General features: G+C 71.0%; 109 protein-coding genes, 2 tRNA genes, 1 other RNA gene and 3 pseudogenes (1 of these 115 only partly in view). 47 read left to right on the top strand and 68 right to left on the bottom strand.

Features of this window, described 5'->3' with window-relative positions; all coding sequences use genetic code 11:
* Both WMR31_RS07180 and panB read left to right on the top strand, forming a co-directional pair.
* A protein-coding gene (locus WMR31_RS07180) for a VOC family protein (RefSeq protein ID WP_340538101.1) crosses the window boundary here: on the top strand, positions 1–191 show its 3' portion. The gene continues 229 nt to the left of window position 1, outside the view; only the last 191 of its 420 coding nucleotides appear in the window; its start codon lies off the left edge, out of view; the stop codon is at positions 189–191.
* 244 nt (positions 192–435) lie between these two features.
* Entirely contained in the window at positions 436–1,320 is an 885-nt protein-coding gene (gene panB, locus WMR31_RS07175; protein ID WP_340538100.1) for a 3-methyl-2-oxobutanoate hydroxymethyltransferase, read from the top strand.
* A gap of 7 nt (positions 1,321–1,327) precedes the next feature.
* On the opposite strand, the gene WMR31_RS07170 is transcribed toward panB, so the two are convergent.
* The gene (locus tag WMR31_RS07170; RefSeq protein ID WP_340538099.1) at positions 1,328–1,783 is read right to left on the bottom strand and encodes a GreA/GreB family elongation factor; all 456 of its coding nucleotides are present in this window, start codon (positions 1,781–1,783) and stop codon (positions 1,328–1,330) included.
* Positions 1,784–1,910: 127 nt separating this feature from the next.
* Between WMR31_RS07170 and WMR31_RS07165 the strand changes: the two genes are divergently transcribed.
* Together WMR31_RS07165 and WMR31_RS07160 are read left to right on the top strand one after the other, a co-directional pair.
* Positions 1,911–3,467: a S10 family peptidase gene (locus WMR31_RS07165; protein WP_340538098.1), complete on the top strand. Its 1,557-nt coding sequence runs from the start codon at positions 1,911–1,913 to the stop codon at positions 3,465–3,467.
* An 88-nt stretch (positions 3,468–3,555) separates the two neighbouring features.
* Positions 3,556–4,749, top strand: a complete 1,194-nt coding sequence (locus tag WMR31_RS07160) for a PQQ-dependent sugar dehydrogenase (RefSeq protein ID WP_340538097.1) — start codon at positions 3,556–3,558, stop codon at positions 4,747–4,749.
* Between the two features lie 39 nt (positions 4,750–4,788).
* Here the strand turns inward: WMR31_RS07160 and WMR31_RS07155 are convergent, their stop codons facing one another.
* The 3 genes from WMR31_RS07155 to WMR31_RS07145 form a co-directional block, all read right to left on the bottom strand.
* Complete coding sequence (locus WMR31_RS07155) at positions 4,789–4,971, bottom strand: hypothetical protein (protein WP_340538096.1); 183 nt, start codon at positions 4,969–4,971, stop codon at positions 4,789–4,791.
* 18 nt (positions 4,972–4,989) lie between these two features.
* Positions 4,990–5,766, bottom strand: coding sequence for a hypothetical protein (locus tag WMR31_RS07150; protein ID WP_340538095.1), 777 nt, complete (start codon positions 5,764–5,766; stop codon positions 4,990–4,992).
* A gap of 83 nt (positions 5,767–5,849) precedes the next feature.
* Entirely contained in the window at positions 5,850–6,053 is a 204-nt protein-coding gene (locus tag WMR31_RS07145; RefSeq protein ID WP_340538094.1) for a hypothetical protein, read from the bottom strand.
* A 78-nt stretch (positions 6,054–6,131) separates the two neighbouring features.
* On the opposite strand from WMR31_RS07145, the gene rnpB reads away from it, so the two are divergent.
* Positions 6,132–6,512, top strand: an RNA gene (gene rnpB, locus WMR31_RS07140) — RNase P RNA component class A.
* A 38-nt stretch (positions 6,513–6,550) separates the two neighbouring features.
* On the opposite strand, the gene WMR31_RS07135 is transcribed toward rnpB, so the two are convergent.
* Positions 6,551–7,093, bottom strand: a complete 543-nt coding sequence (locus WMR31_RS07135) for a hypothetical protein (RefSeq protein ID WP_340538093.1) — start codon at positions 7,091–7,093, stop codon at positions 6,551–6,553.
* 735 nt (positions 7,094–7,828) lie between these two features.
* Between WMR31_RS07135 and WMR31_RS07130 the strand changes: the two genes are divergently transcribed.
* Positions 7,829–8,266: a hypothetical protein gene (locus WMR31_RS07130; protein WP_340538092.1), complete on the top strand. Its 438-nt coding sequence runs from the start codon at positions 7,829–7,831 to the stop codon at positions 8,264–8,266.
* 32 nt (positions 8,267–8,298) lie between these two features.
* Here the strand turns inward: WMR31_RS07130 and WMR31_RS07125 are convergent, their stop codons facing one another.
* Positions 8,299–9,081: an ATP-grasp domain-containing protein gene (locus WMR31_RS07125; protein ID WP_340538091.1), complete on the bottom strand. Its 783-nt coding sequence runs from the start codon at positions 9,079–9,081 to the stop codon at positions 8,299–8,301.
* A 9-nt stretch (positions 9,082–9,090) separates the two neighbouring features.
* On the bottom strand, positions 9,091–9,921 hold the full coding sequence (locus WMR31_RS07120) for a hypothetical protein (protein ID WP_340538090.1): 831 nt from the start codon (positions 9,919–9,921) through the stop codon (positions 9,091–9,093).
* A 123-nt stretch (positions 9,922–10,044) separates the two neighbouring features.
* Between WMR31_RS07120 and WMR31_RS07115 the strand changes: the two genes are divergently transcribed.
* Entirely contained in the window at positions 10,045–10,797 is a 753-nt protein-coding gene (locus WMR31_RS07115) for a VIT1/CCC1 transporter family protein (protein ID WP_340538089.1), read from the top strand.
* Positions 10,798–10,804: 7 nt separating this feature from the next.
* Here WMR31_RS07115 and WMR31_RS07110 read toward each other — a convergent pair whose 3' ends face one another.
* Both WMR31_RS07110 and WMR31_RS07105 read right to left on the bottom strand, forming a co-directional pair.
* A complete protein-coding gene (locus tag WMR31_RS07110; RefSeq protein WP_340538088.1) occupies positions 10,805–11,872 on the bottom strand; it encodes a glycosyltransferase family 61 protein in 1,068 nt (355 codons plus the stop codon).
* Positions 11,869–12,291 carry an NUDIX hydrolase gene (locus WMR31_RS07105; RefSeq protein ID WP_340538087.1) on the bottom strand — a complete coding sequence of 141 codons (423 nt, stop codon included), beginning with the start codon at positions 12,289–12,291 and terminating at the stop codon, positions 11,869–11,871. The genes WMR31_RS07110 and WMR31_RS07105 overlap by 4 nt, the downstream gene beginning before the upstream one ends.
* A 23-nt stretch (positions 12,292–12,314) precedes the next feature.
* Between WMR31_RS07105 and WMR31_RS07100 the strand changes: the two genes are divergently transcribed.
* On the top strand, positions 12,315–12,902 hold the full coding sequence (locus WMR31_RS07100) for a sugar O-acetyltransferase (protein WP_340538086.1): 588 nt from the start codon (positions 12,315–12,317) through the stop codon (positions 12,900–12,902).
* 23 nt (positions 12,903–12,925) lie between these two features.
* On the opposite strand, the gene WMR31_RS07095 is transcribed toward WMR31_RS07100, so the two are convergent.
* Positions 12,926–14,395, bottom strand: coding sequence for an RNB domain-containing ribonuclease (locus WMR31_RS07095; RefSeq protein WP_340538085.1), 1,470 nt, complete (start codon positions 14,393–14,395; stop codon positions 12,926–12,928).
* Between the two features lie 50 nt (positions 14,396–14,445).
* Here WMR31_RS07095 and yaaA point away from each other — a divergent pair, with 50 nt between their 5' ends.
* Positions 14,446–15,225 (top strand): peroxide stress protein YaaA, encoded by a 780-nt coding sequence (gene yaaA, locus WMR31_RS07090; RefSeq protein WP_340538084.1) that lies wholly within the window; start codon positions 14,446–14,448, stop codon positions 15,223–15,225.
* Here yaaA and WMR31_RS07085 read toward each other — a convergent pair.
* From WMR31_RS07085 to WMR31_RS07065, 5 genes are read right to left on the bottom strand one after another with little or no spacing between them, the layout of a single operon-like run.
* Positions 15,212–16,501 carry a phosphotransferase family protein gene (locus WMR31_RS07085; protein ID WP_340538083.1) on the bottom strand — a complete coding sequence of 430 codons (1,290 nt, stop codon included), beginning with the start codon at positions 16,499–16,501 and terminating at the stop codon, positions 15,212–15,214. The genes yaaA and WMR31_RS07085 overlap by 14 nt on opposite strands.
* A gap of 13 nt (positions 16,502–16,514) precedes the next feature.
* Positions 16,515–17,717 carry a bifunctional RNase H/acid phosphatase gene (locus tag WMR31_RS07080; protein ID WP_340538082.1) on the bottom strand — a complete coding sequence of 401 codons (1,203 nt, stop codon included), beginning with the start codon at positions 17,715–17,717 and terminating at the stop codon, positions 16,515–16,517.
* A 3-nt stretch (positions 17,718–17,720) separates the two neighbouring features.
* Positions 17,721–18,464 carry a zinc ribbon domain-containing protein gene (locus WMR31_RS07075; RefSeq protein ID WP_340538081.1) on the bottom strand — a complete coding sequence of 248 codons (744 nt, stop codon included), beginning with the start codon at positions 18,462–18,464 and terminating at the stop codon, positions 17,721–17,723.
* Between the two features lie 52 nt (positions 18,465–18,516).
* Positions 18,517–19,635: a Nif3-like dinuclear metal center hexameric protein gene (locus WMR31_RS07070; protein WP_340538080.1), complete on the bottom strand. Its 1,119-nt coding sequence runs from the start codon at positions 19,633–19,635 to the stop codon at positions 18,517–18,519.
* Positions 19,636–19,662: 27 nt separating this feature from the next.
* The gene (locus WMR31_RS07065; protein ID WP_340538079.1) at positions 19,663–21,213 is read right to left on the bottom strand and encodes an AMP-binding protein; all 1,551 of its coding nucleotides are present in this window, start codon (positions 21,211–21,213) and stop codon (positions 19,663–19,665) included.
* Positions 21,214–21,322: 109 nt separating this feature from the next.
* On the opposite strand from WMR31_RS07065, the gene WMR31_RS07060 reads away from it, so the two are divergent.
* The 4 genes from WMR31_RS07060 to WMR31_RS07045 all read left to right on the top strand — a co-directional run bounded on the left by WMR31_RS07060 (position 21,323) and on the right by WMR31_RS07045 (position 24,700).
* Positions 21,323–22,105, top strand: a complete 783-nt coding sequence (locus WMR31_RS07060; RefSeq protein ID WP_340538078.1) for a hypothetical protein — start codon at positions 21,323–21,325, stop codon at positions 22,103–22,105.
* 92 nt (positions 22,106–22,197) lie between these two features.
* A complete protein-coding gene (locus tag WMR31_RS07055; RefSeq protein ID WP_340538077.1) occupies positions 22,198–22,569 on the top strand; it encodes a hypothetical protein in 372 nt (123 codons plus the stop codon).
* Between the two features lie 146 nt (positions 22,570–22,715).
* Entirely contained in the window at positions 22,716–24,029 is a 1,314-nt protein-coding gene (locus tag WMR31_RS07050; protein ID WP_340538076.1) for a sensor histidine kinase, read from the top strand.
* Entirely contained in the window at positions 24,029–24,700 is a 672-nt protein-coding gene (locus WMR31_RS07045; RefSeq protein WP_340538075.1) for a response regulator transcription factor, read from the top strand. Before WMR31_RS07050 ends, WMR31_RS07045 begins: the two co-directional genes overlap by 1 nt.
* A gap of 131 nt (positions 24,701–24,831) precedes the next feature.
* Here WMR31_RS07045 and WMR31_RS07040 read toward each other — a convergent pair whose 3' ends face one another.
* Both WMR31_RS07040 and WMR31_RS07035 read right to left on the bottom strand, forming a co-directional pair.
* Positions 24,832–25,716 carry a serine/threonine-protein kinase gene (locus WMR31_RS07040; RefSeq protein WP_340538074.1) on the bottom strand — a complete coding sequence of 295 codons (885 nt, stop codon included), beginning with the start codon at positions 25,714–25,716 and terminating at the stop codon, positions 24,832–24,834.
* Between the two features lie 37 nt (positions 25,717–25,753).
* On the bottom strand, positions 25,754–26,170 hold the full coding sequence (locus WMR31_RS07035) for a hypothetical protein (protein WP_340538073.1): 417 nt from the start codon (positions 26,168–26,170) through the stop codon (positions 25,754–25,756).
* Positions 26,171–26,294: 124 nt separating this feature from the next.
* On the opposite strand from WMR31_RS07035, the gene WMR31_RS07030 reads away from it, so the two are divergent.
* The 3 genes from WMR31_RS07030 (at position 26,295) to WMR31_RS07020 (ending at position 28,036) form a co-directional block, all read left to right on the top strand.
* On the top strand, positions 26,295–26,597 hold the full coding sequence (locus WMR31_RS07030; protein WP_340538072.1) for a DUF3467 domain-containing protein: 303 nt from the start codon (positions 26,295–26,297) through the stop codon (positions 26,595–26,597).
* Positions 26,598–26,706: 109 nt separating this feature from the next.
* Positions 26,707–27,369 (top strand): hypothetical protein, encoded by a 663-nt coding sequence (locus tag WMR31_RS07025; protein ID WP_340538071.1) that lies wholly within the window; start codon positions 26,707–26,709, stop codon positions 27,367–27,369.
* 19 nt (positions 27,370–27,388) lie between these two features.
* Positions 27,389–28,036: a hypothetical protein gene (locus tag WMR31_RS07020; RefSeq protein WP_340538070.1), complete on the top strand. Its 648-nt coding sequence runs from the start codon at positions 27,389–27,391 to the stop codon at positions 28,034–28,036.
* Positions 28,037–28,117: 81 nt separating this feature from the next.
* Here WMR31_RS07020 and WMR31_RS07015 read toward each other — a convergent pair.
* From WMR31_RS07015 to WMR31_RS07000, 4 genes are all read right to left on the bottom strand, one after another.
* A tRNA-Val gene (locus WMR31_RS07015) sits at positions 28,118–28,189 on the bottom strand.
* A 206-nt stretch (positions 28,190–28,395) separates the two neighbouring features.
* Positions 28,396–28,881 carry a peroxiredoxin gene (locus WMR31_RS07010; protein ID WP_340538069.1) on the bottom strand — a complete coding sequence of 162 codons (486 nt, stop codon included), beginning with the start codon at positions 28,879–28,881 and terminating at the stop codon, positions 28,396–28,398.
* Complete coding sequence (locus WMR31_RS07005) at positions 28,881–30,578, bottom strand: AMP-binding protein (RefSeq protein WP_340538068.1); 1,698 nt, start codon at positions 30,576–30,578, stop codon at positions 28,881–28,883. Before WMR31_RS07005 ends, WMR31_RS07010 begins: the two co-directional genes overlap by 1 nt.
* A 7-nt stretch (positions 30,579–30,585) precedes the next feature.
* On the bottom strand, positions 30,586–31,014 hold the full coding sequence (locus tag WMR31_RS07000; protein WP_340538067.1) for a DUF3052 domain-containing protein: 429 nt from the start codon (positions 31,012–31,014) through the stop codon (positions 30,586–30,588).
* Between the two features lie 387 nt (positions 31,015–31,401).
* Here WMR31_RS07000 and aceE point away from each other — a divergent pair, with 387 nt between their 5' ends.
* Complete coding sequence (gene aceE, locus WMR31_RS06995) at positions 31,402–34,149, top strand: pyruvate dehydrogenase (acetyl-transferring), homodimeric type (protein ID WP_340538278.1); 2,748 nt, start codon at positions 31,402–31,404, stop codon at positions 34,147–34,149.
* Positions 34,150–34,207: 58 nt separating this feature from the next.
* Here aceE and WMR31_RS06990 read toward each other — a convergent pair whose 3' ends face one another.
* Entirely contained in the window at positions 34,208–35,188 is a 981-nt protein-coding gene (locus WMR31_RS06990; RefSeq protein ID WP_340538066.1) for an alpha/beta fold hydrolase, read from the bottom strand.
* A 108-nt stretch (positions 35,189–35,296) separates the two neighbouring features.
* Here WMR31_RS06990 and WMR31_RS06985 point away from each other — a divergent pair, with 108 nt between their 5' ends.
* The 5 genes from WMR31_RS06985 to WMR31_RS06965 all read left to right on the top strand — a co-directional run bounded on the left by WMR31_RS06985 (position 35,297) and on the right by WMR31_RS06965 (position 40,211).
* Positions 35,297–36,496, top strand: coding sequence for a PucR family transcriptional regulator (locus WMR31_RS06985; RefSeq protein WP_340538065.1), 1,200 nt, complete (start codon positions 35,297–35,299; stop codon positions 36,494–36,496).
* A 98-nt stretch (positions 36,497–36,594) separates the two neighbouring features.
* The gene (locus tag WMR31_RS06980; protein ID WP_340538064.1) at positions 36,595–37,584 is read left to right on the top strand and encodes an ACP S-malonyltransferase; all 990 of its coding nucleotides are present in this window, start codon (positions 36,595–36,597) and stop codon (positions 37,582–37,584) included.
* Positions 37,581–38,585, top strand: a complete 1,005-nt coding sequence (locus WMR31_RS06975) for a beta-ketoacyl-ACP synthase III (RefSeq protein ID WP_340538063.1) — start codon at positions 37,581–37,583, stop codon at positions 38,583–38,585. Before WMR31_RS06980 ends, WMR31_RS06975 begins: the two co-directional genes overlap by 4 nt.
* Before the next feature lie 94 nt (positions 38,586–38,679).
* Positions 38,680–38,925: an acyl carrier protein gene (locus WMR31_RS06970; RefSeq protein ID WP_445321612.1), complete on the top strand. Its 246-nt coding sequence runs from the start codon at positions 38,680–38,682 to the stop codon at positions 38,923–38,925.
* A gap of 2 nt (positions 38,926–38,927) precedes the next feature.
* The gene (locus tag WMR31_RS06965; RefSeq protein ID WP_340538062.1) at positions 38,928–40,211 is read left to right on the top strand and encodes a beta-ketoacyl-[acyl-carrier-protein] synthase family protein; all 1,284 of its coding nucleotides are present in this window, start codon (positions 38,928–38,930) and stop codon (positions 40,209–40,211) included.
* 297 nt (positions 40,212–40,508) lie between these two features.
* On the opposite strand, the gene WMR31_RS06960 is transcribed toward WMR31_RS06965, so the two are convergent.
* The 3 genes from WMR31_RS06960 to WMR31_RS06950 form a co-directional block, all read right to left on the bottom strand.
* On the bottom strand, positions 40,509–41,462 hold the full coding sequence (locus tag WMR31_RS06960) for an electron transfer flavoprotein subunit alpha/FixB family protein (protein ID WP_340538061.1): 954 nt from the start codon (positions 41,460–41,462) through the stop codon (positions 40,509–40,511).
* Positions 41,463–41,495: 33 nt separating this feature from the next.
* Positions 41,496–42,299, bottom strand: a complete 804-nt coding sequence (locus WMR31_RS06955; RefSeq protein ID WP_340538060.1) for an electron transfer flavoprotein subunit beta/FixA family protein — start codon at positions 42,297–42,299, stop codon at positions 41,496–41,498.
* 170 nt (positions 42,300–42,469) lie between these two features.
* Positions 42,470–43,270, bottom strand: coding sequence for an enoyl-CoA hydratase/isomerase family protein (locus WMR31_RS06950; RefSeq protein WP_340538059.1), 801 nt, complete (start codon positions 43,268–43,270; stop codon positions 42,470–42,472).
* A 106-nt stretch (positions 43,271–43,376) separates the two neighbouring features.
* Between WMR31_RS06950 and glgX the strand changes: the two genes are divergently transcribed.
* The 3 genes from glgX to WMR31_RS06935 all read left to right on the top strand — a co-directional run bounded on the left by glgX (position 43,377) and on the right by WMR31_RS06935 (position 46,767).
* Positions 43,377–45,539, top strand: a complete 2,163-nt coding sequence (glgX, locus tag WMR31_RS06945; RefSeq protein WP_340538058.1) for a glycogen debranching protein GlgX — start codon at positions 43,377–43,379, stop codon at positions 45,537–45,539.
* A 213-nt stretch (positions 45,540–45,752) separates the two neighbouring features.
* On the top strand, positions 45,753–45,959 hold the full coding sequence (locus tag WMR31_RS06940; RefSeq protein ID WP_340538057.1) for a twin-arginine translocation signal domain-containing protein: 207 nt from the start codon (positions 45,753–45,755) through the stop codon (positions 45,957–45,959).
* Positions 45,937–46,767, top strand: coding sequence for an N-acetylmuramoyl-L-alanine amidase (locus WMR31_RS06935; protein ID WP_340538056.1), 831 nt, complete (start codon positions 45,937–45,939; stop codon positions 46,765–46,767). The genes WMR31_RS06940 and WMR31_RS06935 overlap by 23 nt, the downstream gene beginning before the upstream one ends.
* Positions 46,768–46,782: 15 nt before the next feature.
* Here the strand turns inward: WMR31_RS06935 and glgP are convergent, their stop codons facing one another.
* Complete coding sequence (gene glgP, locus WMR31_RS06930) at positions 46,783–49,386, bottom strand: alpha-glucan family phosphorylase (protein ID WP_340538055.1); 2,604 nt, start codon at positions 49,384–49,386, stop codon at positions 46,783–46,785.
* Positions 49,387–49,499: 113 nt separating this feature from the next.
* Between glgP and WMR31_RS06925 the strand changes: the two genes are divergently transcribed.
* The 5 genes and pseudogenes from WMR31_RS06925 (at position 49,500) to WMR31_RS06910 (ending at position 57,009) form a co-directional block, all read left to right on the top strand.
* On the top strand, positions 49,500–51,521 hold the full coding sequence (locus tag WMR31_RS06925; protein WP_340538054.1) for an alpha-1,4-glucan--maltose-1-phosphate maltosyltransferase: 2,022 nt from the start codon (positions 49,500–49,502) through the stop codon (positions 51,519–51,521).
* Positions 51,521–51,853, top strand: a pseudogene (locus WMR31_RS22140) (maltokinase N-terminal cap-like domain-containing protein); the annotation flags it as partial. The gene WMR31_RS06925 and the pseudogene WMR31_RS22140, both read left to right, overlap by 1 nt.
* A 1,050-nt stretch (positions 51,854–52,903) precedes the next feature.
* Positions 52,904–55,273, top strand: a complete 2,370-nt coding sequence (glgB, locus tag WMR31_RS22135; RefSeq protein ID WP_445321615.1) for a 1,4-alpha-glucan branching protein GlgB — start codon at positions 52,904–52,906, stop codon at positions 55,271–55,273.
* Positions 55,274–55,309: 36 nt separating this feature from the next.
* Positions 55,310–55,858, top strand: a complete 549-nt coding sequence (locus WMR31_RS06915; RefSeq protein WP_340538052.1) for a DUF411 domain-containing protein — start codon at positions 55,310–55,312, stop codon at positions 55,856–55,858.
* 86 nt (positions 55,859–55,944) lie between these two features.
* The gene (locus tag WMR31_RS06910; RefSeq protein WP_340538051.1) at positions 55,945–57,009 is read left to right on the top strand and encodes an NUDIX hydrolase; all 1,065 of its coding nucleotides are present in this window, start codon (positions 55,945–55,947) and stop codon (positions 57,007–57,009) included.
* 36 nt (positions 57,010–57,045) lie between these two features.
* On the opposite strand, the pseudogene WMR31_RS06905 reads toward WMR31_RS06910, so the two are convergent.
* Positions 57,046–57,924: pseudogene (locus WMR31_RS06905) on the bottom strand (EamA family transporter); the annotation flags it as partial.
* A gap of 21 nt (positions 57,925–57,945) precedes the next feature.
* On the opposite strand from WMR31_RS06905, the gene WMR31_RS06900 reads away from it, so the two are divergent.
* The 3 genes from WMR31_RS06900 to WMR31_RS06890 all read left to right on the top strand — a co-directional run bounded on the left by WMR31_RS06900 (position 57,946) and on the right by WMR31_RS06890 (position 61,392).
* Complete coding sequence (locus tag WMR31_RS06900) at positions 57,946–58,896, top strand: LysR family transcriptional regulator (protein WP_340538050.1); 951 nt, start codon at positions 57,946–57,948, stop codon at positions 58,894–58,896.
* An 87-nt stretch (positions 58,897–58,983) separates the two neighbouring features.
* Positions 58,984–59,625: a suppressor of fused domain protein gene (locus WMR31_RS06895; protein WP_340538049.1), complete on the top strand. Its 642-nt coding sequence runs from the start codon at positions 58,984–58,986 to the stop codon at positions 59,623–59,625.
* A gap of 540 nt (positions 59,626–60,165) precedes the next feature.
* Positions 60,166–61,392: an HNH endonuclease signature motif containing protein gene (locus tag WMR31_RS06890; protein ID WP_340538048.1), complete on the top strand. Its 1,227-nt coding sequence runs from the start codon at positions 60,166–60,168 to the stop codon at positions 61,390–61,392.
* A gap of 272 nt (positions 61,393–61,664) precedes the next feature.
* Here WMR31_RS06890 and WMR31_RS06885 read toward each other — a convergent pair whose 3' ends face one another.
* Positions 61,665–62,393 (bottom strand): EI24 domain-containing protein, encoded by a 729-nt coding sequence (locus WMR31_RS06885; protein ID WP_340538276.1) that lies wholly within the window; start codon positions 62,391–62,393, stop codon positions 61,665–61,667.
* A gap of 73 nt (positions 62,394–62,466) precedes the next feature.
* The gene (locus tag WMR31_RS06880; RefSeq protein ID WP_340538047.1) at positions 62,467–63,390 is read right to left on the bottom strand and encodes a co-chaperone YbbN; all 924 of its coding nucleotides are present in this window, start codon (positions 63,388–63,390) and stop codon (positions 62,467–62,469) included.
* Positions 63,391–63,498: 108 nt separating this feature from the next.
* Here WMR31_RS06880 and WMR31_RS06875 point away from each other — a divergent pair, with 108 nt between their 5' ends.
* On the top strand, positions 63,499–64,758 hold the full coding sequence (locus WMR31_RS06875; RefSeq protein ID WP_340538046.1) for an endonuclease/exonuclease/phosphatase family protein: 1,260 nt from the start codon (positions 63,499–63,501) through the stop codon (positions 64,756–64,758).
* 64 nt (positions 64,759–64,822) lie between these two features.
* Here WMR31_RS06875 and meaB read toward each other — a convergent pair whose 3' ends face one another.
* Positions 64,823–65,776, bottom strand: a complete 954-nt coding sequence (gene meaB, locus WMR31_RS06870; protein WP_340538045.1) for a methylmalonyl Co-A mutase-associated GTPase MeaB — start codon at positions 65,774–65,776, stop codon at positions 64,823–64,825.
* Positions 65,760–66,950: an acetyl-CoA C-acetyltransferase gene (locus WMR31_RS06865; RefSeq protein WP_340538044.1), complete on the bottom strand. Its 1,191-nt coding sequence runs from the start codon at positions 66,948–66,950 to the stop codon at positions 65,760–65,762. Before WMR31_RS06865 ends, meaB begins: the two co-directional genes overlap by 17 nt.
* A gap of 152 nt (positions 66,951–67,102) precedes the next feature.
* Here WMR31_RS06865 and mce point away from each other — a divergent pair, with 152 nt between their 5' ends.
* From mce to WMR31_RS06845, 4 genes are all read left to right on the top strand, one after another.
* Positions 67,103–67,555 carry a methylmalonyl-CoA epimerase gene (mce, locus tag WMR31_RS06860; RefSeq protein ID WP_340538043.1) on the top strand — a complete coding sequence of 151 codons (453 nt, stop codon included), beginning with the start codon at positions 67,103–67,105 and terminating at the stop codon, positions 67,553–67,555.
* A 108-nt stretch (positions 67,556–67,663) separates the two neighbouring features.
* Entirely contained in the window at positions 67,664–69,010 is a 1,347-nt protein-coding gene (ccrA, locus tag WMR31_RS06855) for a crotonyl-CoA carboxylase/reductase (protein WP_340538042.1), read from the top strand.
* Positions 69,011–69,134: 124 nt separating this feature from the next.
* Complete coding sequence (locus WMR31_RS06850) at positions 69,135–70,421, top strand: coiled-coil domain-containing protein (protein ID WP_340538041.1); 1,287 nt, start codon at positions 69,135–69,137, stop codon at positions 70,419–70,421.
* The gene (locus tag WMR31_RS06845; protein WP_340538040.1) at positions 70,418–71,617 is read left to right on the top strand and encodes an AI-2E family transporter; all 1,200 of its coding nucleotides are present in this window, start codon (positions 70,418–70,420) and stop codon (positions 71,615–71,617) included. Before WMR31_RS06850 ends, WMR31_RS06845 begins: the two co-directional genes overlap by 4 nt.
* A gap of 60 nt (positions 71,618–71,677) precedes the next feature.
* Here the strand turns inward: WMR31_RS06845 and WMR31_RS06840 are convergent, their stop codons facing one another.
* The 5 genes from WMR31_RS06840 to WMR31_RS06820 form a co-directional block, all read right to left on the bottom strand.
* Positions 71,678–72,940, bottom strand: coding sequence for a hypothetical protein (locus WMR31_RS06840; protein WP_340538039.1), 1,263 nt, complete (start codon positions 72,938–72,940; stop codon positions 71,678–71,680).
* Positions 72,937–73,452 carry a SigE family RNA polymerase sigma factor gene (locus WMR31_RS06835; RefSeq protein WP_340538038.1) on the bottom strand — a complete coding sequence of 172 codons (516 nt, stop codon included), beginning with the start codon at positions 73,450–73,452 and terminating at the stop codon, positions 72,937–72,939. The genes WMR31_RS06840 and WMR31_RS06835 overlap by 4 nt, the downstream gene beginning before the upstream one ends.
* Positions 73,453–73,749: 297 nt before the next feature.
* Positions 73,750–74,805 (bottom strand): hypothetical protein, encoded by a 1,056-nt coding sequence (locus WMR31_RS06830; protein WP_340538037.1) that lies wholly within the window; start codon positions 74,803–74,805, stop codon positions 73,750–73,752.
* The gene (locus tag WMR31_RS06825; RefSeq protein ID WP_340538036.1) at positions 74,798–75,307 is read right to left on the bottom strand and encodes a SigE family RNA polymerase sigma factor; all 510 of its coding nucleotides are present in this window, start codon (positions 75,305–75,307) and stop codon (positions 74,798–74,800) included. The genes WMR31_RS06830 and WMR31_RS06825 overlap by 8 nt, the downstream gene beginning before the upstream one ends.
* A 19-nt stretch (positions 75,308–75,326) precedes the next feature.
* Positions 75,327–76,307: an EamA family transporter gene (locus tag WMR31_RS06820; protein WP_340538035.1), complete on the bottom strand. Its 981-nt coding sequence runs from the start codon at positions 76,305–76,307 to the stop codon at positions 75,327–75,329.
* Positions 76,308–76,346: 39 nt separating this feature from the next.
* On the opposite strand from WMR31_RS06820, the gene WMR31_RS06815 reads away from it, so the two are divergent.
* Complete coding sequence (locus WMR31_RS06815; protein WP_340538034.1) at positions 76,347–76,883, top strand: CGNR zinc finger domain-containing protein; 537 nt, start codon at positions 76,347–76,349, stop codon at positions 76,881–76,883.
* A gap of 13 nt (positions 76,884–76,896) precedes the next feature.
* On the opposite strand, the gene WMR31_RS06810 is transcribed toward WMR31_RS06815, so the two are convergent.
* From WMR31_RS06810 to WMR31_RS06800, 3 genes are read right to left on the bottom strand one after another with little or no spacing between them, the layout of a single operon-like run.
* Positions 76,897–77,670 carry an endo alpha-1,4 polygalactosaminidase gene (locus tag WMR31_RS06810; RefSeq protein ID WP_340538033.1) on the bottom strand — a complete coding sequence of 258 codons (774 nt, stop codon included), beginning with the start codon at positions 77,668–77,670 and terminating at the stop codon, positions 76,897–76,899.
* A 5-nt stretch (positions 77,671–77,675) separates the two neighbouring features.
* Entirely contained in the window at positions 77,676–79,532 is a 1,857-nt protein-coding gene (locus WMR31_RS06805; protein WP_340538032.1) for a 3-hydroxyacyl-CoA dehydrogenase family protein, read from the bottom strand.
* A gap of 57 nt (positions 79,533–79,589) precedes the next feature.
* A complete protein-coding gene (locus WMR31_RS06800; RefSeq protein WP_340538031.1) occupies positions 79,590–80,126 on the bottom strand; it encodes a GNAT family N-acetyltransferase in 537 nt (178 codons plus the stop codon).
* Here WMR31_RS06800 and nucS point away from each other — a divergent pair.
* The 6 genes and pseudogenes from nucS (at position 80,116) to WMR31_RS06770 (ending at position 83,099) form a co-directional block, all read left to right on the top strand.
* Positions 80,116–80,850, top strand: a complete 735-nt coding sequence (gene nucS, locus WMR31_RS06795; RefSeq protein WP_445321611.1) for an endonuclease NucS — start codon at positions 80,116–80,118, stop codon at positions 80,848–80,850. The genes WMR31_RS06800 and nucS overlap by 11 nt on opposite strands.
* 12 nt (positions 80,851–80,862) lie before the next feature.
* A complete protein-coding gene (locus tag WMR31_RS06790) occupies positions 80,863–81,363 on the top strand; it encodes a DUF2716 domain-containing protein (protein WP_340538029.1) in 501 nt (166 codons plus the stop codon).
* 13 nt (positions 81,364–81,376) lie between these two features.
* Positions 81,377–81,580, top strand: a pseudogene (locus tag WMR31_RS06785) (endonuclease NucS domain-containing protein); the annotation flags it as partial.
* Between the two features lie 74 nt (positions 81,581–81,654).
* Complete coding sequence (locus WMR31_RS06780; protein WP_340538028.1) at positions 81,655–81,975, top strand: hypothetical protein; 321 nt, start codon at positions 81,655–81,657, stop codon at positions 81,973–81,975.
* Positions 81,976–82,023: 48 nt separating this feature from the next.
* The gene (locus WMR31_RS06775) at positions 82,024–82,662 is read left to right on the top strand and encodes a DUF952 domain-containing protein (protein ID WP_340538027.1); all 639 of its coding nucleotides are present in this window, start codon (positions 82,024–82,026) and stop codon (positions 82,660–82,662) included.
* Between the two features lie 11 nt (positions 82,663–82,673).
* Positions 82,674–83,099, top strand: coding sequence for a hypothetical protein (locus WMR31_RS06770; RefSeq protein WP_340538026.1), 426 nt, complete (start codon positions 82,674–82,676; stop codon positions 83,097–83,099).
* A 6-nt stretch (positions 83,100–83,105) separates the two neighbouring features.
* On the opposite strand, the gene WMR31_RS06765 is transcribed toward WMR31_RS06770, so the two are convergent.
* The 5 genes from WMR31_RS06765 to WMR31_RS06745 all read right to left on the bottom strand — a co-directional run bounded on the left by WMR31_RS06765 (position 83,106) and on the right by WMR31_RS06745 (position 87,415).
* Positions 83,106–83,969 (bottom strand): FAD-dependent oxidoreductase, encoded by an 864-nt coding sequence (locus WMR31_RS06765; RefSeq protein ID WP_340538024.1) that lies wholly within the window; start codon positions 83,967–83,969, stop codon positions 83,106–83,108.
* Between the two features lie 189 nt (positions 83,970–84,158).
* Positions 84,159–84,683 (bottom strand): ferritin, encoded by a 525-nt coding sequence (locus WMR31_RS06760; protein ID WP_340538023.1) that lies wholly within the window; start codon positions 84,681–84,683, stop codon positions 84,159–84,161.
* Between the two features lie 30 nt (positions 84,684–84,713).
* Positions 84,714–84,905, bottom strand: a complete 192-nt coding sequence (locus WMR31_RS06755; protein WP_340538021.1) for a hypothetical protein — start codon at positions 84,903–84,905, stop codon at positions 84,714–84,716.
* 41 nt (positions 84,906–84,946) lie between these two features.
* Positions 84,947–87,022, bottom strand: a complete 2,076-nt coding sequence (locus WMR31_RS06750) for an ethylmalonyl-CoA mutase (RefSeq protein WP_340538020.1) — start codon at positions 87,020–87,022, stop codon at positions 84,947–84,949.
* An 87-nt stretch (positions 87,023–87,109) separates the two neighbouring features.
* Positions 87,110–87,415: an STAS domain-containing protein gene (locus tag WMR31_RS06745; protein ID WP_340538019.1), complete on the bottom strand. Its 306-nt coding sequence runs from the start codon at positions 87,413–87,415 to the stop codon at positions 87,110–87,112.
* Positions 87,416–87,583: 168 nt separating this feature from the next.
* Here WMR31_RS06745 and WMR31_RS06740 point away from each other — a divergent pair, with 168 nt between their 5' ends.
* Entirely contained in the window at positions 87,584–88,159 is a 576-nt protein-coding gene (locus WMR31_RS06740) for a cob(I)yrinic acid a,c-diamide adenosyltransferase (RefSeq protein ID WP_340538018.1), read from the top strand.
* 164 nt (positions 88,160–88,323) lie between these two features.
* On the opposite strand, the gene WMR31_RS06735 is transcribed toward WMR31_RS06740, so the two are convergent.
* The 24 genes from WMR31_RS06735 to argS form a co-directional block, all read right to left on the bottom strand.
* Positions 88,324–89,796 carry a M1 family metallopeptidase gene (locus WMR31_RS06735; protein ID WP_340538017.1) on the bottom strand — a complete coding sequence of 491 codons (1,473 nt, stop codon included), beginning with the start codon at positions 89,794–89,796 and terminating at the stop codon, positions 88,324–88,326.
* A 148-nt stretch (positions 89,797–89,944) separates the two neighbouring features.
* A complete protein-coding gene (locus WMR31_RS06730; RefSeq protein ID WP_340538016.1) occupies positions 89,945–90,388 on the bottom strand; it encodes a DUF2550 domain-containing protein in 444 nt (147 codons plus the stop codon).
* 38 nt (positions 90,389–90,426) lie between these two features.
* On the bottom strand, positions 90,427–90,843 hold the full coding sequence (locus tag WMR31_RS06725; protein ID WP_340538015.1) for a F0F1 ATP synthase subunit epsilon: 417 nt from the start codon (positions 90,841–90,843) through the stop codon (positions 90,427–90,429).
* Between the two features lies 1 nt (position 90,844).
* Complete coding sequence (gene atpD, locus WMR31_RS06720) at positions 90,845–92,305, bottom strand: F0F1 ATP synthase subunit beta (RefSeq protein ID WP_340538014.1); 1,461 nt, start codon at positions 92,303–92,305, stop codon at positions 90,845–90,847.
* A 4-nt stretch (positions 92,306–92,309) separates the two neighbouring features.
* Positions 92,310–93,242, bottom strand: a complete 933-nt coding sequence (locus tag WMR31_RS06715; RefSeq protein ID WP_340538013.1) for a F0F1 ATP synthase subunit gamma — start codon at positions 93,240–93,242, stop codon at positions 92,310–92,312.
* A 1-nt stretch (position 93,243) separates the two neighbouring features.
* Positions 93,244–94,881, bottom strand: coding sequence for a F0F1 ATP synthase subunit alpha (atpA, locus tag WMR31_RS06710; protein ID WP_340538012.1), 1,638 nt, complete (start codon positions 94,879–94,881; stop codon positions 93,244–93,246).
* Positions 94,882–94,934: 53 nt separating this feature from the next.
* Positions 94,935–95,744: a F0F1 ATP synthase subunit delta gene (locus WMR31_RS06705; RefSeq protein WP_340538011.1), complete on the bottom strand. Its 810-nt coding sequence runs from the start codon at positions 95,742–95,744 to the stop codon at positions 94,935–94,937.
* A 26-nt stretch (positions 95,745–95,770) separates the two neighbouring features.
* Entirely contained in the window at positions 95,771–96,331 is a 561-nt protein-coding gene (locus tag WMR31_RS06700) for a F0F1 ATP synthase subunit B (RefSeq protein ID WP_340538010.1), read from the bottom strand.
* Positions 96,332–96,376: 45 nt separating this feature from the next.
* Positions 96,377–96,625, bottom strand: coding sequence for an ATP synthase F0 subunit C (atpE, locus tag WMR31_RS06695; RefSeq protein ID WP_445321610.1), 249 nt, complete (start codon positions 96,623–96,625; stop codon positions 96,377–96,379).
* A 90-nt stretch (positions 96,626–96,715) separates the two neighbouring features.
* Positions 96,716–97,546 carry a F0F1 ATP synthase subunit A gene (gene atpB / locus WMR31_RS06690; RefSeq protein WP_340538009.1) on the bottom strand — a complete coding sequence of 277 codons (831 nt, stop codon included), beginning with the start codon at positions 97,544–97,546 and terminating at the stop codon, positions 96,716–96,718.
* Positions 97,547–97,571: 25 nt separating this feature from the next.
* Positions 97,572–97,847: an AtpZ/AtpI family protein gene (locus WMR31_RS06685; RefSeq protein WP_340538008.1), complete on the bottom strand. Its 276-nt coding sequence runs from the start codon at positions 97,845–97,847 to the stop codon at positions 97,572–97,574.
* Positions 97,848–97,877: 30 nt separating this feature from the next.
* Entirely contained in the window at positions 97,878–98,378 is a 501-nt protein-coding gene (locus tag WMR31_RS06680; protein ID WP_340538007.1) for a hypothetical protein, read from the bottom strand.
* 86 nt (positions 98,379–98,464) lie between these two features.
* The gene (locus tag WMR31_RS06675; protein WP_340538006.1) at positions 98,465–99,634 is read right to left on the bottom strand and encodes a glycosyltransferase family 4 protein; all 1,170 of its coding nucleotides are present in this window, start codon (positions 99,632–99,634) and stop codon (positions 98,465–98,467) included.
* Positions 99,634–100,482: an L-threonylcarbamoyladenylate synthase gene (locus WMR31_RS06670; protein ID WP_445321609.1), complete on the bottom strand. Its 849-nt coding sequence runs from the start codon at positions 100,480–100,482 to the stop codon at positions 99,634–99,636. Before WMR31_RS06670 ends, WMR31_RS06675 begins: the two co-directional genes overlap by 1 nt.
* A 5-nt stretch (positions 100,483–100,487) precedes the next feature.
* Positions 100,488–101,360, bottom strand: coding sequence for a peptide chain release factor N(5)-glutamine methyltransferase (gene prmC / locus WMR31_RS06665; RefSeq protein ID WP_340538004.1), 873 nt, complete (start codon positions 101,358–101,360; stop codon positions 100,488–100,490).
* Entirely contained in the window at positions 101,357–102,430 is a 1,074-nt protein-coding gene (gene prfA, locus WMR31_RS06660) for a peptide chain release factor 1 (RefSeq protein WP_340538274.1), read from the bottom strand. The genes prmC and prfA overlap by 4 nt, the downstream gene beginning before the upstream one ends.
* A 100-nt stretch (positions 102,431–102,530) precedes the next feature.
* Complete coding sequence (gene rpmE, locus WMR31_RS06655; RefSeq protein ID WP_340538003.1) at positions 102,531–102,755, bottom strand: 50S ribosomal protein L31; 225 nt, start codon at positions 102,753–102,755, stop codon at positions 102,531–102,533.
* A 145-nt stretch (positions 102,756–102,900) separates the two neighbouring features.
* Positions 102,901–103,266 (bottom strand): response regulator transcription factor, encoded by a 366-nt coding sequence (locus WMR31_RS06650; protein WP_340538002.1) that lies wholly within the window; start codon positions 103,264–103,266, stop codon positions 102,901–102,903.
* Positions 103,266–105,203 carry a transcription termination factor Rho gene (rho, locus tag WMR31_RS06645; RefSeq protein WP_340538001.1) on the bottom strand — a complete coding sequence of 646 codons (1,938 nt, stop codon included), beginning with the start codon at positions 105,201–105,203 and terminating at the stop codon, positions 103,266–103,268. The genes WMR31_RS06650 and rho overlap by 1 nt, the downstream gene beginning before the upstream one ends.
* 244 nt (positions 105,204–105,447) lie before the next feature.
* Complete coding sequence (gene thrB, locus WMR31_RS06640; protein WP_340538000.1) at positions 105,448–106,401, bottom strand: homoserine kinase; 954 nt, start codon at positions 106,399–106,401, stop codon at positions 105,448–105,450.
* The gene (gene thrC / locus WMR31_RS06635; RefSeq protein ID WP_340537999.1) at positions 106,398–107,483 is read right to left on the bottom strand and encodes a threonine synthase; all 1,086 of its coding nucleotides are present in this window, start codon (positions 107,481–107,483) and stop codon (positions 106,398–106,400) included. The genes thrB and thrC overlap by 4 nt, the downstream gene beginning before the upstream one ends.
* The gene (locus WMR31_RS06630; RefSeq protein WP_340537998.1) at positions 107,480–108,808 is read right to left on the bottom strand and encodes a homoserine dehydrogenase; all 1,329 of its coding nucleotides are present in this window, start codon (positions 108,806–108,808) and stop codon (positions 107,480–107,482) included. The genes thrC and WMR31_RS06630 overlap by 4 nt, the downstream gene beginning before the upstream one ends.
* Entirely contained in the window at positions 108,808–110,208 is a 1,401-nt protein-coding gene (gene lysA / locus WMR31_RS06625) for a diaminopimelate decarboxylase (protein WP_340537997.1), read from the bottom strand. Before lysA ends, WMR31_RS06630 begins: the two co-directional genes overlap by 1 nt.
* Positions 110,209–110,218: 10 nt before the next feature.
* Entirely contained in the window at positions 110,219–111,895 is a 1,677-nt protein-coding gene (gene argS, locus WMR31_RS06620) for an arginine--tRNA ligase (RefSeq protein WP_340537996.1), read from the bottom strand.
* A gap of 107 nt (positions 111,896–112,002) precedes the next feature.
* Here argS and WMR31_RS06615 point away from each other — a divergent pair.
* Positions 112,003–112,078: transfer RNA gene (locus tag WMR31_RS06615), tRNA-Arg, on the top strand.
* Positions 112,079–112,278: the final 200 nt, after the last annotated feature.

The following is a 112,278-nucleotide window of genomic DNA, read 5'->3' as shown; positions in this document are numbered from 1 at the left end:
TCACCAACGGCACCCAGAGCGTCAGCGGCGACGAGCTCGACACGCTCCGCGGCTGGTACGACGCCATCGGCGCCGACGGCGGGACGGTCAACATGCCCTTCGAGAAGGCACCCTGGGGCGATCACTTCGGTCAGGTCACCGACCGGTTCGGCATCAGCTGGATGTTCAACGCGGCCGGTGGCGGCGAGTAGGCCTGGCCGGGATTTCCCCGGTCGACCGGGGAAGTATGAACTTGTCGGGCAAGATATCGGCCGCCCAGTTCATGGATCCCCGGTCGACCGGGGAAATCCCGCCGCCGGCGGATCCGCCCACCCAGCCCCACGTGACCACCGCCACACCAGCGGTCCGATGCCGGCGTCGTCGGGTGGCCTCTAGCCTGGGTCCGTCCGTGGACTCCAGCCGAGGAGCCGCGAGGCGAGTGATCGGAGATCCGTCATGAGCACGTCCTCAACGCCCGAAGAGACCGCGCCCTACGGCACCGGCCCGGCGGCGCCGCCCGCGGCCGCGACGTCGGCCACACCGCCGCTCAAGCGGGTCCGCACCCAGCACCTGCGGGAGATGAAGGAGCGCGGCGAGAAGTTCTCCATGCTCACCGCCTATGAGCAGTACGCCGCGGCCACCTTCGACGAGGCCGGGATCGAGGTGCTCCTGGTCGGCGACAGTGCGAGCAACAACGTGCTCGGCAACGAGACCTCGCTGCCGATCACCGTCGAGGAGCTGCTGCCCCTCACCCGAGCGGTCTCGCGCTCGGTGCGCCGCGCCCTCGTCGTCGGCGACCTGCCGTTCGGCAGCTACCAGGCCTCGCCCGAGCAGGCCTACCTGACCGCCGCCCGGTTCATGAAGGAGGGCGGCGCCCACTGCGTGAAGCTCGAGGGTGGTGTCGAGATGGCGCCGCAGATCGCCAAGCTCACCCAGGGCGGGATCCCGGTGATGGCGCACATCGGGTTCACCCCGCAGTCCGAGCACGCGCTCGGCGGGTACCGGGTCCAGGGGCGCGGCGAGAGCGGCGCCCGCGTCATCGAGGACGCCCTCGCCGTGCAGGAGGCCGGGGCGTTCGCCGTGGTGATGGAGATGGTCCCCGGTGACACCGCCGGCGAGATCACGCGGCGTCTTGCCATCCCGACCATCGGCATCGGCGCCGGACCCGACTGCGACGGCCAGGTGCTGGTGTGGCAGGACGCGTTCGGCCTGCGGCAGGGGAAGATGGCGCGCTTCGTCAAGCAGTACGCCGACGTGCACGCGGTGCTGCTCCAGGCGGCGCGCGACTACGACGCCGACGTCAAGGCCGGGACCTTCCCCGGCCCCGAGCACACCTTCTGAGGCGCCGTCAGCTGTTGGAGACGACCTTCGCCTGGAGCGTGACGCCCTTGCGCGGCGCGTAGGTGACGGTCGCTCCGACCTCGGAGCCGAGGATGGCCTGACCCAACGGGCTGGTCGGGGTGATGGTCTCGACGCCGGCGACGGCCTGCTCGACCGAGCCGATGACGAAGGTCTCCGGGCCGTCGCCGAGGTCGACCACGACGGTGTCGCCCACCGAGACGACACCCTCGACGTGCTCCTCCTCGGCGGCGCTCGCCAGGTCGAGCTCGAGGGCGGCGATCCGCTCCTCGAGGATGGAGAGCCGGATGCTCGCCTCGACGTTGGTGGCGCGGTCGACGACGTCGCCGACGGCCTCGGCGCGGGTCTCGGCCTGGGCCTGGTCGCGCTCGGCGCGCAGCGCCGTGAGACGGCCCTCCAGCAGTGCGATCCGGTCGGCCGTGGTGGGGGTGGAAGTGGATGCCATCGGTGATCGCTCCTTGCTGGTAAGGCTGGTGAAGATGTGCCCGAGAGGTCGGTGGCCCGAAGTCTGCACGATGCCTGGTAACGCGTCGCTCGGTCCCGGTCCCCCGCTGGACCTCTAGGGTGACTGGGTGCCCGAGCAAACACCAGCCGAGTCCGTCCCGCGGACCCCCGCCCCTGCCGGATCCGACACCGAACCGTCCGCGGAGGCCTCCGCCCGGCCCGGCACGGCGAAGCCCGAGACCGGACCGACGAGCGCCCCCGAGCCGATCGACGATCTCGTCAGAACCCAGCACACGCTGCGGATCGGGCGTCGCGAGCTGCGCTACACGGCGACCACCGGACGTGTCGTGCTGCGCGAGGAGGTCTACGAGGACGGCGTCTTCGTGGGCTACCAGCCCAAGGCTGAGATCTCCATCACTAGCTACGTCGCCGACGACGCCGGAGCGGATCGACCGGTCACCTTCGCCTTCAACGGCGGCCCCGGCAGCAGCAGCGTCTGGTTGCACCTGGGCCTGCTCGGGCCGCGTCGGGTGGTGATGGGCGACGCCGGCGCCCTGCTCCCCCCGCCGTACGCGCTCACCGACAATCACGAGTCGTTGCTCGCGGTGAGCGACCTGGTGTTCATCGACCCGGTCTCCACCGGATACTCCCGGGCCCTGAAGGGCACCAAGCCCGAGCCCTTCCACAGCTACCAGGGCGACATCGACTCGATCGCCGAGCTGATCCGGGTGTGGACCTCGCGCAACCAACGGTGGCTGTCGCCGAAGTTCGTGCTCGGTGAGTCCTACGGCACGCTGCGCGCCGCCGCCCTGGTCGAGCGGCTCCAGTCGCGCTACGGCATGTACGTCAACGGGTTGATGCTCATCTCCAGCGTGCTCGACCTGTCCTCGGTCGACTTCGAGAACCAGCGCAACGATCGCGCCCACGCGCTGTACCTGCCGACGTACGCGGCGATCGCCCAGTACCACGGCCGGTTGGGCCGGACGTCGCTGAAGAAGGCGGTCGCGGCGGCCGAGCAGTACGCCTCGGCCGAGTACCCGTACGTGCTCTCGCGCGGTGACCGGCTCAGCGCCAAGGAGCGCGCCGCCGCCGTTCGCAAGCTCGCCTCCCTCACCGGACTCACCGAGGAGTACGTCGATCGCGCCGACCTGCGCATCGAGCACTGGCGCTTCTTCGGCGAGCTGCTACGCGACCGACGGCTCACCACCGGCCGGCTCGACGGCCGGTTCACCGGACCCGCCGCCTCGGCGATCGCCGAGAGCATGGACGCCGACCCGTCGATGGACGCGATCGCCGGTCCCTACTCCACGGCGTTCAACCACTACGTGCGCCACGAGCTCGACTACCGCAACGACCTGCCCTACGAGCAGATCAGCTCGCGGGTGCACCCGTGGTCGTTCAAGGACTTCGAGGGCCGGCCGATCGACGTCAGCCCGCAGCTGGAGCGCGCGATGCGCACCAACCCGCACCTGCAGGTCCACGTGGCCTACGGCTACTTCGACGGCGCCACCCCGCACTTCGCCGCCGAGGACGTGATCGCCCATCTCCAGATCCCGGACGAGCTGCGCGCCAACATCGAGCACGCCTACTACGAGGCGGGGCACATGATGTACGTCCACGAGCCCTCGCGCCTCAAGCAGAGCAAGGATCTGGCCGACTTCGTCAGGCGCGCCAGCAAGCCGTGAGCCACCGGGAGGAGTCGGGGGCCACGCGACCAGGACTCGCGCATCGTGATCGCCCCAGACAGGCTCTCGGTGGGTCTACCGTGATCCCATGCGACCGGTCCGTGTGGCTCCCGCCCTGCTCGCGCTTCTCACACTCCTCGCCGGGCTGGTGACGGCCGCCCCGTCCGGGGCCGGCGTCGACCCCGGCGTCCGTGTGCCGCAGATCGAGTCCACGACGACAGCTGCCGCGATGCCCGCGTTGCGGGTGCGCACGCGGCTGCGCGGTCTGAGCCATCCGTGGGACGTCAAGCAGCTGCCCAGCGGCTCCCTGCTGGTGACCGAGCGCGACCCGGCGCGGCTCACCCTGAGCCCGAAGAAGGGCGTCCAGCGGAAGGTCAGGTTCCCCGCGCGCAAGGTCTGGACCTCGGGCGAGACCGGTCTGATGGGCCTGGAGATCGACCCCGACTTCGCCACCAACCGCCGTTTCTACACCTGCAGCGGCTGGCGCAAGCCGCACGGCAAGGACATCCGCGTCAACGCGTGGCGCCTCAACCGGGCCGAGACCCGCGCGCGCCTGATCAAGCCGCTGCTCACCGGCCTCCCCACAGTCTCGGGCCGTCACGGCGGCTGCCGGCTGCTGATCGCCGACGACGGCTCGATGTACGTCGGCACCGGTGACGCCGCCGTCGGGACCAACCCGCGCGACCTCACCTCGCTCGGCGGCAAGACGCTCCGGCTCGACCGGTTCACCGGCCGGCCGTGGCCCGACAACCCCTTCATCGACGCTGCCGACGCCATGCAGCGCTACGTCCACACCTACGGGCACCGCAACGTGCAAGGCCTGGCTCAGCGACGCGACGGCAGCATGTGGTCGGTCGAGCAGGGCTCCTACCGCGACGACGAGGTCAACCTGCTGGTGCCCGGCGGGGACTACGGCTGGAATCCCGTGCCCGGCTACAACGAGTCGGTCCCGATGACCGATCAGGACCTGCCGGGCGACCAGATCAACGCCCGCTGGCGCTCGGGTCGCTCGACCGTCGCCACCTCGGGCGGAACCTTCGTCGACGGCGACCGCTGGGGCCGGCTCGACGGCGCCCTCGCCGTCGGCGCCCTGAAGAACGAGATGCTCCTGTTCATCCGCTTCGACGCCTCGGGGCGCAACCCGCGGGTCACCCGCCCGGCCGCCCTCCATCACCGGTTCGGCCGCCTGCGCACCCCCGTCCAGCTCGCCAACGGCAGCCTGCTGGTCACTACCGACAACTGCTGCGGCATGGACCGGGTCCTGGTCGTGCGGCCCCGCTGACGGCGTCGAGTCAACCGCCATGACTTCGCCCGCTGTCGATCACACCTCGATCAACCGCAGCCTCGCCTCCAAGGCCGGGTCGCGGCGACTGTCGAAGGCGAGGACGGCGTGATAGCGCGAGGCCACCGCGGCCGGTAGCTCGTCGAGCGGGTCCGGCGGTGCGCCGTCTGCCGAGGGGTGTGCAGGCAGTCCGGGAACCTGCAGGCCGGAGACGCTCGACACCGGCTGGCGGCTCAGTGCCTAGTGCACGGCGCGCTGGACCGTGAGGTCGGCTCGGCGCGTCGTCTCCGGTGTGGAGTCCGCGGACAGTCGGGCGTAGGCGACCAGGCCCGTAGCCGTCGACCGCTTCACCAGGCCGAGCAGGTCGAAGGTCAGCTCGAAGCCAAGGTTTCGGGCCGCACTGGTGCGTGACTCGTCGACCATCCGCCGCGCCTCGGCGCGCAGGTGATCGACCTGGTCGTCGTCGATCAGGATCGCTGCGTACACGACCCACCCTTCGATGTTGTGCACCTGTGACCTGGAGACCCAGGCCAGGCGGGTCGGCGTCGTACCAGGCTCGGCCGAGGACACCACGTCGGGCAGGGTGCGGGACGCAGGCGCCTGGCGTGCGGTGCCCGGCGGCTTCGAGGGCACGATCGCATCCTCCGCGAGGCGCGGAGCCGCGTCCCTGGGCGTCTGATCGAATGTGAAGACGCCGACGAACAGGAATAGCACCGCCAGGGGCAGCGAGATCGCGACACCCGACAGCAGGCCGAGCCCCGATGCCTGTTCGGAGTCGGCGAGCCGCATGATTCCCACGACCAAAGCCGTCGGCAGGCCGAGGAGTGGCAGCGCGGCGGCCAGGATGAACGAGCCGGTGTTGACCGCCTCGCCCGCCGCGACCGCCGTGGCTCCGCGGGATGAGTCTCCGTAGCGTCGCGCGATCGCAAAGCCGAGTTTCAGGCCGGCGAAGCGGATCGCCAGGGACAACGGCACCCACGCGAGGACGAGCGCGAGGTGCAGTAGGTACTCACCCATCGGTGCGGCGCTGCTTCCACGCGATGGGGGGCCTCGGGCCGGACTCCTCGTGAGTCACGAGCTCAGGAGAGGAGGATCCAGGTTCAGTCCTCTTCGGCGTCGTCGTTCCACTTGGGGTCGTTGTCCCACGCCTCGGTGCGCTCGTGGGCGGTCTCGACGGCGCGAGCCGCCTCTGCCTCGGTGGCGAAGGGTCCGAGGCGGTCCTTGTTGGGGCAACCGTCGCGTCCCTCGACCCGGTTGTGGGTGAGGCAGTACCAGTACTCACGGGTGTCGTATTCATCGGCCATGCGCTGAAACTACACGGTGGCCACGGGGTCCGCGCTCGCGCGTGGTGCGCCGTGCAGGCGCTATCCTTCTCGGGCGAACGGGCCGGCCGGGCGACCGCGTGGACCAGGAGAGATCCGGGTCCCCGAGGAAGGTCCGGGCTCCGCAGAGCAGGGCGGTGGGTAACACCCACCCGGGGCAACCCGCGGGACAGTGCCACAGAGAACAGACCGCCTCCCGCTCACAGAGAGGGAGGCAAGGGTGAAACGGTGGAGTAAGAGCCCACCAGCGCGCCGGGTGACCGGCGTGGCTAGGCAAACCCCGCCCGGAGCAAGATCAGACAGCGCACGCTCGAGGGCTGCTCGCCCGAGTGCGCGGGTAGATCGCTGGAGGCCGTCGGCAACGGCGGTCGTAGATGGATGGTCGCCCCTCGCCCCGCAAGGCGGCGAGGACAGAACCCGGCCTACAGGCCGGCCCGTTCGCAACTAGCCCGCTGGACCGAGTGACAGCCGACGGAGGACTAGCGGTGCGCCTTGATGAGGTCTCCTGCCGCGTGGATGAAGTCGACAGCCAGATCGAACGCGTTGTTGCAGAACCCGACGACCTCCTCCGGGCCTCTGTGGATGCGCCGTCGTGAGTCCACAGCGTCCAAGTCGTCGTAGTCCATGCTGTGCGAGATGCTGTTCCTTGCGATGAAAAACTTGTCGAGCGACTCCAACTTCGCGTCAGACACCTTCGCGCTAGGTATGCCCAGTACGTTGCGGACTCGCCTCTTGAGGTCCCCGCTGCCCTGAAACGACGCCTTCGTCCGGACGCTCAGATAGTGCTTCAGAATGGCCTCCGCAGGGTCAGCGTTGACGATGGCCTTCTGCAACTCGACGTCGACAGAATCGCCCCGAAGTTCGGCTTTGATGAAGGCTTCGTATTGAGCCCTGGCCGCGGTGCCCTCGATCGGGATCAGATAGCGCCCAGCGTCCTTGACCAAACGGGTCATGCTCGCGTCAAGGCCGCTGGACGTGAAGACGATGGCCGCTCGGAGCACGTCGACTTCGTCTTCTTTCATGCGGCCCGTCCGAGCAGCGTTCCCATCCCGGCGGACCTCAGAAATCGTTGCGTGCGCCTTGAAGAGCCCGCTGACGCTGTTGTGCGCACCACGAAGGTATCGCTGAGCAAAGCGAATCTCAGGTGCCCTGTACTTCGGTCCCGGACGGAGGACGGCGATTGAAACCACCGCACCATCTAAGCGAGCGTGGAGCGTTCCGGGAGCAGAACGCTGTGATGGCTCCGAGGAAAGTCCAGCCCGGTGACTGCTGTGTGACTGGAACCCGCCGCTCAGCGGGTGTGCACGCCTGAGCAGCCACGAGCCCCCGCGCAGCGCGAGAGTTGGTCTCTGACCTGCGCAGATGTACACACGCTTAGCTTGCTGACCTGCGCTTGGTGGCCCCCGACAGTGTCGGGCCTACAGGCCGGTCCGCTCGCCTCTGACCCCGCCCGACCTCGGCCCTCGGAGGGCGCCGCGCCGTAGTTGGCTCGCCGGGCTACTCCGCAGGCGCTACTCGGCCGGCGAACGCATCGCTATGACGATCCACGGCACGAGTCCCAGCAGGCCCAGCCAGATCAGGGGCAGTCCGGGGCCCTCCTTGAGGAGGAACAGAACTCCGATCGCGACGAGTGCCACGCACCACGGCACACCGAGGACGCCGAGGGCCGTGAGCCAGAACGGGCTCTCGATGAGGCGATCCCAGGTGGGTCGCGGTGTTCGCCAGACGAAGGGCCGAGCACCTGACAGGGTGCTCAGATGACCACCGACGAGCGCGCCATGGGCACATCGACCACGAGGTCGCCCAAGCGCCCGGTGATCATCCTGATGGTCGGGGGGTTCCTGGTCGGGCTGCTCCCGCGAGCGGTGATCGGCATGGTGAGCGGGGAACCGACCCGTCAGATCGCCGCCGTCGTGTGGATCGGCTTCTGGGCGTGGCTCATCTGGCGACTCGTGGTGCGCTACCGGCACCCCGACGCCGGGAGGGATCGAACCTACTGGCTCGTATCCGCCGCAGGCTTCGGCGTCTTCGCTCTGATCTATCTCGTCTTCGAGATCATCGATGCCACGCGGGGCTCCTTCGATGCTCGCTCCCTGCCGCTCACGATCTTCGCGGTGCTTCTCGCGATGGGGTACGCGGCCAACGGCTTACGCATCAAGCGCGCACAAGCCGGCCCCGACGACGTCGGTCGGTGAGCGGCCCCGACGGCGGCAGCTCGTTCGTCCACTCAGCCTGCCGTCACGCGGTGCACCGCCGCGACCACGGCCGCGCGGTCGCAGGCGTAGAGGTCGGCGCCGCTGAACGGGTTGAGCTCCAGAACCCGTAGCCCGTCAGGGGTCTCGCACACATCGAGGACGTAGATCGCCTCGGGTGTGTATGACGGCGCGACGTCCGCGGCGAACCTCCAGGCCTCGTGCGTGGGGTCGAGGGTCTCCCCCGCCTGCCGGCCGTCGGGCTGGTAGCCGCTTCCCGCCACGACCTCGCCCTGCGCGATGACGAACCGCCACTCGGGGCCGATCTCGACCGTCGGGGTCACCAGCACGGCAAGGTCGAGGTCGTCGTAGTAGAAGCCGTGGTCGAGCGCGGCGAGGGTGACGGCGTCCCGGGCCAGGACGCGGCCGCTGAACGGCTTCAGCGGACTGTCCGGACGCACGAAGACCCGGTCGCCGAAGGACTCCGGCGGACCGGCTCGCACCAACTCCCCCACGGTCGTCAGGTCGTATGCCGGTACGCCTAGCAGGTCAGGGCGAACCGGCCACCACGCAGAGCAGGCGAACCGGTCGGTGGCGCAGAAGGCACCCGGCGTCCACGGTCGCTCGCGCACGATCCGGTCGGCATTCCCCAAGGAGCCGTGGAACACGACCACGCCATCCGCAAGACGCGGCCACCGCTCGGTCAGCCACCACTCGTCGGACCACGCGACCACCGTGCCCCCGGCGGCCTCCACCGCACCGGCCAGAGCGGCGTGCCCGTCGGGGAACACCTCACGCTCCAGAAGCCAGGTCGCCATGACACCAACCTACGTCGACGTCGACAGGACCCGCCGGGCTGCGGCCGGATCATCGACGTAGCAGACCACGCCGGTGATCGGACCGTCCCGCCGCAACCTCGGACTCGACGAGACCGGCTGCGTCGCATCGGCGAGGGCGAGTGCGAGATTCGCCTGACCGCTCACCGCCATGACGAGCTCGCCGTCGATGACCCGCGCGGCGTCGTTCGAGGGCGGTTCCGATGGGTAGCGGCGCACCTCACTCACGGCGTTCAGGGGGAGCGTCACGTCGTGGAAGACGCTGAACCGCAGTCGGAGGCGTCCGTGGCCCACGACATGGGGGTAGCAGATGAGTGAGGCGAGGAACCCCACCAGCCAGACGAAGCCGAGGATGCCGAGCACCAGGGCGACCATGCGCACGCTGTCGGGCAGGAGCAGGTGCAGCAAGAACGCCGCAAGCCCATCGAGGACCCCCACCAGCGCCAGCAGGATCACGAGCGGACCGCCGTAGGCGAGCGGCACCTCCCCTTCTCGGAGGTCGCGGCGACCGGTGAGAAGCATTCCGATCGCACGCATCAGCATCAGCTCCTTCCTGACGTATCTCGCGACCGGCGCCGGGAGGAACTGCCCCAGCGCGTCGTCGAGGACGACCGGCAGCTCGGCCTCCGCGCCGTGCGACGTGCGGGTTGCGCGGACGACTCTTGCGATGTCGACGACGACGATGAGAGCGATGCTCATCTCTACGGCCAGCACCACGCCGACCGCAGTTCCGAAGTGGACCACGCCACTCAGGAAGAGCAGCACCTCGACGGCGAACACAACCAGCGCGAGGACCCCGAGCAGCCTGCGCAATCTCGACATCGTCTCCCCCCAACGAAACTGCGAGCATCATCCCAAGACGGCATCCCAGCTCCTCAGGCACCCCTTACTAACGCAGCCCTTCCTTCCTTGCAGGGTTGGGGATTCGCGGCTTCCATGGGGGCCATGAGCACCCTCGATCACAGCCATGACCGCGGTTCCGACGTCGCCACCATGGGTACCGACGAGGTCGGTCACACCCACGCCGACGTGTCGGGCGGCTGGCTCCGCGCAGCGACGTTCGGAGCGATGGACGGGCTTGTCACCAACGTCGCTCTCGTCGCGGGAATCGGCGCAGCCGGCGTGGACGCGAAGGTCGTCCTCACCGCGGGCGCCGCCGGCCTGGTCGCCGGAGCCTGCTCGATGGCGCTGGGCGAGTACGCCTCGGTCTCCACCCAGAACGAGGCGATCGACCAGGAGGTCAGCGTCGAGAGTCGCGAGATCCGCGAGAACCCCAAGGGCGAGATGGCCGAGCTGGCCCACATGTTCGAGGGCATGGGCATGACTGCCAAGACGGCCGCCGGCGCCGCTCGGGAGGTGCACCGCAACCATGACCAGGCGGTGCGGGTCCACATCAGCCACGAGCTCGGGCTCGACCCGACCGAGAAGCCGAGCCCGATGACCGCGGCGGTCTGGTCGTTCCTCATGTTCTCGGTCGGCGCCGCCATCCCGCTGATTCCCTATCTGCTCGGCTTCTCCTCGCTCTTCGCGGGCCTGGCCGTGGGCGGAGTCGGGCTGTTCGCCGCGGGGGCCATCGCCTCTCTCTTCAGCGGCACCCGCTGGTGGTACGCCGCCACGCGCCAGCTCTTCTACGGTGCCCTGGCCGCAGGCGTCACCTACCTGGTCGGCAGCCTGCTCGGCCTCAGCGTCGCACCCTGACCCTCACTCACAGGGTCGCGAGCACCGACTCGATCTCGTCGAGTGCCGTACTCGGCACGAACGCCGTGCGGTGACCGCACGCGGCGTCGATCGTCCGCTGTGTCGGCATCGGCGCCCCCTGCGTGCGGGCATCGCCGATCTCCAGGACCCGAGTCCCCGGATCGGCGAAGGCCGCCAGGTGAAGCGCCGACCCGGAGGGCCCGGCCACTACGTCGGCGCCTCGCACCAGGGCGATCTGCTCGGCGATCGGCAGCAGCTCGGGATGGGCCACCTCGAAGCCGGCCGCGGCGAACAGCTCGTCCAGTCGGCGGTCCCGCTCAGCCTCGCCACGCTGGTGGCGTCCGTGCAGTGACTCCTCGGCATGCCACCGGCTGCGCGAGAGATAGATCCTTCCCGCGTCGCCACGCTCCCCGACGGCGTCGGAGACCCGGCGCCACAGGTCAGCGGCGGCTGGGAGCGCCCAGCTCTTGAGCAGCACCGGCCGGGTCGGGACCAGCAGCCGATCGACCCGCCCGGTGCGGGCGCGGACGAGGTGCACCGGTAGGTCGCCGTAGCCGGCGAGCCGCAGCAGGTCGGCCTGCCACGGCTGGAAGTCGATCGGTCGGCCGATCCGAGAGCGGCGCTCGCCTTGGGGCGTGACCGAGCCACCACTACCCCGGTAGCTGCGGTGCGCGACGATGCCCGCGAGCGGGCCGACCTCGCGCGGCTCGGGCCACAATCCCGGCAGGACCTCGACCAGGAAGTGCCCGAAGTGCGACATCCAGTGGCCGCCGTACAGCCAGGTGCCGGCCAGTCGAGGGGCGTCCTCAGGGACAGGTACACGGTCGGGGTCGGTGGCCGCAGGGCTCATCGGGTCGCCGTGCCACGCACGCTGTGACTCCGGCACGACGGTGCCGCGCCGATCGTGTACGGCGCCGGTCATCCACTTGCGTGGCCCGTCACCGGGATCACCCACGGGCCCACGCGCCAGCGGCGTGAGCACGGCGTCGGCCACCTCGATCACCCGGGAGCGCGCGAGCCCCGGGGGTGGCTGGTCCGGCATCGACGCCGGCGCCCAGGGGTCCGGCTGGGTCACGAGGCACTGTCGGCTTCGGCCAGGGCCACCAGCACGTGATCGCGCAGCAGCGGGGCGAGAGGCGGCCAGATGGCCTCGTCGTCGGGATCGACCCAGCGCAGCTCGGCGATCTCGGCGGCGGCGACCGGCTCGCCGGTCGGCTCGGCGGTGAAGACGGTGGAGTCGACCAGATGTCCGGGCTCGTTGGCGGCGTCGGCGACGAAACGCCCCAGTGGAGCGAGCGGTCCGAGTACGAGGCCGACCTCCTCGGCGACCTCGCGGGCACCGGCCTCGGCGGGGGTCTCCCCCGGCTCGATCTTGCCGCCGGGCAGCATGAACGCCGCGGTGCCCTTCTTGCGGACCGTCAGGATCCGCCCTGCCGCGTCGCGCAGGCAGACCGCCGCGACGACGAAGGTGGGCGGCTCCACGGGGCAGGGCATGGTGGTCAGCCTAGGCTGAGGTCGTGGCCAGCCTCGATCCCCCCGACGACTCCGACGATCGCACGATGCGCGAGCGCATGCTCGCCGGCGACCTCTACCTCGACAGCGATCCGGAGCTTGTCACCGCGGGGCACGCCGGCCGCGACCTCGCCGACGCCTTCAATGCCACGACCTCCCGTCAGGAGCCGCTGCGGCGGATGCTTCTGGAACGGCTGCTCGGTGCGATCGGCACCGACACGACCATCCGGCCGCCCCTGCGCGTCGACTACGGCACCCAACTGACCTTCGGCGACCGGTGCTTCGTCAACTGCGGCCTCGTCGCCCTCGACGTCGCCGCGATCACCATCGGCCACGACGTCCAGATCGGGCCCAACGTCCAACTGCTGACGCCGACCCACCCCCTCGACGCGGACCTGCGCCGGGACAAGTGGGAGGCCGCCGCCCCGATCACGATCGGCGATAACGTCTGGCTCGGCGGCGGCGTCATCGTGTGCCCCGGCGTGAGCATCGGCGCCGACACGGTGGTGGGCGCCGGCGCCGTCGTGGTCAGCGACCTTCCCGCGCGCGTGCTCGCGGTCGGCAATCCGGCCCGGATCGTCCGCTCGATCTGACCGCGGGGTCCGGCCGATCGCGATCAGGCGGGAACGAAGCGGACCTGGCGCTTGCCCACATCGACCGAGTCGAGACGCACCCGGATGTCGTCGCCCAGAGGAAGCGGCGCGGTGCCCTCGATCGGGGCCTCGACGCCGATCTCGCCGACGCTGACCTTCCCGCGGCGGTCGTCCTTCTCCTCGACCGAGACGACGACGCCGTCGAACTCCTCTCCCACCCGCCTCTGGAACAGCCCGGCCTCGACGAGGTCGATGACCGCGCGCTCGTAGGCGCCGGCCTTCTGGCCCGAGGACTGCATCTGCGCCGGAAGCTCCGGCAGCGCCTCGAGCACCCACGACGGGACCGGCTCCCCGGCGCACAGCGCCACACAGACCTCGCCGGCGTAGCGGTCGGCGAGCCGTCGCAGCGGCGCGGTGACGTGGGCGTACTCCGAGGCGAGGGCCGACTGCTCGCGCTCCTCGGGCAGATCGCCGTCGAAGGCGACGTACCCGCTGCCACGCAGCAGACGAGCACTGGCGACGATGACGGCGGCGTGCGCGGGATCGGCGGCGTCGAGGGAGCGGATGAACTCCGGGTAGTCGAGCTCTGGAGGCCAGGAGACGCCCAGGGCACGCGCGGTGCGGCGCAGCCGCTTGACGTCGCGCGGGTCGGGTGGCGGCATGGTCCGCAGCAGTCCGACCTTCCCCGCGACCATCAACGACGCCGCGGCGAAGCCGGTCAGCAGCGAGATCTGGGCGTTCCACTCCTCCACCGGCAGCATCGAGCGGAACTCCAGGCGCCAGGTGCCGTCGTCGCTGATGTCGATCTCCTGCTCGGGCAGCGGGAGGGCGACCGCGCCATTCCTGGCATCGCGGGCCAGGCGCAGCTCGCCCACCTCCTTGAGCAGCCGCAGGGTGTCGCCGCCGGGCACGTCGGAGCCGCTGTCGATCGCCGCCTGCGCCTGGTCGTAGGACAGCTTCGCCACCGACCGGACCCGCGCGCGCACCACCTCCACCGCGACGCCCTCGCCGGTGTCGTCGACCTCGATGGTCCACAGCAGAGCGGGGCGCACCTGGTCGGGCAGCAACGAACCGGCGTCCTCGCTGATCGCGGGCGGGTGCAGCGGGATCTTGGAGTCGGCCCCGTAGAGCGTCTGCCCGCGGCGATGGGACTCGACGTCGATCGGGTCGCCCGGGGTGATGAAGGCCGCGAGGTCGGCGATCGCGTAGTGGACGGTGAATCCCTCGGACCCCCGGGACGTGCCGCGCTCGATGTGGAGCGCCTGGTCGAGATCGCGGGAGGAGTCGGGGTCGATGGTGATGAACGGGATCTCGGTGCGGTCGAGCTCCGGCAGGCGCGGTGCCGCCGCAGCCCGGGCCGCCGCGGCCTCCACCTCGGCCGGGAACTCCGGGGTCACCTCGAGCTCCTTCTGGATCTGCTCGATCCCGCGGCGAAGGGTGTCGACCACGGCGGTGTCGTCGGTGCGGACGTGGACCACGCGGCTGCTCGGCATGCCCAGAACCCTAGTAGGAGGCCGGAGCGCCGGCCGTCTAGCCTGGCCCGGTGCTGATCCTGCTGCCTCCGAGCGAGGGGAAGGCGATCCCCAAGCGGGGCAAGCCCCTCGACCTCGCGCGGCTTTCCTCGCCTTCGCTCACCGACGCCCGCAGCGAGGTGCTGGCCGCGCTGGTCGAGCTGTGCTCGGGGGACGCCGATGGGGCGGCAGCGACGCTCGGCATCCCCGCGACGCGACTGGACCTGCTGGAGTTGAACGCGGAGCTCACCAGCTCGCCCACGGCGCGGGCGGACGCGATCTACACCGGCGTGCTCTACGACGCGCTGGAGCTCACCACCCTCTCCTCTGCGGCCAAGCGGCGCGCCACGAGCCGTCTCGCGGTGATCTCGAGCCTGTTCGGGATGGTGCGCCCCGGAGACCGGATCCCCTCCTACCGGCTCTCCGGCGACGTGAAGCTCCCGGGTCTCGGCATGATCAGCGGATTCTGGCGCGAGTCGCTCGGACCGGCCCTCGTCGACGCCGTGGGCACCGGGCTGCTGGTCGACCTCCGCTCGGGCATGTACGCCGCCTTCTGGCGCCCGCCGGCCGAGCTGGCGCGCCGCGTGGCCACCGTGCGAGTGCTGCACGAGGTCGACGGACGCCGCTCGGTGGTCAGCCACTTCAACAAGGCCACCAAGGGCCGCATCGTCCGCGCCCTCCTGGAGGACGGCAGAGCACCGCTCACTCCGGAGAAGCTCGCCGCCATCCTCGGTGAGCTCGGGTGGACCGTCGAGGTCGGCGAGCCCGGCCCGAAGGGCACCCAGCTCGACGTCGTGGTCACCGAGGTGTGAGCTCCCGCTCCCGCTGGTCCACCAGCTTGTCGAGCAGGTCGACGGTGACCGTGGCGAGCTCCCATCGTGCCCACTCCGGCTGCGCCCGGTAGATGTCTTCGTAGGAGAGCAGGGTGAAGACCCGCTCGGCGGTGTCGGTGAGCTCCCACGCCCGGTCGTGATCGACGGCGGGATAGGCCTCCCGCCACGGTTCCAGGTAGGCCTCGCGGACCGTCTCGGCGGCGTCGGCGTCCAGCTGCTGGGCCACGCTGCGGGCCAGGTGTCTGGCGTCGAGATACGGGTGGGCCACGCAGGCGTCGGTCCAGTCGAAGATCACCGGCCCGTCCGAGTGATGCGTGGCGTTGCCCAGGTGCAGGTCGCCGTGGACCAGGGTGAGCGGCAGGCCCAGCCCGTGGAGCTCGGCGACCTTGGCGGCCATCCACGGTTCGGCGTCGGCCGCAGCCACCCGCTGGGCTTCGGTCATCGTGTCGCGCTCGACGCCCGACCGGATCAGCTCCCGCAGGCCGACGACGGTCGCCTCCTCCCCACGCTCCGGGGCGCCGGCGGCCAGCAGGGCGTCGATCCGATGCCGAGAGGCGAGCTGAAGACGCGCCAGCTCCGCCGCGAGCGTCCCGACGCTGTCGGCCGACGGCTCCGCGTCCTCCGAGAACGCCTCCAGCAGCATCCACGCGCGATCGGCGTCGAGCGCGAGGATCGTCGGAACCCGCGACGCGGCGAGCCCGGCCACCCACGCGGTCAGCACCGGCTCGGCGGCGAATCCGGTGCACGTGGCCTTGAACCAGACGTCTCGCACAACGCCGTCGGCGCCGTCGGGTGAGCGGACGCCGAACCTGACCACGACCGACAGGCTCCACATCTGACCGATCTCGCCGTCGTCGAGCCGGACGTCGCCGCGCGCGGCCAGCTCGCGGTCGACCCAGGCCCGCACCCCGTCGAACCATCCCGGCATGAACCATTGCTGCCGGCCGTCGTCGGGTGCGCTGCCGCGCAGCTCAGCGACCCGGTCGAGCAATGTCCTGCGCGCCGGGGCGGGGAGGTCGACCTCGTCGTCGAGCCGCTGCCACCGGTCACCGGCTGTCTCGACGCCGGACCACCGCAGGACGTCGACGACGGTGCCGTCGTCCTCCCGCAGCGGCGGCGCGACGAGCACCGCCCCGGGGTCGCCGGCGGCCGCGACCAGGTCGCGATGGCTGGGCCAGTCGACGTCGACCGGGGCGATCCGCACGCGGTCCCCGGCCAGGTCGACCAGGGCCGCCACGTGCCGGCGGCTCAGCATCGAGGCGCCGCGCTCACCACACGCCGGACGCGAACGGCGTGCGCTCCGGTGGGAGCCCGTTGTAGAGCCGCATCGAGGAGCGGTCGTCGTCGAACCACGAGAGCACGGTGACCGACGCCGGCGAGAGCTCCATCCGGAAGACCGCCTCCAGCGGCGCGTCGAGCGCGTGCGCGACCAGGGTCTTGATCGGCGTCACGTGGCTCACCACGAGCACCGTACGACCGGCGTACTGGGTGCGCAGCCGGTGCAGGGCCGCCAGGACCCGCACCTGCACCTCGCGGAACGAGTCCCCGCCGCCCGCCTCGATGTCGAGCGAGCCGAGCCACGCGTCGAGGTCGTCGGGGAAGCGGTCGCGCACCTCCTCGAAGGTCAGGCCGTCCCAGGCGCCGAACTCCATCTCGGCGATCCCGGGCTCCTCGGCGACCGGCAGGTCGAAGATCCCCGCGAGGATGTCGGCCGACTCGCGGGTGCGTCGCACGGGAGAGGCGACGATCGCCTCGACCTTGCCGACCAGCGGCGCCAGCCACTCGCCGGTCTGCCGGATCTGGACGCGGCCCTCCTCGCTCAGGGGCGGGTTGTCGCCGCCCAGACCGCCGCTGAAGCGCTTGGCGGCGGTGTGCTTGGTGACGCCGTGTCGCACGACGACCAGCGTCGTGGCGGAGCCGTGCCGATGGCCCCAGCCACGCGCCGGAGCGGCGGGAGCGCCGTCCTCCTGGAGCTCCTCGATGAGCGAGTGCGGATCGTCGTCATCGGCCGCAGCAGCCGCCGCGCCAACGGACACCCCCGATCGGGTCCCGTCGAGGGCCTCGTTGGCGAGCCGATCGGCGTGGGCGTTCTCGGCTCGCGGGACCCAGGAGTACGTCGTACCGGGTGGAGCGAGCCGACTCGCCTCGCTGTGCAGCGGCCGCATGTCGGGGTGCTTGACCCGCCAGGTGCCCGACATCTGCTCGATCACGAGCTTGGAGTCCATCCGGACCGTGACCTGGGCACCGGGTGCGAGGTCGGCGGCCAGGCGCAGGCCCGCGATGAGTCCGGAGTACTCGGCGACGTTGTTGGTGGCGCGCCCGATCGTGGCGGCGTCCTCTCCGAGGATCGCACCGGTGTCGGCGTCCTTCAGCACCGCGCCGTAGCCGGCCGGTCCGGGGTTGCCGCGCGAGCCGCCGTCGGCCTCGATGACGACCCGTCGCGGCGCCGGCTCGGCCGCATCCGCCGCCACGGGCTAGAGCCCGGACTCGGGGGTGCGCACCAGGATCCGCTGACACTCCTCGCAGCGGATCACCTGGTCCTCGGCGCTGCCGCGGATGACCGCGAGCTCGGCGTTGTCGATCCCGAGCTGGCAGCCGGTACAGCGCCGCTGGGTCAGCGCCGCGGCCCCGACCCCGCCCTTGGACGCGCGCAGCCGCTCGTACAGAGCCACGAGATCGTCGGGGAGTCCCTCGGCGGCGGGGCCGCGCTGGGCGGCGACCTCGGCGAGCTCGGCATCGATCTCGGCCTGCACCCGGTCGCGCACCTCGGCGAGCTCGGCGAGCCGTTCGTCGCTCGCGGCGACCCGCTGGGTCATCTCGTCGAGCGTGGCCTGCGCCCCCTCCAGCTGCTCCATGATCTCCAGCTCCTCGTCCTCGAGGGTGCCGATGCGGCGTTCGAGCGACTCCAGCTCGTGCTGCATGCGCTCGAGGTCCTTGGGGTTGGTGATGAGCCCCTGGTCCATGCGGTCGCGGTCGCGGGTGCGGCGCGCCTTGACCGTCTCGACGTCCTGGTCGGCCTTCTTCTGGGCGGCGGCAAGGTCGTCGACGACGATCTGCTGGTCACGACGCCGGTCCTCGTCGAGCCCACGACTCGACGACAGCGTGGCCATCTCGGCGAGCTCGGGCAGGTTGCCCCGACGGTGACGGAGCTGATCGGCACGCGAGTCGAGCGCCTGGACCTCGAGCAGCCGCAGCTGGTCCTGCGGGTCGGCCTTCACGACGTCGTCTCGATCGCGTCGCCGCTGTGCTGGCGGTTGCTGGTCATCGGGCTCACAGTCGCATTGTCCACGGATCGGTGACCAGCGTGCTGACCCGGGTGTCGAGGCCGGACCCGACCGCGTCCCGGAGCCGCTCGGCGACCACCGGCAGCCAGGTCCACTCGGCGGCCCAGTGCGCGACGTCGACGAGCGCGGGGCCGTCCTTCTCCAAGAACTCCGCGGCCGGGTGATGGCGCAGGTCGCTGGTCACATAGACGTCGGCGTCGGTGTGCAGCACCCGATCGAGCAGGAAGTCTCCCGCGCCGCCACACAGCGCGACTCGGCGGATCCGGCGCGTGGGATCACCACCCACCCGCACGCCGTGGTAGGTCTCGGGGAGGGCTGCGGCGACCTGCGCGCCGAACTCCTCGAGCGTGACCGGGGTGATGGTGCCGATCCGCCCGGTCCCGCCGGGCGCGACCTCGGCGTCGGCCAGCTCGACGACGTCGTAGGCCGGCTCCTCGTACGGGTGGGCCGCCTTCAGCGCTGTGACGACGTCGCGCCGCCGCGTCCGCGGCAGCACCACCTCGATCCGGGACTCCTCCACCTCCTCGATCGTGCCGATCGTGCCGATCGTCGGCTCCGCGCCGGCCAGCGGACGGAAGCGACCCTGGCCGGTGGAGGTGAAGGAGGCGAAGTCGTAGTCCCCGATGCTCCCCGCTCCGGCCTCGGCGAGCGCGGCCCGCACGATCGCCGCGGCGTCTGCGGGCACCGCGACGGTGAGCTTGTCCAGCGGCTCGGCCGGGGTCGGGATGATCGGCTCCTGGTCGGCCAGGCCGAGCGCGGTCGCCATCGCCTCCGACACCCCGCCGAGCGCTTGGTCGGCGTTCGTGTGCGCCGTCAGGAGTGCGCAGCCGGTCTTGACGAGCGTGGAGAGCGAGCGGCCCTTGGGCGTCGTCGCGGCGAATCCGTGGACCGGCTTGAGGAACAGCGGGTGATGTGCGATCAACAGGTCGGCGTCCCACGCCGCAGCCTCGGCGGCCACCTCCGGGGTCACGTCGACGGCGAACATCACCTTGGAGACCTGATGCTCGGGGTCTCCCCACACCAGCCCGACGGCGTCCCAGGACTCCGCGGTGCGGGGTGGGTACCACCCGTGGACGAGGTCGACGATCTCCTTGAGCGTGGCCACGCGGCCAGGCTAGAGGACCGGTGTTCCTCAGTTGACCTGGCGGTCGAGGCCCTCCCAGTACGGCGCGCGCAGCTTGAACTTCTGCAGCTTGCCGGTAGCCGTCCGGGCGAGCTCGTCACGGAACTCGATCGACGTCGGGGCCTTGTAGCCGGCGGCCTTGTCCTTGCACCAGGCGATCAGCTCGGCCTCGGTCGCCTCCGCGCCCTCGGAGAGCACGACCAGCGCCTTGATCGTCTCCCCCCACTTCTCGCTCGGGACGCCGATCACCGCGACCTCGGCGACCGCCGGGTGGGAGAAGAGCACGTCCTCGACCTCGATGGAGGAGACGTTCTCACCGCCGGTGATGATCACGTCCTTCTTGCGGTCCTGGATGGTCACATAGCCGTCCTCGCCGATCACCGCGCCGTCGCCGGTGTGGAACCAGCCGCCGGCCAGGGCGACCTCGGTCTCCTCCGGCTGCTGCCAGTAGCCCTCGAGGACGACGTTGGAGCGCGCGAGCAGCTCGCCCGAAGGGCCGTCACCGCCGGGCTCGCTGACGCTGAGCCGCACGCCGAGCGCGGGGGCGCCGGCGCGGGTGAGCAGGGCCGCGCGCTCCTCGGCCGGGAGGTCGTCCCATTCCTGGCGGGCCCGGTTGATCGTCAGCAGCGGCGAGGTCTCGGTGAGGCCGTAGATCTGGATGAACTCCCAACCCAGCTCGGACTCCACCCGCGCGACGGTCTTGGTCGGCGGTGGGGCGCCGGCCATGATGATGCGCACCTTGTCGCGCCCGGGGATCTCCCCCTCCCAGCTCTGGGCCGCCTCCAGCACGGCGGAGGCGACGGCCGGGGCGGCGCACATGACCGTGACCCCCTCGTCGCGGACCCGGCGCAGGATCTCGGCGCCGTCGATCTTGCGGATGACCACCTGCTTGACCCCGAGACCGGTCATCGCGAAGGGCATCCCCCAGCCGTTGGCGTGGAACATCGGCAGGGTGTGGAGGTAGACGTCGCGGTCGGTGACGCCGGCGTGCATCGCGAAGGTGACGGCGTTGATCCAGATGTTGCGGTGGGTGATCTGCACGCCCTTGGGCCGCGCGGTCGTGCCGGAGGTGTAGTTGATGCACGCGGTCGCGCCCTCGTCGGGCTCCCAGGGCTGCGGCTCGACGTCGCCGGGGCCGTACAGGTCGGCGTCGTCGCCCAGCACGAAACGGTGCTCAGCGGTGATGTCGGCCAGCGCCTCGTCGAGCTCGGGGTCGATGTAGACGACCCGCGCCCCGGAGTGCTCGATGATGTAGGAGACCTCGTCGGGGCGCAGCCGGAAGTTGACCGGCACCAGGACCCGCCCCGAGCCGGCGACGCCGAAGAACGAGGTGAGCAGCCGGGCGCTGTTGTGGCTGATCACCGCGACCCGCTCCCCCACCCCGATCCCGAGCTCGTCGAGCTTGGCCGCCTGACGGCGGGCGAGGTCGGCCATCTCGGCGTAGCTGATCTCGCCCAGCGACGGCGCCGGCTGCATGGGCTCGTCGACGACGCCCACCCGCTCGCCGTAGACCTGCTCGGCACGATCGATGAAGTCACGGACAGTCAGTGGAACGAACATCGGTTCAGGCCTCCTGGGAGTGCGTGGCTGACCGACTCACTGTAGTGAGCCGACGTCGCACCGAGGTTGCGCGCGTCTCGCGGCCGGGACGACATGCCATGGTGGGTCCATGGAACGCACCGAGCTGGACGCGACCGTCGTCGATCCCGATGCGCTCAGCGCCCTCACCTGGCTGCGGCTGACCGGGGTCGAGCGCGCGGAGGAGCTGGTCGAGCTGGTCCGCGCGGAGCGGGCCGCCCACCCCGGCGTCCAGGTGCTGTGCACCCTCGACTCGATCGGGCAGGCCGCCTACACCCACGAGCACGCGCTCGAGGACGAACGTCTCGACCCCGCCTATGCCGACGACGCACCCGACCTCGCGGACTTCGACGACGAGGACGCCGAGCAGGCCCGCGCCTACGAGCTCGCGGTCGTCGAGCACATCGTGGACCAGCTCCACTCCCCTGCTCACGCGTCGAGCTGGGCCGATCTCGCCGGCAGCCGGCCCACCGACCCGGAGGAGGTCGACGCGATCGCGCGGGTCAACCTCGACCCGGGCCTGGTGGTCGACCACGAGGTGCAGGTCCTCCTGGTTCCCGCCGGAACGCCCGCGGATGCGATCGCCGGACTCGCCAACGGCTACTTCCCGGGCGACTGGGACACCTTCGAGAACCATGCCGTCGCCTCGCACCTCGCCGACCGGTACGGCTTCCGTCTCTTCGCAATCGGGGCCTCCTGGCTCGGCTTCGAGCGCGACGGAGCCCTCGACGCCGCGCAGGCAAAGCGGCTCACCGACGAGCTGGCGGTGCTCTACGACGTCGCCGACGCGCCCGCCTGGACGAAGGTGGCCGCCGCCGTCACCGAGCGCGAGACCCTGTTCCTGCCGTACACCGAGAGCATCGAGATCGACTGACCGACCGCGGACCGCGACGGCGTGGGGAGCGGATGAGAGAGCTCTCATCCGTCTCTCACCCAGGCGCCACGATGCGGGAGGATCATCCCACCATGAAGCCGCTGTGGAAGGTCGTCGTCGCCCTGCTGGTGGTGCTGCCGCTAGGCGGCTACCTCGCGGGCTCGCTGGTCTCCTCCCGCGGCATCGAGCCCAAGCCGCGCGACACGATCGTCATCACCGACTCCGGCGAGACCCGCGGCCGAGCGCCGTCCAGCGGCCCGGGCGAGGAGCCGACGACACCGCCCAGCCGACCTGCCCGCACCCCCGACGACGACGCCACGGTCATCACGCCTCGCCCGCAAGAGCGCGGGGACGACCGCCGCGCGGGCGATGACAACGGCGACGACAACGGCAGCGGCCACGACAATGGCAGCAGCGACGATGACGGTGACGACGACGATGACGACTCGGAGGACGACGACTGAGAACCGCCGAGCCGCGCGCGAGCGCCAGGACGGCGATCGGTGAGGACCGACAGGGTCGTCCTGGCGCATCGGTTCGCGTCCGGATCACCGCTGCGGTCGCGCTCCTGGTCACCCTCGGCCTCGCGGGCGCCGGCCTGCTCGTCTACGTGATCGAGCACGAGCGCCTCAACGAGCAGACCGCCGACGAGGTCGACCAGGAGTTCGCGGAGTTCCAGGCGCTCGCCGACGACGGCATCGACCCCGCCACCCGCGCCCCGTTCGCCACCGTGCGGCCGTTGTTGACGACCTTCCTCGAACGCAACGTGCCCGACGACGATGAGCTGCTCGTCGGCTGGCTCGACGGCGAGCCGAAGCTCTACTTCCCCGACGATCCGCTGGTCTCCGACGCCAGGTTCCTCGCCGCGGCGGCACCGCTGGTCGAGAAGTCGGGTTCCACCCGCATCGACACCGACAGGGGCGAGGTGCTCATCGCCTCCCAGCCGGTGCGGATCGGGAACCAGGGCGGCGCACTGCTCGTGGTGATCTTCTTGGAGGAGGACCGCAGCGAGATCCGGAACACGATGCGCACCTACGCGATCGTCGGTGCACTCTCCCTGGCGCTGATCGTCGCGATCGCGTTCTGGCAGGCCGGGCGCCTGCTCGCGCCGCTGCGCACCATGCGGCAGGCGGCCGACGAGATCACCGAGACCGACCTCTCGCGCCGGCTGCCGCTCACCGGGAACGACGACGTCACCGCGCTCACCCGCACGTTCAACGGCATGCTCGACCGCCTCGACGCGGCGTTCACCGGCCAGCGCCAGCTGCTCGACGACGCCGGACACGAGCTCCGGACGCCGCTGACGATCCTCCAGGGCCACCTCGAGCTGCTCGACGCGGACAACCCCGTCGAGGTCGCCGAGACCCGCGACCTGCTGCTCGACGAGATCGACCGGATGCGCCGCCTGGTCGACGACCTCATCCTGCTCGCGAAAACCGAGCGGCCCGGCTTCCTCCACCACGAGCCGGTCGACGTCGCCGCGCTCACCGAGTCGACCCTCGCGAAGGCCACGGGGCTGGCCGACCGGGACTGGTCAGTCGACGAGGCGGCCGCAGTCACCATCGACGCCGATTCCGACCGGATCACCCAGGCGCTGCTGCAGATGGCTCACAACGCCGTCAAGCACACCGGCCCCGGCGACACGGTGGCGCTCGGGTCCGCCGTCGACGACGGGAACGTGCTGTTCTGGGTGCGCGACACCGGGTCGGGTGTCGACGCCGCCGACCGCGAGCGGATCTTCGAACGCTTCGGCCGGGGCCACGACACCACGACCGACGGATTCGGGCTCGGCCTCGCGATCGTCACCGGCATCGCCCGCGCGCACGGGGGCACCGCCTGGCTCGATGACGCCTACCACGACGGGGCGCGCTTCTGCTTCTCGATCCCGTTCCCGACCTCCCCCACGCGACAGGAGTCGTTCTGATGGCCCGCATTCTCATCGTGGAGGACGAGGAGCGCATCGCCTCGTTCGTGGCCAAGGGCCTGCGATCCGAAGGCCACGTCACCACGATCGCGGCCGACGGTCACCGGGGCCTCGACGAGGCGATGAGCGGCGAGCACGACCTGGTGATCCTCGACATCGGGCTGCCCGGCCTCGATGGATTCGACGTGCTCGAGCACCTTCGTGCCCAGGGCTCCTCGGTGCCGGTGATCGTGCTCACCGCCCGTGACTCGGTCTCCGACACCGTCTCCGCGCTCGAGGGCGGTGCCGACGACTACATGCCCAAGCCCTTCCGGTTCGCCGAGCTCCTCGCTCGGGTCCGCCTCCGGCTGCGCCAGCACAGTTCGCCGGAGCAGACGACGGCGCGCGAGTCCCTGGACGTCGGCGGCGTCCACCTCGACCTGCGCACCCGCCGCGCCACCGTCGACGGCCGTTCGGTCGACCTGTCGGCCCGCGAGTTCACCCTCGCCGAGACCTTCATGCTCAACGCCGGCAACGTGCTCTCCCGTGAGCAGCTCCTCGACCACGTGTGGGGCCTCGACTTCGACCCCGGCTCCAACGTCGTCGACGTCTACGTCGGCTATCTGCGGAAGAAGTTCGGCTCCCAGACCATCGCCACCGTGCGGGGCATGGGGTATCGCTTCAACAGCTGAGGCGCGGCCGTCTGTGGCGTGACGAGGATGCCCCGGCGAGCCCGAGTCACGGGGCGGGAGCGAGCGGGTGGCCCGAGGGGACGCCGATGATGGCTGCTCGGCCTCGGGGCCGCCCGGTCGGCTGGAGGGACCTAGCGAACGCTCGCGCCGACCTTGAACGAGAGCTTGGCTGCCGGCTGGGCCTCCAGCACCGGCTGGAGCGCGTCGGAGATGTCGCGCGGCTCGGGACGGTCGGCCGGGTCGGGCTCGAGGGCGGCGTAGATGACCTTGGCGACGTCGTCCGGGACACCGCCAGGGAGCCGCTCGGGCTCGTCGATGAGCTGCGGGAAGCGGCCCTCGGGCGCGTCGGCGTCGGGGTCGCCCTCCTCGAAGGGGCGGAAGCCGGCCACCGCATGGAACAAGGTGGCGCCGAGTCCCCACACGTCGCTGGCGTACCCGGGGAGGCCTCGCTCCCCCGGCGCGCACTGCTCGGGCGCCATGTAGAAGTCGGTGCCGATCGGCACCTCGAGGGCGGCGGCCGAGTCCGACGGACGGGCGACCGAGAGGTCGATCAGTCGCGCCGGCGCCCCCATGATCACGTTGCTCGGCTTGATGTCGAGATGACACACGTCGACATGCCTGAAGTAGTGCAGAGCCGAGGCGAGGTCGATCGCCAACGGGAGGTACTGCTGCTCCGAGAGCCGCCCGGTGCGCCGGATCAGGCTGGAGAGTCGCGGCCCGTCGATGCACTCCAGGACGACGTGTGGACGGTCGCCGTCCAGCTCGTCGCGCAGGCCGCGCACCACCACGGGGTGATTGACGTGGAAGAGCGCGCGGGCCTCACGGTCCAGACCGCGCAGGGTGCTCGCGTCGTCGACCTGGTCGGGGCGGACCATCTTCACCACGACGGGGGCGAACGTGATCTCGTCGAACGCGAGGTAGGCCTCGTAGGCCGACCCGCCCCCGAGCAGCCGCATCGCGGTCAGCTCGGGGGTGATCGGGTCTCCCTCACGCAGACGCCAGCTGGCGCTGCTCATGACGTTCCTCTCGCAGTCCGGACCGGTCGCGTCCCGCTCAGCGGCGGGTGTTGTGGCGCGAGCGGTCGTTGGTGTGGTTCGCCGTCCAGTCGCGGGTGCGGTCACCGCCGTCGCGGGTCCAGTCCTTGACCCTGCGCTCGCGGCTGTCGTCCTTGCCGGTGCGGGTGCCGGTACCCGTGCCGTCGTTGCGGCTGTTGGAGTTGGTCCGGGTGTTGCGGGTGTTCTGGGTGTCGCCCTGGGTCCGCGTGTTGGTGTTCGTCGCCTGGGCGCGGCCCTGGGTGTCGTCGTCATCGTCGTCGTCGGCGACCAGGACGAGCTCGGGGGTGTCCTCGTTGCGCTTGACGGCGTCGTCGCTGCCCGCCGCCGCCGATCCGGCCGTCGGCAGGGCCATCAGGCCGCCGGCGACCAGGCCGGCCACGCCGAGGGTGCCGAGGGAGAGAGTGGTCCGCTTCATGGTGCATCCGCCTTTCGCGAGGGGCCGTGGTTCGGCCCGTTGGAAGGACTCTCCCGAGCGGCGGTGAGCCTGAGGTGAGCGCGCGATGAGAGCCCTCTCACCGCCGGCTCGGCATGATGACCCGATGAGCAGCCCAGAGATCCCGACCGCGTTCAACATCAACGTGCCGCCCGAACAGCTGGAGGGTCACTACGCCGACTTCGCCAGCGTGTGGCACAACAACGAGACCTTCATCCTCGACTTCGTCTCGATGAGCCGGCCGCCGGTTCCCGATCGCGCCGACGACGGCACCTCGGTCGCTCGCGTCGATGCCCAGGTCGTCACCCGGGTGCGGATCCCCGCCGCCCAGGTGTGGGAGGTCATGAAGGCCCTTCAGACCCAGTTGGGGCAGTGGGAGGACGAGCACCCCGAGCGACGTCAGGTGTGAAGACGCGCTCGGCCGGCCGCAGGAGACGGACGCGCTACTGGACGTGCCGGTCACAACCGTGCACTGTGTGCACACGTTCATCATTGATCACACTTCGGGGGGCCCTTCCATGCACAAGCGCACGTCCTTGCTCGCTGCGTTCGCTCTCTCGCTCGCCGTCTCCGGATCGTCGATGGCGATCGACCCGGCGGGGGCGGCGCCGTCGACCGGCGATCGTCGAGCGGCGACGCCAGCCGGCGTCACCAACGCCGACGTCCTCACCGTCCGCAATGTCGCGAAGGCGCTGCCTGCGTTCAAGAACGGCATCCGCGAGGTGGCAGGCGTGCAACGCACCTCCATGCCCGACCCCGTCGATTGCGAAGGCGAGCGGAACCCACGGGTGTCGAGCGGACGGCACGCCACTTTCACCCGGGCCGGGGACCGGGTAGGACCTGGCACCCAGGTCGTCTTGGAGCAGGTCGACCAGTTCGCCAAGCCGGCGACCGCACTACGGCTGATGCGCACTCTGAAGAGGTACCCGGCCAAGTGTCGCGTGCGGCGGAACGACGGTACGACGAGCCGCACCAAGCGGATCTCGATCGCGCGCCTCGGCGACGACCGCACTGCCTTCCGGGTTCGCCACCGCGACGAGAACGGCGTCGAGGAGATCACCACCTACTGGGTCCGCGTCGGCAAGCGCCTGGTCTCGGTGCTCATCTACTCCGACGACGTCGTCCGTCGCCCGCAGGCGCACGCGCCGCTGATCCGCGCCGCCGTCCGGCGGGCCCGATAGACACCCGAAGGAGCAGTCGATGAAGCGCACCGCACTCCTGGTGACCCTCTCGGTCGCCCTCGTCGTCCCCGCACCGGCGTTGGCCGCCACAGACCCGGGGTCGGCCGTCGGAGCGCCCGCGAGGGCCGTCTCGCCGGCTCCCACCGTCACCGATGCCGACCTGCTGACGGTCGCCCAGGTCGCGAAGGTGGTGCCTGGATACACCGGCGCCACCCGCGACACCTATCGCGAACGCAGGACCAGCCTGCCCAATCCGGGCGACTGCGCCAGCGATCTGAGTGTGCCGGTCGCGAGCGCACGCGCCGGGGTGTACTTGCCGGACGGCTCGCCGAAGGTGGAGTCGATGCTCGCACGGGTCGATCAGCTCGGCAGCACGGCCAAGGCTCGGGCGCTGATGAAGAAGATCAAGCGATTCCCGAGCGCGTGCCGGTCCTTCCGCCAAGGAGACCAGCGCGTCCGGGTCACCCGGCTCGCCGCGCCGCGGGTGGGCTCGGACCGGTTCGGGATGCGACTCCGGAGCAGCTCGGGCAGCGACTCCTTCCAGGTCGATGCGACCTTCGTGAGGATCGGCAATCGACTGGTCACGGTCTTCCTCGCCACCAAGCGCTTCCAGCAACGCACGCCGTACGCGCCGCTCACCAAGATGGCCGTGCGGCGCGCGCGCTGACATCGGACCCGCTCGGCGCACGTGGCCCGTTCGGCGTGATCGCGCCGGACGGGTCGGTGGGCTCGACAATGGGCCGACCGGTGGGCGCGGAGGGGATCGAACCCCCGACCACTTCGTTGTAAGCGAAGCGCTCTACCGCTGAGCTACACGCCCGCGCGCGGAAGCCTACAAGTGCCTACTCCGCTGCCCGAACTGCGCCGGCACCGCGTCAGGCCCGCCGTGGCTGTTCGCGGGCCCGAAAAAGAGTTGAGCCGCTGGCGTCTCGGGTCACCAGCGGCTCAACACGAGAATAGTACTCATCCGCGCTACCCCGTCAAGGGTGAAGCGCCAAGATCGATCGAGTGGTCTGGACCGGTCGCTCAGCGGTCACCGACGGCGGCGCGCAGCTGCGCCAGGTGCTCCTCGAGGTCGCGACCCTCGGGCATCGCGTTGTGCACCGCCCACCGCACCGCGCCGTCGCGATCGACGACGTAAGACGAGCGTCTCGGGCAGCCCCGTTCCTCGTCGAAGACGCCGTACTCGCGGCTGACCGCCCCGTGCGGCCAGAAGTCGCTCAGCAGCGGGAAGTTGAGGCCGTCCTGGTCGGCGAAGGCGCGCACCGAGTACACCGGGTCACAGGAGATCCCGAGCACCTCGGTGTCGAAGGTCAAGAAGTCGGCGAGGCGATCGCGGATCGCGCTCATCTCACCGGTGCAGACCCCCGAGAACGCGAACGGGTAGAACAGGATCGCCACCGCCTTGCTCCCCCGGTAGGACGAGAGCGTGACGTCCTGGCCGAACTGGTCGCGCAGGGTGAAGTCGGGTGCGGCGCTCCCGAGCACCAGCCCCCCATCCGGCCCACTCATCACGACTTCCCCCTCTGTCGACTTCGCTTGGCTTCCACGAGATCCCGCTTGAGCACCTTGCCGGTGGCATTGCGCGGCAACTCCTCGAGGAACACGATCTCGCGCGGCACCTTGTAGCGCGCCAGGTGGTCGCGCACCCAGGCCTTGAGCTCGTCCTCCTCGATCCTGCCCGAGGTATCGAGCGGGACGACGAAGGCGCGCAGCCGGGCGCCGAACTCGGCATCCTCGACGCCGACCGCGGCAGCCTCCCGCACCGCCGGGTGGCGGGCCAGGCAGTCCTCGACCTCCTGCGGGAAGACGTTCTCGCCGCCGGAGACGATCATCTCGTCGTCGCGGCCCTCGACGAACAGGCGGCCCGCGGCGTCGAGGCGGCCGACGTCGCCGGTGGCCATCAGACCGTCGAGCACCTCCTTCGAGCCGCCGCCGGTGTAGCCCTCGAAGAGCAGTCCGTTGCCCACGAAGATCCGCCCCGTCTCGCCGGTGGCCACCTCGACGCCGTCGTCGTCGAGGATCCGGACGGTCACCGCGTACGGCGGACGGCCCGCCGTACCAGGACAGGCCCGCAGGTCCGCGGGACCGGCCACCGCGGCGTGGGCCACCTCGGTGGATCCGTACGTCGAGTAGAGCGTGTCGCCGAAGCGGTCCATCCACTCGGTCGCGAGATCACCGGCCAACGCCGAACCCGAGCTGGCGACCACTCGCAGGGTGTCGAGCCGGTAGTGGTCGAGCACCTCGGCGGGCAACTGCAGCACCCGCTGGAGCATCACCGGCACGACCGCGACGGCGTCGCACCGCTCCTCCTCGATCGTGCGCAGAAGCTCCTCGGGCTCGAACCGCCGACGAAGCACGACCGTCGAACCCAGCAGGGTCGCGAGCGCGAGGTGGGCCAATCCCCAGGTGTGGAACAACGGCGCGGCGACGTAGGTGCGCCCGCCCTGCCGCAGCGGCAGCGCGCCCAGGATCGAGACCGCGCCCGCGATCCCGGCCTCGCTGCGCGGCGCGCCCTTGGGCGCCCCCGTCGTGCCCGAGGTCAGGACCACGATCCGGCCGGTTCGCCCCGGAGGCGTGAGATCGCCCCGAGAGCCGGTGGCGATCAGCTGCTCCAGGGTCTCCGTGCCCTCGGCTGCCCCCTCCGACCAGGCGATCAGGCGCAGCGACACCGCCGCCTCGCCGACCGCGGTGGCGAACTCGTCGTCGTGGATGAGCGCCACCGGGCTCTCCCGATCGAGGATCTCCACCAGCTGCGGACCGGCGAAGGCGGTGTTCAGGAAGATGACGTCGGCGCCGAGCTTGGCAACCGCCACCGTCGCCTCCACGAAGCCACGATGGTTGCGGCACAGCACCGCGACGAGATCGCCCTCGCGCACTCCCCGCTCGCGCAGCTGGTGGGCCAGGGCGTTGGTGCGGGCGTGGAGCTCGGCGACGGTGAGCTCGCCTGACTCGTCGACCAGTGCGGTGCGGTCGGGGAAGCGCACCGCGAGCGAGGCGTATCCCCCGGCCAGGCCGGTGCCCCAGCGCGACAGGGTCAGGCCGAGCCGCGCCAGGGTGAGTGGAGAGTACGGCTGCAGGATCCCCGCGCGGCCGAGCACCACCACCGGGTTCGCGACCGAGCGACCCACAGATCGACCAGCCGAGGCGACGTCAGCGACGACTCCGGTCGCCACGCCGAACGCGTGCCCGGTCAGCGCGCGGAGCACCACCGGCTCAAGCCGGTGTCTTCGGTGCGAGCAGCCGGGTAGCCGCCCAGTCCTTGCTGACCGAGGCAGAGATGGTCTGGGAGAGTCCCGCGATCGGAGCCGCCTCGGCGATGTCGGCGGCATCGACGGCGTTCGGGCGGCCGATCTTCGGCGTGAGCAGCCAGATGGAGCCGCCGCCTACGAGGTCGGTGAGCGCCTCCACGAGACCGTCGACGAGGTCGCCGTCCTCCTCGCGCCACCACAGGACGACGGCGTCGACGACGTTCCCGTAGTCGCCGTCGACCATGTCGGCGTCGATGGCGTCCTCGATCGCGATCCGCAGATCGTCGTCGGTGTCGTTGTCCCAGCCGAGTTCCTGGACGACCATCCCGGTCGTGAGGCCCAGGCGGGCGCCGTTCTCGGTCTGGGTGGTGCCGCCGTCGGCGGTCGAGCTCACTGAGGATCCTCCATCGGAGTCGGTACTGGGTGGTCGGGGGGTGCGGTCCACGCGCACGCGCGCGGATACGTTGGCCCGTAGTCCAGCGGAGAAGGGCCGAGTCTGCAAGCGCAGAGGCCGCTCCGACCACTCTCTGGGCGCCGCTGCGGCCCCGAAAATCGGCCTACCCGCGGGTAGCCGGACGGGTCGATTCGGTACCTGCGAGCGCCGTGGGACGATGTGGTCGTGAGCGGCGACACATCCACCCCAGACACCACCGACGCCAAGGCAACCGAGACCACCCCTACCTCGGCCGACGCCTCCGTCGACACCTCCGACAACTCCAGCGCCAACTCCAGCGCCGGCGCGGACAAAGAGAGCGCGGGGGCAGATCGGCGTGCGGGCTCGGTGCCGGCAGTGATCCACGAAGGGCTTCCCACCCAGCTGCCCGACATCGACCCCGAAGAGACGCAGGACTGGCTCGACTCGTTCGACGCGATGCTCGACGAGCGCGGCCGCGATCGTGCCCGCTACGTCATGTTGCGGCTGCTCGAGCGCGCCCGGGAGACCCAGGTCGGCGTTCCCGCGCTGCGCAGCACCGACTACATCAACACCATCCCGCCCGAGCGCGAGCCCTGGTTCCCAGGCGACTACGACGTCGAGCAGCGCATCCGCGCGTTCCTGCGCTGGAACGCCGCGGTGATGGTCTCCAGCGCCAACCGCAAGGGCCTCGAGGTCGGCGGCCACATCGCGACCTACCAGTCCTCGGCCAGCCTCTACGAAGTCGGCTTCAACCACTTCTTCCGCGGCAAGGACCACCCCGGCGGCGGCGACCAGATCTACATCCAGGGTCACGCCTCCCCCGGCATCTACGCCCGCGCCTTCCTCGAGGGCAGGCTCAGCGAGGAGCAGCTCTACCGCTTCCGCCAGGAGGTGCAGCACGGCCCCCACGCCGGCCTGTCCTCCTACCCGCACCCGCGGTTGATGCCGGACTTCTGGGAGTTCCCGACCGTCTCGATGGGCCTGACCGGCATCAACTCGATCTATCAGGCCCGGTTCAACCGCTACCTGCAGAACCGTGGCATCAAGGACACCTCCCAGCAGCGCGTGTGGGCCTTCCTCGGCGACGGCGAGATGGCCGAGCCGGAGTCGCTCGGTGCGATCCGGATCGCGGCCCGCGAGGAGCTCGACAACCTGGTGTGGGTCGTCAACTGCAACCTCCAGCAGCTCGACGGCCCGGTCACCGGCAACGGGAAGATCATCCAGGAGCTCGAGGCGAACTTCCGCGGCGCCGGCTGGAACGTCATCAAGGTGATCTGGGGCCAGGGCTGGGACGACCTGCTCGCCCGCGACGTCGACGGCGTCCTGGTCAACAAGATGAACACCACGCCCGACGGCGCCTTCCAGACCTACTCCGTGGAGGACGGCGCCTACGTCCGGGAGAACTTCTTCGGCTCCGACCCGCGGCTGCGGCGGATGGTCGAGCACATGAGCGACACCCAGATCCAGAAGCTGCCGCGCGGCGGACACGACTACCGCAAGGTCTACGCCGCCTTCGACGCCGCCACCAAGCACGCCGGGCAGCCGACGGTCATCTTGGCCAAGACCATCAAGGGCTGGACGATCGACGCTCTGGAGGGCAAGAACGCCACCCACCAGATGAAGAAGCTCACCCAGGACGACCTGAAGAAGTTCCGCGACCGGCTCTACCTGCCCATCTCCGACCGCGACCTCGAGCGGTCGTACGAGGAGACCGGCGCCGCGCCGTTCTTCCGCCCGGGCGAGAACTCCCCCGAGATCGAGTACATGATGCAGCGTCGCGCCGAGCTCGGCGGCTCGATGCCCAAGCGCGAGGTGCGCGCCAAGCCGCTCAAGCTTCCCGGCGACGCGGTCTACGCCGAGCTCGCCAAGGGCGGCGGCAAGCACCCGGTCGCGACCACGATGGCCGTCGTCCGGCTGCTGCGCGACTGGATGAAGGACCCCGAGATCGGCAAGCGGATCGTGCCGATCGCCCCCGACGAGTACCGCACCTTCGGCATGGACTCGATGTTCCCGAGTGCCAAGGTCTACAACCCGGCCGGACAGAACTACGAGTCGGTGGACCGCAAGCTGCTGCTGAAGTACACCGAGTCCGCCCAGGGTCAGATGCTGCACGAGGGGATCTCCGAGGCCGGCGCGATGGCCTCGGCCACCGCCGCCGGCTCGTCCTACTCCACGCACGGCGAGCACATGATCCCGTTCTACATCTTCTACTCGATGTTCGGGTTCCAGCGCACCGGCGACTCGATCTGGGCCATGGCCGACCAGCTCGCCCGGGGCTTCCTGATCGGCGCCACGGCCGGGCGCACCACCCTGACCGGCGAGGGGCTCCAGCACGCCGACGGTCACTCGCCGCTGCTCGCCTCGACCAACCCGGCCGTCGTCCACTACGACCCCGCCTTCGCCTACGAGGTCGGCCACATCATGCGCTCGGGCCTGGAGCGGATGTACGGCACCGGCGGCAAGGACGGCAACGGCGAGGACGTCATCTTCTACCTCACCGTCTACAACGAGCCGGTCGAGCAGCCCGCCGAGCCCGACGACGTCGACGTCGAGGGCATCCTCAAGGGCATCCACCAGGTCTCCACCGCCGACGGCGAGGGTCCGCGCGTGCAGTTGATGGCCTCCGGCGTCGGCTACCCGTGGGTCAAGGAGGCCGCCCGACTGCTCTCGGAGGAGTGGGGCGTGCAGGCTGACACCTGGTCGGTCACGTCGTGGAACGAGCTGGCCCGCGACGCCGTCGCCGCCGAGGACCACAACCTGCTGCATCCCGACCAGACCCCGCAGGTCCCCTACGTCACCACCAAGCTCGACGGCGCGGGCGGCCCGTTCATCGCGGTGTCGGACTACATGGCGGCCGTGCCGCTCCAGATCGCGCGGTGGGTGCCCGGCGACTACGCGGTGCTCGGCGCCGACGGGTTCGGATTCGCCGACACCCGCCCCGCGGCGCGCCGGTTCTTCCGCATCGACGCCCAGTCGGTCGTCGTCCGCGCCCTCCAGGCGCTGGCCGACGCCGGCGAGATCGACCCCGCCGTCGTCGCCAAGGCCGCCGCGCAGTACCGCATCGACGACCCCACCGCCGTCTCCGGCGTCAAGCAGGAGGGTGGCGACGCCTGACTGACCGCCGAGTCGGCGTTTGTGTTCAACACAAGCGCCGACTCGGCAGCAATCAGGGTCAGGCGATGGAGGTGATGCCGTCGGGGACGACGGTGAGGGTGCCGCCGGGGGACGCCGTGCGGCCCTTGCGGAGCAGGCCCCGCCACTTCGCCCGTGAGTAGACGGCCGGGGTCGTGTGGGAGACCCAGTCGTGGAGGATCTCGACGAAGAGCTCCGGGTGGTCCTTGTGCGGGAAGTGGCCGGCGTTCTCGATCACCTCGACGCGGGCGCCCGGCGCGATGGCGGCGGCGTTCTGGGCGTGGGAGACCGGGATCACGTAGTCGTCGAGGCCCCACACCACCGCGATCGGCATCGCCTCGGTGAGGTAGGCACGATCGGACATGGTGACGATCTGGCCCTGCCAGTCGACCACCGCGCGGACGACGTGGCGGATGGCCGCCCGGGCGCGCGGATCCTTGAAGGTGTCGTAGATGCGGGCGACCTCGTCGAGGTCGCGGGTGCCCGGGATCCGGCTGCGCGAGGCCAGCCGCAGCCCGGCCACTCCGGCGTGCCGGATGCCGGGGAGCGCGAGCACCCCCATCATCTGATGGAAGCCGGGGGTGGTGATCGCGCGGATCCCGGCGGCGACCTCGGGGCCGAGCCCGCCGGAGGCGACCAGCATCAGTCGCTCGGTGCGCTCGGGGAACTGGTAGGCGAACTGCATCGCCACTCCCCCGCCGAAGCTGTGGCCGACGACGGTGGCCTTGTCGATGCCGAGGACCGTGAGCAGGTCGCGCATCCCGTTGGCATAGCCGCCGACGCTGTAGTCGGCGCGCGGCTTGGCCGACTGGCCGTGACCGAGCAGGTCGGGGGCGATGACCGTGTAGCGCTCAGCGAGCGCGTCGATGACCGGCGCCCACGTGGTGTGGTCACAGCCGAGCCCGTGCAGGAGCAACAGCGCCGGGCCACTTCCTGCCTTGACGAAGGCGCGCCGGTGCCCATGCATCTGCACGTACTGGACCTCGTGGGGGTCCTGTCGCCGGGCCTGCTTGCGGGCCATGGCTCACCTCGTCTCGAAACCGCTGCCGAATTCAACCACGACCCGCTCCGGCGCGGAGCAGATCGGTCCCCTCCTACCCGTAGCCCGCGATGACCTACCCTCACGCACGTGTCCGACCGCACGCCCGCCTCCCGCGAGCGGGCCGTCGCTGCGCTCGTGCGCTCCAGCGGCGCGCTGAGCACCTCGGCCATGACCCGCATGGACGACGCCCTCCCCTGGTTCGGCGACCTCAGCGCCCAGGAACAGGCCTGGGTCGGGCAGATCGTCCAGGCAGGCGTCCGAGCCTTCGTCGACTGGTACGCCGCCGAGACCGCCGACCACGACGACGCGCTGGCGCCGTACGCCATCGCCGCCTCCGTCTTCGGTGCCGCTCCCCGGGCGCTGACCGGCACGATCAGCCTGCAGCAGACCGTCGACCTGGTGCGGCTGTCGATCGAGGCGGTGGAGTCCTCGGTCGACGGCATCGTGGACGCCGACGACGTCGCCCACGTCCAGGCCTCGGTGCTCCTCTACGCGCGCGAGATCGCCTTCGCCGCCGCCGAGGTCTACGCCCGGGCCGCCGAGATGCGCGGTGCGTGGGACGCGCGGCTCGAGGCCCTGGTCGTCGACGCCGTGCTGCGCGCCGAGACCGACGAGACGATGCTCTCCCGGGCCAGCGCGCTGGGTTGGGCGGCCGACGGCGATGTCGCCGTCGTGCTGGGAACGGTCCCCGACCGGCGCACCGACACCGACCTGTTCGAGGAGATCCGCCGCATCGCCCGCACGCACCGACTCGACGCCCTCTGCGCGGTCCAGGGCGACCGCCTCGTGGTGCTCGTGGGAGGCGTCGACGACGAGCGCGCGGCCGGCGCCGCCCTCACCGGCCTGTTCGGGGACGGCGCGGTGGTGGTCGGGCCGGTGGCCGACGACCTGGAGCACGCCCACCTCTCCGCTCGTGCCGCGCTCGCGGCCCACCGGGCCGCCTCCGGCTGGCCGGAGGCGCCGCGGCCGGTCCTGAGCAGCGAACTGCTCCCCGAACGCGCGCTGGCCGGCGACGGCCACGCTCGACGGCACCTGGTCGAGGAGGTCTACCTGCCGATCCTGGCCGCCCGCGGCACGCTCGCTCAGTCGCTGGGGACCTACCTGGACACCGGTCGCTCGGTGGAGGCGACCGCGCGGGCGCTCTACGTCCACCCGAACACCGTGCGCTACCGGCTGCGTCAGGTGGCCGAGCTCACCGGGTTCACCCCGCACACGGCCCGCGATGCGCTCACCCTCCAGATCGCCTTGATCCTGGGGCGCCAGTCCGGTCGGACGCCGCCCGGATAGCCGCGGCGCGCATTTGTAGGAACCCTCCAAAGATCAACCAGTGAGATTCGTGCGCGCCAGCCGCGCTCGGAGTCGTCTGTCACGGCAGAGTGGCACCCGTGCTGGTCATCGTCGCCCCCGGTCAGGGAGCCCAGACTCCCGGATTCCTCAGCCCCTGGCTCGAGAGCCCCACGGTCGCCTCCCGCCTGGCCTGGCTCTCGGCCGTCGCGGGCATCGACCTGGCCCACCACGGCACCGAGTCCGACGCCGAGACCATCCGCGACACGCGGATCGCCCAGCCGCTGCTGGTCGCCACCGCCCTGGTCACCGCCCTGGAGCTCTTCCCGCATCCCTCCGACGCCGTCGGCACCGTCGGCGCGGTCGCCGGGCACAGCGTCGGCGAGCTCGGCGCGGCCGTCGGCGCGGGCGCCCTCACCGCCGAGCAGGCGATGGTCCTGGTGCGCGAGCGCGGCAATGCGATGGCCGAGGCCGCGGCCGTGACGCCCACCGGCATGACCGCGGTGCTCGGCGGGGTCCGCGACGACGTCCTGGCGACCCTCGAGCGACACGGTCTCACTCCCGCCAACGACAACGGTCCCGGCCAGATCGTGGCCGCCGGCACCCTCGAGCAGCTCGCCGCCCTCGCCGAGGACCCGCCCGCCAAGGCGCGCCTGATGCCGCTCTCGGTCGCCGGCGCCTTCCACACCGAGCACATGGCCCCGGCCGTCGGCCACATCACCGGCCTCGCCGAGGCGGTCTCGACCCGCGCCCCCAAGATCCCGATGATCTCCAACCGCGACGGCGCACTCGTCGACGACGGCGGCGAGATCCTCCAGCGCATCGTCGGCCAGATCGCCAGCCCCGTGCGCTGGGACCTCTGCATGACCGCGATGGCCGACCTCGGCGTCACCGGCATCCTCGAGATGCCGCCCGCCGGGACGCTCACCGGCATCGCCAAGCGCGCACTCAAGGGCCTCGAGGGCCTGGAGACGTTCGCCCTCAAGACACCCGACCAGCTCGAGGACGCCCGGGCGTTCTGCGCCAAGCACGGTGCACCCGCCGACACCGCCGACCAGAGCAGCCAGAGCAGCCAGGGAGCCGCCTCGTGACCGGAACACTGAAGGCCTCGGCCGGGTCGCCGCACGCCAGGATCCTCGGCGTCGGCGCCTACCGGCCCTCGATCGTCGTGCCCAACTCCGAGGTCGTCGAGGCCATCGACAGCAGCGACGAGTGGATCCAGCAGCGCTCCGGCATCAAGCAGCGGCGTTTCGCCACTCCCGAGGAGTCGGTGCAGATGATGAGCGTCGCCTCCTGCCGCGAGGCGCTGGAGAAGGCCGGGATCGAGGCCAGCCAGGTCGACGCCGTCATCGTGGCGACGGTGAGCCACATGATGCAGACCCCCGCGGTCGCGCCGCTGATCGCCACCGAGCTGGGCTGCGAGCACCCGGTCGCCTTCGACATCTCCGCCGCCTGCGCCGGCTTCTGTCACGCGGTCGGGCTGGCCTCGGACATGATCCGGGCCGGCAGTGCCCGCTACGCGCTGGTGATCGGCGTCGAGCGGCTCTCCGACATCCTCGACCGCAACGACCGCGGCACCGCGTTCATCTTCGCCGACGGCGCGGGCGCGGTCGTGATCGGACCGAGCGAGACTCCCGGCATCGGCCCCACCGTGTGGGGCTCGGACGGCGAGCGCTACGACTTCATCCGCCAGCGCGAGGACTGGCGCGACGTCGTCGCGGTGGGCTCCACCGAGATGCCGCCGTTGACCATGCAGGGCAACCCGGTCTTCCGGTGGGCGTCCTTCACCATGGCCAAGGTCGGCCAGGAGGCGATCGACCGCGCCGGCATCACCGCCGCGGACCTCGACGTCTTCGTGCCCCACCAGGCGAACATGCGCATCACCGACGCCATGGCGCGGGCGATGAAGCTGCCCGAACGCGTCAAGATCGCCCGCGACGTCGCCGACCAGGGCAACACCTCCGCGGCCTCCGTGCCGCTCGCGCTGCACCGGATGATCGAGGAGGGCGAGGCCAAGTCCGGCGACCTCGCGCTGCTCATCGCCTTCGGCGCCGGCCTGGCCTACGCGGCGCAGGTCGTCGTCGTCCCCTGACCGGCGCACCGCCGTCGCGGCGGAGCGCCCGATCCGGCAGGATCAAGCACGAGCTACATCCAGTCACACGCAAGCAACCGAGAGGAACCATCTGATGGCCACCACCGAAGAGATCCGCGCCGACCTCGCCGAGATCGTCAACGAGGTCGCCGGCATCGAGCCCGACGACGTCCAGCTCGACAAGTCCTTCGTCGACGACCTCGACGTCGACTCGCTCTCGATGGTCGAGGTCGTCGTCGCGTGCGAGGAGAAGTTCGGCGTGACGATCCCCGACGACGAGGTCAAGAACCTCAAGACCGTCGGTGACGCCGTCGCCTACATCGAGCGCGCCTCCGCCTGAGCATGGCGAACCCAAGCAGCCAGGCCGGTCGCACGCGCGTCTTCGTCACCGGGCTGGGTACCACCAGCCCGGTCGGCGGTGACGTCGCCTCCACCTGGACGGCCCTCCTGGAGGGCCGTTCGGGGGTGCGTCACCTCGACGAGGAGCTCGTCGCCGACCTGCCGGTGAAGATCGGCGCGCCCGCTCTGGTCGACCCCACCGACGTCCTCGAGCGGGTCAAGGCCCGCCGCCTCGACCGCAGCTCCCAGCTGGCGATGGTCGCGGCGATGGAGGCCTGGCACGACAGCGGTCTCGACGCGCTCCAGGAGTCCGGCGACCTCGACGGCGAGCGGGTCGGGGTCGCGATGGCCACCGGCATCGGCGGCGTCACGACCCTCCTGTCGAACTACGACACGCTGAACGCGAAGGGCCCCCGACGGGTGTCCCCGCTGGCGGTCCCGATGCTGATGGCCAACGGCCCCGCGGCCAACATCAGCCTCTACGTCGGCGCCCGCGCCGCGGTCAACACCCCGGTCTCGGCGTGCGCCTCGGGCAACGAGGCGATCTCGCTGGCCGTCGACCAGATCCGGCTCGGCCGGGCCGACGTCGTGGTGGCCGGTGGCACGGAGGCGGCGATCCACCCGCTGCCGATGGCCGCCTTCGGCAACATGATGGCCCTGTCGAAGACCGGCAGCGAGGAGGGCAGCGACCCGACGAAGACGAGCCGGCCGTGGGACACCGCACGCGACGGCTTCGTGCTCGGTGAGGGCGCCGGCGTCCTGGTGCTGGAGTCCGAGGAGCACGCCCGGGCTCGCGGAGCCAAGATCTACGCCGAGGTGCTCGGTGCCGGGATCACTGCCGACGGCCACGACATCGCCCAGCCCGACCCGGCCGGCCGAGGGGGCACCCGCGCGATCAAGCGGGCGCTCATCGAGGCCGACGTCGATCCTTCGGCGATCAAGCACGTCAACGCCCACGCGACCTCGACCCCGCAGGGCGACATCGCCGAGGGACTGATGCTGCACGCGACGCTCGGCGACGCCGTCTCCGACGTCGTGGTCACCAGCACCAAGTCGATGACCGGTCACCTGCTCGGCGGCGCCGGCGCTCTGGAGGCCGTGGCCACGGTCAAGGCGATCCAGGACCGGATGGTCCCGCCGACCATCAACCTCGACAACCTGGATCCGCAGGTCGAGCTCGACATCGCGACGAAGCCCCGCGAGCTTCCGCAGGGCGACATCGCGGCCCTGAACAACTCCTTCGGGTTCGGCGGCGCCAACGTCGCGGTGATCTTCGCCAGCGCATAGCCGCACCCGCCCTCGGGCCCGTCGTCCCCCCGGACGGCGGGTCCGAACTGTGCTGCTCGGAGGCGGGCCGGGATTTCCCCGGTCGACCGGGGAAGTCTGAACTTGTCGGGCGATATCCCGGCCGACAAGTTCAGAGATGGGCCGCCCAGTCGCGCACAAGCGCGGTGAGCAGTCCGCACGCGGGTACCGGGGTCTCGTCGGCGTCCGCTTGCTTGTGCAGCACCCGGCGGGTCCAGGCAGCGACAGGCCCCGCCGTCCGATCGGACGACGGGGCCTGATGCGCGTACGGAGTGTGGCTCAGCCCTTGCGCTGGTTGATCTGCTCGGTGGCAGCGGGCAGGACCGTGTGGAGATCGCCCACGACGCCGAAGTCGACGAGCTCGAAGATCGGGGCCTCCTCGTCCTTGTTGACCGCGACGATGGTCTTGGAGGTCTGCATGCCGGCCCGGTGCTGGATCGCACCGGAGATGCCGTTGGCGACGTAGAGCTGGGGCGAGACGACCTTGCCGGTCTGGCCCACCTGGTAGCTGTGCGGCATCCAGCCGGAGTCGACGGCGGCGCGGGAGGCGCCGACGGCGGCGCCGAGGGCGTCGGCGAGCGCCTCGATCGGCGCGAAGTCGCCGCCGGTGCCTCGGCCACCGGAGACCACGATCGCGGCCTCGGTGAGCTCGGGGCGACCGGTGGCCTGGCGCGGCTGCGCGGCCACGATCTGCGCGGTCTTGGCGGCGTCGGAGATGGTGACCGCGAACTGCTCCACGGTGCCCGCGCCGGCGGTCTCCACCGGCGTCGCCGAGTTCGGCTTGACGGTGATGATCGGGATGCCGCGGGTCACCTTGGCGGCCACGGTGTAGCTGCCGGCGAAGACCGACTGGGTGGTCGTGCCGTCCTTGGCGATGTCGACGGCGTCGGTGATCAGGCCGGACTCGAGGCGGATCGCGAGCCGGGCCGCGATCTCCTTGCCCTCCGCGCTCGAGACGAGCAGGATCGCGGCCGGGTTGGCCTGCGCTGCGATCTGCTGGAGGGCCTCGACCTTGGGGACGACCAGGAAGCCACGGATCTCGGCGTCGTCGACGACGTAGATCTTCTCCGCGCCGTACGCGGCGAGCTTCGCGGTGGCCTCGCCGGCGTGCTCGGCCGAGCCGATGAACACCGCGGCCGGCTCACCGAGGCGCTTTGCCAGGGCGAGCAGCTCGAGGGTGGGCTTGCGGACCGCGCCGGCGACGTGGTCGACCAGAACCAGAACTTCAGACATGGGTGGTTGCTCCTCTTTCGTTCCGGGCCGGACTCAGATGAACTTCTTCGAGGCCAGGAACTCGGTCAGCGCCGAGGCGCCCGAGCCGTCCTCGTCCTTGACGATCTCGCCCGCGGTGCGCGGCGGCCGCTCGGCGGTCTCGACGACCTCGGTCCAGGACGCGCCCAGGCCGACCTCACCGGCGTCGACGCCGAGGTCGGCGAGCGTGTAGGTCTCCAGCGGCTTCTTCTTGGCCGCCATGATCCCCTTGAACGACGGGTAGCGGGCCTCGCCGGACTGGTCGGTGACCGAGAGCACCAGCGGCATCGTGCCGCCGATCACCTCGGTGGCGGTGTCGCCGTCGCGCTTGATGCGGACCTGGTCGCCCTGCGTCTCGACCACCGAGGCGAGGGTGACCTGCGGCAGGCCCAGGCGCTCGGCCACCATGGCCGGGACCACGCCGCCCGAGGCGTCGGTCGAGGCCATGCCGAGCAGCACCAGGTCGACCGGTCCCTGCTCGGCGGCGATCTTGTCGACCGCCTTGGCCAGCACCAGGGAGGTGCCGAGGTAGTCGGAGCCGGCGACGGCGTCGTCGATGACGTGGACGCCCTGGTCGGCACCCATCTGCAGGGCCTTGCGGACCGCGTCGACGGCCTTCTCCGGCCCCACGGTCAGCGCGGTGACGGTGATGTCCTCGCCCTCGCGCTTCTCCTTGAGCTGGAGAGCCTGCTCGACGGCGTACTCGTCGAGCTCGGACAGCAGGCCGTCGACTCCGACCCGGTCCACGGTGTTGTCCGCCTCGAACCGGCGGTCACCGGTGGCGTCGGGGACGTGCTTGACACAGACGACAATGTTCATGGTGGTGTGGCTCCGAAGAGCCCCTCCTGATGCACTCGGCGGGCCGTGGCCCGAGATGATGCGACGCTCGCAGGTTACCGCCGCGCCGACGGAATCGGTCTACCGGTCCACCGCGGGATCCGGTGCGAGATAGGACACACCGGTCCGGGTGCGCCCGTCGCTCGACGGCCTCAGCGCCCGACGAACGTGGCCTTGCCCGGTCCGTTCTCGACGAACGAGGAGATGCCGCGCTCGCGGTCCTCGGTGGCGAACATCGCGGCGAACTGCTGCCGCTCGATCTCCAGACCGGTGTCCAGGTCGGTCTCCAGGCCGCGGTCGACGCACTCCTTGGCGGCCCGGATCGCCAGCGCGGCGGCGCCGGAGAACTGGGCGGCCCAGGCCACCGCTGCGTCGTAGACCTCCTCGGCCGGGACGAGGCGATCGGCCAGTCCGATGGCCAGCGCCTCGTCGGCCTTGACGAAGCGGCCGGTGAAGATGATGTCCTTGGCCCGGCTCGGGCCGACCAGTCGCGCGAGCCGTTGGGTGCCGCCGGCTCCGGGGATGATGCCGAGCAGGACCTCGGGCTGGCCGAACGTGGCGTTGTCGGCGGCGATGCGGTGGTCGGCGGCCAATGCCAGCTCACAGCCGCCACCGAGCGCGTAGCCGGTGACCGCGGCCACGACCGGCTTCGGGATCCTGGCGATCGCGGTCGTGGCCGAGGAGACCGACGCCGAGATCCGCACCATGTCGGAGTAGGAGAGGTCGGCCATCTCCTTGACGTCGTTGCCGGCGGCGAAGACGCGCTCGCCGCCGTAGACGACCACCGCCCGGACGTCGTCACGCTCGGTGGCCTCGGCCGCCGCGGCGCGCAGCTCGGCCTGCACCTGCACGCTGATCGCGTTCATCTTGGGCCGGTCGAGCCGGATGGTGCCGACGCCGTCGGTCACCTCGAGCCGTACGAACTCCGCTGTGTTGGATCCTGCTTCGGCCACGGCCGCTCATCCTCTCCTCGTCCGGTCCACGCATCCGCGTGGTGCGGTCCGCCCATCATGGCCGACGGGGCGAGGTCCGGCGAGGCGGCCCTATCATGGGCGAGCGATGAGCCCGGGAGTGTGGAAGCAGATCGGCGAGCAGGCCGAGGTGTGGCCCGGCCGGCACGAGCCGCTCGGAGCCACCTGGACCGAGGAGGCCACCAACTTCGCCGTCCACGCCCCCCACGCCACCGGCGTCTGGGTCTGCCTGTTCGACGACGCCGACACCGGCGCCGGGCGCGAGACCCGCTACCCGCTGACCGAGCGCACCCTCGGCACCTGGCACGGCGCGCTCCCCGGCATCGCACCCGGGACCCGGTACGGCGTGCGCGTCGACGGACCGTGGGACCCTGCCGCCGGGCTGCGCTTCAACCCGGCCAAGCTGCTGCTCGACCCGTACACACGCGCGGTGAGCGGCACTCTCACCGTCGATCCCGCCATCTACGGCGCGGACCCGCAGAACCCCGACCTGCGCAGCGACCTGGACTCGGCGCCGTTCGTGCCGCGCTCGGTCGTCGTCGCACCCGATCACTTCGACTGGGGCGGCGAACGGCCCAAGCGCCGGCGCTGGCGCGACACGGTGATCTACGAGATGCACGTCAAGGGCATGACCGAGCTCCACGACCGGGTGCCCGAGCACCTGCGCGGCACCTATGGGGGGCTCGCCACGCCCGCCGTCACCGACTACCTGCGCGACCTCGGCGTCACCGCCGTCGAGCTGCTGCCGGTCCAGCAGTTCCTCTCCGAGCCGGCCGTGACCGAGCGCGGGCTCACCAACTACTGGGGCTACAACACGATCGGCTTCCTCGCGCCGCACAACGCCTACTCCTCCTCCGGCGAGCGGGGCGAGCAGGTCACGGAGTTCAAGGCGATGGTGAAGGCCTTCCACGACGCCGGGCTCGAGGTCTTCCTCGACGTCGTCTACAACCACACCGCCGAGGGCGGCGCCGACGGACCGACGCTGTCGTTCCGCGGCATCGACGACACCGGCTTCTACACCCGCACCACCGCCGACGGCGAGGCCGTCTACTGGGACGCTACCGGCTGCGGCAACACCGTCGACACCAACGACCCCTTCGCTCTGCGGTTGATCCTCGACTCGCTTCGCTACTGGGCCGAGGAGATGCAGGTCGACGGCTTCCGGTTCGACCTCCTCTCCGCGCTCTCGCGCACCGACCGCGACGTCGACATGCGCTCGCGCTTCATGGCCGCCGTCGGGCAGGACCCGGTGCTGCGCAACGTGAAGCTGATCGCCGAGCCCTGGGACGCCACCATGGACGGCTACCTGGTCGGTCAGTGCCCGCCGCCGTGGGTGGAGTGGAACGACCAGTACCGCGACACCATCCGCGACTACTGGCGAGGACGCTCCTCCGGCATCCGCGACGTCGCGACGCGACTGGCCGGATCCTCCGACCTCTACGCCGACGACGGCCGCTCGCCCTATGCCTCGGTCAACTTCGTGACCGCCCACGACGGCTTCACGATGCGCGACCTGGTGAGCTACGACCACAAGCACAACGAGGCCAACGGCGAGGGCAACCGCGACGGCACCGACAACAACCGGTCCGACAACTGCGGCGTGGAGGGCCCCACCGACGATCCGGTGATCATCGCCCGCCGCCGGCGGCGCGCGGCGAACCTGATGGCGACGCTGTGCCTGAGCAACGGCGTCCCGATGCTCACCGCCGGCGACGAGCGGGGCCGCACCCAGCGCGGCAACAACAACGCCTACTGCCAGGACAACGACATCTCATGGGTCGACTGGCGTGCCGAGGACGCCTGGCTGGACGTCTACGAGATCACCAAGGCCGCACTGCGGCTGCGCCGCGAGCACCCGGCGCTGCGGCAGCGGCACTGGTTCGAGGGCCGCCCGACGATCGTCGGCGGCCCCAAGGACGTCGCCTGGCTGCACCCCGAGGGACGCGAGATGGCCGCGCCCGACTGGCACGATCCGGCCCTCAACACCCTCGGCATCTTCATCCTCGGCTCGCCCCTGCGCGCTCCCGACCGGCACGGACGCCAGCAGTCGGACCGCTCCTTCGTGCTCTGGTTCCACAGCGGCCCCGACCCGGTCGACCTGCTGCTCCCGCGCAACCACTGGGCCCACACCGGCGAGGTCGTCCTAGCCACCGACCCGGCGATCGAGGTGGGTCGCGAGGTCCACGCCGGCGAGACGCTCACCCTGCCCGGTCCGTGCGTCGTCGTCCTGCGCGAGGTGCGTGCCACCTAGCGGTCGGGCCGTGGCCGCGGAGCCGACTGGGCGGCCGATCCATGAACTTGGGGGCCGGGATATCGCCCGTCAAGTTCATACTTCCCCGGTCGACCGGGGAAATCCCGGAGGTCCCGGCCGACCAGACGCCGGCGTCGGCCACCCCGACCTTCGATCACGAGGTCAAGGGGATCCCCTCACCCCAGGCCTGCCGATCCGTGTTGGCATGGCGATATGCCAGCCAACCGACGACAGTTCCTCGCCGGCCTCGGCGCGGTGGCGGCGGCCCCTGTGCTGCTCGCCGTGACCGCGACGTCCGCCGACGCCTCCGCCGCACCCGGCAACGCCGCCGCACCCGGTAAGGCCACACCGAAGGCCGAGTGCATGGCCGACCTGATCGAGAGTGGGGCGGTGACCCGTGCCGATCTCATGGCTCGCTGACGTCCTTCGCGGGGCCGGGGTCCAGGTCGTCGAGGAGGGCGACTGGATGGCGCGCAGCACCGGGTCGAGCTTCGATCCCATCGGCGTGCTGTGGCACCACACCGCCGCGCCCAGCAGCGCCAGCAACCCGGCTCCTGCGCTGAACATCTGCATCAACGGGCGCCCCGACCTCGACGGGCCGCTGTGCCAGGCGCTGGTCGACTACAACGGCGTCTTCCACGTCATCTGCGGCAACCGTGCCAACCACGCCGGCCGCAGCGGCGGCTCGGGCCCGATCCCCGCCGGCGACGGCAACACCATGCTGATCGGGTGGGAGATCGACTACGCCGGCGATGGCGGCGGCGGGCAGGTACAGGAGATGACGCCGGCGCAGTACAGCGCCTCGGTGGCCGCGACCGCCGCCGTGCTCACCCAGCTCGGCCGTGACGCGTCCTATGCCCGCGGGCACCGGGAGACCAGCACCAGCGGGAAGATCGACCCCTCGTTCATCGACCTCGACGCGATGCGCGCCGACGTCGCTGCCGCCATGGGTGGTGACCCGCCGCAGCCTCCTGAGGGCACGCCGTTCCACATGTACGCGACCGGCGTGAACGTGCGTCCCTCCCCCGACACGACCCAGACGCCGGTCGGGAACCTCGCCAACCCGACCACGGTCTACGTCGTGTGCGAGGCGATCGGCGAGACGGTCACCTACGACGGGATGACCAACGACCGCTGGGCCAAGATCTCCAGCCCGATCGCCGGCTACATCTCCAACCTGTTCATCCAGGGACCCGCATCGCTGCCGGTGCCCGCCTGCCCGATCTGACCGGCCGGCCCAGGATCAGGCGACGGCGACGACCCCGAGCTCGGCGTAGGAGCTGAGCAGCCCGTTGCGCGGCACGACCCGGACGGTGTACCCGAACGGCCCGCTGCGCTCGAGGGTGAAGGAGCCGTCGAAGCGGAACCGGCCGCCCTCGTAGGTCTCTGCGGCGGTCAGGTCCAGGGTCTCGGTGTCGACGAGGGTGTCGTCGGAGCGGGCGCGGCCGTGGACCAGCTGCACCTCGACGTCCTCGGGGCTCAACGAGCCGAGAGAGACGAAGGCACGCACGCTGAGCACTCCCCCCACCTCGGCGGCGTCGCCGACGCCGCTGGTCTCCACGTGCTCGACGCGCACCTCGGGCCAGGCCGCCTTCACCCGTGCCTTCCAGGCGGCCAGCTCGCGAGCGCCGTGGTAGTCGGAGTTCAGGGCGCGGGCGTTGACGGCGGCCGGCACGTAGAGCATGCGGGTGTAGTCGCGCACCATGCGGGTGGCCAGCACCTTGGGGCCCAGCGACTTCAGCGTGTGCCGCATCATCTCGACCCAGCGGGTCGGGACGCCGTCGTGGTCGAGGTCGTAGAAGCGCGGGGCGACCTCGTTCTCGATCAGGTCGTAGAGCGCCGCGGCCTCGAGGTCGTCGCGCTTGTCGACGTCGTCGACGCCGTCGGCGGTCGGGATCGCCCAGCCGTTCTCGCCGTCGTACCACTCGTCCCACCACCCGTCGAGGACCGAGAGGTTCAGGCCGCCGTTCAGCGCGGCCTTCATGCCAGAGGTCCCGCAGGCCTCGTAGGGCCGCAGCGGGTTGTTCAGCCACACGTCGCAGCCGGGGTAGAGCGGCTTGGCCATCGCGATGTCGTAGTTGGGCAGAAAGACGATGCGGTGGCGGATCTCGGGGTCGTCGGAGAGCCGGACGATGTCCTGGATGAGCTTCTTGCCGCCGTCGTCGGCGGGGTGCGCCTTTCCCGCGATCACCAGCTGGATCGGGCACTGCGGGTCCAGCAGCAGCGCCTTGAGCCGCTCCTGGTCGCGCATCATCAGGGTCAGCCGCTTGTAGGAGGCGGCCCGGCGCGCGAAGCCGATGGTGAGCACGTCGGGGTCGAGCGCGTCCTCGATCCACTTCAGCTCGGCCTTGGCCGCGCCGCGCTTCTCCCACGACTTCGCCAGCCGGCGCCGGGCGTCGTGGACCAGCCGCTCGCGCAGGACCCGCTTGACCGCCCAGACCTCGCCCCCCGGAACCCGGTCGACGGCGTCCCAGAAGGCGTCGGTGTCGTCGTCGCCGTCGGGGTCGGCGCCCTGCGAGGCCGCTAGCGCGATCACCTCGCGCGCCACCCACGTGGGGGCGTGGACGCCGTTGGTGATCGACCCGATCGGCACCTCGGCCTCGTCGAAGGCCGGCCACAGGCCACGGAACATGCCGCGGCTCACCTCGCCGTGCAGCCGCGAGACGCCGTTCGCGCGCTGGGCGAGTCGGAAGCCCATCACGGCCATGTTGAACACCGAGGCGTCGCCGTCGGCGAAGTCCTCGGCGCCGAGGGCCAAGATCCGCTCGGTCGGGACGCCGGGGGTCGCGCCGGCGTCGACGTTGAGGTACTGCTCCACCAGCGAGCGGGGGAACCGGTCGATGCCCGCGGGCACCGGGGTGTGGGTGGTGAAGACCGTGGAGGCGCGCCCGACCTCGAGCGCGGTCTCGAAGTCGAGGTGCGGGCCGTCCTCGGCCACGGTGAGCTCGCGGATCCGCTCGACACCGAGGAAGCCGGCGTGGCCCTCATTGGTGTGGAAGACCTCGGGCGCGGGGGTGTCGGTGATCCGGGCGTAGGCACGCAGCGCACGGACGCCCCCGACGCCGAGCAGCAGCTCTTGGCGCAGCCGGTGCTCGGAGTTGCCGCCGTAGAGCCGGTCGGTGATGTCGACGTAGTGATCGGGGTTGCCCTCGACATCGGTATCGAGCATCAGCAGCGGCACCCGCCCGACGCTGGCGACCCAGATCCGGGCAATCAGGTCGGGCCCGTCGGGCATCTGGATCGCGATCGTGGCGCCCCGCCCGTCGGGCTCGCGCAGCAGCGAGATCGGCAGCTCGTCGGGATCGAGGACCGGGTAGGTCTCCTGCTGCCAGCCCTCGCGCGAGAGCGACTGCTTGAAGTAGCCGTGCTTGTAGAGCAGGCCGACGCCGATGATCGGGACGCCGAGATCGCTGGCGGCCTTGAGGTGGTCGCCGGCGAGGATGCCGAGACCCCCGGAGTACTGCGGCAGCACGGCGGTGATGCCGAACTCGGGTGAGAAGTAGGCGATCGCCCGTGGGCCCGGTGCGGCCTCGTCGGTGCCCGGGGCCAGGCGTCGCTGGTACCAGCGCTCGCCCGTGAGATAGGTCTCAAGGTCCGAGCGGGCCCGGCCGAGCCGCTCGAGGAACGCCGCGTCGTCGGCGAGCTCGGCGAAGCGCTCCCGGCTGACCGCGCCGAGCAGACGCACCGGGTCGCGGCCGGTGGACTCCCACAGGTCCGGATCGACCTCGGCGAAGACGTCCTGGGTCTCGGGGTGCCACGACCAGCGCAGGTTCCCGGCCAGCTCGGCGAGCGGAGCCAGGGCGGCGGGCAGGACGGGGCGGACGATGAATCGACGGATGGCACGCACGAGCCGACGGTACCGACATTTCTTGGATCGATCCAAGAAATCGTCCACCGAGGCCGCGCGGCAGCGACCCGGTCGGCTTGCACGGCCGGGAGCGAACCGCAAGGGTGGAGGACATGGTCGGTCGTATCCCCATCCTGGACGTGCATCCCGTCGTCGATCTCGGACGACTCGCTGCCAAGGCGACGGCCGCCGAGGCGTTCCCCGTCTCGGCCACGATCTTCCGCGAGGGGCACGACGCCCTCGGTGCCGACGTGGTCCTCACCTCCCCCGCCGGCGAGCGGCGTCCGCCGGTGCCGATGGTGCGCCTGGCCGACCCCGTGGACCGCTACGTCGCCTGGGTCACCCCCGACGAGCCCGGGCCCTGGACCTTCGAGGTGCGCGCCTGGTCCGACCCCGTCGCCACCTGGCGTCACGCCGCCGGGATCAAGGTCCCGGCCGGCATCGACGTCGAGCTCATGTTCACCGAAGCGGGGCTGCTGCTCGAGCGGGTGCTGGCCGACCTGCCCGCCGAGGCCACCGCCGACCGCGCGGTGCTCGAGGCCGCGCTCGCAGCCGCCCTCGACGCCGGCGACAACGGTCGGCCCCCCGAGGCGCGCCTGGCCCAGCTGCTCTCGGACGAGGTGAGCGCCGCCCTCGACGCGCACCCGCTGCGCGACCTGCTCACCGTCGTCGGACCCTTCCGCGCCTACGCCGACCGGCAGCGCGCGCTGTTCGGCAGCTGGTATGAGTTCTTCCCCCGCTCCGAGGGCGCCTACCTCGACGAGGAGACCGGGAAGGTCGTCAGCGGCACGTTCCGCACCGCCGCCGAGCGACTGGACGCCGTGGCCGCGATGGACTTCGACGTCGTGTACCTGCCGCCGATCCACCCCATCGGCGAGGTCAACCGCAAGGGCCCGAACAACACCCTGACTCCGGGCCCGGACGACCCCGGTTCACCGTGGGCGATCGGCAGCCGCTTCGGCGGCCACGACGCGATCCATCCCGACCTGGGCACCTTCGACGACTTCGACGCCTTCGTCGCCCGCGCCGGGGCGCTGGGCCTCGAGGTCGCGCTCGACCTGGCCCTCCAGGCAGCTCCCGACCACCCGTGGGTCACCAGCAACCCGCAGTGGTTCACCACCCGCGCCGACGGCACCATCGCCTACGCCGAGAACCCCCCCAAGAAGTACCAGGACATCTACCCGGTCAACTTCGACAACGACCCCACCGGGATCTGCCGGGAGGTCCTGCGCGTGGTGCGGCTCTGGATGAAGCACGGGGTGCGGATCTTCCGGGTCGACAACCCCCACACCAAGCCGCTCGCCTTCTGGGAGTGGCTGCTGGCCGAGGTCCGGCGCACCGACCCCGACGTGATCTTCCTCTCCGAGGCGTTCACCAAGCCGCCGATGATGCACGGCCTGGGCGCCATCGGCTTCCACCAGAGCTACACCTACTTCACCTGGCGCACCGAGCGCTGGGAGATCGAGGAGTACCTGCGCGAGGTGAGCTCGGAGTCCGACCACGTGATGCGCCCGAACTTCTTCGTCAACACCCCCGACATCCTCCACGAGTACCTCCAGTACGGCGGTCCGGCGGCCTTCAAGATCCGCGCCACCCTGGCGGCGATGAGCTCGCCGAGCTGGGGCGTCTACGCCGGGTTCGAGCTGTTCGAGCACGTGGCGGTCAAGCCCGGCAGCGAGGAGTACCTCGACTCGGAGAAGTACCAGATCCGGATCCGCGACTGGGAGGCCGCGGACGCCGAGGGGCGCTCCCTGGCGCCGTACCTGACCCGGCTCAACCAGATCCGCCGCGATCACCTCGCCCTCCAACAGCTGCGCAACCTGGCCATCCACGGTGCCGACGACGAGAACGTGCTGGTGTTCTCCAAGCGCGCGGGCACCGCGGGCGCGCCCGGCGGAAGCGAGTCGTCCGACGGCAGCGACGACACGGTGCTGGTGGTGCTCAACCTGGATCCTCACGCCGCTCGCGAGACCACCGTGCACCTCGACCTGCCGGCCCTCGGTCTCGACTGGGGCGACACCTTCGTCGTGCACGACGAGCTGACCGGTGTCGACTGGACGTGGGGCGAGCACAACTACGTCCGGCTCGACCCCTTCGAGGAGCCGGCCCACATCCTCACGATCCGGCGGCCCTGATGGGGCCGGGCCCCACTCCCGTCGACGCCCCCTTCGACCCGGCGATCCTCGCGCCCTTCCTCGCTCAGGCTCGCTGGTTCGGCGGCAAGGGACGCACGTTCAAGATCACCGGCGCTCGTAGCGTCGGACGCCTCGGGGCAGCCGGCGACGAGATCGTCCGAGACGACGCCCCGGTGGTCGACGTGCTCCTCGTCGCCGTCGAGTACGCCGACAACGAGCGCGAGGTCTACCAGGTCCCGCTGGCCTACTACCCCGCGGCGATGCCCGCGCTGGAGGGCGCCCACGTCGGGACGTGGAACGACCCCGCGTCCGGCCGGGTCCACGCCTACGACGCGCTCCACGATCCGCGCTCGACGACGCTGTGGCTGCGCAGCTTCAAGACCGCCGACGACCAGGCGGCCCGCGCAGGTGCGCTGCGCTTCCACCGGCTGCCCGGCCTCGATCTCGACGTCGACGCGGCCGGCTCGCTGTTCGCCGGTGAGCAGTCGAACTCCTCGGTGGTCTTCGGCGACGCCTCGGTGCTCAAGCTGTTCCGCAAGGTGACCCCGGGCGCCAACCCCGACATCACCGTGCACGAGGCGCTCACCCGGGCCGGTTCGCCCCACGTGGCCCAGCTCTACGGCTGGGTGTCGCTGGGCGGGACCCACCTCGGCATGCTCCAGCAGTTCCTGCGCGGCGCCACCGACGGCTGGGACCTCGCATTGGCGAGCGTGTCCGGCCCCGACCGCGCACCGGGCGACTTCACCGCCGACGCCGCCCGCCTCGGTGGCGCGCTGCGCGAGGTCCACAGCGCACTGCGCGCCGAGCTGCCGATCGGCGCCGACGACCCGCGTTCGCCCACGCCGACCGCCCTGGCCGCGGCGATGAGCGCTCGGCTGGAGTCCGCGCTCGGCATCGTGCCCGGGCTGGCGCCGCATGCTCCCGCCCTGCGCGCCGCCTATGACGCACTCGCAGCGCTGCCGCACATCGACGTCCAGACCGTGCACGGCGACCTGCACCTGGGCCAGACCCTGCGCACGCCGAGCGGCTGGAAGATCGTCGACTTCGAGGGCGAGCCCGCCAAGACCCTGGCCGAAAGGGTCCTGCCCGACTCCCCCTGGCGCGACGTCGCCGGGATGCTGCGCTCCTTCGACTACGCCCCGGCCGCCGCGGCATCCGCTCACCCCGGGGTGGCGCGCGCCGAGCACGGGCAGGAGTGGGCCGACCGCAGCCAGCGCGCGTTCCTCACCGCCTATGCCGGCGGCGCGCTCACCCCCGAGCAGCAGACCCTCGTCGACGCCTACGTCGCCGACAAGGCCGTCTACGAGGCGGTCTACGAGACCCGCAACAGACCCACGTGGGTGGAGATCCCGCTCGCCGCCATCGCCAGGATCGGAGCCACCATGCCGACCACTCCCGAGCAACCCCCAGCCTCCCCCGCCTCGCCCGACTCCCCGGTGCCCTCCTCACCCTCACCGGCGGTCCCCCTGCCGGCGCAGGTCGACTCCGGCGAGCTCGAGCAGATCGTGCGGGGCGAACACGGACACCCCCACGCCGTCCTCGGTCCGCACCCCAGCGAGGGCGCGGTCACCTTCCGGGTCCTCAAGCCACTGGCCGAGCGGGTCGCGGTGCGCTTCGGTGACACCGAGGTGCCGCTGGAGCACGAGCACGGCGGCATCTGGGTCGGAGCCGTGGCCGCCGAGTCGGTGCCGGGCTACCGCGTCGTCGTCGACTACGGGCAGGGCGAGACCGAGGTCGACGACCCCTACCGATTCCTGCCCACCCTCGGCGAGATCGACCTGCACCTGGTCAACGAGGGGCGTCACGAGAACCTCTGGCAGGTGCTCGGCGCCCGGGTGCACCGCTACGCCGAGCCGCTGCCCGACGATCCGGACGCGGAGATCGTCGGGACGTCGTTCGCCGTCTGGGCGCCCTCGGCGCGAGCGGTGCGGGTCAAGGGCGACTTCAACAGCTGGGACGGCCGCGAGCACCCGATGCGTCAGCTCGGCACCTCGGGGGTCTGGGAGCTCTTCGTGCCCGGTGTGGGCAGCGGTGCGGCCTACAAGTTCGCCGTGCTCGGCGCCGACGGCACCTGGCGTGAGAAGGCCGACCCGATGGCCTCGTGGTCCGAGGTGCCGCCCGGCACCGCCTCCCGCGTCTTCGAGTCACACCACGAGTGGGGCGACTCGGACTGGATGGCCGCACGGGCCGAGCGCAACCCGGTCGCGGAGCCGATGTCGATCTACGAGATGCACCTCGGCTCGTGGAAGCGGCATCCCGGCGGCGGGTTCTGGTCCTACGACGAGATGGCCGACGGGCTGGTGCCCTATCTGTCCGAGCTCGGCTTCACCCACGTCGAGCTGATGCCGGTCATGCAGCACCCGTTCGGCGGGTCGTGGGGCTACCACGTCACGTCCTACTTCGCGCCCGACTCGCGCTTCGGCGATCCCGACGGGTTCCGCCGCCTGGTCGACCGGCTACACCAGGCCGGCATCGGCGTCCTCCTCGACTGGGTGCCCGGGCACTTCGCCACCGACGAGTGGGCGCTGGCCCGGTTCGACGGGACCCCGCTCTACGAGGACCCCAACCCCCAGCGCGGCTGGCACCAGGAGTGGGGCTCCCACATCTTCAACTTCGGCCGGCCCGAGGTGCGCAACTTCCTCTACGCCAACGCGCTGTACTGGCTGGAGGTCTTCCACTGCGACGGCCTGCGCGTCGACGGCGTCGCCTCGATGCTCTACCTCGACTACGCCCGCAACGTGGGCGAGTGGGAGCCGAACAAGTACGGCGGCCGGGAGAACCTCGAGGCGGTGCAGTTCCTCCAGGAGATGAACGCCACGGTCTACCGGCGCGTGCCCGGCATCTGCACCATCGCCGAGGAGTCGACGTCGTGGCCCGGCGTCACCGCGCCGACGTCGCAGGGCGGCCTGGGCTTCGGCTTCAAGTGGAACATGGGCTGGATGCACGACACGCTCGACTACCTCCACCGCGAGGCCGTGCACCGCCAGTTCCACCACCACGACATGACCTTCGCGATCACCTACGCGTGGAGCGAGAACTACGTGCTGCCGCTGTCGCACGACGAGGTGGTGCACGGCAAGGGCTCACTGCTGCGGAAGATGCCCGGCGACCGCTGGCAGCAGCTGGCCACGCTGCGGGCCTACTACGCCTACATGTGGGCCCACCCGGGCAAGCAGCTGCTCTTCATGGGCTCCGAGCTCGGCCAGGAGTCGGAGTGGGCGGAGTCTCGTGAGCTCGACTGGTGGCTGCTCGACCACCCCGAGCACCGGGGCCTGGCCGACCTGGTCCGCGACCTCAACCACACCTACGCCGACACCCCGGCCGCGTGGGCGCTCGACGGGTCGCCGGAGGGCTTCGCCTGGATCGACGCCGACGACGCGGGCCGCAACGTCTACAGCTTCGTGCGGCGCGCCGCCGACCCGGCCACCGACCCCGATCTGGTGTGCGTGAGCAACTTCGCCGCGATCCCCCACGACGGCTACCGGGTCGGTCTCCCCTCGGCGGGGGTCTGGCGCGAGGTGGTCAACACCGACGCCGACGTCTACGGCGGCTCCGGCGTCGGCAACCTCGGCTCGGTCACCGCGGTCGAGGGGCAGCACGGCTCCATGCCGGCCCACGCCGACGTCGTCCTGCCTCCGCTCGGGACGCTGTGGCTGCGGCGCGAGCCGGACGTGGAGGCGACGCAGGAGTCCGCCGAGGGCGCGGCCGCGCAGGCGCGCACCGTGGCGGTCGAGGCGTCGGATCCGGCCTAGGACCTCCGCACTGGGACCACTGGCTATGGTCCCGGCATGGGCATGCGGACGGGTCGACGTGGCTTGATCGGACTGGCGCTGGCAGGTGGTGCCATCGCCCTGTCGGGCTGCGGGTCCGAGGCGCCGAGCCGGCCCTCGACGCCGAGTCGCACTCCGGCGCAGGGCGGCTCCGCGACGCCGGTGGGCGGCGACCTCGCCGTGTCGAAGGACCCCACGTGCGGCTGCTGTGGTGGGTGGATCGAGCACGCGGAGGACAGCGGGTTCACCGTCACCGTGGACCACCCGGACTCTCTCGACGACGTCTTCGCCGCGCACGACGTCGCCGCCGACGTCCAGTCCTGTCACCTCACCCGGCACAGCAGCGGCGCGCTGTTCGTGGGCCATGTGCCGGCCCCGATCCTCGCCTCCTACCTGGCCGATCGACCGGCCGGATCACGGGGCCTGAGCGTGCCCGGCATGCCGGTAGGCAGCCCGGGAATGGAGGCGGGCGACGACTTCGAGCCCTATGCCGTCCTGCTGCTGCACGAGGACGGCTCGACCTCGACCTTCGCCGAGGTCACCCGAGCCTCCGAGCAGTACTTCTGATTCGGTCGCACCGGCGCCGAGCCAGCCGCGTCCTGCGCGGCGGTGGCGCTGCCAGGCGTTTGGGAGCCACGGCCTAGCCTGAGGTGGTGAGCACCGATCCCGAGTCCCCCGGCACCCTGCCGACGCTCACCGACGGCGTCGTCACGCTGCGACCGTGGCGCGAGAGCGACGTGGAGCCGACCTGGGAGGGCCACGACGAGCAGGTGCGCTACTGGTTCGGCGAGGCCGACCGGCCCAGCCTGGACCGCTGGCGCGAGGTGGTCCGTGGCTGGCGCGACGGGCCCGACGACGGACGCTTCAGCTTCGTGATCGACGTCGACGGCACCCCAGTGGGCACCGTCGAGCTGCGCTCGGTCGGCGAGCACACCGGCGAGCTGTCCTACTGGCTCTACGCCGGGCAGCGCGGCCACGGGTGGGCCGCGCGGGCGGTCCGCAGCATCACCGACTGGGCCCTCACCGCGGTCGACCAGGGTGGCCGGGGCCTGAGCCGCGTCCAGGCGCGGATCGAGCCCGAGAACGCCTCCTCGCTGCGCGTGGCCAATCGCAGCGGACTGCGCCGCGAAGGCATCGAGCGGGTCGTGGCCGGCACGGGCGATCGCCCCGAGGCCGAGGAGTACGTCGTCCTGGCCCGGCTGGCCTCGGACCCGCCGCTGAGCGAGCCGGGCGCCTTCCGGGCGCTGCTGAACTCGTTCCTGCCGCGCAAGCGGGCGATCGCGCAGATGCTCATCCGTGACTCCCCGGAGTCGGAAGCGCGGGTGCTGCTGTGCCAGCTCACCTACAAGCAGGACTGGGATCTGCCGGGCGGCGTGGTCGAGGTCGGCGAGTCGCCGCGGGTCGCGGTCAGCCGCGAGGTCGCCGAGGAGCTCGCACTCACCATCGACGCCGGACCGCTCCTGCTCACCGACTGGCTACCGCCGTGGGGCGGCTGGGACGACGCCCTGTGCCTCGTCTTCGACGGCGGGGTCCACCCGGCCTCGATCACCGACCGGATCGTCCACGAGGCCCGCGAGATCCGCACCGCGCGGTTCTGCACCCTCGAGGAGGCCGTCGACCGGTGCACCGACTTCACCGCACGCCGGGTCGAGGCGGCGCTCGGTGCCGCCGTCTCCGGCGTCCCGGCATTCACCGAGAGCGGGCGCCCGGTCTCGTGACCGGATCCCTGACCGCGCGGGCCTGAGCGCGACCAGGACTCCCAGCACCATCACGACCCCGCCGACCGTCTCGGCGGCATTCGGGCGTTGGCCCAACAGCACGGCGGCCGAGGCCATCGCGACGACCGGCGCGAGCAGCACCCACGGCACCACGGCGGCCGACGGGTTGCGGCCGAGCAGGGTGTTGAAGATCCCGTAGCCCACCAGGGACGCCAGGCCCGCGGTGTAGAGCGTGGAGAGAGCAGCCTGCCAGCCGAAGGCGCCCAGGCCGGCGGCGACGGCGGCGGGGCCGTCGACCAGGAGCGAGAGCGCGAACAGGGGCACGGGCACCACCGCGGCCGACCACACCGTCAGCGCCAGGCCGCCGCTGGCCCCCGAGGCGCGGGAGACGACGTTGCCGATCCCCCAAGACAGCGCCCCGAGCAGGCACAGCGCCAGCGCTGTCAGGGGCACGTGCCCGCCGCGCCCGAGGCCGACGACGACCAGTCCGGCACTGCCCACCAACACGCCGAGCGTCTGGGTCGCGGTGGGTCGCTCACGCAGCACTCCGGCAGCGATCGCGACGGTGAAGATGACCTGGGCCTGGAGCACGAGCGCAGCGAGACCGGGCGGCATCCCGGCGTCCATGGCCACGTAGAGGAAGCCGAACTGGCCCAGCGACATGAACGCCCCCACCGCCGCCAGCGTGCGCCACGGCAGGTCGGGGCGTGGGAGGAGGAAGATCGCCGGGAGCAGCACGACCGTGAACCGGATCGCTGCGAACAGCAGCGGCGGCACGCCGTCCATGCCCCAGTCGATGACGACGAAGTTGAAGCCCCAGATGGTCGCCACGAAGGCGGCGAGGAGGGAGTCGCGGCGGTTCACCGCTCCAGTGTCGACACCGAAACCGTGAAGCACCAGCGAATGATCCTGCATCTTATTCGGTAGTGTTCGTACATGATCGATCTCGACGCGCTGCGCTCGCTACGGGCGGTCGATCGGCACGGCTCGGTGGTGGCCGCGGCCGAGTCGCTCGGCTTCACGCCCAGCGCGGTCTCCCAGCAGGTCAAGCGGCTCGAGCGCGACACCGGTGTCGCGCTCCTGGAACGGGTGGGCCGCGGCGTCATGCTCACCGGCGAGGGACGTCACCTCGTCGACGCCGGCGGGCGGCTGCTCGCCGACCTCGAGGAGGTCGAGGCCGGCCTGCACCGGCGCACCGAGCGGGTCGCCGGGCACCTGCGACTCGGCGCGTTCTCCACCGCGATGCGCGGCCTGGTGGCACCCGTGGTCCGGCGCCTCCTAGACGAGCACCCAGACCTGCGGATCAGTCTCGTCGAGTGCGAGCCGTGGGACGCGGTCGGCCTGGTCGCCACCGGTGAACTCGAGGTCGGCGTCGTACACGTGTGGGGCGACGTCCCCATCGACATGCCAGAGCACGTGGCGCGATGCTCGATCGGCCATGACGAGGCCGACGTCATCCTCCATCGCGATCACCCGCTCGCACAGCGAGCAGTGCTCACTCCTGCCGATCTCGTCGAGGAGGACTGGATCGCCACGCCCGATGGGACCATCTGTCGCCAGTGGCTCAGTCGCATGTACGACGGCACCGGACGTCGTCCGCGCATCGCCCACGAGTCAATGGAGTTCGACTCGCACCTCGCCCTGGTCCGCGCCGGTCTCGGCATCGCACTCGTACCCCGCCTGGGCCGCGCGACCCTGGGCGAGCAGCTGGTCGCGATCCCCGCACGCGACCCGGTGCCCACCCGCGACGTCGTCGTCGTCCATCGCCGCACGATGAGCGACTCCCCCGCCGTCCGCGCCCTGCTGGCGGCGCTGTCGGAGTCATCACCGACATCTTCGCCCGGCGCTGGGTCGACTAGGCCGACGCGGACGTCATCGGCACGCTGACGCCGCCGTCGTCCGGCTTGCCATGCAGCGTCGACTCGCCTGACTCGGGTGTTCTGTCGGCTGCCGTGATGCCCTACGCTCCGCGCCATGGAGCTCGAGGCGGCGATGACGGCTCACCTGGAGCGGCACCTGGGGGCGGTCACCTCAGTGCTGCGCGACATGAGGCCGGTCGGCCGGCGTCTCGACGTCCTGGTGGTGGCGCCGACGCCCGAGCACCCCTACCAGACACTGGTGACCTGCGGGATGAGCGCCGTCGAGCAGCACATCCCGCCCCCGCAGCGCGAGCACGGGTTCGGGTTCGTGGAGCTGATGCTGATGCTGCCGCCCGACTGGTCCCTGACCGCCGCGTCGACCGCGTGGCCGATCGAGCAGCTGCGCCTCCTGGCGCGCCTGCCGCAGCAGCGGCACACCTGGCTCGGCTACTGGCACGGCATCCCCCACGGCGAGCCGCCTACGCCGTACTCGGCGAGCACAGACTTCTGCGCCATGGCGGTGCTGCCACCGATCGTCTTGGATGACGAGTTCCGCACCATCCATCGCGACGCCAGACCCTCCATCGAGCTGCTCGCCCTCGTCCCGCTCTACGCCGACGAGTGGGCTGCGAAGCTGCGCGGAGGCATGGACACCCTCCTCCCCGGCTTCGAGCGGATCGGCCTCACCGAGCTCCTGGACCCCCACCGTCCCTCCGCCGTGGTCCACCACCCCGATCGACTCGACACCCGAGGTTGAGCGAGCGAGCGCCAGCCGCCGGAGGTTGAGCAAGCGAGCGCCAGTGAGCGCTGACGAAACCCCGGCGACCGATTGCGAGACTGTGGCGGGCTCTTGTTGCCTCGGTGCATCCGCTGACCAGGGTGGTGGGGTGGCCGCGCGCGTAGCCGACCGAGTCTCGCCGTCAAGGACGCTCGCTGCGCTCGCGCCACTGCGTGGCGGCTTCGCCGTCCTTGACCGCGAGCCTCGCTCGATCGGCTGGTCCGACGCGCTGCCGGCACGGGCTCCGCCCGCGCCGCCGCCTGCGCGGCCACCCCTGACCGGTCCGCAGTCGACGCGCCGTGTCGCCGGAGGTTGAGCGAGCGAGCGCCAGCGAGCGCCCATTGACTGATCGAAACCCCGCAGCCGACGTGCGGCCAGGCCGCCGGAGGTTGAGCAAGCGAGCGCAAGCGAGCGCCGACGAAACCCCGGCGCCCACAAGCCGACCCGACCATCGAGAACCAACCCACACCCTCACTAGAACACACTGGCGAATCAACGCAAACCGCGGTAGAATCAGACATGCCCACAACCACCCGCCACGCCGACCCGGCCCTCGCCGCGGTCCGCGCCGCCGAGACGGTGGTACGCGAGGCCGAGGTCGCCAAACTCCACGCGGTGCTGGCGTGGGCGGCCGAGCACACCATCGACAACGAGGACGACGTGCCGGACCGGATGTCGTTCGGGGAGTGCCCGCTGCATCTGGCCGGCCGGGGTGCGCCGGTGGTCGAGGAGTTCGCGGCCTACGACCTCGCCGCCGCGTTGGGCCTGTCCTCGGAGTCGGGGTGCGCCTACCTCGGTGAGGCCCTCGAGTTGCGGCAGCGCCTCCCCAGGCTGTGGGCCGCGGTCACCGCCGGACGACTGGTGGTGTGGAAGGCCCGCAAGATCGCCCGCGCCACCATCGCGCTCCCGGTCGAGGGCGCGGCCTATGTCGACCAGCGACTCGCCCAAGCGGTCACCAAGATCTCGTTGGTCCAGATCCGCCGGCTGGTCCAGGAGGCCATCCTCCGGTTCTCACCCCAGGACGTGAAGGACGACCAGCCCGACCGGCGTCGGGTGATCATCGACTTCCACCTCACCGACACCGACGGCAACGTGCCGGTCGATGCGGTCCTCGCCGCACCGGATGCCCACGCCCTCGAACAAGCCCTCCGCGACGGCGCGAAACGCCTGGCCGACTCCGGCTGCGAGGACACCCTCGACGCGAGGCGGTCCATGGCACTCGGTGACCTCGCTCGCGGCGACCAGGCCCTCGATCTCGGGCGCGGGACGTCGGTCGTGGTGCACCTCCACCAAGACTCACGCGACGTCGGAAGGTGTGAGACCACCAGAAGTCCGGTCACCGTGGAGACCATCCGCCAATGGGTCGGGAGCGCGGCGAAGGTGTTCCTCCGTCCCGTGATCGACCTCAACGACACCGTCCACGTTGAGGCCTACGAGGCCCCCGACCGGCTCCGCCGTCAGATCGAACTGCGTGATCTGACGTGTGTGTTCCCGCACTGCCACAAGCCGGCCAGCCGTTGCGACCTGGACCACGTCTGCCCCCACAGTCGCGGTGGCGCGACCTGTACCTGCAATCTCGCCCCACTGTGTCGTCGTCATCACCGGGCGAAGACCCACGGTGCGTGGCGCTACCTCGTCGAGCATCCCGGGTCCTACCGGTGGACCGTGCCCTCAGGCACGGCCTACCCCCGAGACCACCACGGCACCACCCCCCTCGGCCCCACCCCGGCACTCGCCGAGCCCTGACCACCCCGCCCCGACACCCCGCCACCACCGGCGGGGCCACCGGCACGCTCCGCGGCCGGAGGTTGAGCAAGCGAGCGCCAGCGAGCGCCGACGAAACCCCGGCAACCCTCCCTTGCCAGCGTTCCCGAGGTCGGTTGCGAGGTTTCGTCGGCGCCGGCCGGGATCGTTCCTCGCCCGCCCGGCTTGCTCAACCTCCGAGGGCGCGCAGGACGGGCGTCGTCACGCCTTCCGAGCTCACTGCGGCACGGTACTGCGGCGGGGTCGAAGACCTTCTAGCCCTTGACCGCGGCGTACGGCAGCGCCGGGAGGTCGTCGAGGATCTCGCGGGCCAGCACCGTGGCGCCGGCGACGGCGACCGGCATCACCAGCACGCCACCGAACGGGACGAGGAAGCAGGCCTGCGTCACGACGCCGAAGCCGAGCACGGCGCGGCGATAGGGACGCAGGAGCTCCTTCTGCGCGGCGCCGTCGAGGCCACGTGCCTCCATCGGCCTCGCGAGCAGGCCGCGGGCGAGCAGCCTGCCGGAGAGCACGACGCCGAGGACGACGCCGAACACGGGGCCGATGACCGGGATGAACCCGCTGCACAGCACCAGGATCGAGAACCCCAGACCGACCACCGCCAGCTTGAGCCCGTCGAGGGCCGAGCGCCAGAACCCGACGCCGTCGCCGAGCTTGGCGGGCCCGATCATCTCCTCGGTGGCCCGCCAGATGCGCTCGTAGAACGGATCTCCGACGGTGAGGGTGATGCCGGTGAACGTCGCCGACCACAGCATCACGCATCCGACGACGATCGCTACCGCGAGCAGGACGCGTACGAGGGTGCGGATCGCTTCGGTCCAGTCGTCGGCGAACGGAGTCAGCCACGCGGTGACGTTTCCGAGGTTGAGCACCAGGAGCACGAACGCGGCGGAGAGGATGCAGAAGACCACGAAGGCCGGCACCATGCCGAGGACGAACAGCTTCGGCCGGGTGCGCAGCAGCTGCCATCCACGCGGCAGGCAGCCGGCGCCGTAGCCGAAGTCGCGTACCGCGCTGGTGACCTGCCGCGCGCCAGGGGGGTTCAGGACAACCTCAGAACAGGGCCGAGGCGAGCCGCTGGCGTGCCTGGAGCACCGTCGGGTCGTCGTTGCCGACCGCGGCGAACAGGCCGATCAGGTGCTCGCGGGCACGGTCGCGGTCCTTGTCAGAGGTGATGCGTACCAGCTCGATCAGCCGGCCGAAGGCCTCCACGGGACGCCCTTCGGCGAGCTCGACGTCGGCCGCCAGCGTCTGCGCGTCGACGTCGGCCGGGGCGGCGTCGGCGGCAGCCCGGACCGCGTCGGCGTCGGCGCCCTGGGTCCGCTGCAGCACCTGCGCCATCGCGAGGCCGGCGGCGGCCTCGGCGTCGGCCGGGTTGGCGTCGATCAGCTTCTGGTACTCGGCGACGGCTCCGTCGATGTCGTCGCGGGCCAGCGCGTCCTCAGCGGCCGCGTAGCGAGGGTCGCCGCCCTCCTCGTCGCCGTCCTCGTCGCCGCCGCCGGTGCTCAGCGGCTGGTGGCGGGCGGTCATCCCCTGAGCCGCGAGGCCCTGGACGACCTGGGTCAGCGCCGTGCGCAGCTCCTCGAGCGGGACGACGTCCTGGAGCAACGGCGCCGGTCGCCCGTCGAGTACCGCAACCACCAGCGGGATCGACTGCACCTGCATGGCCTGGGCGATCTGCGGCGAGGTGTCGACGTCGACCAGACCGACCAGGAACCGTCCCTCGAACTCGCCGGCCAGGGTGGCCATGTCGTCGGCGAGCTGACCACTCTCGGGCATCCGGGTGCGGGAGAAGAGCACGAGCAGGACGGGGGCGGTCATCGACATCTCGAGGACCTGCTGGAAGTTCTCGGTCGTCACTTCCAGGACGTAGGACCCGGCGACTCCCCCACCGCCCGGCGCACCGCCAGAGCCTGCGGCAGGTCGCTTGAGTGCGGACAGGTCGATCGCGCCACGGGAGAACGGCTGCTGCGTCATGACGCCGATCCTAGTAAGACCGGTCCAGGGTCGGACGCCGACCGGCTTCACCGGCCGTTCACTCGCTCGCAGCGGCCCCCGTCCCCGGCGCGTGGCAGGGTGAGCGACATGACTCGGCTCTCTGGATCTCCTCGGGTGCGGCTGCCACGGCTGATTGCCCTCTCCTCCCTGCTGCTACTCGGCGCCGGCCTCCTCGCCGGCGTCCCCGCGGCTGCCGACGGGCAGCCCGGCGGTCACCACAACGGGCACCACGGTGGGCACGGACAGACCGTCCGCTTCCAGACCTTCAACGCCTCCCTGAACCGCGCCACCGAGGGCCAGCTGGTGCGAGACCTCTCGACCCCGGACAACGCCCAGGCGGCTGCGGTGGCCGAGATCATCCAGCGCACCCGCCCCGACGTCGTGCTGCTCAACGAGTTCGACTACGTCGCCGACGGCTCGGCGGTCGACCTGTTCCGCCGCAACTACCTCCAGGTGGGGCACCACGGCGCCGCGCCGATCGACTACCGCTACGCCTACCTGGCGCCGTCGAACACCGGGATCCCCAGCGGCTTCGACCTGGACAACAACGGGACGGTCGGTGGCGGCAACGACGCCTACGGCTTCGGCGACTTCGAGGGTCAGTACGGCATGGTCGTGCTCAGCCGCTACCCGATCGAGGCCCGCAAGGTCCGCACCTTCCAGCACTTCCGCTGGCAGGACATGCCGGGCAACCTGATGCCGACCGACTTCTACTCTCGCGAGGAGCAGGCCGCGCTCCGGCTGTCCAGCAAGTCGCACTGGGACGTGCCGATCCGGATCGGCCACGAACGGGTGCACTTCCTCGTCTCGCATCCCACGCCGCCGACCTTCGACGGTCCCGAGGATCGCAACGGCCGGCGCAACCACGACGAGATCCGGCTCTGGGCCGACTACGTCTCCGGCGGTCGCGACGCCCGCTACCTCTACGACGACCAGGGACGTCGCGGCGGACTCCCCCGCGGTGCCTCATTCGTGATCGCCGGCGACCAGAACGCCGATCCGCTCGACGGCGACTCGGTCGCGGCCGCCGTCGACCAGCTGCTCGACCACCGCCGGATCACCGACCCGCTGCCGACGTCGGCCGGCGGACCGGAGGCGAGCGCACGCCAGGGCGGCGCGAACCTCACCCAACGCGGCGACCCCGCCTTCGACACCGCCGACTTCGCCGACTCCCCGGCGCCCGGAAACCTGCGCGCCGACTACGTCCTGCCCTCGCGCGGCCTGCGGATCCGCGACGCCGGCGTGTTCTGGCCGACGCCGTCCGACCCGCTCTCGCGGCTCACCGGCGAGTACCCGTTCCCCTCCTCCGACCACCGCGCCGTCTGGGTCGACCTCCACCTGCGCTGACCGACCGCCGCATTTTCGCTGACCCGTCAGCTATAGCTGACGGGTCAGCGTCACCTTGGGCGAGTCAGCTGTGGATAAGCCGGTCCGCGGCGGCGTACGGGTCGATCTCTCCTGCTGCGACGGCGGCCGCGAGGGTGGCGAGCTCGGTGTGGCCGCCGAGGTCGGCCCACCGCGAGCGAAGCGCCGCGACGGCGATCGCCTCGATCTCGGCGCGCGCGCGGCGCTCCCGGCGGCGGCCGAGCTCGCCGGATTCGATCGACCACGTGTGGTGCTCGCCGAGCGCGGTGACCACCGCCTCGACGCCGTCGCCGGTCTGCGCGACTGTCTTGAGCACCGGACGCCGCCAGGCGCCCTCCTCACGCTCGGCGAGCGCGAGGGCCGAGCGCAGGTCGCGCGCCACCTGGGCGGCGCCGTCGCGGTCGGCCTTGTTGACGACGTAGACGTCGCCGATCTCGAGGATGCCGGCCTTCGCGGCCTGGATGCCGTCACCGAGCCCCGGGGCCAGCAGGACGACGGTGGTGTCGGCCAGCCCGGCGACCTCGACCTCGCTCTGGCCGACGCCGACCGTCTCGACCAGCACGACGTCGAACCCCGCCGCGTCGAGCACGCGCACCGCCTGCGGGGTCGACCACGACAGCCCGCCGAGGTGGCCGCGGGCGGCCATCGAGCGGATGTAGACGCCCTCGTCGAGTGCGTGCTCCCCCATCCGGATCCGGTCGCCGAGCAGGGCACCCCCGGAGAACGGCGAGGACGGGTCCACCGCGAGGACCCCGACGCGTCGGCCGTCGGCGCGCAACGCCGCGACCAGGGCATTGGTCGACGTCGACTTGCCGACGCCGGGTGCGCCGGTCAGACCCACCACGTGTGCACGGCCGGTGTGCGGCGCGAGCGCCGCAGTGACCTCGCGCAGCCGTGGCGACTCGTCCTCGATGAGCGAGATCAGCCGGGCGATCGCCCGGGACTCCCCGTCCCGGGCGCGCGCGACCAGATCGGTGGCGGACTCAGCTCTTCGGGACACGGACGATCAGCGCGTCGCCCTGACCGCCGCCGCCGCACAGCGCGGCCGCGCCGATGCCGCCGCCGCGACGCTTCAACTCGAGTGCGAGGTGGAGCACCACGCGCGCACCGGACATGCCGACCGGGTGGCCGAGCGCGATCGCGCCGCCGTTGACGTTGACCTTCTCCGGGTCGAGGCCAAGGGCGCGGGTCGACTCGATGCCGACCGCGGCGAAGGCCTCGTTGAACTCGACCAGGTCGAGGTCGGTCGGCGCGATGCCCTCCTTCTCGCAGGCCTTCGCGGTGGCGTTCGCCGGCTGCATCTGCAGGGTCGAGTCGGGGCCGGCGACCATGCCGTGCGCGCCGATCTCGGCCAGCCACTCGATCCCGAGCTCCTCGGCCTTGTCCTTGCTCATCACCACGACCGCGCACGCGCCGTCGGAGATCTGGGAGGCCGAGCCGGCGGTGATCGTGCCGTCCTTGCTGAAGGCCGGACGTAGCTTGCCCAGCGACTCCGCGGTGGTGTCGCCGCGTACACCCTCGTCCTGGGTCACCACGACCGGGTCGCCCTTGCGCTGCGGGATCGAGACCGCCACGACCTCCTCGTCGAACACGCCGTTCTTCCAGGCCTCGGCCGCCTTCTGGTGCGAGGACGCCGCGAACTCGTCCTGCTCCTTGCGGGTCAGCTGGGTGCGCGAGGAGTTGTAGTCCTCGGTGAGCGAGCCCATCGCCTGCTGGGTGGTCTGGTCGTACAGCGCGTCGTAGGCCATCGAGTCGACCAGGGTCGTGTCGCCGTACTTGAAGCCGGTGCGCGACTTCGGCAGCAGGTGCGGGGCGTTGGTCATCGACTCCATGCCGCCGGCGACGATGACGTCGGCCTCGCCGGCGCGGATCATCTGGTCGGCCGTGGCGATGGCGTTGAGGCCCGAGAGGCACACCTTGTTGATCGTGATCGACGGGACGTCGGTGGGCAGCCCCGCGGCCAGTCCGGCCGTGCGGGCCGGGTTCTGCCCGGTGCCGGCCTGGATGACCTGGCCCATGATCAGGTAGTCGACCTGGTCGCCGGAGATGCCGGCCTTCTCCAGGGCGCCCTTGATGGCCACTCCCCCGAGGTCGGCGACCGACTGGGAGGCGAGGCCGCCGAGCAGGCGACCGATCGGGGTGCGAGCCCCGGCGACGATGACGGATCCGGACATGACTGCCTCCGCACGAGAGAATGAGAAGAGTGGTGCTTCTCGTGACCATACCCACGCCGCGCGGAGACGTGGGAGGCCGGCAGCGGGCCGTGCGATGAGTCATAGGTCACAGCCCTCGCCGCGGCCGGGCGGCGGCGTCCACAATGACGCGCATGAGCGCACCGCTGGAGATCCCCGAGCCGTTGTTCGTCGCCATCGACCACGTCGGGATGGCCGTCCCCGACCTCGACGAGGCCATCGCGTTCTACCGCGACGTCCTCGGGATGCGCCTGGCCCACGAGGAGACCAACGCCGAGCAGGGCGTGCGCGAGGCGATGATGGCCGTCGGCGACTCCGGCTCGTGTGTCCAGTTGCTCGCCCCGCTGGACGAGACCTCGACGATCGCCAAGTACCTCAACCGCTCGGGCCCGGGCTGCCAGCAGATCGCCTACCGCGTCACCGACGTCGAGCAGGTCAGCGCGATCCTGCGCGAGCGCGGCCTGCGCCTGCTCTACGACGAGCCGCGCCGCGGCACCAGCGACTCCCGGATCAACTTCGTGCACCCCAAGGACGCCGGCGGCGTGCTCGTCGAGCTGGTCCAGCCTGCCGAGTCGGCGCACGCCTGAGCCGACTCGCCTCTGCCGGGCTCGCGTGACCTTCGGCACAGACCCCTGGACAGGGGGTTACCCCTCGGTATCTTGCCCGCAACCCCTCGACTCCCAGGAGCCCTCGCCATGCAGCAGATCCTCGACACCATCCTCGCCGGGCAGACCGGGGAGGCGACCAGCGCGGACTTCGCCTCGCTGCCTCTGCCGGAGTCCTACCGTGCGGTGACGGTGCACAAGGACGAGGTCGACATGTTCGAGGGCATCGCCTCGCGCGACAAGGACCCCCGCAAGAGCCTGCACGTCGAGGACGTCGCCCTGCCCGAGCTCGGGCCCGGTGAGGCCTACGTCGCGGTGATGGCCTCGGCGATCAACTACAACACCGTGTGGACCTCGATCTTCGAGCCGGTCTCCACCTTCGGCTTCCTCGAGCGCTACGGGCGGCTCTCCCCCTTGGCCAAGCGCCACGACCTGCCCTACCACGTAGTCGGCTCCGACCTGGCCGGAGTCGTGCTGCGCACCGGACCCGGCGTCCACTCCTGGCAGCCGGGCGCCGAGGTGGTCGCCCACTGCCTCTCCGTCGAGCTCGAGCGCCCCGACGGCCACGACGACACGATGCTCGACCCCGAGCAGCGGATCTGGGGATTCGAGACCAACTTCGGCGGCCTGGCGCACATCGCGCTGGTCAAGGCCAACCAGCTGATGCCCAAGCCGGCGCACCTGACCTGGGAGGAGGCCGCCTCCCCCGGTCTGGTCAACTGCACCGCCTACCGCCAGCTCGTCAGCAAGAACGGCGGCGCGATGAAGCAGGGCGACAACGTGCTGATCTGGGGCGCCTCCGGCGGCCTCGGCGGCTTCGCCACGCAGTACGCGCTCAACGGCGGCGCCAACCCGATCTGCGTGGTCTCCAACGAGGAGAAGGCGGCCATCGCCCGGTCGATGGGTGCGGAGATGATCATCAACCGCTCCGAGGCCGGCTTGAAGTTCTGGAAGGACGAGCACACCCAGGACCCCAAGGAGTGGAAGCGGTTCGGCGGCCTGATCCGCGACCTCACCGGCGGCGAGGACATCGACATCGTCTTCGAGCACCCCGGACGCGAGACCTTCGGCGCGAGTGTCTACGTGACCCGCAAGGGCGGCACCATCACCACCTGCGCGTCCACGTCGGGCTACATGCACGAGTACGACAACCGCTACCTGTGGATGAACCTGAAGAAGATCATCTCCTCCCACTTCGCCAACTACCGCGAGTCGTGGGAGGCCAACCGGCTCATCGCCAAGGGCAAGATCCACCCGACGCTGTCGCGCACCTACAGCCTCGACGACGTCGGGCAGGCCGCCCTCGACGTCCACCACAACGCCCACCAGGGCAAGGTCGGCGTGCTGTGCCTGGCTCCCGAGGAGGGCCTCGGCGTCCGCGACGATGAGATGCGTGCCACGCATCTGGAGGCAATCAACCGGTTCCGCGGCGTCTGAACGCTCCGCCGGGGAGACTGGACCCGAAGCCGTACGCGGCCGGGGTGGGATCGGGGCGCCCGATCGGTAATCATGGTCCCGGACCGCATTCCCTCCCACCCCGACGCGAACGAGGTCATCGACCATGCCCGACCAAGGCCTGTCCATCTTCGACGAAGAGCCCGAGGACGACACTGCGGTGCCGGCCACCGGATCGGGGAAGGGCGCCGCGGCATCCTCGAAAGCCGATCCGTCCGGTCCAGCGTCTCAGCGCACCCAGGTGATGCCCGCGGCGCGGGGTCAGGCGACGTCGCCGCGCGGCGTCCCGGCGGCGCGACCGGCCGCGCCGGCAGCCGCACCGGCCGGCGGCGCGCCCGCCCGCCCGGTGGTCCCGCCGGCAGCGGCCGCGGTCTCCTCGGTGACCACCGATCCCTTCCCCGTCGTGCGCCGCAATGGCTACGATCGCGCGGTCGTCGACGCGCGGGTGCGCGAGCTGAGCAGCGACAAGGCCACGCTCAGCGCCAGTCTCGCCGAGGCCGACGCGCGGGTGGCCGCGGTGGAGGCGGAGCTCGAGGCGGTCCGCGCCGAGCTCGGTGAGCAGCAGAACCCGTCCTACGCGGGCCTGGGCGGCCGGGCGAGCACCATGCTGCGCCTGGCCGAGGAGGAGGCCGACGAGATCCGTGAGGTCGCCCAGCGCGAGGCCGGCGACATCCGCGACCAGGCCAACCGCGATGCCAAGGCGATCCGCGCCGACGCGACCCGCGAGGTCGAGGACATGAAGGTCGTCCAGCTGCGCGAGCTCGACGAGGCCCGCGCCCGCCTGGCCGCCGACTCCGAGCAGGAGCGCTCGCTGGCCAAGGCCGAGGCGGCCGACATCCTGGCCGCCGCCCGCCGCGAGTCCGACCAGCTCCGGTTGGCCGCCGAGCAGGAGACCAACGAGCTGCGCACCGGCGCCACCCGTGCCGCGGAGCAGGCTCGCGCCGCCGCCGACCGCGAGGTGCAGGAGGCGCGGCGGACCCTCGCGGTGGAGAAGGAGCGGCTCGCGCGCGAGGCCACCGACCACCACAACTCGGCGGTCGCGGAGACCAAGCGTCTGGTGAGCGAGGCCGAGCAGCGGGCGGCTGCGGCCGAGAAGCGCGCCGCCGAGGCCACCAAGCAGGCCACCGACCACCGCGCTGCCGCGGCGACCGAGGCGGAGAGCCTGCTCCAGCGGGCCCGCCGCGAGGCCGAGCAGATCGTCACCGCCGCCCAGCAGAAGGCCGAGGCGATCGAGACCAGCAGCGACGACGCCGCTCAGCGCGAGATCGCCGCCACCCAGGCCGAGCTCACCCGCCTGGTGAAGCGTCGCGACGCCATCACCGCACAGCTCGCCTCGCTCCGAGACGTCGTCGCCGGGTTCGCCGACGACTCCGGCGAGGACGAAGGTCGTTGACAGGGGCTGATCGGGCCGCCGACCGAGCCGAGGACGCCGCCGACCGGGCCGAGAGCTCGGCCGCGGCGGCCGGGCGCTCCGCGGACGTCGCCGAGGGGGCCGCCGGCGAGGCGGCCCACCATGCCGCGGTCGCCTCCGACGACGAGTTCGGCGAGCCCGGGGCACCGTTCGAGAAGCGCAATCCGTTCTACCTCGGCTTCGTCGGCGCCTTCGGCGCCCTCACCGCCTGGTTCATCTTCGAGGCCCTGGTCGGCATCGGCTCGGTGCTGACGCTGGTCGTCGTGGCGATGTTCCTGGCGGCCGGCCTGAACCCGGCGGTGGAGACGCTGGAACGGATCGGTCTGCGCCGCTCCTGGGCCTGCGCGATGGTCATCGTCGCCGCGCTCGGCGCGGTGGCGCTCTTCATCGTGGCGATCGTGCCCGTCATCACCGACCAGGTGAAGGCGCTGACCGACAACGTCCCGGGCTGGCTCGATCAGCTCCAGTCGAACAAGAAGATCCAAGAGCTCGACGCCGAGTACGACATCATCGGCAAGATCCAGGACTACGTCGCCGACGGCGACTTCGTCAGCGGCCTGTTCGGCGGTGCGCTCGGCTTCGGCCTGAAGATCATCTCGGCGCTGTTCAACGCATTCATCGTCATCGTCCTGACGCTGTACTTCCTGGCCTCGCTCGACACGACCAAGAAGGCCATCTACCGGCTCGCACCGGCCTCGCGCCGCGACCGCGTCACCAGGCTCGGCGACCGCGTCCTGCACAACATCGGCGGCTACGTGTCCGGGGCGTTCATCGTGGCCCTGTGCGCCGGGCTGTCCTCGCTGGTCTTCCTGTTCGTCATCGGCCTCGGCGACTACGCCGTCGCCCTGGCGTTCGTCGTCGCGCTGCTCGACGTCATCCCGATGATCGGCGCGACCCTCGGCGCCGTGGTGGTGAGCGCGATCGCCTTCGCCACGGACCTAAAGATGGGGGTCTTCTGCGTCATCTTCTACATCGTCTACCAGCAGGTCGAGAACTACGTCATCTACCCGCGGGTGATGAAGAAGTCGGTCGACGTCCCGGGTGCGGTCACCGTGATCGCTGCCCTCATCGGTGCGGCGCTGCTCGGAGTCGTGGGCGCCCTGCTGGCCATCCCGACGGCGGCCGCGATCCTGCTGATCCTGCGCGAGGTCGTGGTGCGGCGGCAGGACACCCGGTGACGGCCTCGCCGGCCGCGCAGCGGGAGCCGCACGGCCGGCGAGTGGACGTCCTGGGGCGTCTCAGCCCTGCAGGCGCGGGTCGGTCACGAGCCGGATCGCCTCGTCGACCGGCAGCCCGTCGACGTCGGTGACGTAGAGCCAGATCGCGCGGTGGGCGCCGTCGAGGGTGACGTCGTAGCCACCGCCGGCGGCGTTGCGGCGGTAGTCGATGCGTACCGTGCCGGCCTCGGTCTCCCGGGTGACGCACAAGGTGGCGTAGGCCTGGTCGCACGGCCCGTCGATCGTGGTGTTCCCCCGACCGTCGTTGAGGCTCAGCTCCGAGCCGAACACCGTGCCGGACCAGTAGCCGGCCAGGTCGCCCGACCAGCTCTCCCCGCTCACCTCGTCAGCGCCGAGGACGTCGCGGGCGACGTCACGCAGGACCGTGCCGTGGAGCACGTCGGGCGTGACCGCGGCGGGGTGGCCGGGCAGGTCGAGTGCCGGGTCGGTGAGCACTGCGGCCAGCTGCTCGTCGGTGACGTCGATCCCACTCACCGGCGTCGAGGTCTCGTTGCCGTAGAGGTTCTGCAGCGCGATGCCGGTGACGTAGCCGTCGGCCCGCCGGTGGTAGTAGGTCGTCGTCTGCGTCGAGGTGTCCTCCACCTCGGTCACCTCGGTGCCGGCCAGGTCGGTCTCCGAGCAGATCGTGCTCGGAGCCTGCGCGCCAACGCCCCCGCAGTCGACGCCGAAGCCGTTGCTCACCGTGACCGTGACCATCCCGAGGCCGTCCTCGCCCGGATTGGTCCACCCCAGGCTCTGAGTGATCGAGGAGACCGCGAACTCGGTGCTGGAGCCACCGTTGGCCGACGAGTCGACCTCCGCCTGGCTGATGTGGTCTCCGGCCGGGTCGAGGTGTCCGGACACCGCGACCCTGAGGCCGCGGAGCAGCTGCCGATCGGCAGGGGTGTCGTCGACGGCGGACGGCGGGGGCTTCCTCCCCCCGTTCTCGACGGTGCTCAGGGGGATCACCGTCTCGTCCTCCGCGACCGGCGGCGTGACCTCGGGCCCGCTCGGGGTGGGTCCCCCGCCTCCGGCGAAGCCAGCCTGCTCGGAGGGTCCGGTTGCGCCGGACGGCTTGTCCGGATCGGACATCAGCGTGGGTGCGACCGCCGCGCCGAGACCGACGACCGCCACGGTCGCCAGAGCGGCGCCGCCGATGGCAGCGCGGCGCCGCACGGTCCGGTGACGGCGTCCGCGGCCGAGGTCGTCGTCGATCGCGACGGCCGGGGAGTCCATCCGGTCGGTCAGGTCGCGCAGGCGGTCTTCGAGGTCGTGCTCGTTCATCGGTGCTCTCCTTGGCTGGACGTGAGGGCCAGCGCCGTGCGCAGGTGGGCGAGCGCGGCGGCGGTCTGGCTCTTCACCGTCCCGGGGCTGATCCCCAGGTCGGCGGCGGTCTCGTCGACGGACAGGCCCCAGTAGTGGCGCAGCACCACCACCTGGCGTTGTCCGGGAGCCAGCCCCCGCAGGGCGGTCCAGAGCACGTCGGACTCCATCGGATCGGCTCGGTCCTCGGCGGCTGCGTCGATGCCGTCGAGTCCCGCACGCTCGCGCCGCCAGGGTCGGCGCTTCTCGTTCAGATGGGTGGTGACGATCACCCGGCGCACATAGGCGTCGATGGAGTCCACCCGGCTGATCCGCGACCAGGAGGCGTAGACCCGCGACAGTGCGGTCTGCACGATGTCCTCGGCCTGGTCCCGGTCACCGCACAGCAGCCAGGCCGTGCGATGCAGCCGTGCTCGCCGGCTCGCGACGTACTCGCTGAAGTCCGCGTCACGCCGCTCATCTCGACGTCCCATCCCGCTCCGATCCTGTTCCGAACCACTGTGCCGCATATGGCGTCCAGGTGGTGTCCGTGGTGCTCTTCACCTACCTCAACACGGTCGGCGCGGGATCGGTTGGCTCGACTCGGGCCGGATATCTGCCCAGCGGCTCAGCCTGGATCCACCGATTGTCGGCGTTTGCTGCGCGTCACCAGATGGGTGCGATGGCAAGGCGCGGTCGCGAAGGCGTTCTGGTTGACCTTCGAGCGGCCGCAACGTCGCCAGCGTGCCCATATGGTGGCGCGCAGCAGGCGAGAATCGGTGGATCCAGGCTCAGCCCTGGATGCCGATGAACCGCTCGTAGACCCAGGCACCTCCCAGGACGGGTCCGGTGAGCAGGTGGTGGTACTGCGGGCCGGCCCACGGCACGGTCGCCTCGGTGACCCGATGACCGATCGGATCCCCGGCGACCGAGGCGATGCCGCAGGTGAGGTCGTAGGCGACCGCCGGGGCGCCGTTCGCACGGGTGCTCAGCACCACCGTCTCGTCGCCGTGATAGGAGCAGGACTGCGCATCGGGAGCGCGGCCGACCGCCTCGGCGGTCTGCTTGACCAGGCTCGGGTCGATCTGCTCGGCGTAGGCCAGCTGGCCGCTGCGGTAGGCACACAGTCGCCCGTCCGAGCCGTCGAGACCTGCGGGGTCGGTCTCGGGGACGCCGTCCATGGTCGCGGCGCACAGGTCGCCGGCACCGACAGAGTCCAGGACCGCCTGACGCAGCGCGGCGTCCTTGGCGGCCACCGAGATCACGACACCGTCGACCTCGACGCTCTCGCGAACCCAGCCGTCCCCGAGGTCGCTCTCGCCGGGCCTCACGCCGGCGGCGTCGAACCAGACGTACGGCGCGGTGGGAGTCTGGTCCGGACCGGTCACCGAGCACGCGTCGGTCCACAGGATCGGGCGACCCACGTAGGGCTTGCCGACGGGAGGCCCGCCGCATGCGTCCGGGGTGGCGCCCCACTCCCAGTCGGCCGGCACGTCGACCCGCGCGCCTCGCCAGTACTCGGTCCGCATCTCCCACTGGGTCTGCGGGGCGGTGCCCGTGTCGGCGGGGGTGGCAGAGCGGTCCGGGCCGCCTGCCTCGCGGCCGGGGTCGGGCGTGTCGTCGGCGGCGAGCCGCCAGGCGACTCCCCCGCCCACGGTCAGCACGACGGCGGCCGCCGCGGCGATCGGGATCCAGCGCCGGTGGCGCGCGGGTCGCGCGGAGTCGCGGGCTCGGTCGACCAGGGCGGGGTCGACCTGGGCGCCCTCGGCGCGCCGGCGCAGCCCGTCGCGGAGGATCTCGTCCAGTTGGTCGTCGTTGAGGTGGTTCGGGTCGTTCGAGTCAGGCATGTCCGTCCTCCGGTGTGGTCAGCTCGCGACGCAGGGCGCTCAGCCCGCGGTGGACGTGGGAGCGTGCGGTCGCCTCGGTGACCTCCAGCACCCGGGCGATCTCGGCGTAGTCGAGGTCCTCGTAGTAGCGCAGCACCACGGCGGCGCGCTGCTGGGGCGGCAGCGCCTCGCAGACCCGCCACACGGCGTCGTCGCGCGCGACCTGCTCGCCCGGATCGTCGAACCGCCCCGTCGGGCGGTCCCGAACCTCCGCGACGCTCAGCTCTCGACGTCCGCTGCGACGCCAGGCCGAGATGTTGGCATTGACCACCATCCGGCGCACGTACACATCCGGGTCGGCGGTCCGCGAGATGCGCGACCACTGCGCGCACGCAGTGGTGAGGGCCGTCTGCACGGCGTCCTCGGCGGCATCTTGCGACCCGGTGACCAGGTAGGCGAACCGCACCAGTGCGGCGAGCCGGGCAGAGGCCCACTCCTCGAAGGTCGCCTCGGCCGTTCTCACGCTTCCATCCACGCAGGGTTCACGCGGGAAGCGGCTCCGGTGTGGCATCGCCGGCCGATATTTCTCGCTCGCCGAGCTTGACGCCGATCACACCGACCAGGATCAGGACGCCGCCGAGCAGCTGCACGGGGGCGGGGAGCTGGTCGAGGAGGAGCCAGGCCCAAACGACTCCGGCGACGACCTCGCTCAGTGCCACGAACGACGCGAGCCGCGACCCGAGCGCCCGGCCCGCGGCGATCCCGGTGGTGTAGGCGACCGCGGCGGTGACCACGCCCAGAAGGATCAGCGGCACCCACCACGCCAGCGCGGTACCTGCGTAGACGACATCGGCGGTCTCGGCGTGCATCGGCAGCAGGCCGACCAGACCGAGGAGGCCCAGCGCGAGCGCACCGACCACCAGGCCGCCGGCAGCCAGGGTGAGCGGCGGCAGCCCGTAGGAGTGGTTGCCGTTGATGATGAAGTACGACGCGGCCCCGACCATGGCAGCCAGCGCCCAGGCCAGACCCGGGAGGCTGAGGTCGGCGCCGGAGAGCAGGTCGAGGACGAGGACCAGGCCGATCACGCACACCGCTGCCCCGCCCAGCGTCATCGCGCCGGGGCGCTGCCCGTGCCGCAGCCAGAACCACACCACCACCGCGGCGGGTGCGGTGTACTCGATCAGCAGGGCGGGCCCGACCTGCATGTACTGCACGGCGGAGAAGTAGCAGAACTGGGCGCCCGCGACCGCGGTGAGGCCGTAGTAGACGATGATCCGCGCGTTGCGGCGCAACGCCGACCAGCGTCCGCCGAGCGCGCGCACGCCGAAGGGCAGGACGACCGCCGCGGCCAGGCCGATCCGGATCAGGGTGACCGCACCGGGACTCCACCCGGCGTCGAGCAGCGGCCGGGCCAGCGCGCCGGAGAGGCCGAAGGAGATCGCCGAGACGAGCGCGAGCACGAGGCCACCAGAGAGCCTGGAGGCGCGCCCCGCGGTCGGGTCGTCATGCGCCAACGTCGTCATGACTCATGACAATACGGAGGCCTTCGGTAATCTGTCAACGTGGTTCTCGCTCATGACGTCGGACTCTCCCTCCAAGGCGCCACCGTGCTCGCCAACAGTGCCCTGGAGCCGGTGAGCATCTCGACCATCGCCGACCTCGACGAGTTCTTCGTCGAGCACCACTTCACCGGTCGCCACGACCGCGACGCCGCCGAGCGCGACGCCGTCCTGGCGCTGCGCCCCGAGCTCCGCGCCCTCCTCACCGCGAGCCGCGACGAGGCCGTCACACTCGTGAACCGGATGCTCGCCGAGGAGTCGGCCGTGCCACAGCTGGTGCGCCACGACGAGTTCGACTGGCACCTGCACGCGGTCTCCTACGACGCGCCCTGGGCCACCCGGATCCGGGTCGAGACAGCGATGGCGATGATGGACGTGATCCGCAGCGACGAGATGTCGCGGCTCGGGATCTGCGCCGACGACGACTGCGAGGGCGTCGTCCTGGACCTGTCGCGCAACCGATCGCGCCGGTTCTGCTCCACCGCCTGCGGCAATCGCAACGCCGTGGCGGCCTACCGGGCCCGACAGGCCTCCGGCTGAGGATCCGGAGCGCTCAGCAGTACTGCGGGCGGTAGGCCGGCCGAAGCGCCAGGTCGCGCAGGACGACCGGATGGGTCTCCCCGAACCCGGCGCACGCGCGACGGAAGTCGACCCGGCGGTACTCCACCATCACCACCTGGTCGCCGAAGTGCCGCACGTACCGCCCGCACTCGCGGTAGCGGGCGCAGGACTCGACGATGGCCAGGTCGAAGCCGATCCGGGTGCCGTCGTAGCCGGCGAGATTCTTCTGCGCGACGGCGAGTCCGGCGCGGTGCCCCCGCCGGATCAGCAGGCGCGCGAAGGCCAGCGCATCGGCACGGCTCAACTCGCCGCGGCTGCGGGTGAAGGAGTCGAGATTGTCGAACTCCACCGCGTCGAACCCGTCGGCGCCGCATCGGTCGGTCCACCGGCCCACGATCGCGGCCAGGCGACGACGTTTGGCCGGGGTGCCGATGTCGAGCAGCCACTCCCCCCAGTTCTCGTCGACGACGGGGCGCCCGTCGTGCTTGAGCACCAGGTTCCAGCGCTGGCGCCAGAACCGGCGCTGCTCGGGCTGGGTCTGGAAGCCGTTGACGTAGCAGATGTTGTAGCGCTCCGGTGCGGGCCGGGCGCGGCGATCGCGGACCAGGATGCCCACGTGCGCGGGGCGGTGGACCGCGCCGCCGAGCTGGTAGTCGACGTCGGTGCCGGTGGGCATCGGCGTCACGTCCGCCCGGGCGGGCGCCGGCGTGAGGCCGATCAGGGCGACGGCGAGGATCAGCACGAGAAGTCGGGTACGGAAGGACATCGCGATCACCGCCGGGAGTAGTCGCGGAAGCCGCGCCCGGTCTTGCGACCGAGGTAGCCGGCGGTGACCAGGTGCTCGAGCAGCGGCGCCGGGGCGAACCCGGGTTCGCGGAACTCCTGGTAGAGCTCACGCTGGATCGCCAGCGACACGTCGTTGCCGACGACGTCGAGCAGCTCGAAGGGACCCATCGGGAGCGCGCAGCCCTGCTTCATCGCCAGGTCGATGTCGTCGGCGGTGGCGTAGTGCGCCTCGAGCATCTTGACCGCGTCGTTGAGGTAGGGGAACAGCAGCGCGTTGACGATGAACCCGGACCGGTCGCCGCACGAGACCGCGACCTTGCCGACCCGCTCGCACAGGGCACGGGTGGTCTCGGTGACCTCCTCGGAGGTCGAGACGGTCGAGACCACCTCGACCAGCTTCATGATCGTGGCCGGGTTGAAGAAGTGCATGCCCACGACGTCCTGGGGGCGGCTGGTCACCGAGGCGAGCGCGATGATCGGCAGCGAGGAGGTCGTGGTGGCGAGGATCGCGCCGCGCCCGCCGTTGCCCGCCGTGCAGATCTCGTCGAGGTTCTCGAACAGGGTGGTCTTGATCGCGAGGTCCTCCGCGATCGCCTCCACCACGATGTCGACGTCGACCAGATCCTCCAGCGCCGCAGTGCCCTGGATCCGGCCGAGCACGGCGGCCTTGTCGTCCTCGGTGGCGCGACCGCGCTGGATCTGCTTGTCGAAGCTCTTGGTGATCGCCGTGACGACGCCCTCGACCTTGTCGGCGCTACGACCGACGAACCGGACGTCGTAGCCGGCCTTGGCGAACACCTCGATGATCCCGGTGGCCATGGTGCCGGTGCCGACGACGCCGACCAGCTTGATGTCGTGACGCAGCTGCGGCGCCTGGTCGGCCGACGGCGTGCGGTCGTCGTCGACCACGGTCGGGCTGTCGGGTCCCTCGTAGGTGTAGAACCCCCGGCCGGTCTTGCGGCCCAGCAGGCCGGCGGTCACCATCTGCTTCAGGATCGGCGTGGGCGCGTGCAGCCGGTCGCGACCCTGGCGGTACATCGTCTCGAGGATCTCGTAGGCGGTGTCGAGCCCGATCAGGTCGAGCAGGGCCAGCGGCCCCATCGGGTAGCCGCAGCCGAAGCGCATCGCGGCATCGATGTCGGCCCGGCTGGCGTAGCGCCCCTCGTACATCGAGGCCGCGTGGTTGAGGTAGCCGAAGAGCAGGGTGTTGGCGATGAAGCCGGCCTTGTCACCGCACACGACCGGACTCTTGCCGAGCGAGCCCAGCAGCTCCTGCACGTCGGTGAGCACGTCGGGCTCGGTAACGACGGTGCGCACCACCTCGACCAGGTCCTGGACCGGCGCCGGGTTGAAGAAGTGGACGCCGATGACGCGGCCCGGGGCGGAGGTGGCGGTCGAGAGCTCGGTGACCGAGAGGGAGGAGGTGTTGGTCGCGAGCACGGCGGTGGGAGCCACGACGTCGTCGAGCTCGCGGAAGATCTCCTTCTTGACGTCCATCGACTCCACGACCGCCTCGACGACCAGGGCGGCGTCGGCGAGGTCCTTGAGCGAGGTCGTGAACGTGATCCGGCCGAGCAGGTCGTCGCGCTCGGCCTCGGTCATCTTCTCGCGGCGCACCGCGCGGGCCGTGGAGTGCTCGAGGTGCTGGCGACCGCGCGCGACGCCCTCCTCGTTGAGCTCGACCCCGGTCACGGCGTAGCCGTGGCGCGCGAAGACCTCGGCGATCCCGGCGCCCATCGTGCCGAGCCCCACTACCCCGAGCACGGCGTCCTCGGCGGGGAACCTGCCGGCCTGGGCCCGGCTGGCCTGGGTCTCGCTGCTCTGACTGGTCTCGCTGGTCATGGCGGGATCATGGCATGCCGAGGTTGCACTCACGCCGCAGGTTCACTGGTCGGTAACTTAGCGATGGGCCGGGAGGTCCGATGAGCGCTCCAGCCGGCGCTGCATCAAGACCCGCGCGCCGGCGTCGTCGAGCCCGATCGCCTGCTCGTGGGCGCGCAGGTCGCGCTGGAACGGCTCGAGGTCGCTCACCTCGGTGAAGCCGAGCCCGGCGTAGAACGGTCCGTTCCACGGCAGGTCGCGGTAGGTGCACAGCGACATCACGTCGAACCCGGCCCAGCGGGCCTCCTCCATCGCGGCGCGCACCAGTCTGGCGCCGATACCGCGGCGGCCGTGGTCGGGGAGCACGGAGACCTGCTCGAGGTGGGCGTGCAGGTCGTAGGGGACGACGTGGGCGAAGCCGACCACGCGGCGCTCCTCGGCGGCGACGAGGAGGATGCCGGTGGCGTCCCGCTCGGCACCGCTGGGAGCCTTGGCCGCCAGCGCCGGGACTATCGCGTCGCCGAGGTGCTCCTCGAACAGGGCCGCGCCGGCGTCCTCGATGGCGGCCAGCCGACGCAGGTCGGAGGGCCGGGCCGGACGGATCGTGAGGTCCACGGGCGCCACTGTAGATTCGTCGTCCGTGAGACTCGTCGTTGCCCGCTGTCAGGTCGACTACGCCGGACGGCTCACCGCGCACCTGCCCATGGCCACCCGCATCCTGATGATCAAGGCCGACGGCTCGGTGCTCGTGCACTCCGACGGCGGCTCCTACAAGCCGCTGAACTGGATGAGCCCGCCGTGCACCCTGCGCGAGGGCCTCGCCGAGGACGGCCGGACCGAGTGGACGGTGACGTCGCGCAGCACCGCGAAGGGACCCGAGGACACCCTGCGCATCCTCATCGAGGAGGTGCTGCACGACAGCACCCACGACCTCGGCATCGACCCCGGCCTGCAGAAGGACGGCGTCGAGAAGCATCTGCAAGAGCTGCTGGCCGAGCATCCGGCCACCCTCGCCGACGGCCTGACCCTGGTCCGCCGCGAGTTCCCCACCGCCATCGGCCCGGTCGACCTGATGTGCCGCGACGCCGAGGGGCTGAGCGTGGCGGTGGAGATCAAGCGCCGCGGCGAGATCGACGGCGTCCTTCAGCTCGAGAGATATTTGGAACTACTGAACCGCGACCCGCTCCTGACGAGCAAGGGTCCGGTGCGTGGGATCTTCGCGGCGCAGGAGATCAAGCCGCAGGCGCGAGTGCTCGCGACCGACAAGGGCATCTCGTGTGCTCTGGTGGACTATGACGCGCTGCGCGGGCTGGACGACCCGACCGAGCGCCTGTTCTAGGGGGCATCTGCTTTGAGCAACGCGTGGAGCATCCTCGACAAGAACGAGTATCGGGGACACTGGGCTCACTTCTACGCAGCATTCCATTTCCGAGCGTCCTACTACTCAGACGGTTGGCCAGGCTTCGTTCCTCCGGAGCCGTCCATCACCTTCGACCTCTCCCAGATCGAGGAGGGTCCCGCGCTGGCATCCTCTGTCGATGCGCTCAACGCCGAGGCGCTTCGCTGCTTCGTCACCGCCCTCCCTGAGTCGGAGCGGCTGCTCGCACTCGACTGGCAGCACGAATCGTTCTGGTTCAAGCCGAGCGAGGCTGCACTAGCACCTACGCCCGGTTGGCAGATCTCTGTCTATCCCGACGGCGACTACTACTCCTTCGTGACGCAGGACATGAGCCAGGGCACCTTCGGGCATCCATGGGAGAAGACACTCTGCGTCTTCGGGCCGGACCTGGTCTCGACCCTCGGAGCGACTCTCGCAACATGGCTTCCGGTCCTGAGGCGAAGCGGCGGGTAACGACTGCATCTGAGGCGTCGAGCAGCTCACCCGCTACCTCGACCTGCTCAATCGCGATCCGCTGCTCACCGGCAAGGGGGCGGTGCGCGGTATCTTCGCCGCCCAGGAGATCAAGCCCCAAGCCCGGGTCCTGGCCGCCGACCGCGGCATCGCCTGCGCGGTGGTCGACTACGACGCCCTGCGCGGCCTCGACAATGCCGAGGACCGGCTCTTCTGAGCGCGGGCCCGGCTCTGTCCACAGGCGCCGGAACCACCCTGGCGGCCCGCGCGGTGCCGACGTAGCGTGAGGTCATGGCGAGCGATCGGGAAATGGAGCTTCGGGTGGGCCGGCTCGAGAACGACACCGATTCGATCTACGAGCTGATCACCCAGGTGCAGGCGACGCAGAGCGATCACACCCGCCGGCTCGATGGCATCGACGGCCGACTTGACGGCATCGACGGCCGGCTCGACGGCATCGACGGCCGGCTCGACGGCATCGACGGCCGACTCGGTGGCATCGACGGCCGACTCGGTGGCATCGACGGCCGACTCGACGGCATCGACGGCCGGCTCGACGGCATGGCAGGGACGCTCGCCGAGATCCTGCACCGGCTCCCCGAGCCGTCCTGAGCGGCCCGCCGGTTCTCTGGGCCCGGCACGTGACTGAGACACTGCGCTGTGCGGATCTTCCATATCGCCACGGTCTCCGATTGGGAGGCCGCGCGCGCCTCGGGTCGCTACACCACCTCCACGCGCGGGCGCACCCTCGCCGAGGAGGGGTTCATCCACGCCAGTCGCGGCGACCAGTGGCAGGGCGTGCGCGAGCGCTACTACGCCGACGTCACCGAGCCGCTCGTGCTCCTGGTCATCGACACCGATCTGCTCTCCGCCCCCGTCGTCGAGGATGCCGTGAGCCTCGGTGGCGAGACGTTCCCTCACATCTACGGACCGATCGAGGTATCGGCGGTCGAGCGCACCATCCCCCTCGAGGCATCTCTCGCCACCGAGGCCGACGAGGCCCCTCTGTCCGTCGCCGAAACGGTGACGGACTCCCCCGCGACGCCTGCTTCGCCCACGCCCGTCGCAGCCGAGCCACAGGCCTCGTTCAGCCGGCTCTACCTCCAAGAGGTCTACCGCGCGACCGGGAAGGCGTCGTTCGTCCTCGTGTGTGTCGTGGTGGCCACCTTCCTCGGCCGGGCGCTGTCGGAGGAATGGGGACCGGTGCTCGGTGCCTTGATCGGCCTGATCGTCGGCGTCGCGTTGGTGCGGTGGTGGACCCGGCGTGCGTCGGGCGCGACCACGACGGTCGACCGGTAGCATCGGAACTCGTGAGTACCACGAGCAGATCGGGCCGCCTCGGCTCGTTCGCCCTGGCCGCAATGGCGCTGATGACACTCTCGGCGTGCGGGAGCAGTATGGCGGCCGACGCCCCCGACGACGCGACCCTCGAGGACTTCTGTGGGCTGGTCGACGACGGCGACCGTCCGGCCAGCGACGTCGCCGCGGACTTCGCGGAGGTCGGCACCCCTAGCGGGATCACCGACGCCGAGCGCAACGGCTTCGAGGTCTACGTCGACGCCCTCGACGACAAGGGCGACGAGCCCTACCGCGAGGCGGCCGCCGACCTGAAGGTCCCGGAGGGCGACGTCGAGGACGGCAATGCCTTCATCACCTTCATGTCGACGACCTGCAAGGAGTTCATGATGGAGAGCCAGAACCCTGGTGAGGACAACGACGGACTCCCCGAGGGCTGATCATTCTCAGGCCTCGACGAGCGCGGCTACCTCGTCGGCGCAGCCCCAGGCCAGGCCGAGACCAGCACCGCCATGGCCGTAGCAGTGCACCACCTGGTCGACCCGCTCCAGCCGGATCTCCGGGCGCGCCGGCCGCAGACCGACCTTGCTCCGCACCACCCGAGCACGCAAGAGCGCCGGCTCCCACTCCGCGGCACGTTCCAGAAGCGCGTCGGCGGTCGCGGGCGACGGCGTCCGGCTCCACTCCCCGGCCTCCCAGGTGCCGCCGACGACGAGGTCGCGGTCCCGCGGCACCACATACGCCGGCGAGCTGGGGTCGCGCGCATCGAGCCACCACCGATCCAGGGGCGACTCTGACGCAGGTTGCTCGACCAGGACGATCTGGCCGGCGACCGGCGTCACCGTCGGGTCGGAGCCCAGGAGACGGGCACCGAGGCCGGAGCAGTTCACCACCACCTCGTCGGCCTCGTCACCGGGTGAGGGCAGGCCGGAGAGATTCATCCGGGTCACCGTGCCGCCCAGCGCCTCGACGCGTGCGGTGAGCCACCGCAGATACGTCGGGACGTCGAGCACGGGCGCGATCCGCTCGCCGGACTCGGCGTCGGTGCCGACCCGCATCGCCACGCCGCAGCCCGCTCCCTGCGTCGTCGCAAGGTCGGTGTAGACGGCCTCGGAGCGGGCCGACCAGCCGCGCACCCGCTCGGACTGCTCGACGCCGGCGGCGTGGATCAGTCCGGCGGCCACAGCCGAGGTCGTCTCCAGGGGCAGGTCGCGCGCGACGACGTCGACGCGATGGCCGTCCTCGAGCAGCCGGACCGCGCAGCTGAGCCCGATCACGCCTGCGCCGACGACGAGGATGCGGGTGCTCATCGACCGGCTCCCGAGCCGATCCCCAGGCTCAGCCTGGATTCACCGATTCTCGCCTGCTGCGCGCCACCATATGGGCACGCTGGCGGCGTTGCGGCCGCTCGATGGTCAACCAGAACGCCTTCGCGACCGCGCCTTGCCATCGCACCCATCTGGTGACGCTCGCCAACCCGACAATCGGTGAATCGAGGCTCAGGCGCCGGCCACGCGTGGGGCGGTCGCGTCGGACTCGCCGTCGCCCTGCTCGCGCGCGACGTAGTCCTCGATGTCCTCGATGTCGTCGAGGTTGCGCTTGACCACGGCGAGCAGGTCGCTCATCGTGGCGACCTCCTCCACCTGCTCCTTGATGAACCACTGCATGAACTGCTCGGAGGCGTAGTCGTTCTCCTCGCGGGCGACACGCAGCAGCTGGTTGATCTGGTCGGTGACGGTCTTCTCCTGGGCCAAGGCGAGCTCCACCGGGGCGACGACGCCGTCGAACCTCGACACGGGGGCCTCGACGCCGGGGATCACGACCTCGGAGTCGGTGTCGAGGAGGTACTGCACCATCATCATCGCGTGGTCACGCTCCTCGAGCGCCTGGCCGTAGAAGAAGGCCGCCATCTGCGGCATGGTGAGCGCGTCGTAGTGGACCGCGACCGCGACGTACTGGTTGTGGGCAGACAGCTCGTTGCCGATCTGGGCGTTGAGCAGGTCGACGAAAGGCTGTGCGGGCACGGAATCTCCTGTGGTCGGGATGGTGGACCCTCAGGCAGCCTTGGCCAGCTTCTTCTTGGTGACCTTCTTGCCGTCCAGTCGCACCAGGTGGCGTCGCTTGACCGTATACCCCGAGGGCAACGTGCCGTCCTTCAGCATGCGCAACGGGCAGCGGCCGCACTTCTTGCGCGACTCGCAGCACTTGAGCTTCGGCAGCTTGGCCACCTTGCCGGACTTACCCACGCGCGGAAAGATAGCACGTGAGGTGAGGCTCACCTAAATTGTCAGTCGAGGTCGTGGGCGGCCCGGATCACCTCGACGATGCCGCCCATGATCTCGGTGAGCCCGAAGTCCTTGGGGGTGTAGACCGCGGCGACCCCGGCCTCGAGCAGCCGGCGTCCGTCGGAGTCCGGGATGATCCCGCCGACGATCACCGGGACGTCGTCGAGACCCGCGGCCCGCAGTCCCTCGAGTACGGCCGGCACCAGCTCCATGTGGCTCCCGGAGAGGATGGAGAGACCCACGCAGTGGACGTCCTCGGCCACCGCGGCGCTGACGATCTGCTCGGGGGTGAGTCGGATGCCCTGGTAGATGACCTCGAACCCGGCATCGCGGGCCCGGACGGCGACCTGCTCGGCGCCGTTGGAGTGCCCGTCCAGGCCGGGCTTGCCGACCAGCAGCCGCAGGCGACCGCCGAGCGCCTCGCCGGTGGCGCGGACCCGCTCGCGCACCTCGGTCAGCTGGGCCCCAGCGCCGGCCGCGGCCGAGACGCCCACCGCCCCGGAGACGCCGGTCGGGGCCCGGAACTCGCCGAAGACGCCGCGCAGGGTGCCGGCCCACTCCCCTGTCGTCGCGCCCGCGCGGGCGGCCTCCAGGGTCGCGGTCATCAGGTTCGCCTCGGTCTTTGCATCCTCGGCGAGACGAGCCAGAGCCGCCTCGACAGCGGACTCGTCACGCTGGGCCTTCCAGGCGGCGACCGACTCCAGCGCGGCCTCCTCGGCGCGCGGGTCGGCCGCCATGATCGCCGTGTCGAGGTCCGCGGTGAGCGGCGAGGGCTCGCTGGTCTCGAACCGGTTGACCCCCACGATCACCTCCTCGCCGTTCTCGATCCGGGCACGGCGGGCCGCGTGCGCTGAGACCAGCTCCTGCTTCATGTAGCCGGACTCGACGGCTGCGATCGCACCACCCATCGCCTGGACGCGGTCCATCTCGGCCCGGGCCCCCGCGACGAGCTCGGCGACCTTGGCCTCGATCACGTGGGAGCCGGCGAAGATGTCGTCGTACTCGAGCAGATCGGACTCGAAGGCGAGCACCTGCTGGAGCCGCAGCGACCACTGCTGGTCCCACGGCCGGGGCAGGCCGAGGGCCTCGTTCCAGGCGGGGAGCTGGACCGCGCGGGCCCGGGCGTCCTTGGACAAGGTGACCCCGAGCATCTCCAGCACGATCCGCTGCACGTTGTTCTCCGGCTGCGCCTCGGTCAGTCCCAGGGAGTTCACCTGGACGCCGTAGCGGAAGCGTCGCATCGCCGGGTCCTCGACGCCGTACCGCTCGCGGGTGATCTCGTCCCACAGCTGCACGAAGGCCCGCATCTTGCACATCTCCTCCACGAAACGCACACCGGCGTTGACGAAGAAGGAGATGCGGCCCACGACCTTGCCGAAGTCGGCCTCGGAGACCTGTCCGGAGGCCTTCACCTGGTCGAGCACGGCGATCGCGGTGCACAGCGCGTAGGCGAGCTCCTGGGTGGGCGTGGCCCCGGCCTCCTGGAGGTGATAGCTGCAGATGTTGATCGGATTCCACTTGGGGATCTCGTGGACCGTGTAGGCGATCATGTCGCTGATCAGCCGCAGGGAGTGCTGGGGCGGGAACACGTAGGTGCCCCGCGAGAGGTACTCCTTGATGATGTCGTTCTGCGTCGTGCCGGCGAGCCGGTGCGCGACCTCGGTAGGCGCCAGGTCGGGGTTCTGCTCCTCGGCGGCGACCTGGTACATCGCCAGCAGCCACATGGCGGTGGCGTTGATGGTCATCGAGGTGTTCATCTCGGTGAGCGGGATGTCCTCGAAGAGCCGGCGCATCTCGCCCAGGTGAGGGACGGGTACGCCGACCTTGCCGACCTCGCCGCGAGCCAGTGGCGAGTCCGGGTCGTAGCCGGTCTGGGTCGGCAGGTCGAAGGCGACCGAGAGCCCCGTCTGTCCCTTCGCCAGGTTCGTGCGGTAGAGGGCGTTGGAGGCGGCCGCGGTGGAGTGACCGGCGTAGGTCCGCATCACCCAGGGGCGGTCCTTGGTGCCCTTCTCGCGCTGGCTGGGCCGTTCACTGGGCCGTTCGCTGGGCCGTTCATCGGGGGTCCCGGTCTGGGTCATGGACCGAGGGTAAGGGCTCGCTAACCGGTTGGTAACGGCTCGAGACGTGGCATATCCGACACGCCGCGGGGCTTGCTAGGAGAGGGATCAGGCCGAAGCCGCCACCCGCTCCACCTCGACGAGGCGGATCAGATGGGTCATGTGGAGCAACCGGCGCACGGCCCCGTTGCAGCCACGCAGCGTCATGCGCTGACCTTCCAAGGTGGCATGGCGCGATGCGGCCGCCAGCACCCGCAGCGCGGTGACGTCGACGCTCCCGACGTCGGTGAGGTCGACGACGACCTCGTCGTGGGCTGCGAGGAGGTCGTAGACCGCCATGCGTACCTCCCAAGTGCTGCGCACGTCGAAGTCGCCAGTGAGCACGAGCGCAGATCCGTCGGTCACGATGTCCATCGTCAGCCTCCCGAGTAACACGCGTCACATTGGGTCCCAGTCAACACTAAAGACGCACCGACCGTGCCAAAGGTTGCCCCGCGGCACCAGTGAATTTCTTCCGGTCCAGACCAATCACCCCCTGGGGTGACCCCGGATCGGTCGCGCCGGCTGGCTACTGTGCGTGCCATGGTCAACCTCACCCGGATCTACACCCGCACCGGCGATGGCGGCCAGACCCGCCTCGGCGACATGAGCCTCACCACCAAGAACGATCCGCGGCTGCACGCCTATGCCGACGTCGACGAGGCCAACGCACACCTCGGCCTCGCGGTCGCCCAGGGCGACCTCGACGACGACGTCGTCGAGGTGCTCACCCACGTGCAGAACGACCTGTTCGACGTCGGCGCCGACCTGTGCACCCCGGTCGTGCCCGACCCCGAGTACCCGCCACTGCGCATCACCCAGGACTACATCGACCGCCTCGAAGGCTGGTGCGACTCCTACAACGAGCAGTTGGAGAAGCTGCGGTCCTTCATCCTCAGCGGCGGCACCGTCGGCGCCGCCCACCTCCACGTGGCTCGCACCGTCGTCCGGCGGGCCGAGCGCTCGGCGTGGGCGGCCTACGAGGTCTACGGCGACGAGGTCATGAACAAGCTCGCCCTCACCTACCTCAACCGGCTCTCCGACCTGGTCTTCATCCTGGCCCGCTACGCCAACCGTGAGAACGGCGACGTGTTGTGGGTGCCCGGGGGCGAGCGCTAGCCGGTCGTTCGGGCGACCGGCGATCGCCGGGGTTTCCCAGGTCGACCGGGGAAACCTGAACTTGGCGGGCGATATATCGGCCGCTAAGTTCATACATCCCCGGTCGACCGGGGAAATCCCGCGCGGCCGTTGATCGGTTGGCGCCCAGGGTGCGTGGGTCGACACTAGTGGAGCGGCGGCAGCTTCGGGCTGTAGAGCCAGCGGTGGAAGAACCGCCTCAGATCCTGTCCGGACCTCCGGCTGAACCAACTCGCCAGCTGGTCGCGATCGGCGTTGTGGATCGCGTGCACGTGTGGCCACCGGCGAACCAGCCGCCAGAACTCGCGATCGCCGAGGCGCTTGCGCAGCTGGTGCCACATGATCGCCGGTCCGTCGTAGTTGTTGATCGATGCGTAGTATTCGGGGTCGGAGTCGACTGGAGGGCCGTACTCGCGCCGGCTCGCGCGGGCGCTCGGGACCTGATCGGCGATCACGTCATCCAGCGAGCGGTGGTCCTGTCGCGCCCGGAAGGCGAGTTGAAGGTAATAGGCCATTCCCTCGCTCATCCACAGGTCGTGCCAGTCGCGTGGGGTGGTGAGGTCGCCGTACCACTGATGGACCAGCTCGTGCAGCACGACCTCTTTGGAGGTCAGATACTCGGCCTGCGGCGCCAGGTTCGAGGCTCCCAACGTGATCATGGTCTGGGTCTCCATGCCGCAGCCGGTGCCGCGCGTGCTGAGGATCCCGAGGCTGTCGAAGGGATACGGCCCGAGCCGCCGTTCGACCCAGCGCATCGCCGGCGCGAGGTAGGACAGCCGCGCGGCCACTCGTGCTCGCCCGGGCGGAACCCACAGTGTCAGCGGGGTGCCGCCCACATTGCCGAGGGTGACGCGGCGGTAGTCGCCGAAGCCGAGCACCACCAGGTATGGCGAGGCCGGTTGGTCCAGGTGCCAGCGCGTGTGGGTCGTGCCGTCGACCACCCGCCGACCGCGCAACTGGCCGTTGGCCACGCCGGTCCACGGCGCTCGCACCCTGAGCCGGAAGTCGTAGTAGGCCTTGTCGGAGATCGCGTCGTTCACCGCATACCAGGTGTAGGCACCGAAAGGGGGTTGGCACGTCTGGAGCTCGCCACGCCGATTGATCTGTATGCCCGCACCGGCGGCCGGGCCACTGCGAACGTTGTGCGGGCGCCCTCGGTAGCTGATCTTGAGGCGATGGAGGCTGTCGGCCCGGACACTCACCGGGACCACCAGTGCGTCCCCCTGCGCGCCACCATGCCGGAACGCGACGCGGCGACCGTCGAGCCGGACGCTGCGCACGCGCAGGTGCGCAGCCAGATCGAGGGTGAGCGCATCGGCGGCCCTCGCGGCACGCAGCGTCACCACCTCCCGGCCGATCAGGGTGCGCGTGGCCGGGCGCCAGGTCAGGTCCAGGCTGTAGTGCAGCGCATCGACCACGTCGTTGCCGGTCTGCGGATACATCGGGTCGACCTGCGGGCGTGACACCGCGTCTCGCCATCGCGGGGGCACCTGGCGCCACGCAGGGGCGCCGGCGTCGGGCCCATCGCCTCGCTGGGCGCCAGGTGCCGGGGTCAGCGGTTGGAGGCTCAGGGCGACGACGAGGGTGACCAGGATCCGTGAGGCTGCTCCGGCTCGCACGCCCCCACGGTCGCACGCCTGTCAATGCCCAGCAGCGGTGTGCTCGCTCCCAGGGGCGCGCTGCAGGTCGCGTCCGGCGCCGGACTCCACCATCGAGTTCTCGATCGCCGCCGCCTCGGACCGACCACCGATCGGGGCATCGCTCCGGTCAGGCCCGATTCCAGTCGGTGCCCGGCGGCCGCGCTTCCAGCCAGGCCTGGAAGCCGGTGAGCGAGGCATTGCTCATGGCCAGCTCGACCTCGCCGTCGGGCGCCTGGCACACGATCACGACGTGGTCGGGGTAGAGCGAGACCTGTTCGGCGCCCTGGGCCGCGCGGCGGCCGTCGTAGCTGAGGGCGTCGCGACGCCAGACCCGCTTGGGACGCGGCGCGAGGGAGAAGAGCCGGAACCACTCCAGGCGCTCCCCCGAGTAGCGGCCCACCCCCAAAACCCAACCGCGCCCGTCCCCGGAGGGACGGACGCGGTGACTGAGCTCGAAGGTTCCGCCGTGGCGGGTGATGACGCGGCGGCGGACGACGAGAGCGAGACCGTAGAGCAGGACCAGGATCAAGAACGCGCCGGCGACGTCGACCACCCATTGCCACCACGCCATATTGTCGAGCCTGCCTCCACTTCGTCGGAGGTGTCAGCCTAGCGGGCCTTGGCCGTGGCCTTCTCGACAGCCCTCAGTCGCGCCTCGGCGCGACGGATCCGCAGCTCGGCCTCGTCGGGCCGGATGCTCAAGATGCCCTGGGCCTCCTCGAGCTCGGCTCGGACGTCGGCCGGATCGATCTCCTCGGCCAGCACGGCGTGCTGGGACAGGATCGAGATCCGGTCGCCGGCCACCGAGAGGAAGCCGCCGTCGACGGCAGCCACGACGACATCGCCGTCCTCGTCGTTGATCTCGACCACGGCGTCGGTGAGCGCCGAGAGCATCGGCGCGTGTCCACGCAGGACACCGACGTCGCCCTCGACCGTGCGCGCGATCACCATCGACGCCGAGCCGGACCACACGGTCCGGTCGGCGGCGACGAGCTCCACCTGGAGCGCCTGTGCCTCGCTCGCCATGTCAGAGGCTCTTCTGGATCTCAGCCCACTTGCGCTCGACGTCGTCGAGACCGCCGCACATGAAGAAGGCCTGCTCGGCGACGTGGTCGTAGTCGCCGTCCGCGATCTTGTTGAACGCCTCGATCGTCTCCGCGACCGGGACCGTGGAGCCCTCGATGCCGGTGAACTGCTTGGCGACGTAGGTGTTCTGCGACAGGAACCGCTGGATCCGGCGGGCCCGGGCGACGATGACCTTGTCCTCCTCGGAGAGCTCGTCGACACCGAGGATCGCGATGATGTCCTGGAGCTCCTTGTTGCGCTGGAGGATCTGCTTGACCCGGATCGCGCAGTCGTAGTGCGCCTGCCCGATGTACTGCGGGTCGAGGATCCGCGAGGTCGAGGTCAGCGGGTCCACGGCCGGGTAGATGCCGAGCGAGGCGATCTCACGCGACAGCTCGGTGGTGGCGTCGAGGTGGGCGAAGGTGGTCGCCGGGGCCGGGTCGGTGTAGTCGTCGGCCGGCACGTAGATCGCCTGCAGCGAGGTGATGGAGTGACCACGCGTCGAGGTGATCCGCTCCTGCAGCGTGCCCATCTCGTCGGCGAGGTTGGGCTGGTAGCCCACCGCGGACGGCATCCGGCCCAGCAGCGTGGAGACCTCCGAGCCGGCCTGGGTGAACCGGAAGATGTTGTCGATGAACAGCAGCACGTCCTGGTTCTGCACGTCGCGGAAGTACTCCGCCATCGTGAGCGCCGAGAGGGCCACGCGCAGCCGGGTGCCCGGCGGCTCGTCCATCTGACCGAAGACCAGCGCGGTCTGGTTGATGACGCCGGCCTCGTCCATCTCGACGATGAGGTCGTTGCCCTCGCGGGTGCGCTCACCGACGCCGGCGAACACCGACACACCACCGTGGTCCTTGGCGACGCGGGCGATCATCTCCTGGATGAGCACGGTCTTGCCGACGCCGGCACCACCGAACAGGCCGATCTTGCCGCCCTGCACGTAGGGGGTGAGCAGGTCGATGACCTTGATGCCGGTCTCGAACATCTGGGTCTTCGACTCCAGCTGGTCGAAGGCCGGTGCCTTGCGGTGGATGCCCCACCGCTCCTTGACCTCCAGCTCGGCGCCGTCCTCGAGGTTGAGGCAGTCGCCGACGGCGTTGAACACCTTGCCGAGGGTCGCGTCGCCGACGGGCACGCTGATCGGGCCGCCGGTGTCGCGCACGGCGGCACCGCGGACCAGGCCGTCGGTGGGCTGGAGCGAGATGGCGCGGACCATGCCGTCACCGATGTGCTGGGCGACCTCGAGGGCCAGGACCTTGTCCTCGCCCGACAGCTTGATGTCGGTCTCCAGCTTGTTGTAGATGTCGGGCATCGCGTCGACGGGGTACTCGATGTCGACGACCGGGCCGATCACCCGGGCGATGCGGCCGGTGCTGGCGCCGGCGGCTCCGTTGTTGCCGGTCTCTGCAACCGTTGCGGTCATTGGTCTACTCACTCCCTGCACTGGCATCGGCCAGCGCGTTGACGCCACCGACGATCTCGCTGATTTCCTGGGTGATGCCGGCCTGGCGGGCCTGGTTGGCGATTCGGGTGTACTTCTTGATGAGCTCTTCTGCGTTGTCGGTGGCCGACTTCATGGCCTTCTGCCGGGCCGCGAGCTCCGAGGCCGCGGACTGGAGCATCGCGAAGAAGATCCGGCTCTGGACGTACTGCGGGAGCAGGCCGTCGAGCACCGCCTCTGCCGAGGGCTCGAACTCGTACAGCGGCAGAACCTCGGACTCCTCGGGAGCCTCGGTTCCCTCCACGATCTCCAGCGGCAGCAGGCGTACCGCCGTGGGCTCCTGGACCAGCATCGAGCGGAACCGCGTGTAGACCACGTGGACCTCGTCGACCGGGTGGGCGCCTGCGGCGGCGTCGTCGGGATCCAAGCCGGCGAGGAAGGACTCGATGAGGGTCTCCCCCACCTCGGCTGCCACCTCGTAGGACGGCTGGTCGGAGGTGCCGGTCCACGCCCGGATGATGTCGCGGTCGCGGAACTTGAAGTACGCCTCGCCCTTGCGGCCGCAGATGTACCAGTCGATCGCCTTGCCCTCGTCGCGCAGCCGCTCGGCGAGCCGCTCGGCCTCCTTGATGACGCTGGAGGAGTAGGCGCCGGCGAGCCCGCGGTCGCTGGTCACGATCAGCACCGCGGCCCGCTCCGGGTTCTCCGGCTCGGTGGTGAGGGGGTGGTCGACGTTGGAGAACGTCGCCACCGCCGACACCGCACGGGTCAGCTCGCGGGCGTACGGCGCGGCCGCCTGTGCCCGCTGCTGCGCCTTGATGATGCGAGACGCAGCGATGAGCTCCATGGCGCGCGTGATCTTCTTCATCGACTCCGTCGACTTGATCCGCGCACGGTACTCACGCAGCGATACGGCCATGTCAGGACCGCTTCTGCTTGACGATCTGCTCCTGCTCGAGCTCGTCGTCCTCCATGGCGTCGGCCGCGGCCTCGTGGCCGGCCTTGATCCGGCCGCCGTCGGAGGTCTCGAACTGCTCGATGAAGGAGTCGTAGGCCTTCTCGACGCCGGCCTCGTCCTCGAACTTCTTGGTCTCGCGGATCGCGGCGAGCAGGCCGTCGTGGTTGCGGCGCAGGTAGTCGATGAACTCCTGCTCGAAGCGAAGCACGTCGCCGGTGGGCACCGGGTCGAGGCGACCGGTCGTGCCCAGCCACAGCGAGACGGTCATCTCGTCGAGCGGGTAGGGCGAGTAGGCCGGCTGCTTGAGCAGGGCCATGAGGCGCTGCCCGCGGTCGAGCTGCTGGCGCGAGGCGGCGTCGAGGTCGGAGGCGAACATGGCGAAGGCCTCCATGGCGCGGAACTGGGCCAGGTCGACCTTGAGCGAGCCGGTGACCTCCTTCATCGCCTTGGTCATCGCCGCACCGCCCACGCGCGAGACCGAGACGCCGACGTCGATGGCCGGGCGCTGGTTGGAGGCGAACAGGTCGGACTGCAGGAAGATCTGACCGTCGGTGATGGAGATGACGTTGGTCGGGATGAACGCCGAGACGTCGTTGGCCTTGGTCTCGATGATCGGCAGGCCGGTCATCGAGCCCGCACCCATCTCGTCCGACAGCTTCGCGCAGCGCTCGAGGAGCCGGCTGTGCAGGTAGAAGACGTCACCGGGGTAGGCCTCGCGGCCCGGCGGGCGGCGCAGCAGCAGCGACACGGCGCGGTAGGCCTCGGCCTGCTTGGTGAGGTCGTCGAAGACGATGAGGACGTGCTTGCCGTCGTACATCCAGTGCTGGCCGATGGCCGAGCCGGTGTAGGGGGCGAGGTACTTGAAGCCCGCGCTGTCGGAGGCGGGGGCGGCCACGATGGTGGTGTACTCCAGCGCGCCGGCCTCCTCGAGTGCGCCGCGCACCGAGGCGATGGTCGAGCCCTTCTGGCCGATCGCGACGTAGATGCAGCGCACCTGCTGCGTGGGGTCGCCGGTCTCCCAGTTCTGCTTCTGGTTGATGATCGTGTCGATGCAGATCGTGGTCTTGCCGGTGGCGCGGTCGCCGATGATGAGCTGGCGCTGGCCGCGACCGATGGGGGTCATGGAGTCGATGGCCTTGATGCCGGTGGCCAGCGGCTCGTGCACCGACTTGCGCTGCATCACGGTGGGCGCCTGGAGCTCCAGAGCGCGGCGGCCCTCGGCCTCGATGTCGCCGAGGCCGTCGATCGGGTTGCCGAGCGGGTCGACCACGCGACCCAGGAAGGCGTCGCCGACGGGGACCGAGAGGATCTCGCCGGTGCGGCGGACGGTCTGGCCCTCCTCGATGCCGTCGAAGTCACCGAGGATGACCACGCCGATCTCGCGGGTGTCGAGGTTCAGTGCCAGGCCGCGCGTGCCGTCCTCGAACTCGAGCAGCTCGTTGGCCATGCACGAGGGCAGGCCGGAGACCCGGGCGATGCCGTCGCCGGCGGAGGCGACGATGCCGACCTCCTCCTTGCTGGCCGCGTCCGGCTGGTACTCGGCGACGTACTTGGACAGCGCGTCGCGGATCTCCTCCGGACGGATGGTGAGCTCCGTCATCGTGGTTCCTTCTCTCTTGGTTCTACGTCGTGTGTGGGTGAGATCGACCGGGCTCAGCCGGCGATCTTGCGGCGGGCGTCGTCGAGGCGGCTGGAGACCGTCCCGTCGATGACGTCGTCACCGATCTCGACGCGGATGCCGCCGAGGACGGTCGGGTCGACCAGCAGGTTCAGGTGCACCGGGCGGCCGTACTGGGCCGAGAGCACCGCCGTGAGCCGCCGGGTCTCGGAGTCGGTGAGCTCGCGGGCGACCCGGACGGTCGCCACGCTCTCGCCGTGGACGGCGGCGGCGGTGCGCTGGTAGTCGGCCAGCGCGGCCGAGACCGTGCGGTAGCTGCCGGAGAGGGACTGCCGCGCCAGGGTGATCGTGGCGGGCAGCGCCTTGCCGGACAGCAGGCGCTCGATGAGGTTGCCCTTGTCCTCGGCCGTCCGCACCGGATCCGAGAGCGCGTCGCGCAGGTCGGAGTTGTCCTGGACGGCCTGACCGAAGGCGAACAGCTCATCGGAGAGTCGGCCGGACTCGGTGCCGGTCGACTTGACCAGGGCGATGACGCTGAGCTGCTCGAGGGCATCGGCGAGGTCGCGCGAGGACGTCCAGCGACGGGCGACCGCCGAGCGCAGCAGGGCGAGGGCACCGGAAGACACCTTGCCTCCGAACACCTCGGAGATCAGGCCCTGCCTGGCCTCGGTCGGGACCGAGGCGTCGGTGGCGAACCGGCGCAGGGCACCTTCGGACCGCAGCGTCATGGCCACGGAGAAGAGGTCGTCGGCCACGCCGGACGCCGAGGTGGCGTTCCGGAGCACGCCGTCGAGCTCGGTGGTGAGGGCGGCGACCGCTTCGGCCGATGCTCCGCGCAGGTCCATCACGTGTTCCCTTCAGTCCTGCTTGCTCAGTGGCTGCCCGGCGTACCGGACTCGAGGTCGCTGAGGAACCGCTCGACGACGCGGCTCTGCCGCGCGTCGTCCTCGAGGCTCTCCCCGACGATACGTCCGGCGAGCGTGGTGGCCAGGGTGCCGACCTCGGCGCGCAGGGAGGTGACCGCCTGCTGGCGCTCGGCCTCGATCTGCACCTTGCCGTGCTCGACGATGCGTGCCGACTCCGCCTGAGCCTGCTCGCGCATCTCCGCGATGATGGCGGCGCCCTGTTCGCGCGCCTCCTCGCGGATCCGGGCCGCCTCGTGGCGGGCGTCGGCGAGCTGCTGCTCGAGCTCGGCGAGCTTGGCGTCGGCCTCGGCCTGCTTGGTCTCCGCCGCGGCCAGGCCACCCTCGATCGCCTGGGTGCGCTCGGTGTAGGTCTTCTCGAAGTTCGGGACGACGTACTTCTTCACGAGGAAGAAGAGGATCGCGAACACCACGAGCGAGAGGATGATCTCGACCAAGTGGGGCAGAAGCGGGTTGAGCTTCCCGTCCCCCGCAGCGTCCACGACGAACGGTGCGATCAGTGACTGCATGCCAGGTCCTTCCGGGTCCTACGGCGCTTCATGGGAAGGGCTGGGTCAGAGCACGAAGGCGAGGGCGATACCGATGATCGCCAGCGCCTCGGCGAGCGCGAAGCCGAGGATCGCGATCGACTGCAGGCGGCTCTGGGCCTCGGGCTGACGGGCCACGCCGCTGATGTAGGCGGCGAAGATGAGACCGATGCCGACACCCGGGCCGATGGCGGCCAGGCCGTAGCCGATCATGTTGAGACTGCCGAGGTCGCCGATGGAGCCGTCGAGGGCCATGGGGGTGATCAGGTTGAGCATCAGTTTGCCTTCCGGTGTTGTGCAACAGGTGGTGAAACTCTGGGGAGGTCCGCCGGGGCGGGCCGGGTATTGCTTGGGGTCAGTGCGGGATCAGTGCTCGTCTGCCAGCGCGCCTTGGATGTACATGGCGGTCAGCAGGACGAAGACGTAGGCCTGGAGGAACTGGATCAGGAGCTCCAGGAACGAGACGACGATGAACAGCACCCAGGCCAGGATCCCGACCGGCGCGTAGGCGATCGGCTGGTGGGCCAGGATGTACTCGCCGCCGAGGGCGAACAGGATCAGCAGCAGGTGGCCGGCGAAGAGGTTGGCGAACAGACGCAGGGCCAGCGTGACCGGCCGGACCAGGATGTTCGACATGAACTCCAGCGGGATCAGCAGCAGCAGGATCGGGCCGCCGACGCCGGCCGGGACCGACTGGAGCTTGAAGTAGCCGACGAAGCCGTGCTTCTGGATGCCGACCCAGTTGTAGATGATCCAGCTCAGCGCGGCCAGCGCGTAGACCAGCCCCGAGCGCGAGAACGTCGGGAACTGGATGAACGGGATCGAGCCCATCAGGTTGTTGACGAGCAGGAAGAAGAACAGCGCGAACAGGTAGGGCACGAAGCGCTGGAAGTCGGCGCTGCCGATGATGTCGCGGCCCAGCGAGTTGCGCACGAAGCCGTAGCCCTGCTCCCCGACGTACTGGAGCTTGCCCGGCACCATCGCCCGCTTGCGGGAGGCGACATAGAAGAACACGAAGACCAGGACGGCCGCGATGACGATCTGGAGCATCGGCTTGGTGACGCCGAGCACCCACTCCTGACCGAAGGCGTGGAAGGTGCCGAAGTCGGTTCCCCAGATGGGCGGGAGGTCGAAGTCCGCGGGGCCGGGCTTGTGGAAGCCTCCGTCGCCACCGCCCTCGGTGATCAGCCTGCTCATCTGGTCTCCTGAACGTTCGTCGCCGTCATGTACTCGTGCTGTTCGGGCCGGGAGGCTCGCGATCCGACCTGTGGTCGCTCGGCTGCTCGCCGCTCGCGGCGCTGCCGAAGGATCCGAACCGGGCCCAGGTCATGTACAGGCCCAGGCCCGCACCGACGAGGATCCCGACGGCCACCATGAAGTTCGTGTTCCACCAGCGATCGAGCAGCCACCCGATCACTCCGTAGAGAAGGACGCCCGCGACGATGTATCCGAAGGCATTCCAGGGATCGCCTCGCGGGGTGTCGTCCGAGCGCCTCATCGCGGTCGAGACGATAGCAGTGAGGAAGGCTCATCGCTCACTCCCCTCCAGCCTCGAACCGGACCCCGACGAGGCACCGGACTCCGGGAGGTCGTAGAGCGGGATCCGAGCGCGCATCGCGTGCACCACCAGGCACACCGTCCACGCCGCGGCGACCGTCAGCACGCCGGCGGCGAACCACTGGCGGGAGAGCACGTCGTCGAGGTTGTCGACGCCGCTGAGGACCACCAGGAGCCCCGCGAGCAGCACCATCTGGAGGGTGTAGGTGAGCACCGCGACCAACAGGGAGGCGCCGGGCATGAGACCCGCGACCATGTCGACGATCGCGAATCCGGTGGCCAGCACGAGCAGGGTCACACCGGCGCCGACGAGGACGCCGACCGCGGCCGCCGAGCCGCCGAGCCACAGCCCGAGCAGCGCGGCCAGCGCGCTGCACACCGAGGCAGCGAGCACCGCTGCACCGAGCGCGGCGACCCCGTAGGGTCGAGCGGCCCGAGCGGCTGGTGCCGGTGCGGTCGGATCGGTCGTCATCTGGCGGCCGTTTCATCTCGTCAGGGGGCTGGCGGGGTCGCAGTGAGGGCGATTCTCAGGCGCCCTTCAGGTGCTCGTGAAAACTATCACAAGGTCGCCTCACCCGTCGTTTCGGGGTCCGCACTCTCGAGCAGACGCGGGCGGTGCACGACCGGGACGACGAAGGTGAGCACCAGCGTCACCACGGCCGCACCCGCGATCGTGAGCCAGACCGCGGTTCCGGTCGCCAGGCTCGCCAGGACCGTGCCGAAGGCGATCAGGCCGGCCCACAGCCACATGATCATCACCGCCCGGCGGTGGGAGTGACCGATCTCGAGCAGCCGGTGGTGCAGGTGCTGCTTGTCGGCTGCGAACGGCGATCTGCCGGCTCTGGTGCGTCGGACCACGGCCAGGACGAGGTCGACCAGCGGCACGATCAGGATCAGGATCGGCAGGGCGACCGGCAGCAGCATCGGCAGCAGGCTGGCCCGGGTGCCGTCGGCCCCGAAGGCGACGTCCTCGTTGGTGAACTGGGTGGTCACCGTGATCGCCGACGCCGAGAGCACCAGGCCGATCAGCATCGACCCGCTGTCGCCCATGAACAGCCGCGCCGGATGCACGTTGTGGACCAAGAACCCCGCACACACTCCGGCCAGGGCCGCGGCCAGCAGGGCGCCGGTGGTCGCGCGCGTGACGCCGTTGGAGACGCTGAGCTGGTAGCAGTAGAGGAAGAAGGCCACCGCGGTGATTCCCACGACCCCGGCGGCCAGACCGTCGAGCCCGTCGACGAAGTTCACCGCATTGATGCTGGCCAGCACGATCAGGGCGGTGAGGAGTGCTCCCTGACCCTTGTCGAGGGAGAACTGGACGTTGTCGGGCTGCCAGAAGTAGCGGAACTGGATGCCGGAGTAGATCAGCAGTCCCACCGCGAGCACCTGGCCGCCGAACTTGGTGAGGGCATCGAGCTCGAAGATGTCGTCGAGGACGCCGACGCCACAGATCAGCGCGCCGGCGACGACCACCGACCTGGCGTCGTCGAAGATCCAGGGCGGGCTGTCGGGTCCCGACAGGAATGGCAGTCTCTGCGCCACCAGGTAGGCGGCGACCAGGCCGCCGAGCATCGCGATGCCCCCGAGGTAGGGAATCGGCTCGGCGTGCACGTCGCGGTCGCGCACGGCCGCGACCGCGCCGGTGCGGATCGCGATCTCGCGGGCCACGACGGTCAGCAGGTAGGTGACCGACGCCGCGACGAGGAAGACCAGCAGGTACTCGCGCATCAGCCCTCGTCCGGATCGCCCGGGCCGGCCAGTGGATCGGCCAGTGGGTCGGACAATGGGTCGGGCAGCGGGTCGGTCAACGGATCCGGTGCAGCCGCCGGGGCCGGTGGAGCCGGAGCTTCCGGAGACGCCGCGGGCTGGTGAGGCTGCTTGGCGAGCCGGTCCGGCTCGCCCGTCCCGGGCGCGGCGCTGTCGGGAGCGGAGTCGAGCAGGCTGGTCCCCAGCGGGCTGAGCACGTCGTTGAGCCGGGTGATCGAGAGGGCGCCGTGGCGCAGGATCCGGCCCTCGGGCCCGGTCGCGTCGACGATCGTGGAGGCCTCGCCGCCGCGCGACTCCCCTGCGTCGATGATCACCGCGACCCGGTCGCCGAGCATGGCCTCGGCCCTGTCGGCGTCGGTGGCGGCCGGCTCGCCGGTCGTGTTGGCCGAGCTGACCGCCAACGGCCCCGTGCGTTCGAGGACGGCGCGAGTCAACTCGTCGTCGGGCATCCGGACCGCGACGGTGCCGCGGGTCTCGCCGAGGTCCCAGAGCAGGGAGCTCTGCTGGTGCAAGACGATGGTCAGGGGTCCGGGCCAGAACTCGGCGACCAGCTCGCGGACCCATGGCGGGACGTCGCGGGCCAGGGCATCGAGGGTCGCGGCGCTGGCGATGAGCACCGGCGGCGGCATCTCACGCCCGCGCCCCTTGGCCGCGAGCAGGTCGGACACCGCATCGGCGGAGAATGCGTCCGCGGCGATCCCGTAGACCGTGTCGGTGGGCAGGACGACGAGCTCGCCGCGCTGGAGGGCGATGCTCGCGGCCTCGATCGCGGACTCGCGCTCCGCGTCGGTGGTCGTGGGATAACGCACCCGCGTCATCTTGCCAGCCGCGCGGTGAGGAAGCGCGGACGGTCGGCGAGGTCGCGGTGGTCGCGGACGTCGCTCCAGCCGCCCGCGTCGAGGAAGACGCCCGGCGCGCTCTCGCCCTGGACGTCGGCGTGCTCGGCACCGACCACTCCCCCGGGCCGCAGCAGCAGCCGTGCCCGCCGCTGGAGCACCCGGATGGCGTCGAGCCCGTCGTCGCCGGAGAACAGGGCGAGGTGCGGGTCGTGGTCGCGGGCCTCGGGGGCCACCGACTCCCACGCCTCGAGCGGGATGTAGGGCGGGTTGCACACGACGACGTCGACGGTCCCGGCGAGGTCGTCGAAGGCGTCGTCCATCGAGCCCGCACGCAGGTCGACGCCGGTGCCGGCCAGGTTGCGACCGGCCCACACCAGCGCAGCCTCGTCGAGCTCGACCGCGTGGACCTCGGCCGCCGGCACCTCGTCGGCGACGGCGCGCGCGATCGCGCCCGAGCCGGTGCACAGGTCGACCACGACCGGCGCCCGGCCGGCGAGATCCGCGATCTCGCGGGCCTGGTCGATCGCCCACCCCGCCAGCAGCTCGGTCTCCGGCCGCGGCACGAACACACCGGGCCCGACCTGGAGCTCGACGTGCCGGAAGCCGGCGGCTCCGGTCAGGTGCTGCAGCGGCTCGCGGGCCGCCCGGCGGGCGATCAGTGCGAGAAAACGGTCGTGGTCGTCCGCGGCGACCTCGTCCACGAGGGGCAGGGCACCCCGCGTGATGCCGAGAGTGTGGGCGAGCAGCTCGGCGGCGTCGTGCTCGGGACTCTGGACGCCGCCGTCGCGAAGCCGGACGACGGCCTGCGCGAGCACCTCGCGCCGCGGCCGCCGCGGGTCGGACGTCATTGCTCGAGGGCTTCGAGCCGAGCGGCGATGTCGGCCTCGACGCTGGACTCGACCACCGGCTGGAGGTCGCCGTCCAGGACTGCGTCGAGGTTGTAGGCCTTGTAGCCGGTGCGATGGTCGGAGATCCGGTTCTCGGGGAAGTTGTAGGTGCGGATCCGCTCGGACCGGTCGACCGTGCGGACCTGGCTGCGCCGGGCGTCGCTTGCCTCGGCGTCGGCTGCCTCCTGGGCCGCGGCCAGCAGGCGCGAGCGCAGGATGCGCAGCGCGGACTCCTTGTTCTGCAGCTGGCTCTTCTCGTTCTGGCAGCTGGCCACGATGCCGGTCGGCACGTGGGTGATCCGTACGGCGGAGTCGGTGGTGTTGACGCTCTGCCCGCCCGGTCCGCTGCTGCGGTAGACGTCGACGCGCAGGTCGTTCTCGTCGATCGAGACGTCGACCGGCTCGGCCTCTGGAAGCACCAGCACGCCGGCCGCACTGGTGTGCACCCGCCCCTGGGACTCGGTGACCGGGACGCGCTGTACCCGGTGCACCCCGCCCTCGTACTTCAGCAGTGCATACGGCGTCGCCCCGGGCTCGGCGCTCGCCTTGGCCTTGACCGCGAGCGTCACGGACTTGTAGCCCCCGAGGTCGGACTCGGTGGCGTCGATGATCTCCACGCTCCAGCCGCGCTGCTCGGCGTAGCGGGTGTACATGCGCAGCAGGTCGCCGGCGAACAGCGCCGACTCCTCGCCGCCCTCCCCCGACTTGATCTCGACGATGGTGTCCTTGTCGTCGGCGGGGTCGCGGGGCACGAGCAGGCGGCGCAGCCGCTCCTCGGCCTGCGGGATGCGTGCGGCGAGTGCGTCGGCCTCCTCGGCGAAGGCGGGGTCCTCCGCGGCCAGCTCGCGGGCGGCCTCGAGGTCCTCCCCGAGCCCGCTCCACTCGCGCCAGGCGCCGATGATGGCGTTCAGCTCGGCATAGCGCCGGTTGAGCCGCTTGGCCAGCTGCGCGTCGGCGTGGGTCTCCGGCTCGCCCAGCCTGCCCTCGATCTCGCGGTGCTCCTCGAGCAGCCCCTCGACGGCCTCGAACACCTGCGCCTCCCTCGCTCGTGCGTCAACTGCGTCAGACACGGCTCAGCGCCGACCCCCTACGCCCCGGGAACGGGGGCGGCGGATCGGCGCTGAGCGGAGGCTACTTCTTGGCGTCGGCAGCCTTCTTGGCGTAGCGGGCCTCGAAGCGGGCCACGCGGCCGCCGGTGTCGAGGATCTTCTGCTTGCCGGTGTAGAACGGGTGGCACTGCGAGCACACGTCGGAGCGGATGACGCCCGAGGTGACTGTGCTGCGAGTGGTGAACGTCGCGCCGCAGGTGCAGGTGACCTCGGTGTTGACGTACTCGGGGTGCGTGTCCTTCTTCATCTTCTGTGTCCTCTCTTGTGCTCCGGGTCGCCGCACGGCGTGCGACGTGAACCGGAACCGCCTGACATCGTAGGTAACAGCGCCCGCCCCGTCACAATTCCGGGCGGGCCCGGCACCGTCGGCGGTGCTCGACCTGGATCCATGCTCAGCGCGCGAGCAGCGCCTCCACGCGGGTGCCGAGCTCTCGTGGGCTGAACGGCTTGGTGAGGTAGTCGTCGGCACCCGAGCCGAGCCCGGTCGCGACGTCCTTGTCGAGCGAGCGGGCGCTGAGCAGGAGCACCGGCAGGTCGAGCAGGTCCAGGTCGGCACGGATCAGGCGGACGGTGTCGAGTCCGGACATTCCCGGCATCGTCACGTCGAGCACGCACAGGTCCGGACGCTGTTCGCGGCACGCGTCGAGGACGGCCGCGCCATCGCTCACCGCCACGATCTCGTGGCCGAGGGTCGTCAGCTTGAACTCGATCAGGTCGCGGATGTCGAGGTCGTCGTCGGCGACCACGATCCGCGCCATCAGGGACCCGTCCGGCCGGCCCTCGACGAGGTGCCGGACCCGCGCTGCACGGCCATCAGCAGCTCGATGTTCGTCTGCGAGGCATCGAGGCGCTCGGTGAGCGCCTCGAGAGCCTGGCGCGGGTCGAGGTCGGCCAGCGTCGCCCGGAGCCTGCGCGTGATGTCGAGCTCCTGCTCGCTCATCATCAGGTCCTCGTGACGGGTGCCCGAGGCGCGCACGTCGACGGCGGGGTACAGCCCCTGCTCGGCGAGGTCGCGGCTGAGGCGCAGCACCTGGTTCTCGGTGCCGCGCAGCTCCTCGAGGATGGCCTCGTCCATCGCCGAGCCGTGCTCGACGGCGGTGGCGAGGATGGTGAGCGAGCCGCCGTTCTCGATGGTGCGAGCCGCGCCGAGGAAGCGCTTGGGCGGGTAGAGCGCGCCGGCGTCGACGCCGCTGGGCAGCACCCGCCCCGACGCCGGAGCGGAGAGCTGGTAGGCGCGGGCCAGCCGGGTGATGCCGTCGAGCAGGATCACCACGTCGTGGCCGAGCTCGACCAGCCGCTTGGCCCGCTCGACCGCGAGCTCGGCGAGCACGGTGTGGTCTCCGGCCGGACGGTCGAAGGTGGAGGAGACGACCTCGCCCTTGACCGAGCGCTGGTAGTCGGTGACCTCCTCGGGCCGCTCGTCGAGCAGCAGCACCATCAGGTGCGCCTCGGGGTGGTTCGCGGTGATCGCGGCGGCCAGCGAGTGCAGGACCGACGTCTTGCCCGACGTCGCGGGCGCGACGATCAGGCCGCGCTGGCCCATGGCGACCGGCGCCACCAGGTCGACGATCCGGCCGACGTGGTTGCCGGGCTCGGTCTCCAGGCGCAGCCGCTCAGAGGGGTGCAACGGGGTCAGCTTGTCGAACTCCGGGCGGGTGCGGTGGGCGTCGGGCTCGTTGCCGTTGACCGAGTCGATGCGCACCATCGGGTTGAACTTCTCGCGGCGCTCGCCCTCGCGGGGCTGGCGCACCTGACCGACGATCGCGTCACCGCGCCGCAGACCGAACTTGCGGACCATCGAGAGCGACAGGTACACGTCGTCTGGCCCCGGCAGGTAGCCGCTGGTGCGCACGAACGCGTAGTTGTCGAGGACGTCGAGGATCCCCGCGGCCGGCACCACCACGTCGTCCTCGAGGATGGTCGTGTCGGGCTCGTGGCGCTGCTGGCCCCCGTGGTTGCCCTGGCCGCCCTGGTTCTGGTTGCCGCCGGGCTGGCCCTGTCCGGACTGGGCTCCGGCGCGATTGCGATCGCGGCCGCGACGTCGGCGGTTGCGCCCGGTGCGCGCCTCGCCCTCGCCGGCGTCCTGGTGCTCGGGCTCGCTGCGCTGATCGGGGCGGTGGTCGGGGCGCTGGTCCTGTCGCGACTCGGCCTGCTTGCCCGGTCGCTCCTGCTGCTCCGGCTTGTCCTGGTGCTGCGAGGCGTCCGGGCGATCGGCGGGGGGCTCGGAGTCGTGCTGCTTGCCCTGCTTGTTCGCCTTGGCCTGCTTGGCCTGCTTGCTGCCCTGCTTGTTCTGCTTGTTGCCCTGCTTGCCCGGCTTGCTCTGCTTCTCCTGCTGCTCAGGCGCCGGGGTTGTCTCCTTCGCAGACGGCGTCGACGTCGCCGCCGGCTCGGTGGAGCGGTCCGGCTCGGCGACCGGCAGCTCGGGCTGGCCGCCGTCGGCGCCGCTGCGCGAGGACGCCGCGCCGCCGGTCTGCTTGCGGGGCCGGTCCGCCCCCTGAGCCGCCTGGCTGGACTGGCCGGACTGCGCGGCCTTGATGGCCTCGATCAGCTGCGCCTTCTTCATCGACCCGGCGCCGCGGATGCCCATCGGGCCCGCCATCGCCTTCAGGTCGGCCAGCAGCATCGAGCTGAGCCCACCACCACGCTTGCGCGCGGTCGTAGGGGCGTCGACTGGAGTGTCAGGGGTGTCGGTCACGTGAGTCCTTCGCACGGTCGCGTGTCACGGTGGAGGCCGGCGTCGAGTCGCCGGCGGAGGGGCCGCTCGGGTTTCCGAGGTGAAGTCACCGCATCGGATCCCGAAAGACCCCGGTGACGCGCCACCAGAGGGCGCGGGCACAGGCTAACACCACGCCGTCCGCCCCGCAGGAACGCCGACCCGTCAGCTATAGCGGACGGGTCACCGCACATTTCACGCTGACCCGTCCGCTATGGCTGACGGGTCAGCGTGGATCGCGGGTCACCTGGGCACCACGAGTCGAGATGGGGAGGGCTCGGGCGGTCCAGCCGTCGGGGCAGCGCGCCAGGAGCGCCGCCTCGGCGGCGGGATCGGAGACGTCGGCGACGAACGCCAGGACGGTGGGTCCAGCGCCGGAGACGACGGCGGCGATGCCCTCGGCACGCAGGGCACGAACCAGCGCCAGGGAGTGGGGCATCGCGGGCTCGCGGTAGTCCTGGTGGAGGTAGTCGCGGGTCGCGGTGACCAGCCACCGCGGCTGCCCGGACAGTGCGGCGACCAGCAGTGCGGTGCGCCCGCCATTGGCCGAGGCGTCGGCATGCGGCACCTGCTCGGGCAGTAGCCCGCGCGCCAGCTCGGTGGAGAGGCCGGTCGGTGGGATGAACACCACGGTGCCGACGCCGGGCGCGACGGGGGCGGTCGCGCTCCAGAACTCCGCGCCGGGCTCGGGGTCGCGGCCGGAGACGGTGAGGCCGCCGAAGAGGGCCGGGGCGACGTTGTCGGGGTGGCCCTCGATGCCGGCTACCAGCTGGAAGACCGCCTCGTCGTCGAGCCGCTCGACGCCGTCGGCCACCAGTCCGCGTGCCAGCAGGACGCCGCCGACGATGGCCGCGGACGACGAGCCGAGCCCGCGCGCGTGCGGGATGACGTTGTGACACCGCAGCCGCAGCCCCGGCGGCCGCGCGCCGAGCAGGTCGAAGACGTGGTGCATCGCGCGCACCACCAGATGGGTCTCGTCGAGCGGGACGTCGCCGGCCCCCTCCCCCTCTACCAGGATCTCCAGGCCGTCCGGGGTCACCTCGGCCTCGACGTCGTCGCGGAACTCCAGCGCCAGACCCAGCGCGTCGAAGCCGGGGCCGAGGTTGGCCGAGGTCGCGGGCACGCTGACCCGGACCGGGCCCGCGACGAACTCCGCGGCCCCGTCGGGCAGGTCGCTCACGTGAGACCCGCGGCGGCCGCCGCGTCCGCGACCTCCGCGTCGACGACGGTGTCGACCAGGTCGCCGAAGCCCTCCAACGCGGTGGCGGTGTCCTTCAGCCCGTGACCGGTGACGGTGATGACGACGCTCGCCCCCGCATAGGACTCACCCTGCGCGAGCTCCTGGAGCAGTCCCGCGACCCCCGCGGCCGAGGCCGGCTCGACGAACACGCCGTCGTTGGCGGCGAGCTCGCGCTGGGCGGCGAGGATCTGGGCGTCGCTCACCGCGGCGAAGCGGCCCTCGGACTCCTTGGCCGCTCGCTCGGCGAGATGCCACGAGGCCGGGTTGCCGATCCGGATCGCGGTGGCCTTCGTCTCGGGGTCGGGGAACGGCTCGCCGGTGACCAGCGGTGCGGCCCCCTCTGCCTGGAAGCCGCGCATCACCGGACGCCGCGTCGCGAGCCCGAGCCCGGCGTACTGGGTGTAGCCGAGCCAGTAGGCCGAGATGTTGCCGGCATTGCCGACCGGCAGCAGGTGGTAGTCGGGGGCGTCGCCGAGGAAGTCGACGACCTCGAAGGCCGCGGTCTTCTGGCCCTCCAACCGGACCGGGTTGACCGAGTTGACCAGCGCGACCGGGTAGTCGGCGGCCAGGCCGCGCGCCATGTCGAGGCAGTCGTCGAAGTTGCCGCGCACCATGATCACCTGGGCGCCGTGCAGGATCGCCTGCGCCATCTTCCCGGCGGCGATCTTGCCCTCGGGGACCAGGACCAGCGGCTTGAGGCCGGCCTTGGCGGCGTAGGCGGCCATCGAGGCCGAGGTGTTGCCGGTGGAGGCGCACACCACCGCCTCCGCGCCGGCCGCCTTGGCCACCGAGATCGCGGCGGTCATCCCGCGGTCCTTGAAGGAGCCGGTGGGGTTGTTGCCCTCGACCTTGAGGTGCACCCGCGCGCCGGTGAGCCCGGAGAGCCACTCGGACTGCACCAGCGGCGTGCCGCCCTCGCGCAACGTGACCGCCGGGGTGCCCGCGGGGATCTCCAGCAGCTCGCGGTACTCCTCGACGACCCCGCGCCACTGGTGCGTGGGCTGGAAGGCTGCACTGCTCACTCGTCGGCTCCTTCGACGCGCATCACCGAGGTGACGTCGCGGACGATGTCCATGCCCCGCAGGTGCGCCACGGTGTCGCTGAGCTGGGCGTCGGTCGCGCCGTGCGAGACCAGCACCAGCTGGGCGTCGTCGCCGCGGCCCTCCTGACGCATGGTCTGGATCGAGACGCCGTGCTCGGCGAAGGCCTGCGCGATCGCGGCGAGGACGCCGGCGCGGTCGTCGACGTCGATCCCGACGTGGTAGCGGGTGCGGGTCTCCCCCATCGGCAGGACGGCGCGGTCGGCGTAGGCGGACTCGCCGACGCCGCGGGTGCCGGCCACCTGGTTGCGTGCCACGGTCACCAGGTCGCCCAGCACCGCGCTCGCGGTGGGCGCGCCCCCGGCGCCGGGGCCGTAGAACATCAGCTGTCCGGCGGCGTCGGACTCGACGAACACCGCGTTGTAGGCCTCGCGCACGCTGGCCAGCGGATGACTGCGCGGGATCATCGCGGGGTGCACCCGGGCGGTGACGGTCTCCTCGCCATCGCTCCCGTCGGCCCCTGCAGCGCTGTGCAGCTCGCAGATCGCCAGCAGCTTCACCACGCAGCCCATGTCGCGGGCCGAGGCGATGTCGGCGGCGGTGACCTCGCTGATGCCCTCGCGGTGCACGTCGGCGGCGGTGACCCGGGAGTGGAAGGCCAGCGAGGCGAGGATCGCGGCCTTCGCGGCGGCGTCGAAGCCCTCGACGTCGGCGGTGGGGTCGGCCTCGGCGTACCCGAGGTCCTGGGCCTCCTCGAGCGCCTCGGCGAACCCGGCGCCGGAGGTGTCCATCTTGTCGAGGATGAAGTTGGTGGTGCCGTTGACGATGCCCAGCACCCGGGTGACGCGGTCGCCGGCCAGCGACTCCCGCAGCGGTCGCAGGATCGGGATGGCACCGGCGACCGCGGCCTCGTAGTAGAGGTCGCGGCCGGCCTTCTCGGCCGCCTCGAACAGGGTGGGGCCGTCCTCGGCCAGCAGCGCCTTGTTCGCGGTGACGACGCCGGCGCCGTGCTCCAGCGCGCTCAGGATGAGGCTGCGGGCCGGCTCGATGCCGCCGATCACCTCGACGACGAGGTCGACGTCGGGGCGCGCGACCAGGCCCGCGGCGTCGGTGGTGAGCAGGCCCTCGGGCAGGTCGACGTCGCGAGGCGCGTCGATACGGCGTACCGCGACCCCGGCCAGCTCGACCGGACGGCCGACGCGAGCAGTGAGGTCGTCGGCCTGCTCCTGCAGCAGGCGCACCACCTGCGAGCCCACGACCCCGCACCCGAGGATCGCCACCTTGAGCGGCTTCTCACCGTCTGTCATCACGCACCCACGTCCGTAGCCAGCAAATCGTCCTCAGTCTCCCGCCGAAGCAGGACCCGCGTCTCGCCGTCCCGCACCGCGATCACCGGCGGCCGGAGCGCGTGGTTGTAGTTGGAGGCCATCGAACGGCAGTAGGCGCCGGTGCCGGGCACCGCCAGCAGGTCGCCGGGTGCGACGTCGGCGGGCAGGAACTCGTCGCGGACCACGATGTCGCCGGCCTCGCAGTGCTTGCCGACGACGCGGGCCAGCACGGGCGGCGCGGCCGAGGCGCGCGCGGCGATCGTGCAGGAGTAGTCGGCGTCGTACAGGGCGGTGCGGATGTTGTCGCTCATGCCGCCGTCGACCGAGACGTAGGTGCGCACGGCGCCGCCGTCGAGGGCGACCGGCTTGACGGTGCCCACGGTGTAGACGGTGCACATCGACGGGCCGACGATCGCCCGGCCGGGCTCGATCGAGAGCCGGGGCACCTCGATCTCGAGCCCACGGCACTCGTCCTGGACGATCTTCGTCATCTCCGAGGCCAGCCGTGCGGGCTCGGAGGGATCGTCCTGGGTGGTGTAGGCGATGCCGAAGCCGCCGCCGAGATCCATCTCCGGCATGGTGACGCCGAGCTCGTCGCCGACGCGGGCGTGCAGCCGCAGGACCCTGCGCGCGGCGACCTCGAACCCGGAGGCGTCGAAGATCTGGCTGCCGATGTGGGAGTGCAGGCCGAGCAGTCGCAGGCCGGGGGCGGCCTCGACCCGGCGGACGGCGTCGAAGGCGTCGCCGCTGGTGATCGAGAACCCGAACTTCTGGTCCTCGTGGGCGGTCGCGATGTACTCGTGGGTGTGGGCCTCGACGCCGGCGGTGACTCGCACCATCACGCCCTGGACCAGGTCCAGCTCCTCGGTGATCTGAGCCAGGCGCTCGATCTCGGCGAAGGAGTCGACGACGATGCGCCCGACGCCGGAGGCGACCGCGCGGCGCAGCTCGGGGTGGGTCTTGTTGTTGCCGTGGTAGCCGATCCGGGCGGGATCGAACTGCGCGCGCAGCGCGATCGTGAGCTCACCCGGAGAGCACACGTCGAGGCTCAGCCCCTCCTCGGCGACCCACCGGGCCACGCTCGTGCACAAGAACGCCTTGCCGGCGTAGTAGACGTCGTAGTCGGCGAAGGCGTCGCGGAACGCCTGAGCGCGCGCACGGAAGTCGGCCTCGTCGAGGACGTAGGCGGGGGTGTTGTGCTCGGCGACCAGATCGGCCACCGCGACGCCACCGACCACCAGGTCGCCGTCCTCCTTGTGGGCCGTGCTGCTCCACAGCGAGGCGACCAGGGCGTTCGGGTCGGTCGGCGGCTGCAGCCAGTTCGGTCCGCGCAGCCCTCCGGGCGCATGGGCCCACCCGGCCTCGTGCGTGGTGCTCATCGAGCGGTCCTCACATCCGCTCGGGGGCACTGACCCCGAGCAGCCCGAGGCCGCTGGCGAGCACGGTGCTGGCGGCGACGGTGAGCAGCAGCCGGGCGAGGTTGACCGGCGCGACCGGCTCGTCACCCTGCGGCAGCATGCGGCACTCACGGGTGTCGTACCACCGGTTGAAGGTCGCGGCGAGGTCCTCGAGGTAGCGCGCGATCCGGTGCGGGGCACGCAGCTCGGCGGCGCTGGCCACCACCCGCGGGAACTCCGCCAGGGCGCGCAGCAGCTCGCCCTCGCGCTCGTGGCTGAGCAGCGAGACGTCGAGGTCGCCGAGGTCGCTCGGCAGGCTCATGCCGAGGTCGGTGGCGTTCTCGATCATCCGGCGCGTGCGCGCGTGGGCGTACTGCACGTAGTAGACCGGGTTGTCGTTGGAGGCCTTGGCCCACAGCTCGAGGTCGAGGTCGATGTTGACGTCGCTGGAGTAGCGCGCCAGCGCGTAGCGGGCGGCGTCGACACCGATCGCGTCGACGAGGTCGTCGATCGTGACGACGGTGCCGGCCCGCTTCGACATCCGCAGCGGCTCGCCGTCCTTGAGCAGGTTGACCATCTGGCCGATGAGGATCTCGAGGTTCTGGCCGGGCTGGTCGCCGAAGGCGGCGCACATCGCCATCATCCGGCCGACGTAGCCGTGGTGGTCGGCCCCGAGCATGATGAAGCACCGGTCGAAGCCGCGTTCGCGCTTGTCGAGGTAGTAGGCGAGGTCGCCGGACAGGTAGGCGCCGTTGCCGTCGGACTTGATGATGACGCGGTCCTTGTCGTCACCGAACCTCTCGGTCCGCAGCCACAGCGCGCCGTCCTGCTCATAGGTGTTGCCGAGCTCGGTGAGCCTCTCGACGGCCTTCGCGACCGCGCCGCTCTTGTGGAGCTCGTCCTCGTGGAAGTAGACGTCGAAGTCGACCCCGAAGTCGTGGAGGGACCTCTTGATCTCGTCGAACATCATCTCCACGCCGACGGCGCGGAAGACCTCGCGCGCCTCGTCGTCGGGAAGGTCGAGGGCGTCGGGACGTGCGGCCACGACCGCGGCGGCGATGTCGTGGATGTACTGGCCGCCGTAGCCGTCCTCGGGCGCCGGCTCACCCTTCGCGCTGGCCAGCAGCGAGCGGCTGAACCGGTCGATCTGGGCGCCATGGTCGTTGAAGTAGTACTCGCGGGTGACCGCGGCGCCGGAGAAGGAGAAGATCCGGCCCAGAGCGTCGCCGACCGCCGCCCACCGCACGCCGCCGATGTGCAGCGGGCCGGTCGGGTTGGCCGAGACGAACTCCAGGTTGATCTGCTCTCCGGCCAACAGGTCCGAGGAGCCGTACCGCTCCCCCGCCGCGACGATGTCGGCTGCGACCTGGCCCTGGGCGCCGGCGTCGACGGTGATGTTGAGGAAGCCCGGCCCGGCCACGTCGACAGCCGCGATGCCCTCCGCCTCGCGCAGCGTGGCGGCGAGGAGCTCCCCGAGGGCACGCGGGTTGGTGCCGGCCTTCTTGGCCAGCTGCAGCGCGACGTTGGTGGCGTAGTCGCCGTGCGACTTCTCACGCGGCCGCTCCACCGTGACCTCGGTCGGGACGCCGTCGGGCAGGGCGAGATCGCCCCGCTCGACGAGGGCGCCGAGGGCGTCGACGACGGTGGCGGAGAGCTGCGCGGGATTCACTCTCCAAGCCTATCGGCGCTCACCGGTTTCCCTCGCACCAGTGACGACCGGTAGTGTCCCCTCCGCGTCGACGACGAGGGCCTTCAGGTACGAGTCCGGCACGCACGGCCTCCGTAGCTCAGGGGATAGAGCACTGGTTTCCGGTACCAGGTGCCGCAGGTTCGAATCCTGCCGGAGGCGCCATGTGATGTCTCAGGACATCGGAAACTCCCGGACCTACAACTTGTAGGTCCGGGAGTGGTCATTTCGGGGTCGTGCGGGTGGGTCCGCGGGGTGCTCCGGTGGGTTGGTAGTCGCGGTTGGGATCGATGACGAGCTCGCGGAGCAGCTCGCCGGTGGCGGCGTCGATGACGCGGACGTCGAGGTCGTGGACGAGCAGGATG

Origin of the sequence: Nocardioides epinepheli, assembly GCF_037936805.1 — a bacterium.
GTDB lineage: Bacteria > Actinomycetota > Actinomycetes > Propionibacteriales > Nocardioidaceae > Nocardioides.
This window is presented reverse-complemented; position numbering and strand designations above follow the sequence as displayed.

Coding starts and splice junctions, on each gene's coding strand:
- WMR31_RS07035 (WP_340538073.1), bottom strand. CDS start 26,170: ATGAAGCGGACCACTCTCTCCCTCGGCACCCTCGGCGTGGCCGGCCTG.
- WMR31_RS06780 (WP_340538028.1), top strand. CDS start 81,655: ATGGCGAGCGATCGGGAAATGGAGCTTCGGGTGGGCCGGCTCGAGAAC.
- WMR31_RS07010 (WP_340538069.1), bottom strand. CDS start 28,881: ATGAGTGGGCCGGATGGGGGGCTGGTGCTCGGGAGCGCCGCACCCGAC.
- WMR31_RS07160 (WP_340538097.1), top strand. CDS start 3,556: ATGCGACCGGTCCGTGTGGCTCCCGCCCTGCTCGCGCTTCTCACACTC.
- prmC (WP_340538004.1), bottom strand. CDS start 101,360: ATGACGTCCGACCCGCGGCGGCCGCGGCGCGAGGTGCTCGCGCAGGCC.
- WMR31_RS06715 (WP_340538013.1), bottom strand. CDS start 93,242: ATGGCCGTATCGCTGCGTGAGTACCGTGCGCGGATCAAGTCGACGGAG.
- rpmE (WP_340538003.1), bottom strand. CDS start 102,755: ATGAAGAAGGACACGCACCCCGAGTACGTCAACACCGAGGTCACCTGC.
- WMR31_RS07105 (WP_340538087.1), bottom strand. CDS start 12,291: ATGCCCTGCCCCGTGGAGCCGCCCACCTTCGTCGTCGCGGCGGTCTGC.
- WMR31_RS06940 (WP_340538057.1), top strand. CDS start 45,753: ATGCCAGCCAACCGACGACAGTTCCTCGCCGGCCTCGGCGCGGTGGCG.
- ccrA (WP_340538042.1), top strand. CDS start 67,664: ATGCAGCAGATCCTCGACACCATCCTCGCCGGGCAGACCGGGGAGGCG.
- WMR31_RS06865 (WP_340538044.1), bottom strand. CDS start 66,950: ATGTCCGGATCCGTCATCGTCGCCGGGGCTCGCACCCCGATCGGTCGC.
- glgX (WP_340538058.1), top strand. CDS start 43,377: ATGAGCCCGGGAGTGTGGAAGCAGATCGGCGAGCAGGCCGAGGTGTGG.
- WMR31_RS07025 (WP_340538071.1), top strand. CDS start 26,707: ATGCACAAGCGCACGTCCTTGCTCGCTGCGTTCGCTCTCTCGCTCGCC.
- atpD (WP_340538014.1), bottom strand. CDS start 92,305: ATGACCGCAACGGTTGCAGAGACCGGCAACAACGGAGCCGCCGGCGCC.
- WMR31_RS06820 (WP_340538035.1), bottom strand. CDS start 76,307: ATGACGACGTTGGCGCATGACGACCCGACCGCGGGGCGCGCCTCCAGG.
- panB (WP_340538100.1), top strand. CDS start 436: ATGAGCACGTCCTCAACGCCCGAAGAGACCGCGCCCTACGGCACCGGC.
- WMR31_RS07130 (WP_340538092.1), top strand. CDS start 7,829: ATGACCACCGACGAGCGCGCCATGGGCACATCGACCACGAGGTCGCCC.
- WMR31_RS07115 (WP_340538089.1), top strand. CDS start 10,045: ATGAGCACCCTCGATCACAGCCATGACCGCGGTTCCGACGTCGCCACC.
- WMR31_RS06650 (WP_340538002.1), bottom strand. CDS start 103,266: ATGGCGCGGATCGTGGTCGCCGACGACGACCTCGACATCCGCGACCTG.
- WMR31_RS07120 (WP_340538090.1), bottom strand. CDS start 9,921: ATGTCGAGATTGCGCAGGCTGCTCGGGGTCCTCGCGCTGGTTGTGTTC.
- atpE (WP_445321610.1), bottom strand. CDS start 96,625: ATGCTCAACCTGATCACCCCCATGGCCCTCGACGGCTCCATCGGCGAC.
- WMR31_RS06700 (WP_340538010.1), bottom strand. CDS start 96,331: ATGCAGTCACTGATCGCACCGTTCGTCGTGGACGCTGCGGGGGACGGG.
- WMR31_RS07040 (WP_340538074.1), bottom strand. CDS start 25,716: ATGAGCAGCGCCAGCTGGCGTCTGCGTGAGGGAGACCCGATCACCCCC.
- WMR31_RS07135 (WP_340538093.1), bottom strand. CDS start 7,093: ATGAAAGAAGACGAAGTCGACGTGCTCCGAGCGGCCATCGTCTTCACG.
- WMR31_RS06685 (WP_340538008.1), bottom strand. CDS start 97,847: ATGAGGCGCTCGGACGACACCCCGCGAGGCGATCCCTGGAATGCCTTC.
- WMR31_RS06725 (WP_340538015.1), bottom strand. CDS start 90,843: ATGGCGAGCGAGGCACAGGCGCTCCAGGTGGAGCTCGTCGCCGCCGAC.
- lysA (WP_340537997.1), bottom strand. CDS start 110,208: ATGAGCACCACGCACGAGGCCGGGTGGGCCCATGCGCCCGGAGGGCTG.
- WMR31_RS06810 (WP_340538033.1), bottom strand. CDS start 77,670: ATGTCCTTCCGTACCCGACTTCTCGTGCTGATCCTCGCCGTCGCCCTG.
- WMR31_RS07045 (WP_340538075.1), top strand. CDS start 24,029: ATGGCCCGCATTCTCATCGTGGAGGACGAGGAGCGCATCGCCTCGTTC.
- WMR31_RS06630 (WP_340537998.1), bottom strand. CDS start 108,808: ATGACAGACGGTGAGAAGCCGCTCAAGGTGGCGATCCTCGGGTGCGGG.
- WMR31_RS06730 (WP_340538016.1), bottom strand. CDS start 90,388: ATGGCGTGGTGGCAATGGGTGGTCGACGTCGCCGGCGCGTTCTTGATC.
- WMR31_RS07060 (WP_340538078.1), top strand. CDS start 21,323: ATGGAACGCACCGAGCTGGACGCGACCGTCGTCGATCCCGATGCGCTC.
- WMR31_RS07055 (WP_340538077.1), top strand. CDS start 22,198: ATGAAGCCGCTGTGGAAGGTCGTCGTCGCCCTGCTGGTGGTGCTGCCG.
- WMR31_RS07170 (WP_340538099.1), bottom strand. CDS start 1,783: ATGGCATCCACTTCCACCCCCACCACGGCCGACCGGATCGCACTGCTG.
- atpA (WP_340538012.1), bottom strand. CDS start 94,881: ATGACGGAGCTCACCATCCGTCCGGAGGAGATCCGCGACGCGCTGTCC.
- WMR31_RS06740 (WP_340538018.1), top strand. CDS start 87,584: ATGGTCAACCTCACCCGGATCTACACCCGCACCGGCGATGGCGGCCAG.
- WMR31_RS06925 (WP_340538054.1), top strand. CDS start 49,500: ATGGTCGGTCGTATCCCCATCCTGGACGTGCATCCCGTCGTCGATCTC.
- WMR31_RS06835 (WP_340538038.1), bottom strand. CDS start 73,452: ATGGGACGTCGAGATGAGCGGCGTGACGCGGACTTCAGCGAGTACGTC.
- glgB (WP_445321615.1), top strand. CDS start 52,904: ATGCCGACCACTCCCGAGCAACCCCCAGCCTCCCCCGCCTCGCCCGAC.
- WMR31_RS07030 (WP_340538072.1), top strand. CDS start 26,295: ATGAGCAGCCCAGAGATCCCGACCGCGTTCAACATCAACGTGCCGCCC.
- WMR31_RS06875 (WP_340538046.1), top strand. CDS start 63,499: ATGACTCGGCTCTCTGGATCTCCTCGGGTGCGGCTGCCACGGCTGATT.
- WMR31_RS06965 (WP_340538062.1), top strand. CDS start 38,928: ATGGCGAACCCAAGCAGCCAGGCCGGTCGCACGCGCGTCTTCGTCACC.
- WMR31_RS06895 (WP_340538049.1), top strand. CDS start 58,984: ATGGAGCTCGAGGCGGCGATGACGGCTCACCTGGAGCGGCACCTGGGG.
- WMR31_RS06900 (WP_340538050.1), top strand. CDS start 57,946: ATGATCGATCTCGACGCGCTGCGCTCGCTACGGGCGGTCGATCGGCAC.
- WMR31_RS06880 (WP_340538047.1), bottom strand. CDS start 63,390: ATGACGCAGCAGCCGTTCTCCCGTGGCGCGATCGACCTGTCCGCACTC.
- WMR31_RS07150 (WP_340538095.1), bottom strand. CDS start 5,766: ATGGGTGAGTACCTACTGCACCTCGCGCTCGTCCTCGCGTGGGTGCCG.
- WMR31_RS06955 (WP_340538060.1), bottom strand. CDS start 42,299: ATGAACATTGTCGTCTGTGTCAAGCACGTCCCCGACGCCACCGGTGAC.
- WMR31_RS07085 (WP_340538083.1), bottom strand. CDS start 16,501: ATGCTGAGCCGCCGGCACGTGGCGGCCCTGGTCGACCTGGCCGGGGAC.
- atpB (WP_340538009.1), bottom strand. CDS start 97,546: ATGAGCAGGCTGATCACCGAGGGCGGTGGCGACGGAGGCTTCCACAAG.
- WMR31_RS06830 (WP_340538037.1), bottom strand. CDS start 74,805: ATGCCTGACTCGAACGACCCGAACCACCTCAACGACGACCAACTGGAC.
- WMR31_RS07020 (WP_340538070.1), top strand. CDS start 27,389: ATGAAGCGCACCGCACTCCTGGTGACCCTCTCGGTCGCCCTCGTCGTC.
- WMR31_RS06960 (WP_340538061.1), bottom strand. CDS start 41,462: ATGTCTGAAGTTCTGGTTCTGGTCGACCACGTCGCCGGCGCGGTCCGC.
- WMR31_RS07125 (WP_340538091.1), bottom strand. CDS start 9,081: ATGGCGACCTGGCTTCTGGAGCGTGAGGTGTTCCCCGACGGGCACGCC.
- WMR31_RS06805 (WP_340538032.1), bottom strand. CDS start 79,532: ATGACCAGCGAGACCAGTCAGAGCAGCGAGACCCAGGCCAGCCGGGCC.
- WMR31_RS06680 (WP_340538007.1), bottom strand. CDS start 98,378: ATGACGACCGATCCGACCGCACCGGCACCAGCCGCTCGGGCCGCTCGA.
- WMR31_RS06765 (WP_340538024.1), bottom strand. CDS start 83,969: ATGAGCACCCGCATCCTCGTCGTCGGCGCAGGCGTGATCGGGCTCAGC.
- WMR31_RS06750 (WP_340538020.1), bottom strand. CDS start 87,022: ATGACCCAGACCGGGACCCCCGATGAACGGCCCAGCGAACGGCCCAGT.
- WMR31_RS06890 (WP_340538048.1), top strand. CDS start 60,166: ATGCCCACAACCACCCGCCACGCCGACCCGGCCCTCGCCGCGGTCCGC.
- WMR31_RS07095 (WP_340538085.1), bottom strand. CDS start 14,395: ATGCCGAGCAGCCGCGTGGTCCACGTCCGCACCGACGACACCGCCGTG.
- WMR31_RS06850 (WP_340538041.1), top strand. CDS start 69,135: ATGCCCGACCAAGGCCTGTCCATCTTCGACGAAGAGCCCGAGGACGAC.
- WMR31_RS07065 (WP_340538079.1), bottom strand. CDS start 21,213: ATGTTCGTTCCACTGACTGTCCGTGACTTCATCGATCGTGCCGAGCAG.
- WMR31_RS06745 (WP_340538019.1), bottom strand. CDS start 87,415: ATGGACATCGTGACCGACGGATCTGCGCTCGTGCTCACTGGCGACTTC.
- WMR31_RS06675 (WP_340538006.1), bottom strand. CDS start 99,634: ATGCGCGAGTACCTGCTGGTCTTCCTCGTCGCGGCGTCGGTCACCTAC.
- mce (WP_340538043.1), top strand. CDS start 67,103: ATGAGCGCACCGCTGGAGATCCCCGAGCCGTTGTTCGTCGCCATCGAC.
- WMR31_RS06970 (WP_445321612.1), top strand. CDS start 38,680: ATGGCCACCACCGAAGAGATCCGCGCCGACCTCGCCGAGATCGTCAAC.
- WMR31_RS07145 (WP_340538094.1), bottom strand. CDS start 6,053: ATGGCCGATGAATACGACACCCGTGAGTACTGGTACTGCCTCACCCAC.
- WMR31_RS06915 (WP_340538052.1), top strand. CDS start 55,310: ATGGGCATGCGGACGGGTCGACGTGGCTTGATCGGACTGGCGCTGGCA.
- WMR31_RS06840 (WP_340538039.1), bottom strand. CDS start 72,940: ATGAACGAGCACGACCTCGAAGACCGCCTGCGCGACCTGACCGACCGG.
- WMR31_RS06990 (WP_340538066.1), bottom strand. CDS start 35,188: ATGGCCCGCAAGCAGGCCCGGCGACAGGACCCCCACGAGGTCCAGTAC.
- WMR31_RS06705 (WP_340538011.1), bottom strand. CDS start 95,744: ATGGACCTGCGCGGAGCATCGGCCGAAGCGGTCGCCGCCCTCACCACC.